Genomic DNA, 88,623 nt, shown 5'->3' on the forward strand with positions numbered 1-88,623 from the left:
CGCGGCGTCGAGGCCGGGGCTCACCGCTCCACTTCCGAGACCAGCTCGGCGAAGTCGCGCTCGTTCCGCTCGGCCCGGCGGACGTAGACCCACCCGAGGAGCAGCAGCGTGGGGTAGGCCACCACCCCGAGCAGCACCCACGCCAGCGGCGCCCCGAGCACCTCGACGTCGGCCAGCCGGGGGAACAGGTGGAACGCCAGGGGCAGCAGACCCAGGGTCAGCGCCAGCACCGAGAGCACCCCGACCGCCAGCCGGAGCTGCTCGCGCAGCAGCGAGCCCATGTACATCCCGCCCAGCCGGGTCTCGTCGTCGATGTCGGCCGTGCGGGCGGCGGGGGTACGGCGCCGCGGCGGGCCGGTCACCCGGACCCGCTCGGGCGCGGCCCCGGGCTCGCTCACGGGCCGGTCCGGTACTGGAGAAGCAGCTCGCGCAGCTCCCGGGTGTGCCGCCGGCTGACGCCGAGCTCGATCGGAGGCTCGCCGACGACGACTGCGCAGTGGCCCGCATCCATCCGCACCTCGCGCACGTGGGCCAGCGACACCAGCAGGGACCGGTGGATGCGCACGAAGCCGGCGTGGGCCCACTCCTCCTCCAGCGCGGCGAGCGGGCTGCGCACCAGGTGCGAGCCGTCGCCGGTGTGCAGCCGCGCGTAGTCGCCGTGCGCCTCCACGTGGGTGATGTCGGAGCGGTTCAGGAAGCGGGTCACGCCGCCCCGCTCGACCGCGACCTGGGCGTCGTCCCCGGCCGTCGTCCGGTCGCTCCCGGCCACGACCCGGCGGACCGCCTCGGCCAGCCGGTCGGCGCGCACCGGCTTGAGCACGTAGTCGACCGCGTGGACGTCGAACGCCTCGACGGCGTGCGCCTCGTGGGCGGTCACGAACACGATCCGGGGCGGGGTGCGGAACCGGCCGAGCACCTGGGCGAGCTCGAGCCCGGTCAGGCCCGGCATCTGGATGTCGAGGAACACGACGTCGACATCGAGGTCGCGCAGGATCCGCAGCCCCTCGGTCGCCGAGTCGGTGGTGAGCACCTCTCCGACCCGGTCGTCGCGCTCGAGCAGGTAGCGCAGCTCGTCGAGAGCCGGACGCTCGTCGTCGACGACGAGTGCGCGGAGCCGTGGATGGGTGGCCGCCGGGGTGCTCATGCGTGCACCCCGGGGGCGAACTTCGGCACCCGGACCACGACCTTCGTGCCCGCGCCCGGAGCGGTCTCCACGGCGAGGCCGAAGTCGTCGCCGAAGGCGTTGCGGAGCCGGCCGTCCACGTTGCCCAGGCCCGTCGAGTCGAGCGCGGAATCGCCGGCGAGGGCCCGCCGTACGACGTCCGGGTCCTCGCCCGCGCCGTCGTCCTCCACCTCGATCACGCACTCCTGGCCCCGGTCGCGGGCGACGATCCGGATGTGACCGCCGCGCTCCGCCGACTCGAGGCCGTGCCGGACGGCGTTCTCGACGAGCGGCTGGATGCAGAGGAAGGGTACGGCGACCGGGAGCACCTCGGGCGCGATGCGCAGCGTCACCTGGAGCCGCTCGCCGAACCGGGCCTGCTCGAGCAGCAGGTAGCGCTCCACCGAGCGGAGCTCCTCGGCGAGCGTCGTGTACTCGCCGTGCCGGCGGAACGAGTAGCGGGTGAAGTCCGCGAACTCCAGGAGCAGGTCGCGGGCCCGGTCGGGGTCGGTGCGTACGAAGCTCGCGATGGCGCCCAGCGAGTTGTAGATGAAGTGCGGGCTGATCTGGGCCCGCAGGGCGCGGACCTCGGCCTCCATCAGCCGGGTCCGGGACGCGTCGAGCTCGGCGAGCTCGAGCTGCGAGCTGACCCACTGGGCGACCTCGTCGGCCGCCCGGGCCAGGCCCGCGGTCGCGTGGGCGGGGAACACCTGGAGGGTCCCGATCACCCGCTCCTCGACGACGAGCGGGCTGACGATCGCGGAGCGGACCGGGCAGCCGGGCACGTCACAGGGCAGCTCCACGCGGTCGAACATCCGCGTCCGCCCGCGCTCGACGGTCGCGACAGCGAGCCCCGGGCACTGCTCCTCGTGGTGCTGGCCGGTGCCGTGCCAGGCCAGCGCGGTGGCGGTGTCGGTGAGCGCGAGGGCGGGGCCGCCGAGCAGGTCGTGCAGGTGCCGGATGCTGCGCTCCGCGCTGGTGCGGGTCAGCCCCTCCCGCAGCGCCGGCGAGGCCAGTGACGCGGTGTGCAGCGTGCGGAACGTGGCCCGGTCGGCCTCCGTCCCGAGGTGCCGGCGACGCCACGAGCGAGTCATGGCCGACATCGTGGCCCGCGCAGCCCGTCAGCGGAAGTCGATGAGCAGCACGTCGGCGTCGGCACCGTCGGTCACCACGCCCGCCCGCCCGGGCGCCTCCGGCTCGCCGGCGGCCGCGGCACCGGGCCGCTCGACCGCCTCGGAGACGACCGCACGGTGGCACGCCGCGACGTACGGTAGCTGCATGCCGTCCATGCCCCGGCCGTAGTCGTCGTAGAAGGCGGCGACCTCGGCGAGCTTGTCGGCCCGCGCGCCCTCGTCGAGGACCGCGACGTTCGACCGGGACAGCGCGAGCTCCTGGATCGACTCGCGATCCACGACCTGCCAGTGGCGGAAGGACTCGGTCTCGAGCGCGTCGAAGAGCGTGCTGGTCGCCAGCGGCTCCTCGGAGCGTGACTGCTCCTGGCTGCCGATGATCCGACCGAGCTTGCGTACCCACGGGATGCGCTCGTCACGGACGTTCCACAGCACGGCGACCCGCCCCCCCGGCTTGAGGACCCGGGCGATCTCGGGCAGTGCGCGCTCGTGGTCGAACCAGTGGAAGGCCTGCGCGGCCACGACGACGTCGTACGACGCGTCCGGCGCCGGGATGTCCTCGGCCGTGGCGAGGGACGTGCGGACCTCGGGCAGCCGCTCCCGGAGCACGGCCAGCATCTGCTCGTCGGGGTCGGTGGCGTGCACGTCGTGGCCGAGCGACACGAGTACCTCGGTCAGCTTGCCGGTCCCGGCGCCCAGCTCGAGCACCGTCGTGGGCTGGTCGCCGACCGCCCAGGCGGCGGCCGCGCGCGGGTAGGTCGGCCGGGCCCGGTCGTAGGCGGCGGCGACGGAGCCGAACGAGAGCGCGGGCGAGGTGGCGGGCTGGTCGCTCATCGGGGCCACGCTACCCGCTGGATACGGTGATCCACGTGACCACAGACCCCTTGTCCCGCTTGGCTTCGCTCGAAGGCGTCCCGTCGGCGTACGCCGCCGCCCGCGATGGCATCGACGTGATGCTGCGGGACCGCGGCCTGCGCCGGACCTCCCCGGAGACGACGGCCGAGAGCCTGCTGCGCGGCGCACACGCCAGCGCGGTGCTCGAGGGGTCGGCCTCGACCCTGGCCCAGGTCCGGGCCGGCGAGGTCGACGAGGTGGCCGCCGACGCCCTGCGCGTCTCGACCGAGCTGCTCGGGCTGGTGCCGGCGCTGTCCCGCACGCCCCTGCAGGCGCTGGCCCGCATCCACACGCTCGCGTCGGTGAGCCAGCCCGAGGAGTCGCGCGGCCGGCCGCGCGACGCGGAGGCGGCCGAGCGGCTGCGCGGCGTGGGCGACCTGCTGGTCGCCGCCACCTCGGCGCCGGCGCTCGTACTCGCGGCCGTGGTGCACGCCGAGCTGGCCACGGCCGCGCCGTTCGCATCGCACAACGGCATCGTGGCGCGGGCCGCCGAGCGGCTGGTGCTCGTCGCGCGCGGCGTGGACGAGAAGTCGCTGGTGGTCCCCGAGGCCGGGCACCTCGCGCTGCGGGCGGCGTACGAGTCGAACCTGCGGGGCTACGCGACCGGCGGGTCCGCGGGCGTGCACTCCTGGTTGCTGTATGCCGCCGAGGCGTACGCCGCCGGCGCCGAGGCGAGCCCGCTGCGGCTGGCGGCGGAGTAGGACCGCTTCGGTCCGCTACCTGGGTGGATGAGACTGGTCCCGGACTGGGTCTCGAGACGCGCCGTCGCGACCTCCTGCGTCGGTCGCGGGCGCTCCTCGACCTTCGGGCATGCGAACGGCACCCGGCGTTCGATGTGATTGGTCCGGGTGCCGTCGCTGACACGTGCATCCGATGGCTACCAGGCGTGCAACATCCGACTGCTGCCGCGGGAAGGTCCCGGCCGGCCAGCGCCCTGTAGGAAGGGTAGATCGCCGCGTGGGTACCCGGATCACGTGCTGCCCTATGGAGTTCTGAGACCGTGTCTACGCCTCATCGTGCGCACGTTCAAGGACCTTCGAGGGTTGACTTCCGTGCTGCCGTGAGGGTGACCCGGCGACACACCCGGAGGCGGGGGAGCGGGCTCAGGCGTCGGGGCGCCGCTTGCGGGAGTTGGCCCACAGCACGCCGCCGACGGCGACGACGCCGCCGACCGCCAGCGCCGCCAGGGTGGGCTTCGCCGGGGGCAGTGGCACCCGGGAGCGCAGGGCCACCGGCTTGGTGAACACCAGCACCGGCCAGCCCCGCTCCGCCGCGATCCGGCGCAGCTCCTTGTCCGGGTTGACCGCGTGGGCGTGGCCCACCGCCTCGAGCATCGGGACGTCGGTGACCGAGTCGCTGTAGCCATAGCTGCTCGCGAGGTCGTAGCCCTCGGCCGCCGCCAGCTCCTCGATGGCGCGCGCCTTCTCCTCGGCGTACGCGTAGTACTCGATGCCGCCGGTGTAGCAACCGTCGGCGATCTCCATCCGGGTCGCGATCACCCGGTCCGCGCCGAGCATCTCGGCGATCGGCTCGACCACCTCGGCGCCGGAGGCCGAGACGACGACGACGTCGCGTCCGGCGAGCCGGTGCTCCTCGATCAGGCTGACCGCCTCGTCGTATACGAGCGGGTCGACGATGTTGTGCAAGGTGTCCGCGACGATCTCGCGGACGGTCGCGACGTCCCACCCGGCGCACAGCTGCGACATGAACTGCCGCATCTTCTCCATCTGGTCGTGGTCCGCGCCGCCGACCAGGTAGACGAACTGGGCGTACGCCGAGCGCAGCACCGCGCGCCGCGAGATCAGCCCGCCCGCCTGGAAGGGCTTGCTGAACGCCAACGTGCTCGACTTGGCGATGATCGTCTTATCGAGGTCGAAGAAGGCCGCGGTGGACCGGGACGCCATGGCGCCATCGTAGGCGGGCGCGGTCCACCGGACGTCCACAGGCACCGTGTCGAACCGCCTTGTCCACAAGGGCTCCCAGGCTCGGGTGGCGACGGCGGCGGCCGCGGGAACGATCGCCCCATGACCGCTCCGCTGCTGATCACCCGCGACCAGTCCCTGCTCGACGAGCTGCTCCGCCTCGCGGCGGCTGCCGGCGTCACGCCGGAGGTCGCCTCCGACGGCGGCGCCGCGCTGCGAGGCTGGGCCCGGGCGCCGGTCGTGCTGCTCGGTGCGGACATGGCCGAGGACCTGGCCCGGATCTCGCCGCCGCGGCGGCCGCGGGTGTACGTCGTGTCCTGGACGGCGGTGCCCGACGAGATGTTCCGGGTGGCGGTCGCGGTGGGTGCGGAGAACGTCACCCAGGTGGGCCGCTCAGAAGGCTGGCTCACCGAGCTGCTCACCGACCTCGGTGACGCCGCGCCGGCCGAGGGGGTGGTGGTCGGCGTGGTCGGCGGCAGCGGTGGAGCCGGCGCCACGACGTTCGCGTGCGCGCTCGGCCAGGTGGGAGCCCGTCGCGGGCGGTCCGTGGTCATCGACGCGGACCCGCTCGGCCCGGGCATCGACCGGGTCCTGGGCCTCGAGGACCGCCACGGCGTGCGGTGGGACGGGCTGTGCCAGACGACCGGTCGGCTGAGCGCGCGGGCGCTGCGCGAGGCGCTGCCGCGCCGGGAGGACCTGGGCGTGCTCACCTGGCACGCCGGCGAGCCGGCCGTTCTCCAGGCGTTCGCGGTGCGCGAGGTGCTCTCCGCCGCCCGTCGCGGCCACGATCTGGTCGTGGTCGACCTGCCCCGCACCACCGGGCCGCTGGTCGACGAGGTGGTCGCCCGGTGCGACCGGCTCCTGGTGGTCGTGGTCCCGACCGTCGCCGGCGTGGCGTCCGCAGTCCGCACCTGCGCCCGCCACCCGGACCCGACCGGGGTCCGGCTGGTGCTGCGCGGCTCCGGGATCGACCCGCGGGCGGTGTCCCGCGCGACCGGCATCTCCGTGCTCACCACGATGCCCGACCAGCGCGGCCTCGGTGAGGCCCTCGACCTCGGGCTCGGCCCGGTGCGCAGCCGGCGTGCCGCCCTGGGCCGGGCCGCGACGGAGGTGCTCGACCAGCTCATGCTGCTGCGCGCGGCCGCGGCATGAGCGGGGCGGTGGTCGCCCCGGCGGACCTCGAGGCGGTCCGCGACCGGCTGGCGCGCAGCCCGGGGGACCTCACGCCGCACCGGGTCGCGTGCGCGCTGCGGGAGAGCGGCCGGCCGGTGGGCGACGCCGCGGTGCTGGCGACCTACGAGGCGCTGCGCCGCGACGTCGTGGGCGCCGGCCCGCTCGAGCCGCTGCTGCGCACGCCGTACGTCACCGACGTCCTGGTCAACGGACCCGAGCACGTCTACCTCGACCGCGGCTCGGGCCTCGAGCTCGCCGACGTCCGGTTCCCCGACGACGAGGCGGTCCGCCGGCTCGCCCAGCGGCTCGCGGCGCTGGGCGGTCGCCGGCTCGACGACGCCACGCCGTACGTCGACCTCCGCCTGCCCGACGGCACCCGGCTACATGCGGTCCTGGCCCCACTCGCCCGGCCCGGGACCCTGATCTCGCTGCGGGTCCCGCGGCCACGGACGTTCAGCCTCGACGAGCTGGTCGACCTCGGCACGCTGACCGCCGGCACCGCGCGCGTCCTCCTCGCGGTCGTCGAGGCGCGCCTGGCGTTCCTCGTCAGTGGCGGCACCGGGTCCGGCAAGACCGCGCTGCTGGCCGCGCTGCTGTCGCGGGTCGCCCCCGACGAGCGGATCGTGCTGGTCGAGGACGCCAGCGAGCTGCGTCCCGACCACCCGCACGTGGTCGCCCTCGAAGGCCGGCCGGCGAACCTCGAGGGGGCCGGCGCGGTCGAGGTCCGGACCCTGGTGCGGCAGGCGCTGCGGATGCGGCCCGACCGGTTGGTGGTCGGGGAGGTTCGCGGCGGCGAGGTGGTCGACCTGCTCGCCGCCCTCAACACCGGCCATGAGGGCGGCTGCGGGACCCTCCACGCCAACTCCGCGGTCGACGTGCCGGCCCGGGTCGAGGCGCTGGCGCTCGCGGCCGGGCTCGGCCGGGCGGCCGCGCACAGCCAGCTGGCGTCCGCGGTGCACGCCGTGCTCCACCTCGCTCGCGGTCCGGACGGCGTGCGCCGGCTGCGCCAGGTCGCCGTCCCCGAGCGCGGGTCGGACGGCCTGGTCGCGATGGTGCCGGCCCTGGAGGTGGGGGACGACGGCGTCGTGCGTCACGGCCCGGGAGCCGAGGCGCTCGCCGCCCGGATCGGTCGATGATCCCGATCGCGGTCACCTCGGCGGTGCTGGCGGCGCTGCTGCTGGCCCGGCCACCGGGCCGTCTCGCCGCGCGCCGGCTGGCGGTGGCGGAGCGCCGCTGGTTGCCGCTCGCGGTGCTGGCGGCCGGGGTCGTGGTCGCCGTGTCGATGCCCCGCGTCGGGGGACTGGCGCTGGTGCTCGCCGGTGCCGGGACCGGCGCCGCGGCGCTGTGGCGACGCCGACGCCGGCGCCGCGCCGCCGAGCGGGTGGCCGGCCAGGTGCTGGAGACCTGCGAGCTGCTGGCCGGTGAGCTCGCTGCCGGGCGGCCGCCGGGGGAGGCGCTCGAGCGGGCGGCGACGTCCTGGCCGCCGCTGGGTCCGGTCGCCGAGGCCTTCCGGGTCGGGGCCGACGTACCCTCCGCGCTGCGCGTACTGGCCGGTGACCTCGAGGGGGCGCGGGACCTGCGCGTGGTCGCGGCGGCCTGGCAGGTCGCGCACCGCACCGGCCAGGGTCTCGCCTCGGCCGTGGAGCGAGTGGCGGAGTCGCTGCGCGACGGCGCCGCGACCCGGCGCCTGGTGACCGGCGAGCTGGGGTCGGCCAGGGCGACCGCCCGGCTGGTCGCCGGGCTGCCGGTGCTCGCCCTCGCCATGGGCTCGGGTGCCGGCGGGGATCCGTGGGGCTTCCTGCTCGGCCACCCCGCCGGTCTGCTGTGCCTCGCGGGCGGGCTGGCCTGCGGGCTGGCCGGCCTGTGGTGGATCGAGGCGATCGCGGCCGCGGCCGAGGAGTCGTGGTGACCGCTCTGCTCAGTGTCCTCCCGGCGCTGGCCGCCGCCGCTGCGGCAGCACTCCTGCTCCCGCACCGTCCGACCCTGTCGGTCGCGCGGACCCGGCCCGAGGCGGCGCCGTCGGCCGGCTGGCTGCATGGCCACCGGTGGCTGTGGAGCGGCCTGGCGGCCATCGGCGCGCTGGCCCTCGTCGGCGGCCGGGCCGGCCCGCCGGCTGCCGTGGTCGCGGCCGTCGCGACCTGGACGATCATCGGTCGCGCCGAGACGCCCGACGCACGCCGCCGACGCGAGGCCGTGCGCCAGGACCTGCCGCACGTGGTGGACCTCTTCGCCGCCACGCTGCGCGGCGGGGCTGCTCCCGCCGAGGGGATCGCGCTGGTCTGCGCCGCTCTCCCCGGCCCGGCAGCCGACCGGCTCTCCGGGATCACCGCCCGACTCGCCCTCGGCCTGGATCCGGGTCAGGTCTGGTCGGCGCTCGCCGACGACCCTCATCTCGGCCGGCTCGGCCGAACCCTCGCCCGAGCGCATACCTCGGGGGCCCCGGTGGTCGCCGCTGTCGAGCGGCTCGCCGACGACCTCGCCCGCTCGGCGCGCGCCGACACCGAGGAGCGGGCCCGCGCGGTCGGGGTGAAGGCGGCCCTGCCGCTCGGCCTGTGCCTGCTGCCCGCGTTCGTGCTCATCGGGATCGTCCCGCTCGTCGTCGCGCTCCTCGCGACCCTCGAGCTCTGAGCCGTCCCGTGGGCCGGCCCGGCCGGCCTGGCCGGGCCGGCCGGGAGCGCCTGGTCGGTGCGGGGTCGGCGGTGGCCGAGCAACCGTTCGGGGGGCGGCGTCGGTTGCCTGGGCACCGCTGGTCGGGCCGGACCGGTGCGGGGCCCGGTCACCGTCCACCGGACGGCTTCCGGCGGGGCCGTCCCCACCCGGCGCCCGGGCGCCGACGCGCCGCCGCGATCTCCCGCAGGGTCGAGGGCGACGGCCGCACCGGGCGGCCGGGAAACGGAGACCCTGATGTCCCTGCAGCACCCCGACCGAGACCGCGGGCGACAGCTCGCCTTCCGGCCCGCCCTACGCCGTGCCCGTGGGGTCGACCGGTGTCGCGACGAGCGCGGCATCACCACTGCGGAGTACGCCGTCGGCACGGCCGCCGGTGCCGGCCTGGCCGGACTCCTCTACAAGCTGCTCACGGGCGGGTTCGGCGAGCAGCTGCTCAAGACCCTGTTCGACCACGTCCTCGGGCTGCTGGGCATCGGATGAGCTCGTCCAGGGGCGGGCGCCGCGACGAGCGCGGAGCCGCGACGGCCGAGCTCGCCATGGTGCTTCCGCTCCTGGTCGCGATCACGATCGGCCTGGTGTGGCTGCTCGCGGTCGGCGCCGCGCAGGTCCGCGCCGTCGACGCGGCGCGCGAGGCCGCCCGGGCGGTTGCCCGCGGTGACAGCGTGACCGCGGCCGTGGCGCGCGGCGAGGACGTCGCGCCGTCCGGCAGCCGGGTGAGCGTCCACGACGACGGCGGCCAGGTGACCGCCGTCGTCGTGGGCCGGGTCCGAGGTCCGGGCGGGCTGTTCGGGCGGCTGCCCGGGGTCACCGTCTCGGCGCAGGCGGTCGCCCTCACGGAGGGCTCGTCGCCGTGAGCGGCGCGACGATGCGGCGCAGCGCCCGCGAGGCTCGCGGCTCGGCGACCCTGTTCGCGGTGTCCTGCCTGGCGGTGCTGCTCCTGCTCGGCGCGGCGCTCGGGGTGGTCGGCGCGATGGTGCGTGCCCATCGGATGGCGCAGTCAGCCGCCGACCTCGCGGCGCTCGCCGCCGCGACCGCGCTCGGCCGCGGCGGAGAGCCGTGCGCGGCCGGCACGGCTGTGGCGGTGGCCAACGGCGCCCGGCTGGCGGGGTGCTCGGTCACGGGCCGCGAGGTGCTCGTGCGGGTCGAGGTCGAAGGGCCGCACTGGCTCGGACAGACCGCCGACCTGTCCGCCGAGGCCCGGGCGGGACCGGGCTGAGCGGCAGGGGCCGCGCAGCAGCGGTCCAGCGGCAGCAGGGAGGGCGCCGAGCCGGGTCAGAGCGACCGGTCGTCGCGGTCGCTCTCCCGCTCCTCCGCGCGGCGCTCGGCCTCGCGCTCGTCGAGCTTCTCCGACAGCTCGTTGAGCCGCTTGCTGTCCCGGCGCTGTCGGAGGCTGCGCTTGGTGCCCCACTTGGTGAGTCCGAGGCCCCACAGGATGGCGACTCCGGCGCCCAGGCCGATGAAGAACAGCGTGACGGCGCCGATGTCGGTGCCGAGCAGCTCGACGCCCGAGCCGTCCGCAGTGCCGATCGCCGCGACGATCGCCACCGCGCCCAGTGCGATGAGCAGGAGGCCGAGGATCACCATGCGGCGAGACTAGGGCGATCCGAGGAGTACGTCGAGGAGCGCGGCGGCACCGGCCTTGTCGAGCGGGTTGTTCTGGTTGCCGCACTTGGGCGACTGGATGCACGACGGGCAGCCGTCGTCGCACGTGCACGAGCGGATCGTGTCGCGGGTCGCCGTGAGCCACTCGCGGGCGGCCCGGAAGCCGCGCTCGGCGAACCCGGCACCGCCGGGGTGGCCGTCGTGGACGAACACCGTGAGCCGCCCGGTGTCGGGGTGCACCGCGGTGGACACCCCGCCGATGTCCCACCGGTCGCAGGTCGCGAACAGCGGCAGCAGGCCGATCGAGCAGTGCTCGGCGGCGTGCGCGGCACCCGGCAGGTCCCGGCCGGTGAGGCCGGCCTCGGTCAGCGCGTGCTCGGGCACGGTCCACCACACGGCCGCCGTGCGCAGCGAGCGCTCGGGCAGATCGAGCGGCTCCTCGCCGAGCACGTCGCCGCCGGGCTGGCGCCGCTTGAGGAACGACACCACCTGATGGGTGACGTCGACCTCCCCGAAGGAGAGCCGGCAGTCGCCCCAAGCGGCGTGCTCGCGCTCGCGCACGATCGAGATCTCGGTGACCTCGCGCGCGGTGGTGGTGTAGTCGAGCTCGGCGCGCTCGATCACGGCCACGTGGTCCTCGAGGTCCAGCGAGCTGACGAGCCAGGTCTCGCCGCGGTGCACGTAGACGGAGCCGGGGTGGGCGGTCGCGTGCGCGCTCGAGGCGTCGACCGTGCCGACCACGCGGCCGGTGTCGGCCTCGACGAGCTGGACCGGGGCACCGCCGGTCGACCGGATGTCGGCGAGGTCGCTGGCCCGACGACGGTCGGTCCAGAACCAGCCGCGCGGACGCCGTCGCAGCAGCCCGCCCTCGGTCAGGGCGTCGACGACCTCCCGGGCGGTCGGGCCGAACAGCGGCAGGTCGGCCTCGGTGAGAGGCGCCTCGTGGGCGGCCGCGCACAGGTGCGGGCCGAGGACGTAGGGGTTGGCCGGATCGAACACGGTCGCCTCGACCGGGCGTCCCAGCAGTGCCTCGGGGTGGGTGACGAGGTAGGTGTCGAGCGGGTCGTCGCGGGCGACCAGGATCCCGAGCGCGTCCTGGGCGTCCCGGCCGGCGCGACCGACCTGCTGCCACAGGGCCGCGCGGGTGCCGGGGAAGCCGGCCATCACCACGGCGTCCAGGCCGCTGATGTCGATGCCCAGCTCGAGGGCGTTGGTCGCGGCGAGCCCGGTGATCTCCCCGCGCCGCAGCGACTCCTCGATCGCGCGGCGCTCCTCGGGCAGGTAGCCGCCGCGGTACGACGCCACCCGGGCAGCGAGCAGCGGGTCGACGTCGGTGAGCAGCTCGGCGGCCGCCATCGCGACCTGCTCGGCGCCGCGGCGCGAGCGGATGAACGCGAGGGTGCGCACGTCCTCCGCCACCAGGTCGGCGAGCAGATCGGCGGTCTCCGAGGAAGCGGCCCGGCGCACCGGCGCGCCGTTCTCGCCGGTGAAGGAGGTGAACGGCGGTTCCCACAGCAGCAGCGAGACCCGGCCCCGGGGGGAGGCGTCGGCGGTCACCGCCAGCACGTCGAGGCCGGTCAGCCGCCGCGCGGCGACCTCGGGCTCGGCGACCGTGGCCGAGGCCAGCACGAACGTCGGGCTGGCGCCGTACGCCGCGCACACGCGGCGCAGCCGCCGCAGCACGTGGGAGACGTGCGCGCCGAAGACCCCGCGGTAGTGGTGACACTCGTCGACGACGACGTACTGCAGCGAGCCGAGAAACCCCGCCCAGCGTGAGTGTCCGGGCAGCAGTGAGTGATGCAGCATGTCGGGATTGGTGAGGACGTACTCGCCGTGGTCACGCGCCCAGTCGCGCTGCTCGCGGGAGCTGTCGCCGTCGTGGGTGACGGCCCGCAGGTCGAGTCCGAGGTCGGTCAGTCCGGCGAGCTGGTCCTGGGCCAGCGCCTTGGTCGGTGCGATGTACAGGACGGTGGCACCGCGCTGGCCCCGGGGACCCCGGGTGGCGCGGACGGTCGAGAGCGCGGGGAGCTGGTAGGCCAGGCTCTTGCCGGAGGCGGTGCCCGTCGCGAGCACGACGTGCTGGCCGGCGTGGGCGGCGTGCGCGGCCACGACCTGGTGCTGCCAGGGGCGGGCGACGCCGCGGGCCTCGAAGGCGGCGACGACCTCGGGCGCCGCCCACGCGGGCCAGTCCGCGTGGCGGGCCGCCCGGGCGGGGAGCACCTCCAGGTGGCGCAGCCGGTCCTCGCGTCCGGGCCCGGCCGCGAGCCGCTCGACCACGTCGCGGAGGTCGCCGCCACGACTTGCGGGCCCATGGGCGCTGCGCGCGGGCCCATGGGTGCCGCGCGTCTGGGAACCCACCACCGCACTCACCCCGTCATCCTCACCGACACCACCGACAGCGACACCCGAGCCCGGCGCCACGCCGGCGGCGTACCCTGTGCTGTCCTCGCCCACCCGACGATCTGTGGCCAGTTTGTGCACGGGGAGGCGCGGGCGTGGTTTCATTGTGCAGGCCGGATGTCGGGCTTCTGCCGCGACTCCTCCGGCAACCGAACAAGCCGCACCGGGAGAACTAGGTGGACCTGACTCTGACGACGCGCGACGCCGGTGGGAAGACCATCGTTGCCGTCGGGGGCGAGATCGACGTCTACACCGCCCCCAAGCTGCGCGACAAGATCACCGAGCTGGTGGCCGCAGGCGTCTACGACATCGTCGTCGACATGGAGGAGGTCGAGTTCCTCGACTCGACCGGTCTCGGCGTCCTAGTCGGCGGCCTGAAGAAGGTCCGCGCCCACGACGGCGCGCTCCAGCTGGTGTGCACTCAGGACCGCCTCCTGAAGATCTTCCGCATCACCGGGCTCGCCAAGGTCTTCGTGATCCACGACTCCGCCGACGCCGCGCTCGCTGGCAGCTGACGCCCCACCGACCGGGCGCGAGCGCTCCGTCCGAGGTCCCGACGTTTCGGGCCCTTAGACCCGTCGGCCCCGCGACGAGATGGTCTAGCCTCGTCGCCAACCCATCCCGTACGGCGTACGAGCGCGCCCGCAGCTGTGTGTACCGGGTCACATGTGCGTACCCGCCGGCAGCCCGTGCGTAGACTCCGCGTCGTCCGTGAGACCTGAATCACTCTCCCAGGAGGAAGCACATGACGGGGATCGTTCCCGCTGTCGTGGAAGTCTCCGGGGGCAATCTCGTCCTGGTCATCGTCGTCGCACTGATCGCGCTTGGCGCGCTCGCGATGGCGGCGATGTTCCGCCAGGAGGTACTTGCCGCCGGTGAGGGAACCGACAATATGAAGAACATCGCCCAGGCGGTGCAGGAGGGCGCGAACGCCTACTTGCAGCGGCAGTTCCGCACGTTGGCGATCTTCGCCGCCGTCGCGTTCTTCCTGCTGCTCGCACTGCCTGCCGACGACGCCATGGTCCGGATCTTCCGGTCCGTGTTCTTCCTGGTCGGAGCGGGCTTCTCGGCCACCGTCGGCTACCTCGGCATGTCGCTCGCGGTGAAGGCCAACCTCAGGGTGGCCGCAGCCGCGCAGACCGAGGGCCGTGACCCGGCCATGAACATCGGCTTCCGGACCGGCGCCACCGTCGGCATGCTCACCGTCGGCCTCGGCCTGCTCGGTGCCAGCCTCGTGGTGATCCTGTTCCAGGAGGACGCCCCGCACGTGCTCGAGGGCTTCGGCTTCGGAGCGGCGCTGCTCGCGATGTTCATGCGGGTCGGCGGCGGCATCTTCACCAAGGCCGCCGACGTCGGCGCCGACCTGGTCGGCAAGGTCGAGAACAACATCCCCGAGGACGACCCTCGCAATGCCGCGACGATCGCGGACAACGTCGGCGACAACGTCGGCGACTGCGCCGGCATGGCCGCCGACCTGTTCGAGTCCTACGCCGTGACCCTGGTCGCCGCGCTGATCCTGGGCTCCCAGGCCTTCGGCGACAAGGGCCTCGTGTTCCCGCTGCTGATCCCGGCCATCGGTGCCCTGACCGCCGTCGTCGGCGTGTACCTCTGCAAGCCGCGGCCCGGCGAGAACGGCCTGACCACGATCAACCGGGCCTTCTACATCTCCGCCGCCATCGGCGCGGTCGCGAGCGTCATCCTGGCCCTGGTCTACCTGCCGGGTGACTTCGCCGACCTGACGAACTCCACCGTCGACGCCGACGCGAGCCCGCGCATCGTCGCGGCCCTCGCGGTGCTCATCGGCATCGTGCTCGCCGCCGCGATCCTCGGCCTCACCGGCTACTTCACCGGCACGGACCACCGCCCGGTCAAGGACGTCGGCAAGACCTCGCTCACCGGCGCGGCCACCGTGATCCTGTCGGGTCTGTCGGTCGGCTTCGAGTCGGCCGTCTACACGACCCTGGTCATCGGCGCGGCGGTCTTCGGCGCGTTCCTGCTCGGCGCAGGCTCGATCCCGGTCGCGCTCTTCGCGGTCGCGCTGGCCGGCTGCGGCCTGCTGACCACCGTCGGCGTGATCGTCGCGATGGACACCTTCGGCCCGGTCTCCGACAACGCCCAGGGCATCGCGGAGATGTCCGGCGACGTCGACGAGCGCGGCGCGCAGATCCTGACCGAGCTGGACGCGGTCGGCAACACCACGAAGGCGATCACCAAGGGCATCGCGATCGCGACCGCGGTGCTCGCCGCGAGCGCGCTGTTCGGCTCGTACACGAACGCCCTCCAGGACGCCATCGACGAGGTCACCCTGACCGAGGAGCCCGGTGCGCTCACCAGCCTGGCGTTCTCGTTCAACGCGTCCTACCCGAACATCCTGGTCGGCATGCTGCTCGGTGCGGCCGTGGTGTTCCTGTTCTCCGGCCTGGCGATCAACGCAGTCGGCCGCGCCGCCGGTGCGGTGGTCTACGAGGTGCGCCGCCAGTTCCGGGAGATCCCCGGGATCATGGAGGGCACCGGTCGCCCGGAGTACGGCCGCGTGGTCGACATCGTGACCCGCGACTCGCTGCGCGAACTCGCCACCCCGGGCCTGCTGGCCATCCTGGCCCCGATCGCCGTGGGCTTCGGCCTCGGTGTCGGCCCGCTGGCGGGCTTCCTGGCCGGTGCGATCGCCACCGGCACGCTGATGGCGGTGTTCCTGGCGAACTCCGGTGGTGCCTGGGACAACGCGAAGAAGCTGGTCGAGGACGGCCACCACGGTGGCAAGGGCTCGGACGCCCACGCCGCGACCGTGATCGGCGACACCGTCGGCGACCCGTTCAAGGACACCGCCGGCCCGGCGATCAACCCGCTGCTCAAGGTGATGAACCTGGTGTCACTGCTGATCGTCGCCGCCATCGTGAAGCTGTCGATCGGCGAGGACGCGAACACCCCGCTCCGGATCGTGATCGCCCTGGTGGCGTTCGCAGGCATCGTCGTCGCGGTGTACGTCTCCAAGCGGCGCCCGGTCCACATCGAGAACGACGACCCCGGGACGCCGGCCCCGCCGCCCCCGCCGCCGCCGGTCGAGGCCGCTCCGCCCACGGAGCCCGCTCCGACCCAGCAGTTCGAGGCGCCCCAGCAGCACTAGCCTCGCAGCCCTGAAATGACGTCGACCCGCCCGAGAGCTTCGGGCGGGTCGACGTCATTTGGGGCTACTTCCTGACGGTCAGCCTCACGACCGTGGACTTCGCGCCGGCGATCGTCGCGGTGCCGGCGTAGACCGCCTTCAGCTTGTGCACGCCCGGCTTGAGCCGGGGCAGCCGGACGGTCGCCTTCCCCTTCTTCCCTGCCGCGAACTCGAGTCTCGAGACCACCTTCTTGCCGTCCAGGACCTTCACCCGGCCGGTCGGCGAGGTGACCCCGGCGACCTTGAGGACCAGGGCGAGCACCCCGCGCTGGCTCTTTGCGATCGTCTTCTTGGCGAGGGTGGCCCGCAGCGTCGCGGCGCGCTTGGCGACCGCGACCTTCGAGGTGGTGAACGTGCCGGGCTGGTAGCCCGCGCGGGCCGCGGTGATGGTCACCGTGAGGCTCCGGCCGAAGTCGGCCGTGTCGATCTGGTAGGTCTGGGCGACGGCTCCCGCAATGGCGACGCCGTTGCGCTTCCACTGGTAGCCGAACAGGGGTGTGTCGCCGGTCCCCCATGCGCCCGGGTCTGCGGTCAGCAGCCGGCCGACCTTCGCGGTGCCGCTGACTGCGGGCTGCCTGGTCCAGGTGATCGGATCGCCGATCAGTGCGGTCTTGCTGTCGCTCGTCACGACCCCATTGGTGAACCCGTCCTTCGTCCCGGTGGCCTTGGCCGAGATGGCGGAGTCGAGGTCGTCCGGCACGAGCTTGTAGCTGGCTGCCGTGGCGCCGTTGATAGGCACGCCGTCCCGCAGCCATTGGTATGTCGTCGTGACGCCGTCCTGGTTCCACTGGGTGCCGGAGGCGGACAGGACCTTCCCGATTCTCGCGGTCCCGGAAACGGTGGGCGCCGCGGTCGCAGACAGGGACTCCTCACCGATGGCGGAGATCGGCAGGATGTTGGTGACGGTCGACAGCACGGGCAGGCCCGCCAACGTGCTCGTCACACCCACCGAGATCTCGTGCCCAACGTCCTCCAGGCTCGGCGTATACGTGCCTCCCGTCTCCCCCGGGATGGGCACGCCGTCGCGCAGCCACTGGTACGTGGTCTCGACCCCAGGCACGCTGAACACCGGCGCAAGGACGGTCAGGAGCTCACCGACCACAGGTGTCCCGGTCAGCTCCGGCGGCGTCAACAGGTCTGGGAGCCCGCCGTCCGGCGCGAGGATCGTGATGGACGGGGTCGGGATTCCGCCGAGAAGCGGCACGTCTACCAGTGCGCTGATCTGGTGCCCGATGTCGGTGACATCGGGGACGTACGAGGCGCCGGTCGCCCCTGCGATCGGGCTCCCGTCGCGCAGCCACTGCACAGGAAGCAGCGTCGTCAGGCCGTCGATCAGCACGGTGAGCGGCTGTCCGGCGACGCCCGAGCCGGAAAGCGTCGGCTCACCTGCCCGTTGGGCACTGGACGAGGACGGCGGTTCACCTCCCTGGGACGGGGCCGCGACCGCGACGCTGAGTCCGCTCATGACCAGTGCGGCGACGACGGACGCGCCGAGGGCGCGAGCGATGGCGCGGGTGATTCTGTGCATCGAGACAGTCCCCTCCCCAGTCGGCCCTCCCTCCCGAAGGGCCGCCGTGGTCGGAATGTAAAGGGACCAAGGTCCCGAGGCCACGATTCCGAGCAGATGGTGGCCGATCGGTGAACCGGTCTAGTCCTTTCGGGCTATCCCGCCCTAGGGCGCGGGCTCGGTGTTCGGCATAGGCTCTGGGGGTGACCGCTCCCTCGATCTCGGAGCTTCCTTCGCGGCTGCGGGCCGCGCTCGTGATGGCCGGGTTCACCTACGACGGCGTGGCCGAGGTCCTCGGGGCGGAGGCCCACGCCGCCCTGGCGCGCAACGAGACGACCCCCGGGCTGCGGCGCACCGGGGGTGGGTGGCCGCTGGAGACGCTGATCCGACTGTTCCTGCTCCAGGCCCCGGTCGAGCTGGCCGCGGCCCAGCGGGCGCTGCCGAACCTGGTGGACCGCCTGGCGGCCGAGGGTCTCGTCGAGCAGACCGTGGGGGAGGTCGCCGCGCGGCTCGACGTCCGGCCCTACGCCGCTGACGACGAGCACCTGTGGGTGGTCAGCGACCTGACCCCCGGGCTCGACGGCGGTGGCAGCCGGGTCGGTCCCCAGCACGTCCTGGGCATCAGCTCGGCCTCGACCTCGCTCGCCCAGCTCACCCTCCGCGAGCCGGTCGGCCGAGCGCTCGACCTCGGCACCGGCTGCGGCGTGCAGGCGCTGCACCTGGCCGGGCACAGCGCGGAGGTCGTGGCGACCGACATCAACCAGCGCGCGCTGCGGATCGCGCGCTTCAACGTCGAGCTCAACGCCGTCACCACGCCGGTCGACGTGCGCGCCGGCTCGTTCTTCGAGCCGGTCGCCGACGAGACCTTCGACCTGATCGTCACGAACCCGCCGTTCGTGATCTCGCCGGCGACCGGTGAGCGGCTGGTCTACCGGGACTCCGGGCTGCCCGGCGACCGGGTCGTCGAGCACATCGTGCGGCACGGGCCGGACCACCTGAACGACGGTGGCTGGTGCCAGGTGCTCGCGAACTGGGTGGTGCCCGGCGGCGGCGCCTGGGAGGAGCGGATCGCGGGCTGGGTCCCCGAGGGGTGTGACGCCTTCGTCGTGCAGCGCGAGCTCGTCGACCCGGCGGCCTATGTCGAGCTGTGGCTCAAGGACGCCGGGCTGCACGGCTCGGTCGACTACCTGGTGCGCTACGACACCTGGCTGTCCTGGTTCGAGGAGCAGGGCATCGAGGCGGTCGGCTTCGGCTGGATCAACCTGCGCCGCAGCGGCGGGAGCGCCCGCGAGCTACTCACCTGGCCCTACGACGTGGAGCAGCCGATCGCACCCGCGATCCGCGACTGGGCCCGCGCGACGGACGCCGCCGTGGACCTCCACTCCCACCTCCGGTTGCGCCCGGACGTCCTCCAGGAGACCAGTGGGCCACCCGGCGCGGCCGACCCGGAGACCGTGGTGCTGCGCCAGCAGCGCGGGCTGCGCCGGGCGCGGCAGGTGGACACCGTCGAGGCGGCGCTCGCCGGCGCGTGCGACGGGGAGCTGAGCGTGGGGCAGATCCTGGAAGCGGTCGCCAGCCTGCTCGACCTCGACGCCGCGCAGACGTGCGCTGAGTACCTGCCCGCCGCGCGCTCGCTGGTCGCCGAGGGCTTCCTCCTGGCCTGATCGACCCGGGCTCACGCGGCGGCGGCCGCGGCTCGGGCCCGGTCGCGGATCCGCAGCAGCCGCGAGCGGGTGACCCCCAGCAGCAGGTCGCAGCGACCGAGTGGCATCAGGTCCGGGACGCCGGCCGGCCGCCCCCAGCGGTCGACCGGGCGACCGCGGAACCCGAGCAGGGCGGTGCGGACGGTGCCGCCGTACCCCGACGCCGGCGGCCGGAGCGCGAGGGCCTCCTGCACCACTCCGACGCGCATCCCGCCCACGGGGCTGAACAGGCCGTTGGCCTTGCCGACCGCCCAGCAGATGCCACCGGCCACGTGCGCGGCACTCGCTGCCCGGCCGACCACGTCCGGGTCGTCGGCCCACAGTGCGAGCAGTGCGTGCCGGAAGGCGTAGGACGTCTCCGCGTCGAAGCACCGCTCCGCGACCGCGTCGAGGAGCTCTGCGGCCGCCTCCACCCGCTCCCGGCCGGCGCGATCCGGGTACTCGGCGGGCAGGTCGATCCGGTCATCGCTCAACGGCTCGTCGGTGAGCCCGTCGACGGCAGCGCTGCCGCCGCACACGCCCGCGAGCCACTGCGCCACCTGCTCGTGCGGGGCCAGCGGCGGCGGCTCGGGCGGCCGTGCCTCCCGGTCGTGGCGCAACGCGACGGCCTCCCACTCGGTGCCGGTGGCCGGCTCGCGCCAGGTGTCGACCAGCCGGCCGTCGACGAAGACCAGGTGGGTGACCCGGTCGACGGGGGGATCGTCGAACGCCCGGCCGCCGTAGCGGTCGTCGTAGCCGCGGAGCGGGTCGTGGTAGCGGTACATGGGACCTCCGATCGGGATGGGCGCACCACGCTGGCACGTCCCGCCCCCGATCGGCCGGCGTCATCCACAGGCCCGTCGGGGGGCCTGCTCTCCGCGCCGGTCAGCGCAGCTCGCCGGCGAGGTCGAGGGGGTTGGCCGTGAGGACATGCGCGAGGCCCAGCAGCCGCCCGCTCCGCGCCGCCGCGAAGTCCGCGAAGTCCCTGTCCATCCCGGGCTCCATCCTGGGTTCCCTCCAGGTCCTCCCGACGGTCGTCGGCCGCTGGCTTAGTGTTCCTTGACGGAGGACCGGAGCGAAACATTGACGGACGCTCAGGAATGGGCGCTGACCGGCACGCGCTACCGTGTCCAGCCGCACGTCCTTTCGGGAGACCAGGACCCGTCCAGCAGGAGAGAGAAGAGCAGTGGCCCACAAGTTGGTCATCGTCGAGTCCCCGGCGAAGGCCCGCACCATCGGCGGGTACCTCGGCCAGGGGTACGTCGTCGAGTCCTCGATCGGCCACATCCGCGACCTGCCGCAGAGCGCCGCGGACACCCCGGCGAAGATCAAGGACAAGCCGTGGGGCCGGCTCGCCGTCGACGTCGACAACGGCTTCGAGCCGTACTACGTGGTGCCGCGCGACAAGAGGTCGCACATCTCCAAGCTGAAGTCGCTGCTCAAGGACGCCGACGAGCTCTACCTCGCCACCGACGAGGACCGCGAGGGCGAGGCGATCGCCTGGCACCTGCTCGACGAGCTCAAGCCGAAGGACATCCCGGTCAAGCGGATGGTCTTCCACGAGATCACCAAGCCCGCGATCCTCGCCGCCGCGGAGCACCCGCGCGAGCTCGACATGGATCTGGTCGAGGCCCAGGAGGCGCGCCGCATCCTCGACCGGCTCTACGGCTACGAGGTCAGCCCGGTGCTCTGGAAGAAGGTCATGTCCGGCCTGTCCGCCGGCCGCGTGCAGTCCGTAGCGACCCGCCTGGTCGTGGACCGCGAGCGGGAGCGGATGGCGTTCCGGGTCGCGTCGTACTGGGACCTCGAGGGGACCTTCGACGCCGGTGCGACCAAGGAGCCCCGGATGTTCCCGGCCAAGCTCCACTCGATCGATGGCGGCCGGGTCGCCGGCGGCTCCGATTTCGGAGCGGACGGCCTGCTGAAGAGCAAGAAGGGCGAGCGGGTCCACCTGGACCGCGCGGGGGCCGAGGCCCTGGTCGCGGCGCTGGCGGACACGTCGTTCGACGTCCGCTCGGTGGAGGCCAAGCCCTACCGGCGCTCGCCGTACGCGCCGTTCCGCACGACCACCCTCCAGCAGGAGGCCAGCCGCAAGCTCGGCATGAGCGCGTCGGTGACGATGTCGGTGGCCCAGCGGCTCTACGAGAACGGCTTCATCACCTACATGCGCACCGACTCGACCACGCTGTCGGGCGGCGCGGTCGAGGCGGCGCGCTCGCAGGTGCGTGAGCTGTACGGCGCCGAGTACCTGCCGGACACGCCGCGGACCTACGCCAGCAAGGTGAAGAACGCCCAGGAGGCGCACGAGGCGATCCGGCCGGCCGGCGACTCGTTCCGCACGCCGGCGCAGACCGGCCTGACCGGCGACCAGTTCCGGGTCTACGAGCTGATCTGGATGCGCACCGTCGCCTCACAGATGAAGGACGCGGTCGGCCAGTCCGTCTCCGTCCGCGTCGGGGGCGCCGCCGCCGACGGCCGCGACATCGTCTTCGGCGCGTCCGGCCGGGTGATCACCTTCCACGGGTTCCTCAAGGCGTACGTCGAGGGCACCGAGGGCGGCAAGCGCAGCGACGACGACCAGGTGCCGCTGCCCGACCTCCACGAGGGCGACGCGGTCTCCGCGGCCTCGCTCGCGGCCAACGGCCACGAGACCAAGCCGCCGGCGCGCTACACCGAGGCGACCTTGATCAAGGAGCTCGAGGACCGCGAGATCGGCCGCCCGTCGACGTACGCCTCGATCATCGGCACGATCCTCAACCGCGGCTACGTGTACAAGAAGGGCACCGCGCTGGTGCCGGCCTGGCTCGCGTTCTCGGTGACCCGGCTGCTCGAGGAGCACTTCCCGCGGCAGGTGTCCTACGAGTTCACCGCGGGCATGGAGGACGTCCTCGACGAGATCGCCGGTGGCCGCAAGAACCTGAAGTCCGAGCTGAGCGAGTTCTACTACGGCTCCGAGACCGTCACCGGCCTCAAGCCGCTGGTCGACGGCCTGGGCGACATCGACGCCCGCGAGCTCGCGACGTTCCCGATCGGGGGCGCCGAGTCGGGCATCAACCTCCGGGTGGGCCGGTACGGCCCGTACCTGGAGGGCCCCGACGACGAGGGGACGGCGTACGCCCGGCGCGCCAACGTGCCCGACGACCTGCCGCCCGACGAGCTCACGCTCGACCGGGCCAAGGAGCTGCTCGCCAACCCGGCCGGCGAGGAGATCCGGCTGGGCGTGCATCCCGAGTCCGGTCTCGAGGTGGTCGCCAAGAACGGCCGGTTCGGCCCCTACGTGACCGAGGTGCTCCCCGAGGACGCACCCAAGTCCGCACGACCGCGCACCGGCTCGCTGTTCAAGTCGATGTCGCTGGACACCGTCACGCTCGAGGACGCGGTCAGGCTGCTGTCGCTGCCGCGGGTGGTCGGCGTGGCCGAGGACGGCGAGGAGATCACCGCCCAGAACGGCCGCTACGGGCCGTACCTGAAGAAGGGCACCGACTCCCGGTCCCTGACCTCCGAGGACCAGCTCCTGACGGTCACCCTCGACGAGGCGCTGCGGATCTACGCCCAGCCCAAGCAACGGGGCCGGGCGGCGGCCGCCGCGCCGCTCAAGGAGCTCGGCAACGACCCGGTGTCGGGCCAGCCGGTGGTGGTCAAGGCCGGCCGGTTCGGCGAGTACGTCACCGACGGCGAGTACAACGCCACCCTCCGCAAGGAGGACTCGGTCGAGTCGATCACGATCGAGCGCGCCGCGGAGCTGCTCGCGGAGCGCCGGGCCAAGGGCCCGGCCAAGAAGGCCGCCAAGAAGGGCGCGAAGAAGGCCGCCAAGAGGACGACCGCCAAGAAGGCGACCACCAAGAAGGCCGCTACGAAGAAGGCCGCCACGAAGAAGCCGGGAGCGAAGAAGGCGACCTAGCAGGTCGCCGCCCAGAGCGCCTCGGCCGCGCGCCGACTCGGGCCTCGGCGTCTCCGGGCCCGGTCGCGCTGTCCAGCGCGAGCCTGCGGCCGGGGTCGGCGGTGGTCCAGCAACGGTTGGTGGTGAGGGTTCGGTTGCCTGGGCACCGCTGGCCGGCCGGGCCCTGGCCGGGGCCAGCCGACGCCTCGGCCGCTCGGCGGTGGACCCGCGGTGGAAACCGTCGGCGGCGCACCGTAGGTTCCTCGCGTGAGCACAGGACCCGCCCCGGCGCGACCCGGGGTGTACGCCGACACCGGTGTCTTCGTGTGCTTCGAGGGCGGCGAGGGGTCGGGGAAGTCCACCCAGTCCGGCCTGCTGCGCGACTGGTTGGAGTCGCGCGGCTTCGCGGTCCTGCTCACCTTCGAGCCCGGGGACAGCGAGGTCGGCCGCAAGCTCCGCACGATCGTGCTCAGCCCCGAGACCGGTGAGATCTCCGACCGCACCGAGGCGCTGCTCTACGCCGCCGACAAGGCCGAGCACGTCGACACCGTCGTCCGGCCCGCCCTCGACCGCGGCGCGGTCGTCATCACCGACCGCTACGTCGACTCGATGCTCGCCTACCAGGGCGCGGGCCGGGCCCTCGACATCGGCGAGGTCGAGCAGGTCGCCCGCTGGGCGACCCACGACCTGCGCCCGCACCTGACCGTGGTGCTCGACCTCGAGCCCGAGCACGGGCTGGGCCGGTTCCGGGAGCGGGACCGGATCGAGGGGGAGTCCGTGGAGTTCCACCGCCGGGTCCGCGAGGGCTTCCTGCGGATGGCCGCGGCCGATCCGGAGCACTACCTCGTGCTCGACGCGCGGGGCGAGCGCGACGAGATCGCCGGGCTGGTCCGCGACCGCGTCGCGCCGCTGCTCGACCAGGCGAGGCGACCGTGACGGTCTGGGACAGCCTTGTCGGGCAGCACCGGCCGATCGCGGCGCTGCGCGCGGCGGCCGAGGGCCAGGGGATGAGCCACGCGTACCTCTTCACCGGGCCGCCCGGGTCGGGCCGGTCGAACGCGGCCGTCGCGTTCGCGGCGGCGCTGCAGTGCGAGCGTCCCGACGAGCGTGGGTGCGGCGAGTGCCACGAGTGCCACACCGTGCTGGCCGGCAGCCACGCCGACGTGGCGGTGATCCGCACCCAGAAGCTCTCCATCGGCGTCGACGAGATGCGCGACCTGGTGCGCCGCTCGGCCCTCGCCCCGGTCGGCCGGCGCTGGCAGATCATGATCGTCGAGGACGCCGACCGGCTCACCGAGCGCGCGTGGAACGCGCTGCTCAAGGCGATCGAGGAGCCCGCGGACCGCACCGTGTGGATGCTGTGCGCCCCTACGGTCGAGGACGTGCTGCCCACGGTCCGGTCGCGGTGCCGGCTGGTCACGCTGACCACCCCGACCACCGACGACGTCGCCGCGTTCCTGGTCCGCGCGGACGGGGCAGATGCCGCGGTGGCGTCGTACGCCGCCCGAGCGAGCCAGGGGCACATCGGCCGCGCGCGGGCGCTGGCCCGCGACGAGGCGACCCGCAACCGGCGTCGTGAGGTCGTCGCGCTGCCCGCGCGACTGGTCTCGCTGCGCGCCTGCATGGAGGCGGCCACCAGCCTCAGCGAGGTCGCCAAGCAGGAGGCCGAGCTGGTGACCGGCGAGCTCGACGCGCGGGAGAAGTCCGACCTGGACGCGGCGTACGGCGTGGTCGAGCGCGGCCGCCGCCCGCGGGAGTACGCGCCTGCTCTGCGCGATCTCGAGAAGGACCAGAAGACCCGCGCCAAGCGGCGCCACCTCGACATCGTCGACCGAGGCCTGATGGACCTGGTATCGGTCTACCGGGACGCGATCGCGGTCGCGACCGGGGCCGCGGGTCCGCTGGTGAACGAGGAGATCCGCGGCGACGTCGAGCTGCTCGCCCGGGTCTCCGCGCCCGAGGCCAACCTGCGCCGGATCGCGGCGATCTTCGAGGCCCGCGAGCAGATGCTGGAGTTCAACGTGCAGCCGATGCTGGCGCTGGAGTCGATGATGGTCGCGCTCGTCGCGCCCGAGGTGCGGGCCGGGTGAGGCGCGCACTGGTGGTCCTCGTCGTCATCGCGCTGCTGCTCGGTGTCGGCGGCGTCGCGGTGCTCGTCGCGCTCGACCCTGGCGGGGACACGTCCGGCCCCGCGCCACGCACTGACGTGCCGACCACGGTCCCCGAGCCCGCGGCCACCGAGCCGCCTGCTCCCGGTCTCGCGCCGTTCTACTCCCAGACCCTGGCCTGGTCGGTGTGCCCCGACGACGACGCACTGTGCGCGACGCTCACCGTGCCGCTCGACTACCGGCACCCGGGCGGCGAGACGATCGACCTGGCCGTGCTCAAGGTGCCCGCCGAGGATCCTGGGCGGCGGATCGGGTCGCTGGTGGTCAATCCCGGCGGCCCCGGCGCGCCGGGCACGGACTACGCCGCGAGCGCGGCGGCGGTCTTCCGCGACCCGCTGCTCGAGGTCTACGACATCGTCGGCTTCGATCCGCGGGGCACCGGCGACAGCGCGCCGGTCGACTGCCTCACCGACGACCAGCTCGACGACTACATCGCGACCGACCCCGACCCGGACACCCCCGCCGAGGTGGCCGCCTACGAGGGCTGGGTCGAGGCGTTCGGCGAGGGCTGCGCCGAGCGGTCGGGGCGGCTCGCCGCGCATGTCACCACGATCGAGGCCGCCCGGGACATGGACGTCCTGCGCGCGGCGCTCGGCGAGTCGGCGATGACCTACTTCGGCGCGTCCTACGGCACCAAGCTGGGGGCGACGTACGCCGACCTGTTCCCCGACAAGGTGGGCCGGCTGGTGCTCGACGGCGCGGTCGACCTCTCGATCAGCTCCCGGGAGCTCAGCCTCGAGCAGGCCGCGGGCTTCGAGACGGCGCTGCGGGCCTACGTCTCCAACTGCGTCGAGCAGACCGACGGCTGCTTCCTCGGCGACACCGTCGACGAGGGCCTGCAGCGGATCCGACAGTTCATCGACGACGTCGACGCGCACCCGCTGCCGGGCAGCGGGGACCGCGAGCTCGACGTCGGCAACGCGTTCTACGGCATCGTGCTGCCGCTCTACAGCCGCGACTACTGGACGATCCTGAGCCAGGCGCTGCGCCTCGGCCTCGAAGGTGACGGATCGGCGCTGCTCCGGCTCTCCGACCTGTACAACTCGCGTGGGTCCAGCGGCTACCAGGACAACGCCTCCGAGGCCATCTACGCGATCAACTGCCTCGACGACCCCTATGCCATCCCTGCCGACCAGGTGCCCGCGAACCTGCCGGACTTCGAGGCCGCCTCACCGACCTTCGGCAGCGTCTTCGCCTGGGGTCTGACCACCTGCGGCGGAATCCAGGTCCGGTCGACCGAGAAGCCGCGGACGGTTCGGGCGGCCGGCGCCGCCCCGATCGTCGTCATCGGCACGACCCGCGACCCCGCGACGCCGTACGACTGGGCGGTGCACCTGGCCGACCAGCTGGAGTCGGGCGTGCTGGTCAGCCGCGACGGCGACGGCCACACTGGCTACAACTCCGGCAACGACTGCGTGGACGGCGCGGTCGAGGACTACCTGGTCGACGGCACCGTCCCGGAGGACGGGCTGAGCTGCTGATCGCGTCTGGCGAGGCCGCGTCTGGCGGGCGGCGGTCAGTCGCTGAGCAGGGTGTGCACCTCGTCGGCGGTCGCCTCGCCCGAGCGGACCGCGCCCTCCATGTAGCCGTTCCACACCGGTGAGCACTCCGCACCGGCCCAGTGCAGGCGGCCGACCGGCTCGCGCAGGGCATGCCCGAAGCCGGTCCACACCCCGGGCGCGAAGTGCGCCCCGTAGCAGCCGCGGGTGAACTCCTCGGCCATCCAGTCCCGCTCGACGTACTCCAGCGGTGCCGCCGCGCGCGGCCCGAAGTAGCGCACGAGGCAGTCGACGACCGCGGCCCGTCGCTCCTCGTCCGGTCGCCGCGCCCACTCCCGGCCGTCCGCGGCCTCGATGAAGCCCATCAGGATGCCGCGCTCGTAGCCGGGCGGGGTGTTGTCGAAGGTGACCTTGACCGGCCCGACATCCGATCCGGCCTGGCCGTTGAGCCCGTCCTCGCGCCAGAACGGCGTGGGGTAGACCGCGTAGACCTTGAACACGCTGCCCGCCGGGACCTTCTGGGTCAGCTGGTCGCGCCAGCTCGGCAGCGGCGGGTCGTACTCCAGCCGCCCGGCGAGCGCCGGCGGCACGGTGATGATCGCGCGGTCCGCGTCGTACGTCGCGCCGTCGCGGGTCGTGATCCGCACCCGGTCCTCGTCCTGCCGCACCCCACGCACCGGCTGTCCGAGACGTACGTCGAGGCCGGTGGCGAGCCGCTCACTGACCCGCCACGACCCGCCGAGGACGCGGTCCTGCTGCGCCCCGCGGTCGACCGCCATCAGCGTGTCCATGTCGGTGCCCGAACGGGTGTAGAACAGCGCGTGCAGCAGCGAGAGGTCGGAGAGGTCGGCGGAGAAGACCGCCTCGCAGTAGAGCTCGAAGTAGGCCCGGCCCTCACGCGTGCGCAGGTTGCGCCGCACCCAGGTGCGGAACGTCTGGCCGTCGAGGGCGGCCGCCCGGTCGGTGGTCCACGGCCGGTCGAGGTCGACCTGGCGGGCCAGCCGGGCGAAGCGCAGCGTGCCCTGGGCCAGGTCGGCGATCGCGAACGGGTTGAGCCGCGGGATCGCCCCCTTCCGCCCTGCGAGCCGGCCGGTCCGCCCGCACAGGGAGAACACGATGTCGCCGTCGTTGTACGTCGGAATCGTCTCGAGCCCGAGCTCCCCGATGAGCTCGTACATCCGGTCCTGGGTCGGCCCCACCCACTGGCCGCCCAGCTCGATCCACTGCCCGTCGCTGAGGGCGCCGGCCTCGGTGCGGCCGCCGACCCGGTCGCGCGCCTCGAGGACGACCACCGACCGGCCGGCCGCCTGCAGCCGTCGGGCCGCCGCCAGGCCGGAGAGCCCGGCTCCCACCACGATGACCTCGCTCATGCGCCTACCGCCTTCCGTTCGAACGCCGTCCAGCGCCGGCGGACCCAGGCCGGCCTCGAGTCACCCGAGGTCGCCGCGGCGAGCGCCGACCACCGCTCCCGGAGCACCTCCGCCTCCGCGAGCGCGGCCGCGGTCGACGGCGGCTCGGCGAGCCACCGCCGCTGGGTCTCGTCGCGCTCCGGCGCGATCCGCCCCTCGACGCCGGCCCAGTCGCGCAGCGCGTCGCGGTGCAGCCGCTCGTGCCGCCACCACAGCGAGCGGTCGTCGCGCCGGTTGCTCACGCCCTCGGTGGGGTACGCCGCCTCCGCGAGCGGATCGTCCACGCGCAGCGGTACGAACACCGACAGCGCCGGGTCCGCCGTGCCGGTCGCCCAGTGGGTGCCGGATCCGAGGTCGCTCACCCACGAGGAGACGGTCTGGCTGGAGGCGAGCAGGCCGCCCGCGTGCATGTTGGGCCCGGCCATCGAGCCGTTGACCGGTGACCACCGCGGTCCACCGTCGGTGCCGTTGTCGCGCAGGATCGAGATCGCGTCGAGCACCCCCTCCGAGCCGCCGGCCCGACGCTCGGTCAGCGACCGGCGCCCGGCGCAGCCCGCGACCCGGCCGCGCAGCCGGTCGGCGTACCGCTCCGCGAAGCCCGGGATCGTGAGCCCGTTGCTGATGCTCCGCGCGGGACCGGTCACGTCCTCGGTCGCCCAGTGGCGCCCGGCGGTCTCGAGCACGATCGCGCCGTCGCGGTCGGCGACCAGGAAGCTGTTGTGATAGGTGAACCGGCGGTGCTCGACGCTGCACGGCCCGCTCTGTCCGTGCTCCTCGAGGAGGGCGACGATCACCTCGACGGCGTCGCGTGCCGACGCCGCGCGCTCGAGCGCGAGCCGCAGCAGGTCCATCCCGAGCAGCCCGGGAGCGAGTCCGGCGCGCTCCTTGGTGAAGACCGCCTCGTTGCCGAGGGCGACGCCGTGCTCGTTGGCGCCCATCTCCGCGCCCCACATCCACCACGGTCGCGAGACGACGGTCGCGTGGGTGCGCGCGACCTGCGGGAGGTCGACGTACGTCGTGCGGGCCCGGGCGCCGGCCTCGTGGGTCGCGGCCGGCGTCCACTCCCACAGCTGCGCCTCGTTGGGGTCGCGGTCGGAGTTCTTCGCGAGCACCGGACCCGAGTCGGCGCGGAAGACGAGGGTGTCGCACACGCGTCGCAGCGTAGGGGTGCGCGGCCCGGCGCGGGAGTCCTTTGCGCGGAGCCCGTCGGACCAGCCGCGCGGCCTCACGACGCCCGCCCCGTCCGGCAGGCCCCGCAGCCGGCTACCGCGAGGTCAGCACCTTCCCGAGGCCGACCAGCCCGGAGCCGAGCAGCTCCAGCCAGCTGAACGCGTCGTCCCAGAGCGTGATCCGGCCCTCGCGCACGGTGAAGGTGCCGCGCACCCGGAACGACGTCTCCCAGCCGGAGTACCGGATCACGTCGGTGCGGTCGGTCAGCACGGTGGCCTCGTCGGCCTGGTCGGGCTCGGCAGGGTCGTCGGTCGCCGCGACGTGGTGCCAGCGGACGTCGAAGCCCACGCCCCGGCGCTCCATGTCGCCGATCATCTGGTGCACGCGTGCGCCGCGGAAGGTGGGCATCGCGGTGTTGCGCCACTCCACCTCCGGGTCCAGGAGCGCGAGTGCCGCCTCCGTCTCGGCTCGGGCCAGGTGCTCGAGGAAGGCGCGGACGGTCTGCTCGGCGGTCATGGTCCGACGGTAGCCCGCGCCACGCGAGTGGTCACCGGGTCGGCGATCGCCTGGATCCGCTTGGTGGCGAGCTCGATCATCAACCGGGCGGCGGGGGAGAGGATCGCGCCGCTGCGGTGCACGACCGCGAAGGTGTCGTACTGGCGGGGCCGCAGCGCGACCCAGCCGGCGTTCGGCGCCAGCCGCGGCAGCAGCTGGCGGGCGGCCCCCTTGGGCACCACCGAGTCGGCGTACCCCATGCCGACCAGCTCCACAGCCGTCTCGATGTCCTCGACCTCGATCCGCGTGGTCGGGTTGCGTCCGGTCTCGTGGAGCATCTGGCGCAGCGTGGCGCGGGTCGAGTCGACCGCGCGGTACGTCGTCTCCGACATCACCAGGGAGGCCTGCGACAACCGGTGGGCGGTGACCGGCGTGGCGAGGCGGTCGGGGTCGGCGCTGATGTAGACGAGCTCCTCCTTGGCGACCGGAGTGATCGTCATGCCCTCGCTGTCGACGCTGGAGACCGCGAGCATCGCCGCCTCCAGGCGGCCGCGGCGCAGCTCCTCCGCGACCTCGGTGGAGTTCTGCCCGACCAGCTCCACGCGGACGCCCGGGAAGCGCGAGAGGACGTCGCCGATCAGCCCCGCGCCGGCGTAGAGGCGAGCGATGCCGAACATGCCGAAGCGGATCGTGCCGGTCTCGAACGACTTCACGCTCTGCACGGCCTGGCTCGCCTCGTCGACCGTCGCGAGGACCCGCTCCGCGTGCGGGCGCAGGATGTCGGCGACGGTGGTGGGGACCACGCCCCGGCCGACCCGGCGGAACAGCGGGACGCCGAGCGTCTTCTCCAGGGCACGGATCTGCTCGGAGACGGACGGCTGGGCGTAGCCGAGCTCCTCGGCCGCCGCCGTCAGCGAGCCGTGCTCGTAGGTCGCGAGGAAGCAGTTGAGCTGGTGCAGCGACAACATAGGAGCATCCTAGGGGAGATCCAGGAAAGAAAGGCTAGCCCTATGTTTCGCACCTGGCGAGAATGGTGCCGTCCCCGTCCGTTCGCGCCTCGAGGAGGTCTTCGATGTTCGATCACCACTGCACGGCATGCGACCAGCGCCAGCTGATCTTCCCGAGCCGGGTCACGGGTCTGACCAACACCGACCACGGCATCGTCCTCGCCTTCACCTGCTGGTGCGGGGCCGCGCAGACGCTGCTCACCGGTCGCCGCGCCGCCCACCCGCCGCGGACCACGCTGGCCGCCTAAGCCTCGGGTCCCACCCCCGGTCCCCTCGCCGGCGGCGCCTCCGATCGCCGACCGCCGAGGACCCTCGACGCCGGTCCCGGTGCCGTTTTCGTGCACCGGACCGGCGTCCGTATACTTCTCCGGGCTGCCCGGCGCCGTACGGCCCACCACGCAGCACGCCGCCTTAGCTCAGTCGGTAGAGCGTCTCACTCGTAATGAGAAGGTCGTCGGTTCGATTCCGACAGGCGGCTCCAGTGTGATGTATGAGCTCGGGTCCTCCTTGACGGAGTGGCTCGGGTTCGTGCTTTACGTGGCTTCGGTAGTTGCTTGACGCTGGCTCCGGTACCTCCTTGACACTCCCTGATGATCAGGGAGCTCAGCGTGCTGTCGTGGCAACAGATCTGCCTCGGCAAAGCCGCCGCTGGCAAGTCCGTCGACGTCTACGTCACCGATCGAGTCATCCAGGTCTGGGACGGCAACCAGCTCCTCAAGACCGCAGCCCGCACCACCACAGGGGAGGTGAGGAAGAAGCGCGCCTCGGTCACCCGAACCGAGGACTAATCTCCAACCAGAGTGTCAACGAGGAACCGGAACCCTCACGTCAAGCAGGAACCGGAGCTCAACAGCGGCTCTCTGTGAGGGCGCCCCTCGGGCGCGCGGAATCGCTGTCCGAGCGCGCCTTTCCCATTCCTTCGCAGCGCCGAGTCCGGTGCTGCCTCGCCCCGAGTTCTGTGGCAGGTTGTCGTATCCCAGAGACGCGGTTCGTGGTCAGGGTGATGGCGGTCGCGACGACCGCCCGGACCGAGGAGAAGACATGACGCACTACCTGCTGAGCGTGCACGGGCCGGCCGAGCGGAACGAGTTCGGCAACTACGGCTCCCGCGAGGAGATGGAGGAGGCGTTCGCCGCGACCGGCGCCTTCAACGACAAGCTCCATGCCGAGGGCTACTGGGTCTTCGCCGGCGGGCTCGAGGCGGCGTCGTCGGCGACCGTCGTCGACGGTCAGGGGGAGACCCCGCTGTTCACCGACGGGCCCTACCTCGAGACCAAGGAGGTGATCGGGGGCTTCTGGGTCATCGACGCCCCCGACCTGGACGTCGCGCTCGACCTCGCAGCCCAGGGATCGAAGGCCTGTCGTGGCAAGGTCGAGGTCCGTCCGTTCGAGGGCCTCGCCTGATCGCTCGGTTGCCTGCCGGGCTGGACCGGCCACGCGAGAGCTAGCGGCCGGTCCAGCGTGGCTGTCGCTTCTCGACGAACGCGGTCGCGCCTTCGAGCGCGTCCTGCGACGACATCACCTGGGCGACCCGATCCTGTTGACGCCGCCAGAGGTCGGGGTCGTTCCAGCCGGCGGCGGTCGCCATGATCCACTTGCTCGTCCGCACGGCGAGCGGCCCGTTGCCGGCGATCGACTTGGCCAGTCCCACGGCCTGGCTCGCGCTGACCTTCGACCACCGAGCGGTCGACGGTGCGGACGCCACCCGGTGCCTGGTCGATGTACGCCGCAGGTTGGAGTCCTGGGACGTGGATGACTACCGCTGAGGGGCGTGTCGGCGTCACCCTGCCGTTCGACGACGTCCCGCTCGCGGGTCACCGGCCGCTCCTGCGCGCGCTGGTCGAGGCCGGCTACCGGGAGGTCTGGACGGGCGAGGTCGACGCGCTCGACGGCTTCGGGCCGCTGGCGCTGTTCTGCGGCAGGGAGGACGCCCTCACGATCTCCTGCGCCACCGCGAGCGTGTTCACCCGCGGGCCCGGCGTCCTGGCCATGACCGCGGCCACTCTTGCCGAGGTCGCACCGGGAGCGTGCCGGTTCGGCATCGGTGCCGGGTCGCCCGTGCTCGCCGAGACCTGGAACGGCGTCCCGTTCGAGGCGCCCTACCGGCGCACCGTCGACGCGTTCCGGCTCTCCCGCACGGTGGACGGGCCGCCGAAGCTGCTGCTCGGTGTTGCCGGCCCGCGGATGCAGGACTTCGCGGCCGCCGAGGCCGACACGATGGCCCTCAACTTCCTCTCGCCCGAGGACGTCGCCCGGATCCGGGACCGGGTGTCGACGGTCGAGCGGGTCCTCCCGACGCCGCTGGAGACCGCGGTGCGCGTCGTCCTGCTGCCGAGGGAGGGGCCCGGGGCCGAGCGGGCCGCGAGACCGTTCCTCGCGGGGTACCTGACCGTCCCGACGTATGCCGCCTTCCAGCGCTGGTTGGGCCGCGAGGCCGTGCTCGGTCCGATGAACGCGGCCTGGGCGGCCGGCGACCGGCGGGCCGCGGTGGCTGCGATACCCGACGAGGTGCTGCACGACCTGGTGGTCTTCGGCTCGTCGGCCAACTGTGCGGCCTCCGTCGAGCGGTACCTCGAGCGGGGCGCGGACGTCGTGACGATCGCGCTCGTCCCGGACCCGGACGCGGAGGCGCCAGAAGCCCGGGTGGAGTTCCTGGCAGCCCTGACTCAGGCGTCGGGCGTCGCGCGATCGAAGGGAACGCTCGCGAGCTGATCGGACCCGAGGCCGTAGACCAGGTAGTTCCAGAACTGGTAGGCGATCTCGCGCGACCGGAGGTTCCCACCAGGGCGGTACCACTGGTAGGCCCAGTTGCACATGCCGAAGGTGGCCAGCGCCGCCAGGTGGCGGTCGGTCTCGCGGAAGACGCCCAGTGCCATGCCCTCGCCGATCAGGCCCTCGACGATCTGCTCGTACCGGTCGCGCTTCACCCGGATCGGCCCCCTCGCCTCGGCCGGCAGCTCGCGGTGGTGCTCGAAGAACACGCGCACGTGGCCGCGGTGGGTCTCCATCAGCTCGAGGATGTCGGCCATCGCCTCGAGCAGCAACTGCTCGGGCCGGAGGCCGGTTCCGGCGCGTGCCTCGTGCCGGGCGATGAGCAGGTCGATGAACTCCTCGTGGATGGCGTGGAGGATCTCGTCCTTGCTCGGGAAGTAGTGGTACAGCGTCGGCTTCGCGACACCGACCTCGTGCGCGATGTCGTCCATCGTCGTGCTCGAGTAGCCGCCCTGGTCGAAGAGGCCCGCAGCCAAGGTCACGATCTGCTGTCGACGCTCGGCCGGCGACATCCGTCGGCGAGCAGCCCGCTCAGCTGTCTTCACACATCCATCCCTTCGTTCCAGTGCCGCAGCGTAGCGACAAGCTCCGGCCCCGGCTCAATTTAACCGACTGTTCGATCGGTTGGGTGCATGATCGCGTGACTGGACAGTGAAGGCTTCGTCGAGCTGAAACCATGGTGACCTTCGAGGTAGGTGAGCGTCAAGCGCTGAACTTCTTGGGAAAAGTTGTGAATGAGGTCACCCGAACCGCTTGACACTGTGATCGCGGTTACCTACCATCCCTTCACGAACCGACCGACGAGTCGGATGGAAACAGGATGAAGTCGATGACGGATCGACCCGACACGTCGTTCGGCCCGCGGGGCGCGGACGTCGTGCTCGTCGACCGCTCCTGTGGGCGCTGCGACGCCTGCCTGGCCGGCTCGACGCTGTGGTGCCTGAGCCCGAGCGCCTCGGGCCGCGAGCTCGCGGGCCCGGTGCCGGCCGACCGGGTGGGACCGCTGACGGCCGCGCTCCTGGCGGCGGCCGCGCTGGCCGAGGTCGGCCCGGTCGGCACTGTGCTGGCCGTCGGCGCCGAGAAGGGCGCCCTCGACGTTCTGCTCCGGGCAGTCACGAACGGTCCGGTCCTGCTGGCCGCTGATCCCTTCGACGCGAGGGTCAAGGCCGAGGTCGTGCACCTCGAGGGATCCGGTCGGGCGCCGCCGGGCGGCGCGCGGCAGCGGAGTCGATCGGCGCCACGGCGTACGCGCCCGGCGAGCCCCCCGGTGCGGGGTACGACGCGTTGCTCGACGTCTCGGAGTCACCGGCAGCCGTCGAGGCCGTGCTGACCCTGCTGCACCCGACCGCGCCCGTGGTGCTCGTCGGTCTGAACGATGCGCCGGTCCCCACCGGGCTGGGCGCACATCGGCTGATCGGCGCCTTCGGCTACCGCGACGCGGACTTCGCGCGGTCGGTCGAGCTCATCGTTGGCGGGCGGGTCCGCCTCGCCCACCTGGTCACCCACCGCTTCGGCCTCGACGAAGCGGAGCGTGCCCTCACCGCACCGCGGCCACAGGACAACGTCGTCAAGGCCGCGATCGTCCCCCTCACGCCCCACTGATGCTCCCCGAGGAGACCACGCAGATGAACACATCGCCACGACCCGAACCGGTGAGCTTCGAGTTCACCGGTCGACGGGTCTGGGTCACCGGCGCCAGTCGCGGGCTGGGTCGGGCCATCGCCCTCGGCTTCGCCGCCAGCGGCGCCGACGTCGCGCTGACCGCCCGCAGTGAGCAGTCGCTGCGCGGGGTCGCGGCCGAGGCCGAGGTACTCGGAGCCAAGACGCTGGTGCTGCCGGCCTCGGTGTCCGAGGCCGACGCGGTCTCCGGCACGGTCGCCGAGATCGAGCGTGCGTGGGGCGGGCTCGACGTTCTCGTCAACTGTGCCGGTGTGAGCCCCATGTTCAAGAGGGCGGAGCTCGTCGAGGTCGAGGAGTGGCGCTTGGTCCTGGACGTCAACGTGACCGGCTCGTTCCTCTGCGCGCGCGAGGCAGGCAAGCTGATGCTCGACCGCGAGGGCGGCTCGATCGTCAACATCTCCAGCATCCTCGGTCAGGTCGGCGGGGAGCGGATGGCGGCGTACTCCGCCAGCAAGGGCGCCGTCGACGCCCTCACCCGGACGCTCGCGCTGGAGTGGGCGCCGCGGGGTATCCGGGTCAACACCATCGCGCCCGGCTACTTCGAGACCGACATGACCGAGGCCCTGCGCGGCCACAAGAAGTGGCGGGGCCACCTGCTCTCGCGGATCCCGATGGGCCGGTTCGGGGTGCCCGAGGAGCTCGTCTCGGCTGCGCTGTTCCTGGCGTCCGAGGCGTCCGGCTTCATGACCGGCTCGACCGTGGTCGTCGACGGCGGCTGGACCGCCGCGTGACCGTCGACGTGTGGGAAGCGCTCTACACCAGCCGCGCGATGCGGCGGATGGAGCCCGACCCGGTGCCGCTCGATGTGCAGGCCCGGATCATGGACGCGGCCGTACGTGCACCCAGCGGCGGCGACAGCCAGCCGTGGCGGTTCCTGCTCGTCGACGATGCCTCGGTGAAGGCGCAGCTCGCGGCGCCGTACCGCGAGGCCGTGGCGTTGCTGTGGCGCGGCCACTACGCCGGTCAGGTTGCGGCCGCGGAGGCCGATCCGGACAGCCCCTCCGCCCAGCGATTCTTGAAGCTGCGGTCGAGCGTGCAGTACCTCGCCGACCACTTCGAGGAGGTGCCGCTGCTGCTCTTCGCGTTCTCGCGCGGCGACCGCGACGGCGGGTCGATCTTCCCGGCGGTCTGGAGCGCGATCCTCGCGGCCCGTGCGCAGGGCGTCGGCAGCGCGTTGACCAACGTCCTCGACATCTTCCGGCCCGACAGCACCCGCGCGATCCTGGGCGTGCCGCCCGACCGCGGCTGGAGACTCAACGCGACCGTTGCGATGGGATATCCCAAGGGACGCTGGGGGGTCGCGCCGCGTCAGCCCGCGCACCAGGTCACGTTTCGCAACAGCTGGGGCACCGAGCCGGGCTTCGCCAACGACGAGCCGCTGTGGAGTCCGTCGTGACGCGATCCGTGATGCCCATCGCCGCTCCGCTCTACCCGCCGCCGCCGTACGAGTTCCGGCGCGCCCGACAGACGTGGGTCGTCTACGAGGCCGATCCTGCGTCGATCGCACGGCTGCTCCCCGACGGGGTGGCGGTCGACAGCGGCGATGGTGACGTTGCGGTCTGCGCGGCGTGGGCCTGCCACTATCCGGTGTCGACCTTCGGCCCCTACCTGGAGGCGTACGTCGTGGTCCGAGTGGTGGTCGGCGACGAACGGTTCTGGTACCAACCGGTGATCGTCACCGACGCCGAGGCGCCGATGGCCGCCGGGCGCGAGGTGTGGGGCTACGGCAAGAAGCTCGCGCACCTGACCTGGTCCGGCCAGGACGCCGGCGGCCCGGGCACCGAACAGCTGGTGATGACGGTCGATCGGCCCGCCGGCGTACGCCTGATGGCGCTGTCGATGGCCCCGGACCGGCTGATCGACGGACCCGAGCTGATGGACCTGGAGACGGCCGAGCTGCTGCCCACGCTGAGCCACCGGGTGCTGCCCGGCCTGGTCGACGAGCTGGTCGCGGTCGACGTGCGACCGAAGGCGCATCGCGGTGCCGACGGTCGGCTCGAGCTGTGGCGGGGCCGCGGCCACGTCGAGCTGAACGGCACCGCTGCCGACCCGTGGCACGCGTTCCGTCCGTCCCGGGTGCTCGATGCGTTCAGCGCCTGCACGGACTTCGTCCTTCCCGAGGGCCGCGTGGTCCCACGGGCCCCGACCGACTCGACCACCGAGGAGTGACCAGCATGGGCTTTCGCCGTACCCCCGCAGAGATCACCGAGATCCAGCAGACCGTCTCCGACGTGGAGTTCGTCGGGGGCGAGTCGCTCAGCGTCGACTTCCTGACCCGCCCCGAGATCGTGCGCGCAGTGCTGCCCGTCGAGCTCGAGCCGGGCGATCAGCCGCGGATCACCGCGCAGGTGAGCCGGTGGCGGAGCAACTGTGTCGGCGACTTCGACGCGTCCGCGATCTACGTGAGCGCGCGGTACGGCGACGTGGCCGGCGACTACGTGCTCACCATGTTCATGGACAGCGACGTCCCGATGCTGTTCGGCCGCGACCTGTTCGGGGAGCCCAAGAAGATCGGACGCTCCACGCTGTACCGCAACGACGGCCACATGAGCGGCGTGCTCGAGCGCGGCGGGACCCGGCTGATCGAGATCGAGGCGGACCTCGCTGAGGACAGCGGCCCGACCACGCTGCTCGGCCGCAACTTCAACGTGAAGTACCAGCTCGCGCCGGACGCCTCGGCCGTGGTGGGCGAGCCGACGCTGACGATGGCGGAGTTCGACCAGCAGGTCACCGTGCGACGCAAGGCGGAAGCGTCCGTACGGCTGGGGAGCACCGTCCACGACCCGCTGGGCGACCTCGAGATCATCGAGGTGCTCGGCGGCATCTACGTGGAGACGGGCATGAAGGCCAGCTGCGCCCCGGTCGGCACCCTCGACGCCGACGCGTTCCTGCCGCTGGCGCTCGGTCGTGCCGACTACTGGCCCGCGCTCGTCACCGCCCGACTGCCGCAGCCGGCCTGACCGGCGTACTCCTGGAAGAGAGGAAGACATGGACTTCGGACTGTCTGCGAAGGCGCAGGAGCACTGCGACCGGATGTGGGACTTCATGCGGGAGGAGGTCTTCCCGGCCGAGCCGGTGTGGGCCGCGCACCTCGCCGCGCACGGTGAGCACAGCCATCCGCCGGTGATGGAGAGGCTGAAGCGGTCGGCGCGGGAGCGCGGGCTCTGGAACCTCTTCCTGCCGCAGCTGTCGGGGATGTCGAACGTCGAGTACGCCGCGGTCGCGGAGATCTCCGGCTGGTCTCCGGTGATCGCGCCCGAGGCGATCAACTGCCAGGCGCCGGATACCGGGAACATGGAGACCCTCGAGTTGTTCGCCACCCCCGAGCAGCGCGCCCAGTGGCTCGAGCCGCTGCTCGAGGGCGAGATCCGTTCGGCGTTCGCGATGACTGAGCCCGACGTCGCCTCGTCGGACGCGACCAACATCGACACCCGGATCGTGCGGGACGGCGACGAGTACGTCATCAACGGGCGCAAGTGGTGGATCACCGGGGTGGCCGACGAGCGCTGCCGGGTCCTGATCGTGATGGGCAAGACCGACATGGACGCCGAGCCGCACCGGCAGCAGTCCATGGTGCTGGTGCCGATCGACGCTCCCGGCGTCGAGGTCGTCCGGCAGCTGCCGATCTTCGGGTACCAGGACCAGCACGGGCACGCCGAGATCGTCTTCCGCGACGTGCGGGTGCCGGTCACGAACCTGCTCGCGGAGGAGGGCGACGGCTTCAAGATCGCCCAGGCCCGCCTCGGCCCCGGTCGCATCCACCACGCGATGCGCGCGATCGGCATGGCCGAGCGGGCGCTCGCGCTGATGGTGGACCGCGCGAAGTCGCGGGTGGCGTTCGGCCAGCACCTGTCCGAGCAGGGCGTCGTGCGAGACCTGATCGCCCAGTCCCGGATGGAGATCGACCAGGCGCGACTGTACGTCTACAAGACCGCGTGGTTGATCGACCAGTACGGCGCGAAGGGCGCCCGCACCGAGATCGCCGGCATCAAGGTCGCGGCCCCGGCGATGGCGACCCGGGTCATCGACCGCGCCATCGAGGTGTTCGGCGGCATGGGGGTCAGCGACGACACCCCATTGGCGTACTTCTACGCCTGGGCGCGGGTGCTCCGGATCGTGGATGGGCCGGACGCGGTGCACCGCCGGTCGATCGCGCGGGACGAGTTGCGGCGCACACCGCCGTACCTCGGCTGAGCGTCGTGACGGAGGTGGCCGACGGGGCGCGCCGAGTCCCGATCCTGCTGGGGGTGCTCTTCGGCCTCACCGGTCTGGGTTCGGCCGCCGTCGCGGTCACCCTGCCGCTGCTGGGCCGCGACCTCGGCGTGGACTCGGGCGACGCGGCCTGGGCGATCAGCCTCTACGCGCTGATGCTGGCCGTGGCGACGCCGGTCTACGGACGGGTCTCCGACCTGGTCGGCGTACGGGTGCCGCTCCTGGTGGGGGTCGCGCTGATGTCGGTCGGCGCGGTCGTCGCGGCGACTGCGCCGACGTACGACGTGCTGCTCGGCGCCCGGTTGGTGCAGGGGGCCGGCGCCGCGGCCATCCCGACCCTCGGAATCACGGCGGTCAGCCATCGGTACACGGGGGCGGCGCGTGGGGTCGCGCTCGGCCGCCTTGCCGGTGTCACTGCTGCGTTGAGCAGCATCGGGCCGCTGGTCGGCGGGCTGGTCGAGGACGTAGCCGGCTGGCGGGCCGTGCTGGCGCTACCGGTGCTCGCCCTCCTGGTCGTCCCCTTCGTCTGGGGTGCGCTGACCGGCCAGGGCAGCGGGGCGACGCTGGATGTGCTCGGCGCGATGCTCGTCGGAGTGACCGCCGCTGGTCTGGTGCTGCTGGTCCAGTCGCCCGCGACCGGCCTCCTGGTCGCGCTGGTGGGGACGCTGATGCTCCTGCTCGGGACCCCGCTCGTGGTCCGGCACGTACGTCGCAGACCGCGCGGCTTCCTGCCCCGCGTGGTGATCACCGACCCGACCGTGGTGCGTAGTGCGGTCGCCGCCGCGACCGTTCCTGCGGCGTGGTTCGGCCTGCTGATCGCGGTGCCCGCGGTGCTCGTCGGTCAGGGCTGGGAGCCCTGGCAGGTCGGCGTGCTGCTGGTGCCTCCAGCCGTGCTGTCGCTGGTCGTATCGCGGCACGCTGGTCGACTCCTCGACCGCGTCGGCGCAGCCCGCTCCCTGGCCGTCGCCGCCGCGCTCGCCCTCGTCGCGCTGGCGGTCGCCGCGGTCGGCGCCGAGCTTGCGTCGCCGGTGCTGCTCGCGACCGCCGTCGGGCTGGTCGTCGTGGCCTACGGCATCAGCCAACCGGCGATGACGGCGGCCGTGACGGCCGCCGTGTCCGTCGACCTCCGCGGCGCGGCGCTCGGCATCGCCACCCTGGTGTTCATGGTCGGCGCTTCCGTCGGCTCCGCTGCTCTGGGCGGCCTCGGTGATGCAGCAGGCATCCCGACTGCGCTCGCCATTCTCGCCGTCCTGCCCGTGATCGGGCTGATCGCCCTGCGTCCACTGATTGAAAGGAGTCCCCTGGTGTACGACCTCGACGAGGTGCCCGGTGGTTGACCTGTCCACGGCGGAGCTGACCGGAGTCGCGGCGAGGATGGCCGGAGCCGGGGTCGCCCTCGCTGGCCCCCTCGAGGCGCGGCAGATCGCCGGCGGCCGCTCGAACCTGACCTTCCAGCTCACCGACGGCGCGGCGAGGTGGGTACTGCGCACCGCGCCGCGCGCGGGTCGCACGCCGTCGGCACACGACGTGGCGCGGGAGTTCCGAGTCACCCGCGCGTTGCGCGGCACCGCCGTCCCGGTTCCACCCGCGGTCGTGCTCGACGAGGGCGAGGAGGTGTTGGGCGCGCCGTACGCAGTCGCGGAGTTCGTCGACGGAGCCTGCGTGCAGAGCCGCGACGAGCTCGACCAGCTGCCCGATGAGATCGTCGATGCGTGCGTGGGACGCCTGGTGGAGACACTGGCCGCCCTCCACGACGTCGATCCGGCGGCCGTGGGCCTCGAGGGTCACGGCCGCCCGGAGGGGTACGCCGAACGGCAGGTCCGCCGTTGGTCGGGACAGTGGGAGCTGGTCGGAACGCCCGCGCTCGACCCGCTGGCGACCTCCACCGGCCGCCTCCTGACGGCCGCGATGCCCGTCCAGCGCGCGAGTGGCATCGTCCACGGCGACTACCGGATCGACAACACGATCCTGCGGATCGCCGAGACCGTGTCGGTCGCAGCGGTGGTCGACTGGGAGCTCTCGACGCTCGGTGACCCGGTGGCCGACGTGGCACTGATGTGCGTGTACCGCCACCCTGCACTCGACCTGGTGCTCGGCGCACCGAGCGCGTGGACCAGCGGTCGGCTCCCGGACGTCAGCGGGCTGGCCGCTGCGTACGAAGCGGCCGGCGGTGTGGCACTGGACAGCTGGGAGTTCCACCTGGCTCTGGGCTACTTCAAGCTCGCCGTCATCGCGGCCGGGATCGACCATCGGTATCGCGTGGGCGCCACCAGCGGGCCCGGGTTCGACACCGCGGGCGAGGCCGTGGCTCCGCTTCTGGAGGAGGCCCGGACGCTCGCGCTCGGCCTGGCGTGACCACTGCCGAGTCGCGAGACCCTCAGCGACCGGTGCCGAAGATGGCGTTGAGCCGGGCGACCTCGTCGGCGGGCAGGTAGCGCTCCCCGCCGATCTGGCGCAGCAGGTAGGTCACCTGCGCGGTGTACTCCAGCCGTTCCATCGCGAGATACGCCTGCTCCAGGTCCGTGCCCCAGGTGAGAGCACCGTGGTGCTCCAGCAGGCAGGCTCGATGGGACAGGACGAACGGCTTCACTGAGTCCGGGACGGCGTCGGTGGAAGGCGTGGCATAGGGCGCCAGTGGGACCTCCGGCATGGCCACGACCGTCTCGGGCATCATCGGCCCGGACAGGCCCTCGCCCTTGATCGCCCACACGGTCGAGTACATCGGGTGCGCGTGGACGACCGCGTGCACCTCCGGGTCCACGGCGTAGACACCCAGGTGCATCCGGATCTCCGAGGACGGCAGGAGGCCGCCACCCCCGAGGACCTGCCCGCTGCCGTCGACGATGGGCAGGTCCTCGGCACGGAGATTGCCCTTGCTCACCCCTGTCGGCGTGCACAGGAAGCTGTCGGGGCCGACGCGGACGGAGATGTTGCCGTCGTTGGCGGCAACCATCCCGCGTTGCCAGAGACGCCGCCCCACCTCGCAGACGGCCGCGCGGGCGTCGGCCACCGACATGTGCACCTCGGATCAGTCCTCCGCGCCGTGCGAGAGGTCCCGGTAGAGCTCGGTCGCCTTCTCGGGTGACCACTCGTCGTGAACGACGGAGCGCACGGCCTGGAGCATGGCGTGCGGGTCCTGACGCTGGAAGATGTTGCGGCCCATGTCCACCCCGGCTGCGCCCTCGTCGACCGCCCTGCGTGCCATCTCCAGGGCGTCGAGCACCGGCAGCTTCTTGCCGCCGGCCATGATGATCGGCACCGGGCAGGCAGCGGTGACCTGTGCGAAGTCCTCGCAGTAGTACGTCTTGACGAGCTGGGCGCCGAGCTCCGCGATGATCCTGGTGGCGAGGCCGAGGTAGCGCGCGTCTCGCACCATGTCGCGGCCGACCGCGGTCACGCCGAGGACGGGGATGCCTGCCCCGAGGCCCGCGTCGACGAGCTGGGTCAGGTTGTGGATGGACTGGGTCTCGTGGTCGCTGCCGATGAATACCTGGACCGCGACGGCTGTGGCGTCCATGCGAACGGCGTCGGTGATGTCCATCGCAATGCGCTCGTCGGACAGGTCGTTGAGGATGGAAGGGCCGCCGGATGCCCGGACGACGAGGGCGTTGTCACAGCTCGCCGGGATGACCGAACGGATGATGCCTCGCGTGGCCATGAGCGCGTCCGCGTACGGCGCGAGCGGCGCGATGTTCAGGTCGACGCGCTCGAGTCCGCTGGTGGGACCTTGGAAGTACCCGTGGTCGAAGGCGAGCATGACGGTGCGCCCGTCTGCGCCGAAGATGCGCGAGAGGCGGTGCCGCATGCCGAAGTCGAGCTGGCTGGCACCCTTGATGTGGAAGCCCTCCATCTGCTGAGGGCGGTCGAGGCCGAAGTCCTTGGCGGCGAGGTTGCCCTCGAGGTCAGCCATGGTGAATCCTTTCGTTGTCTTTCCTTGTCACAGTGCTGGCGTCTCCGGCACTTGCGGCGCCGGTTGCCCCGGCGTCCAGGGCAGGTTCACGGTGTCGCCGGGGCTGGCCGGCGACTTGACGAAGACCATGCGGAACGGCGCGTCGGTCTCGTTGACGAAGTAGTGCATCTCGCCGGGCGAGCAGCGGTACACGTCGCCTGCAGCGAGGACGTAGCGCTGCTCGCAGCCGACCCATAACGTCGCGGACCCCTCCAGCACGATGAACGACTCGTCGCAGAAGTGATGGATGTGGTTGGTCATGTCGTCGCCGGGCCGCAGCCGCAGCACGCCGATCTCGCTGGACGGATCCCGGATCACGTAGGCGGGTCCGTGGTCGCCGAAGCGGTACTCGAGATCGTTGGTGGATCCAGACTTCATGCGTCCTCGCTCGTGTGTGCGGTGGCCGGTGGCCGGTGTTCAGATGACCCGCTCGTTGCCGCCGTCGATGGGAATCTGCGCGCCGGTGGTAGCGGCGAAGGCGGGACCGGCCACGCTGACGGTGAGATCGCCGACCGCCTTGCTGGTCACCTCCGTGGAGAGGAGGTTGCGACGCTTGTACTGCTCCACCGTCATGCCGTAGTGCTCGGCTCGCGCTTCGAGCAGCTCAGGTGTCCACAGGCCGGTGTCGAACACGGCGTCGGGGTGGATCATGTTGACCCGGATGCCGTGGGGGGCCCACTCGAGGGCCGCGACCCGGGTCAGTTGGGTCACTGCTGCCTTGGACGAGGAGTAGGCCGCGGCGCCAGGGCCCGGGGCGGCGACGTTCTTCGACGCGATCAGCACGACGCGGCCGTAGGGGGTGCCCGCGGCGAGGAACGGATGGATCTGTCCGTAGAGGTCCGCCACCGCGTCGACGTTCACCGCCATCGCCCGGCGCCAGGCCTGCATCGACATCTCGCCCAGGTTGGCGCTCGTGGGGAAGATGCCCGCCGCGACGACGAGGATGTCGACTCCGCCGAAGGCCTCGACCCCGCGCTGGATCGCCGCGGCGACCGCCGCGGAGTCGGTGACGTCGACAGCGAGCCCGAGCCACTCCGGCGAGGAGAGGGTGTCGCGCACCGACGGGCTGACGTCCCAGCCCACCACGCTGGCGCCGGACTCCAGAAGGCTGACCGCGCACGCTCGCCCGATGCCCGAGGCCGCGCCGGTCACGACCGCCACCTGTCCGGAGAGCGGGCGGTAGCTGTCCGTGCGGGAGAGCTTCGCCTGCTGCAGAGACCAGTACTCGAGGTCGAAGACATGCTCCTCCTCGACCGGCTGGTAGCCGCCGAGGGTCTCGGCCTGGTCGATCGCACGCAGGGTGTGCCGGTAGATGTCAGCGGCTCGAAGCGATTCCCGGGCCGTCCGGCCCGCGGTGAGCATGCCGAGGCTGTGGTCGAGCACCACGCGGGGCGCCCCGTCGAGGCGCGCCAAGGTGCCCGTGCGGCGCGCGGCATGCCGGGCGAAGTAGGCGTCCTCGGCCCGGACGAAGGCGTCCACGTCCGTTCCGATCATCGGGCTGCGCTTGGTCCAGATGACGTGGTCGGGGGTGAGGGGACCGCGCTGGGAGGCCGTGAGCAGGTTGTCGTTCCCGATGAACGACGCCACCTCGCCGTCGTGGTGCGAGGTGACCACCAGTGGGTGACCGGCGGCCCGGCTCAGCCTCTGCCGCAACCTCGCCACAGCCAGCGGGTCGGCGGGCGGCATCGACGCGGCCGTCGCCAACGGATCCCGGGGCGCCGCCGCCTGCAGGAGGCCCGCGGCCTCAGCGACCAGGTCGATGTGCCGGCGGTAGGCCTCGTCCGGTGTCTCGCCGACGGTGAACAAGCCATGTCCCAGCACGACGATGCCCTCCGTCTGGGTGCCGCCGGCGGTGTTCCAGGCGGCATGGCAGGCGGCAACCAGGTCCGGCCCGGGCATCGCGTACTCGAGGAGGATCACGCGATCCCCGAAGAGCTCCGCGAGCTGCTCGCGGCCACGGGGCGTGTTCGTCACCGCGAGCAACGAGTCGGCGTGCGAGTGGAGGACGGCCGGCTGGGGCAGCAGCGCGTGCAGCAACGACTCGACCGAGGGATCCGGTGCGTCCGCCCGGAGAAGAGCACAGCGCAGCTCGTTGATCAGCAGGTCGTCGGGGACGACGACGGGAGGCAGGATCTCGCGCAGGCGGGCCAGCCGGAGCGGGGCGAAGCCGGCCTCGTCGATCGTCGCGAGGTCATGTCCACTCGCCTTCACGAAGAGCGTTTCCACCGTCGACCCGGTCAGGTCGGTCGTGGCCGCCTTGAGGCTGGTGTTCCCGCCGCCGTGAAGGACGAGCCCGGGGTCGCCCCCGAGCAGTCGAGACACCCTGACGAGGTCCGCCAGTGCGGCCGACGCCGCCGGGGACAACGTGAGCGGCAGACCTGACAACGTTCCCACCCCGTTTCCTAGTTGTAAGACAACCTAGGGGTGAGTTGCGGGGTCGTCAAGTGCACCGGCCGAATCTCGCGACGCCGTCCGGCCGCGACCAGCGCGGCCTCGCGTCAGCGGTGGTTGCGGAAGATCGTGAAGGAGTAGCGACCCTCGATGAAGTACGTGCGCGAGTAGAGGATCAGCCGGTCGTCGGCGGCGTAGTGCAGCTGGTTCAGCAGCACGAAGAGGTCGTGCGCCTTCGCCTCGTCGCCCCATCCCACGTGGTCGGAGTGCACCGCATGCACCTCCGCGACGCCGTGGTCGGGCTCGATCCGGAGCACGCCGCGAAGGAATGCGAAGAGGGATCCCTCCAGCGTCTGCGTGTCGAATCCGTCTGGGAGCAGCACTGCGGGGAGAAGGTCGTAGGAGTAGGCGACCACCTCGCCATCGGCCAAGAGCTTGCGTCGCAGTTCGAGGACCTCGGTGTTGCCGGATACCCCCATGAATGCGGCCTCTTCGGGTAGAACCGGCCGGACCACGCGGGTCGCGTACACCATGCCCGGGACCTTCCCGGTGGCGCGGATCGAGTCCGTGATCGAGTCCATGCCCTCCAGTCCGGCCCGGACCGCCGGCTGCTCAACCACGAACGTCCCGACGCCGTGTTGGGTCTGCACCAGTCCGAGCGCCTCGAGCTCGCGCAAGGCGGCGCGGACGGTTGGTCGCGACACGCCGAAGTTCTCGCTGAGCTGAGCCTCGGTGGGCAGTCTCGAACCAGGGCTGTAGGTCCCCGCGGAGAGGTCCGCGCGGAGGTCCTCGGCGATGCGAGACACCAGTGTGCTGCGAGTCCTCATCTGCTTCTCCATTCACCCTGCGTGTCGCCGCGCCGACCCTAGCGCGTGCTGTCGGTCGCGCGGGTTTGCTCGAATCCGTTGACAACTGCCGAAGTCATATCTACTCTCCGAGGCAGTTGTAAAACAACCAGTAGTATATCGGGAGGCGAGCCACATGGTCCTGGCATTGCAGTGGCAGGAGGACGCGCAGACGATCCGGCTGCTCGACCAGACCCTTCTGCCCGTCGAGGAGCGCTACCTGGACGTCGACACCGTCGACACCCTGGTGGCAGCGATCCAGAGCCTGGCGGTCCGTGGAGCGCCCGCGCTCGGGGCCGTGGGTGCGCTCGGTGTGGTCGTCGCCATGCGGCAGGCCGAGAGCGAGGGCTGGGGCGACGAGCGGCTGCAGAGCGAGGTCGACCGGATCCGGCTCGCGCGTCCGACGGCCGTGAACCTCGCTTGGGGCGTGGACCAGGTCCGCGCGGCGATGCCCTCGGGACCGGAGACGGTGCTGAAGATGGCCAAGGCCGTCGTGGAGGAGGACGAGGCAGCCAATCGGACCCTCTCGCGGCTCGGTGCCGACTGGATCCTGGACCGGACCGGCAAGCAGCAGGTGCGCGTCGTCACGCACTGCAACACCGGCGCACTGGCCACCTCGGCCTGGGGGACGGCGTACGGGATCATCCACGAGCTCCACGACCGTGGCGCCCTGGAAGTCGTGTATGTCGACGAGACCCGCCCGCTGCTCCAAGGCGCGCGCCTGACCAGCTGGGAGCTGACACGGGACGGGATCCCGCACCTGCTCGAGGTCGACGGCGCGGCGTCGAGCACGATCGTGCGCGGGCTGGTGGACGTCGCGATCATCGGGGCGGACCGGATCACCGCGAACGGCGACACGGCGAACAAGGTGGGCTCCCTGGCCCTGGCCCTGGCCTGTCAGCGAGCCGGGATCCCGTTCGTGGTCGCCGCGCCGAGCTCCACTGTCGACCTGGCGACGGCACATGGCGACGACATCGCGATCGAGGAGCGGGACGCCGCAGAGGTGCTCAGTCTCGGGGGCCACCCGACGGCGTTGCCGTCGACCCCCGTCTACAACCCCGCCTTCGACGTGACCCCGCACGATCTGATCAACGCGATCGTGACGGACCGGGGGGTGGTCGAGCCCGCAGCTCGTCCCGACCCGAACCTGCTCGCATCGGTGGCGAGCTGACCCATGAGGCAGACCGGACCCCCGGCTGCACCTACGAGAGGAACCCCATGAGGATGAAGAAACTCATCGTGGCCGGTGTCGCCGCGGTGTCTGCTCTGAGCCTCGCTGCCTGTAGCCAGGGCAGCGGCGCCACCACTGTGAAGCCGAAGAACCAGGAATCCGCCTCCGTGCAGGCGGCGAGCGGCGACGCGCCCGCGCCGTTCGACCAGCCCGGTGTCCGCGTGGCCATCGTGCAGAACAGCGGCCAGGGCGACTACTTCCAGCAGTACCTGAACGGCACCAAGCAGCAGGCGGCAGCGCTGGGGATCGACCTCAGCGTGTACGACGCCCAGGGCGACAACGCCACGCAGGCGACCCAGCTCGACCAGGCCATCTCATCCGGCGTGCAGGGCATCATCGTGCGTCACGGCTTCCCCGACACGCTCTGCCCGGGTGTCAACAAGGCGATCGACCAGGGCATCAAGGTAGTCATCTACGACGTCGAGATCCAGAAGTGCGCGCCGGACGCCGTGCAGACCCAGCAGTCCGACAACAAGATGGCGAGCCTGGTTCTGGACAAGATGGCCGAGGACATCGGTACCGGGAAGCCGGTCGGCTACGTCAACGTCGCCGGCATCGCGCCGCTGGATCGCCGGGACGTGGTCTGGCAGGAGTACCTGGGCGAGAACGACTGGACCCAGAAGTTCAAGACCGGCAAGTTCACCAACTCCACGGCGACGGACACCGCGCCGATGGTGGACAGCGTCCTGAAGTCCAACCCCGACGTGGTCGCCGTCTACGCACCCTATGACGAGCTCACCAAGGCGACCCTGTCGGCGCTGAAGCAGAACCCGAGCCTGCAGGGCAAGGTCAAGGTCTACGGAGCCGACATCTCCACTGCCGACATCGAGCTGATGACCAACCCGGACAGCCCATGGGTGGCCACTGGCGCGACGGACCCCAACGCCATCGGCGCGGCGGTGGTCCGCACGCTTGCGCTGCACATGGCCGGCGAGTTGGACGGGCTCAACGTGGAGTTCCCGCCGATCCTGGTCACGCAGGACTTCCTGCGGTCTGAAGGGATCAAGAACATGGACGACCTCCGTGCGGCGGAACCGGCACTCAACATCGCAGACGTGTCCTCTGCCGACTGGATCCCGAACGTCACCTTCTGAGCCGTCCGCCGGAGCGGGGCTCGGTCCCCCGCTCCGGCGCACCGAGAGGACATCAAGGATGCCCAGCGACTCTTCACCCCATCAGCAGATCCCAGCTCTGAGCCTGCACGACATCGCCATGTCGTTCGGCTCCAACGCGGTCCTGAAGGGCGTCACCATGGCGCTGTACCCGGGGACGGTCACCGCACTCCTGGGCGCCAACGGGGCCGGCAAGTCCACGTTGATCAAGATCCTCGCCGGCGTCTACAGCGGAAATGGTGGAACGATCGAGGTGGCCGGCGAGCCCGTCGTCATGGATTCTCCGCTCGCCTCCGCGCAACACGGTATCCAGACTGTGCACCAGCACATCGGGGCCAGCATCATCCCCGGCCTGAGCGTGGCGGAGAACCTGGTCTTCGAGGAGATCGTCCAGGGCCGGATCCCCGCGGTCAGGTCGCACGCCAAGCTGCTGCCCAGGGCTCGGGAGATCGCTGCGACGCTCGACCTCGGTTGGTCCGACGCGACCCTGCGCAGCGACGTCTTCGAGCTGGGCATCGCCGACGGGCAGCTGTTGCTGCTGGCACGGGCGCTGGTCCATCGTCCCAAGGTGCTGATCCTGGACGAGCCGACGTCGACGTTGTCCCAGGCTGAGGCTGACCGTCTCTTCGACGTGATCAAACGCCTCTGCCGGGAGGGCGTCGCCATCCTCTACGTCTCCCACCACCTCGACGAGATCCGGTCCCTGGCCGACCAGCTGGTCGTGCTGCGTGACGGTCGCATCCATGACGTGCAGGATCAGCCGTTCGACATGGCCGTGGCGGTTCGCTCCATGCTCGGGAAGCAGGTCGCCCTTGACGCCGACACTCTCGTCGAGAAGCGCGGTACCGTCCCGGCGCTCGAGCTTCGGGGGGTTCAGCTGCTGCGCCGTTCCGGACAGTTCGACCTGGACATCCGCTACGGCGAAGTGACGGGCGTCGTCGGTCTCATCGGAGCCGGGAAGTCCGAGCTCGCCCGCGGGATCTTCGGGGCCGGCAGGTTCCGAGCAGGCACCATCAGGTTCGACGCGAAGGCCTACCGGCCGCGCCAGCCGGCCCACGCCGTGGAGAGGGGCATCTACCTCGTGCCGGAGGATCGCGCGTCCGAGGCGATCCTGCCGGGCTGGTCGATCGCGTGGACCACGACGCTGCCGTTCATCGGGAGGTTGGCGCGGGCCGGGGTGCTGAACATCCCGCGCGAGCGGACCTCCGCGCGCTCGGTCATCCACGCCTTCGGTGTCGTCTCGACCGGCTGCGACCAGCCGGTCGACGCCCTCTCGGGCGGAAACCAGCAGAAGGTCGTGGTCGGTCGATGGCTGACCCAGTCGCCGCGCGTCATCCTCCTCGATGAACCATTCCGGGGAGTAGACATCGGCGCCCGGCACGACATCTGCCACAAAGCGCGGGAAGCGTCAGAAGCAGGGTCCTGCGTGGTCGTCTTCTCCAGCGACGTCGACGAGATCCGCGAGGTCGCCGACCGGATCGTCGTACTGGTCGAAGGTGAGATCCGCATGGATGCCTATACCTCGGAAGTTGACAGTGAAGCCATCGTGAAGAGCATGTCGGAGGTGGCGTGATGCCGCAGATCGAGTCCAGTCTTCTCCCGGCGGAGGCCGTAGACAGCGGCAGAGTGGTGCGGCCTGAGGACGACACACTGAGCACGGGCACGCGGGTGCGGGACGCGGTCGTCAAGTACGGCTTCATCGCCGTGACTGTTGCGCTGTTCAGCTACTTCACGCTGTCGGAGCCGTCGTTCCGCACCTCGGGTGCCCTCTTCTCCATGCTGAAGTTCGCGTCTGTCACGGCGATCCTCGGGCTCGGGATGACGTTCGTCATGGCCGTCGGGGGGATGGACCTGTCCATCGGCTCGACGGCAGGCCTGTCGGTACAGATGGCCGCGATGACGATGGTGTTCTACAACCTGAACGGGGGCGCGGCGGTCGCCGTCGTACTGCTCTCCGGCGTTGCCGTCGGCCTGCTCAACGCCGTGCTGATCGTCCTCTGCAAGATCCCGGACCTCCTTGCCACCCTCGGCATGATGTTCGTGATCCAAGGAAGCAAGCTGATTCCCGTCGACGGACAGTCGGTGGCGTCGGGCATGGTGTTGCCCGATGGCACTCCGGCGCCGGGCAAGTTCACCGAATCCTTCCTGCGGATCGACGGCGGCACTCTCGGGCCGGTGCCGTACCCGGTGGTCATCATGCTGGTGCTGACGACCGTGTCGTGGTTCATCCTGGCGCGCACCAAGTGGGGTCGCATCTTCTACGCGATCGGCGCGAACCCCGAGGCCTCCCGTCTCGCTGGTGTTCGCGTCGGGTTGTATCGCGGTCTCGCCTACGTGCTGTGCAGTGTCTTTGCGTCGATCGGCGGCCTGATCCTGGTCTCCCGCATCGGTCAGGGCGACGTCAACGCCGGCACCTCGTCGCTGTTGGAGGCGGTCGCGGTCGCCCTGGTCGGAACCTCGGTGCTCGGTATGGGCAAGCCCAACGCCTGGGGCACCCTGCTCGGTGCGCTCCTCATCGGCATCGTGCTGACCGGTCTGACCATGAAGGGGTTCCAGTACTACTACCAGGACACCGCAAAGGGCTTGGTCCTGATCGTCGCTCTCCTGTTCTCGTTCACCATCTCGCGCCGCAAGGTGCGCTATACCCCGGCCACGTAGCGCCGTACCCCATGCAGCCCGCCCCAGGAGAAGGATGATGTCCGACTACGAGTTCCTCACCGTCGATACCCTGACGTCCTACATCGAGTCCCGGCCGGTCCTCGCCGGTCGCGTCGACACCGGTGCTCTCGCAAGCGTCGAGGAGATCGGCGACGGCAACCTCAATCTGGTGTTCCTCGTCAAGGATCGCCATGGCCGCGGACTGTGCCTGAAGCAGGCGTTGCCCTACGTCCGGATGACTGGTGAGGGCTGGCCGATGACCCCGGACCGCGCGCGTCACGAGGTCGAGTCGCTCAAGGCACACCACGCCCTGATCCCCGACCACGTGGTGGAGGTCTTCGACTACAACCCTGACAGGTACATCATCGCGATGGAGGACCTGAGCGACCACCAGGTATGGCGGGGCGCACTCAATCAGGGTCTGCGGCACGACGGCGCGGCGGAGGCGATGGGAACCTATGTCGGGGCCGTCGCCTTCGGCACGTCCGCCCTCGGTCTCGAGCGGGACACGCTCGCCGACGCCTTGGCCGCCGCGGTGAACCCCGCCCTCTGCACGATCACCGAGGACCTCGTGTTCACCGAGCCCCTGGTCGACGCCGGACGCAACTCCGTGCTGCCGGCCAACGAGAAGGATGCTGCCGAGCTCGCCGGTGATGACGTCATGGTCCGGGCGATGGGTCGCGCCAAGTGGTTGTTCATGACCAAGGCGGAGGCCCTGATCCACGGCGACCTCCACACCGGCTCGGTCATGGTCCGTTCGGTCGAGGGCTCGTCGCAGTGCGGCTCCGTCAAGGCCTTCGACTCCGAGTTCGCCTTCTACGGGCCCGTGGCCTTCGACCTGGGCGCGCTCTGGGGGAACTACATCATTGCGGCGGCGCGTGCCTTCGCTCTCGGTGAGGACGAGCGGGCTTCGTGGGCGCTCGGGCTCGTCCAACAGACCTGGGACGGGTTCGAAGCGGAGTTCCGGCGCCGCTGGCCGTCCCGCCTGGACCCGCGGGTGTGGCGAGACGGCACCATGGAGGACCTGCTTCGTGACTGGGAGGCCGAAGCGTGGCTGTTCGCGGCAGCGAAGATGTCGCGCCGGATCGTCGGCGCGGCGAAGACCGCGGATATCGAGACCCTGCCGGCGGAGCTCCGCGAGGGTGCGGCCCGCGGTGTGCTTCAGGCGGCACGAACGTTGGTGCGGCAGAACGCCGGAGACAACGGGCCTCGCTCCGGGGCCGACCGGATCGGGGCGGTGCTGGCCGAACACCGCACGCGGTAGGTGGACTGTCGGACCCCCGCTGCCGAATGGGACCGGCAGTAGGACGCCGATCGTCTGGCACCGACCGGCGCCGGCAAGGGTAGGTCGTGGAGTCCCCTCGCTAACCGACCCGCCGGGCGACCCGCGCGACGACCTCACCATCGTTGACCCAGGCCAGCACCACGCGGTGCGCGCCGCGGCCGACGTCCCCACCGAGCGTGAAGGCCGCGGATCCGTGGCCGGTGACCACCGTCTGCGATGCGACCCGTCGGCCGTCCACGATCAGGACGATCCGCTCGTCCGCGCCGGTCGGGCACCCGCTCGCGCTCGCCGACGCCTGGGTCGGGCACCGGTCGGCCCGGTCGAGGAGGCCGTCGGCGTCGGTGTCGGGGCAGCCACTGCTGGTGCTGGGCCCGGGCCGGGCGGGGCACCGATCCGCGACGTCCGGCACCCGGTCGCGGTCCCGGTCCGCCTTCACGGTGGTGAGCCGGGCGGTGAGCGTGTAGGTCGTCGGCTCGACGACCTCCTGGGGGTCGACGGTGATCGACAGGTCGCGGCGGGCCCAGGGGACGGTGACCGTGATGCTGCCGTCCCGCTCCTCGACCCGCTGGCCCGAGCCACCGTTGGCGGAGAGGCCGAAGATGGTGGAGCCGGTCCAGCTCAGCGTGACCTTCGCGGTCGCCTGCCTCTCGACGGGCAGGCGATAGTAGTCGCGGCTGTCGACCGTGCTCACCAGGCCGACTCCGAGCGTGCTGTCGGTGGGCTGGACGCTGGCGCCACCCTCCGGCGTCAGCATGACCCGTGAGGTCCGCACGGTGCGCGCGACCGGCGCGTCCCGGGTCTCGGGGGCCATCGGCGGTGCGGCGAGGTGCAGCCCGGCACCGTCGGGTGCGGCATCCGTGGTGGCGATCCAGTCGTTGCCGCGCGCGTGCAGGCCGGTGATCGCATTGACCGTGTACGGCGCCTCGATGTGCTGGTCGGCCAGATAGTCGCGGCGCACGCGGAACGTCACCGTGTTGTCGTCGTAGTTCCAGGTCGCGCTGCCCTCGGGCAGGTAGTAGCCGGTGCCGTTGTCCATCACCTGCGGCGTCCCGGACGTGTCGCCGGTGCCGATGAAGGAGTCGAAGCGGCGTCCGGAGACGAGCAGGCTGTACGCCGGCACCGACCCGCCCTGCGCGAGCGGCCACAGCTGGGAGACCGACATCGTCGCGTGCACCGTGTTGCGCGTCACCGACACGTCCACGCCGGTGAGGTCCGTGACCGGCGTGGGCGAGTCCGAGGTGGCGTCGGTGGCCCGGGCGGTGCGCTCGGTCGGCGCCTTGCCCAGTGGCTCGTTCGTGGCCGCACCGCGCACCCGCACGTGACCGTCGGCGACCTGCAGGGAGGAGGCACGCAGCACGGGACGGGTCGTGGCGACGGGCTTCGGGGTCCAGCTGCCGTAGCTGAGCGGGACCGGGCCGAGGTCCGGCTGCGGACAGTCCGCAGGATCCCCGGTCGAGGAGGCGTAGAGGTGGTCGTCGGGGTGCTGCACCTGGAACGAGTTGAGCCCGTCCCCCCGGACGTCGTTGGGGGCCAGGTGGTCGTGCCGGTCGACCGAGCCGTCGCCGTCGACGTCGAGGTACCTGCTCATCCGCAGCGCGAAGCCCTCGACGTCGAGCGTGGAGACGCACTTCGCGACGCCCGGCGGGTCGGTGCTGTAGGCCATGATGTCGTTGGTCGGCGTCGGGCCCCACGGGCCGTCGGCGCCGTCGCCCACGTGGCCCAGGGTCAGGCAGTGGCCGAACTCGTGGGCGACCAGGTCGAAGAGGCCGAAGAAGTCGGACGCACCCGGCACCGGGTCGATCGCGCCGTTGACCGCGAAGCAGACGTTCCCGCCGACGCCGCCGCAGTCCTCGACGTACACCCCGCCCTTCTCGCGGCCGTGCTGCTCGAACCCCGGCTTGTCGGTCCAGGCGCCGAAGTCCAGCGGGGCGGGCACGGAGGCGCACGGGACGCCCTCGCCGTCGACGATGCCGAGCTCGCCGGCGAAGGACACCGGGTCGATGCCGATGCCGACGCCGCCGGCCGGGTTGCTGACGACCACGACGATCTCGGGATCGACCAGGGAGAGGGGGTGCTCGAGCGCCCCGGTGGGATCGACCACGACCTGGTGGGTGCGGACGTCCATCTCGAACCCGTGCTTCAGCCACGGCAGGCCCATCTGGTCCGCGAGGTAGTGCAGACCGCCGTCCCACATCATCACGGCCTGCTCGGCGACCCGCATGTCGCGCTCGGCGGCCGGCGAGACCGGCACCAGCACGTCGACGTCGACCTTGGGGCTGTCCAGGGCGTTCAGGCCGACCTTCATGTGGTAGCAGAGGTTGTCGGGGTTGAGCGGGTCGCGGTCGACCACGCATCCGGCGGGCAGCTGCCCGTCACCCCAGCTCGGACGGACGAACTCGCTGGACGGACTGCTCGACGCGGGTGCGCTCACGCCGACCGGCGCCAGGGCGAGCAGCAGCAGGAGGACGAACGGGATCTTGCGGGTCATGCCCGGGCAACGACGCAACCGTGGCGAGGCTAGGCCGCGGCTCCGCCCGGCTGGACCGGCCGGACCTGACGACCGGCCCCGGCCGATGCCTAGCGAGCGGGCCCGGTCGGCCCGACCCAGCGCGGCACACGCGCGGCGTACGCCGGGTAGTCGGCGGGGAACAGCTCGAGCAGCGCAGCCTCCTCGGCGGCGATCTGGACGCGGTCGATCACCGCGACGAACGCCGCGGCCGGAAGCAGCGCCGCCCCCCGTCCGCGCAGCAGCGCGTGGGCGACGAGGAGCCCGGCCATGCCGACGTACATCGGGTTGCGCGTGATCGCGTTGGCGCCCGTGGTGACCAGCGCGGTGGCGGTGCCGGGCTCGAGCGGGTTCACGCTCGTCCGGGTCCTGCGGAACTCCCCGACCGCCGTGACGACCAGGGCCGCCGACGCGACGGCCACCAGGCCGGCGGCCGCGGTGCGTGCCGGGCGCGCCGGCCGGGAGACACCCAGGAGCCGCTGGGTCACGAGGGCTGCCGCCGCGAGCGCGGCCGGTGGCGGGTGGGTCTTCACAGCGCGGGCCTTTCGAAGCGTCGTCCCGAGGCTAGGCGAACAGGGCCTCGCCGTACTTCAGCACGACGGCCAGCACCAGCACCAGGATCCAGGCGACGACGAGCACGAGATCGAGGTTCGAGCGGACCATCGCGACCAGGCCCGCCTGGACCCGGCGCGGCAGGTACAGGTTGGCGTCCCTGATGTTGACGTAGGTCATCTCGAAGAACACCAGCGTCGTCGCGAGCGTCACCAGCAGGCACCACGGGCACAGCGCGCCGATGTCGAACATGGCCTCGTAGAAGAGCCAGTAGGCGAACGCGAGGCCTACCGTGTAGACGACCTGCGCGGCCAGCATGAACCAGCGCGGGAACCGGATGCCGGCCAGGCTGGCGACGGCCAGGGTGATGACCACCGGTTCGGTGATCAGGCCGAGGAAGGCGTTGGGGAACCCGAGCAGCGAGGACTGCCACGAGTTGGCCACGGTGCCGCAGCTGATCACCGCGTTGATGTTGCAGCCGAGGTCGGCGCTCGGGTCCTCGGCGAGACGCAGGGCATCGATCGAGAGGACGAACGACGCGACGAGGCTCGCGACCGAGGCGACCAGCATCGTCACCCAGACAGTGGCGCGGCTGTGCCGGAGCCGGTGCAGCCGGGAGCCCTCGGCCAGCTCCTCGTCGGTGCCGAGCTCGCCGGTCACTGGCTGGCCGCGGCCGACTCGATCGCCTCGGTCAGCGGGCCGACCGTGTACACGTCGCCCTGGAACTGCTCGCCGTCGACCACGACCGTGGGCGTGCCCTGGATGCCGGAGTCGAACGCCTTCTGCGTCACCGAGGCGGTCCAGGGCTCGTAGGTGCCCTCGCCGAACCTCTCGACGACGTCGTCCGGTACGCCGGCGTCCCGGGCGATCGCGGCGATCTCGTCGTCGCTGAGGCCCTCGGTGCCCTCGTCCGGCTGGTTCTCGTAGAGCGCGGTGTGGAACGCCCACGCCTGCTCCGGCGCACCGTGGACCACGGTCGCGAACGCGTTGGCGGCGCGGGTGGAGTAGCGGGTGCCGCGAGACTGCTCGTCGAGGAAGGAGATCGGGCGCAGCTCGATCCGGGCCGTGCCGTCGGCGACCAGCCGGTCGAGCTCGCCGCTGTTGGCCGCCTCGAACGCGCCGCAGGCCGGGCACATGTAGTCGTAGTAGATCTCGACGGTGACCGGTGCGTCGTCCTGGCCGACCGCGAACGAGCCGGAGGGGTCGATGTTCGCCGGTGCCACCACGTCCCCGGAGGCTGCCTGCGGTCCGTCGTCGTCCCCGGTGACGGTGCTCACGACCGCGAAGACGATGGCGGCGACCAGGCCGAGGATCACGACGGCACCGACCGCAGTGACGAGCCGGCGGCGGCGGGCCTGCTGTGCCTGGGCGATGCGCTGCGCTTCGCGCAGCTGCTGGGTCCTGATCCGTCCCTGCTTGCTCATCCGCGACTTCCTGTGGTCGTTTTTGGGCAGGCCCGGTCTGTGGTCGTGGCCTGCCGCCGACACTAATCGGAACGGTGCGGATACCCGAGGGCCCAGTACGGATCCGGGACCTTCGGCTCTAGAGATCGGGACGATCGGCTCAGTGCCTCTGCGAGCCGGTGGGCGGGCGCTGACGTGGCTCGGGAGTTCGGGCCCCAGCCCGGCGCGAAGGTGGCAGCATCGCGGCATGCGCACAGCGAGGAGAGCGGCGACTGCGAGCATCGTCGTCGCCGCGGTGCTCGCCGGCGCCCAGCTCGGCAGCGCCGGGGCCACCGCGGCCGACGCCGCAGGATTCGTCCTGCGGCCCAGTGTCAACCAGCTCTACGTGCTCTCGGCGACCCCCGGCGAGGAGCTCGAGCTCGTCGGCGCCGACAGCGCGACGGTGGCGACGGGGACGGTCGACACTGCCGGAAGCCTCGCGTGGCGCGACCTGGACGCCGGCAGCTACGTCGTACGGACCGCAGCGAAGCCCGGCTCCGCGTCCGCTCCGGTCACGGTCGGCGGCTTCGACGACCCCGCGCCGCCGCAGTCCTTCTACGCCGGCCAGACCCTCGCGTCCGGCTTCGGCTACATCACCACCCGCGACGGCACCACGCTGTCGGCGAACGTCGTGCTGCCGCCAGGCCCCGGCCCGTTCCCGACCGTGGTCGAGTACTCCGGCTACGACCCGAGCAACCCGGCCAACACGACCATGGCCCAGCTCTTCAACGCGCTCGGGTTCGCCTACGTGGGCGTGAACATGCGCGGCACCGGCTGCTCCGGCGGCACCTTCCTGCACTTCGAGCCGATCCAGAGCCTCGACGGATACGACGTGATCGAGGCCGTCGCCGCGCAGTCGTGGGCGCAGTTCCACCGGGTCGGGATGGTGGGCATCTCCTACCCGGGCATCTCCCAGCTCTACGTCGCGCGCACCCGGCCGCCGCACCTCTCGGCGATCACGCCGCTGTCCGTCATCGACGACACCTACCGCGGCACCCTCTACCCGGGCGGGATCCTCAACACCGGCTTCGCGGTCCCCTGGGCGACCGAGCGGGCAACCCAGGCGGCGCCGTACGGCGAGGGCTGGGAGCGCCCCCGGGTCACGGCCGGCGACACCGTCTGCGAGGCCAACCAGGCGTTGCGGCTGCAGAACCCCGACCCGCTGCAGCTGATCGCGGACAACCCGTACTACTCCGCCGAGGTGGGCGACCCGATCTCGCCGAGCCTGTTCGTGCACGACATCGACGTCCCGGTCTTCACCGCCGGCGCCTGGCAGGACGAGCAGACCGGCGGACACTTCCCGGCCCTGCTCGACGACTTCACCTCGGCTCCGCACGTCTACGCCTCGATGACCAACGGCTCGCACACGGAGTCGCTCAGCCTCGGCGTCTTCGGGCGGTACGCCGACTTCCTCGACCTCTACGTGGCCCGCCGGGTGCCGACGGCAGCGAAGACCGTGGTGGCCCCGATCCTGGCGCAGTCGCTCACCGGGGTCGCCGGCCTGTCCCTCCCGCCCGGACCCGACTACGCGGGCCTGACCTACCGGCAGGCGCTGCGCCGCTACCAGGCCGCCGACCCGGTCCGGATCCTCTTCGAGGAGGGCGCGGCGGCCGGCCAGCCCTCCGGCGCCCCGCTGCCCCGCTACGTGCGGACCTTCCCCTCCTGGCCGATCCCGAGCGTCGAGCCGACGGCGTGGTACCTCGGCTCGACCGGTCGGCTGCGTGCCCGGCCGTCGTCGACGCGGCCCGGCGCGGCGACCGTGCGCAGCTACCGCGCGGACCCGAGCGCCCTGCCGCAGACGACGTACTCGGGCTCGAGCGCAGGGATCTGGCAGGCGCACCCCGACTACGACTGGCGGCAGATCCCTGCCGGCACCGGGCTCGGCTGGCTCAGCGCGCCGCTGCGCCGGGACGTGGTGGCGATCGGCACCGGCTCGGTCGACCTCTGGGTGCGGGCCGCCGCGCCCGACACGGACCTCGAGGTGACGCTCAGCGAGGTGAGACCGAGCGGTCGCGAGGTGTACGTGCAGTCCGGGTGGCTGCGGGCCAGCCATCGCGCCCTCGACCGGGCCCGGTCGACCGCCGTCTCCCCGGTGCACACCGACCTCGAGTCCGACGCCGCTGCGCTGCCGGCCGATCGGTACACGAAGGTGCGCATCGAGCTGTTCCCGTTCGCGCAGGCCTTCCGCGAGGGGTCGCGGCTCCGGCTGACGGTGGACGCGCCCGGCGGCGCCCGGCCGCTGTGGGCCTTCGACACGATCGCCGACGGCGAGCAGGTCTTCGTGGCCGCCGACGCGGTACGGCGCTCCCGCCTGGTGCTCTCGGTGGTCCCGGACGTGAGGGTGCCGACCAGGGCCCCCGCCTGCGCGTCGCTGCGCAGCCAGCCCTGCCGCACCTACCCCGGCTGATCCCGCGTCGAGCCACCCCACGTGGCTGCCCCGGACCCTTGGCCTCAGCCACCTGGGGGTGTCTCGACACCGGATGGTCCGCGCGCCAGGTGGTGGGGGAGACTTCCGGGGTGACGATGCACGTCCTCCCCGACCACACCGGTGCCCTGGCCGACGCCGAGTCCGGCCGCGGATGAGCGCCGTTCCTGCTGCTCCGCCGCACACCTGGGTCGAGGACCTGCTGAGCCTGGCCACCGGCGTGTACGTCGTCTCCCTCGGCCTGTGCCTGCTCCAGGCCGCCGGTGCGGTGACCGGCGGCACCGCCGGCCTGTCCCTGCTGCTCTCCTACGCGACCCCGGTCGGGTTCGGGCTGCTGTTCGTCCTGATCAACCTGCCCGCGTTCGCGGTGGCCGCCTGGAAGAAGGGCCTGGCGTTCACGCTGAAGTCGCTCGCCTGCGTGGTCGGGGTCTCGTTCGCGACCCGGCTCCAGGCCGAGGTGCTGGACCTGGCCGACCTGGACAAGCTCTACGGAGTGGTCGCGGGCAACCTGCTCGCCGGCGTGGGCCTGCTGATCCTGTTCCGGCACGGGGCGAGCCTGGGGGGCTTCAACATCGTCGCGCTGCTGATGCAGGAGAAGCTCGGGCTCCGAGCCGGCTACGTGCAGATGGTCCTCGACGTCATGGTCGTGCTCGGGTCCGCGTTCGTCGTCGACCCGGGGGTCGTGGTGCTCTCTGCGCTCGGCGCCGTCGTGCTCAACATCGTGCTGGCGTTCAACCACCGGCCGGGCAGGTACATGGGACTCTGAGCGCCCCTCAGCCCGCGAACGCCGCCATCCACGCGTCGCCGTCGGGGGTGGTGCGCCCGTGCTGCTGGGCCGCGGCGTACCACCGCTTCGTCGCCTGCAGGAACGTCGCCGGGTTGTAGACGTCCTCCTCGCGGGACCAGAGGCCGTCGCCGGCGTAGGTCAGGATCGTGATGTTGCTGGCGCCGTGGCGCTCGCCGTCACCGGCGTCGCGCAGGACGTTCCACACCTCGCACACGATCCGGCCACGCTCCTCGTCGACGACGTACCACTCGATCGGGAAGTGCGGCATCTCGCTGCCGGGGAAGGCCGACATGGTCCGCACGATCCAGGCGCGGATCTGCTCGCGCCCGGCGAAGTCGCCGTACGCGTGCTCGCGGTAGGTCGCGTCCTCGGTGAAGAGGTCGGCGAAGCGGGCCCAGTCGCCGGACCCGGCGATCCGCTCGACCTCGTCCTGGTAGTCGCGGAAGGCGACCTCGAGCTCGTCGCGGGACCAGGAGCCGGTCGGTGCGGTGGTCATGGCGGGACTGTAGGGGTCTTGCGCGAAAAGCGAAACACGTTCTAGTTTGGACAGGTGTCCAGTACGACGGCCGGCACGACCGCCGAGCGGCTCCTCGAGGCCGGCCGCGAGGAGCTGCGGGCGGTGGGTCACCAGACCCTCACGATCCGGACCGTCGCGCACCGGGCGGGCCTCTCGCCGGCGACGGCGTACACCTACCTGGCCTCGAAGGACCGGCTCTACGCCGAGCTCTTCTGGCGGTTCCTGCTCGAGGACGCCGACGTCCGGCCCGAGGGCGCGGACCCGGTCAGCCGGGTCCGCTGGGTGACGCGGGGGCTCGCGCAGCGGCTCGCGGCAGCCCCGGAGCTCGCCGCCGCCGTCACGCCCGCCCTGCTCGGCCCCGATCCCGAGGTCGCCGAGCTGCGGCTGCGGATCGGCGCCGAGCTGGTCCGCCGGTTCCGCGTCGCCCTCGGCGACGAGGCCGAGCCGGACGTGCTCGAGACGCTCGCGCTGGCCTTCTCCGGCGCCCTCCTGCAGGCCGGGATGGGCCTGATGACCTATGCCGAGATGGCGGACCGGCTCGACGCCGTGGTCGCCGTGATCATGAGGGGCAGCCGATGACCGCCGTGCACGACCAGCTCGTGTTCGACCCCTACGACTACGCGTTCCAGGAGGACCCCTACCCGACGTACCGCCGGTGCCGCGACGAGGACCCGCTGCACCACAACCGGGACCTCGACCTGTGGGTGATCACCCGGCACGCCGACGTCCAGCATGCGATCCGCACCGAGGGTGTCTTCTCGAACGCGATGGGGGTCTCGATCGACAAGAGCGCCTGGGGCCCGGACGCCCACAAGGTGATGTCGTTCCTCGGCATGGACCCGCCGCGCCAGCAGCGGCTGCGGTCCCTGGTCTCCAAGGGCTTCACGCCCCGACGGGTCGCCGCGCTGGCGCCGCGGATCCACGAGCTCACCGACCACTACCTCAGCCGGTGCCTCGAGGCCGGTGACGTGGACTGGATCGCCGACTTCGCAGGCAAGCTCCCGATGGATGTCATCTCCGAGATGATGGGCGTCCCCGAGGCCGATCGGGCCGAGGTACGTCGGCTGGCGGACCTCGTGGTGCACCGCGAGCCCGGGGTCCGCGACGTCCCTGAGGCCGGCATGGACGCCTCCCTCACGCTGGTCGGCTACTACGCCGAGATGGTCGAGCAGCGCCGGAGGCGACCCACGGAGGACCTCACCAGCGCCCTGCTGGCTGCGCGCCTGAAGGACGGTCATGGTGACGGCGACCGGCTCACCGACGACGAGATCATCGCGTTCCTGTTCCTCATGGTCGTCGCCGGCAACGAGACCACCACCAAGCTCTTGGGCCACGCACTGTTCCACCTGGCCCGCCACCGCGAGCAGTACGACAAGGTGTTCGCCGACCCCGCGGCCGCCGACGAGCTCGTGGCGCCGTGGGTCGAGGAGACCCTGCGCTTCGACACGTCCAGCCAGATGCTCGCCCGCCACCTGCTCCAGGACGTCGAGCTCCACGGCAAGGTCGCGCCGGCCGGGTCCAAGGCGGTGCTGGTGCTCGGCTCCGCCAACCGCGACGACCGGGTGTTCGCCGACCCCGACCGCTTCGACATCTTCCGGTCCAAGGACGAGGTCGCCCAGCTGCTGAGCTTCGGCGGCGGCCGGCACTTCTGCCTGGGCGCCAACCTCGCGCGGCTGGAGGCGCGGATCGCGCTGGGCGAGCTGGTCCGCCGCACCCGCGCCGTCGAGGTCGACCACGACCGGTGCCGGCGGGTGCACTCGGTCAACGTCCGCGGCTTCGCGTCGGTGCCGGTGCGGATGGCGGCGCGATGAGCGGCAGGTACGCGCAGCCGGCGCGCCGCCCGGCCGTGGTCACCGGCGCCTCCTCCGGGATCGGTGCGGCCACCGCGCACGCCCTCGCGGCGGCCGGGTTCCCGGTCGCGCTCGGCGCCCGGCGTACCGACCGGTGCGCGGAGGTCGCCGCCCAGATCCGCGGCTCCGGGGGCGAGGCGTTCGCGCACGCCCTCGACCTCACCGACGACGACTCGGTCGCGACGTTCGCCGAGAAGGTCGTCGCCGAGCTCGGCGACGTCGAGGTCGTGGTGTCGAACGCCGGGGCCGTGGCGCCCGGCACGATCCACGAGGTCGACACCGGCCGCTTCGGCGCCGAGCTCGACCTGAGCATCGTCGGCGCGCACCGGCTGGTCCGGGCGTTCGTGCCCGGCATGGTCGAGCGCCGTCGCGGCGACGTCGTGTTCGTCTCCTCCGACGTGGCGGTGCGGGCCCGGCCGTTCATGTCGTCGTACGCCGCCGGCAAATGGGGGCTCGAGGGAATGGCGCACGCACTGCAGATGGAGCTCGAGGGCACCGGCGTGCGGGCGTCGGTCGTGCGGCCTGGCCCGACCTGGAGCGAGATGGGCTCCGACTGGGACACCGACGAGGCGGCGTTCGTGCTCGACCAGTGGGTGCGGTTCGGCCAGGCCCGGCACCCGCACTTCCTCAAGCCGTCGGCGATCGCGGACGCGATCACGACCATCGTCAGCGCGCCGCGCGGCGTGCACCTGAGCCTGATCGAGGTCAACCCCGAGGCCCCTCTGTCCGCGACGGAGCCGAGCGAGGCACGAGCGAGCGACCGAGCGGACGAATCCAAGCTGGCGGGTCGATGAGCGTCTCCGAGATCCGTGAGGTCTCCTACGCCGTGCCGGACGACGGCCCTGCCGAGGGGTGGGGCCACCTCGCCGAGATGCGGGTCGACCCGGTCGGACTCTTCGAGCGGGTGCGGGCCGAGTGCGGTGACCTCGGCCGGTTCCGGCTCGCCGACAAGGACGTCGTACTCGTGTCCGGCGCCGAGGCGCAGGAGCAGTTCTTCCGGGCGCCGGACTCCACGCTGGACCAGGCGGCGGCGTACCCCTTCATGACCCCGATCTTCGGCAAGGGCGTGGTTTTCGACGCCTCGCCGGAGGAGCGCCAGCAGATGCTGAAGAACCAGGCGCTGCGCGGCGACATGATGCGCGGACACGCGTCGACGATCGAGCGGGAGATCCGCCGGATGGTCGCCGACTGGGGCGACGAGGGGGAGATCGACCTGCTCGACTGGTTCGCCGAGCTGACCATCTACACGACGTCCGCCTGCCTGATCGGCAAGCCGTTCCGCGAGGAGCTCGACCCCTCGTTCGCGCGCCACTACCACGACCTCGAGCGCGGGACCGACGCGCTGGCCTACGTCGACCCCTACCTGGACATCGAGTCGTTCCGGGTGCGCGACGCGGCGCGCGAGCGGCTGGTCGAGCTGGTGCAGGGGATCATCGACCGCCGGGTGGCGCGCGGGACCGTCCCACGCGACGAGCGCGACCTGCTCGACGTGCTGATCTCGATCGACACGTCGGCCGACTACATCACCGGCATCTTCATCTCGATGATGTTCGCCGGCCACCACACCTCGTCCGGCACGGCCGCGTGGGCGCTGATCGAGCTGATGCGGCACCCGGACGTGATGAGGGACGTCGTCGCCGAGCTCGACGACCTCTACGCCGACCCCGATGGAACTGGCGCTGTGGAGGTCTCCTTCCAGGCGCTGCGCTCGATCCCGCGGCTGGAGGCGGCGCTCAAGGAGACGCTGCGGCTGCACCCGCCGCTGATCATCCTGATGCGCGTGGTCCGGGAGGAGATCGAGCTGGCCGGCCACCGAATCCCGCCGGGGGCCGTCGTCGCCGCCTCGCCGCGGGTGTCCAACCGGATCCCCGAGGACTTCCCCGACCCCGAGACCTTCGACCCGGGCCGCTACGTCGACCCCCGGCAGGAGGACCTCCAGAACCGCTGGACCTGGATCCCCTTCGGGGCCGGCCGGCACCGCTGCGTCGGCAACGCGTTCGCGATGATGCAGATGAAGGCGATCTTCTCGGTGATCCTGCGCGACTTCGAGTTCGAGATGACCCAGCCGTCGGAGTCCTACCGCGACGACGTCTCGAAGATGGTCATCCAGCTCGAGCAGCCGTGCCGGGTGAGGTACCGGAGGCGGGTCCGATGAGCCGGTGGGCTGGGGTGCCATGGCACCTGCAGGTTTCCCCGGGTACCCGGGGAAACCTGCACTTCTGGGCCGAAGTTTCGGCCGATAAGCGACAACTTCCCCGGGTACCCGGGGAAACCGCCGGCGGGGTCAGGACCCCTGGAGGCCGGCGATGAGCTTCCGCGTGGTGGCCGACCTGGACCTGTGCCAGGGGCACCGGATGTGCCAGGGCGAGGCGCCCGCGGTGTTCGGGTTCGACGAGGCCGCCGACCACGTGACGGTGCTCCAGGAGCGCCCCGACGAGTCGCTGCGGCCGGGCGTCGAGTCGGCCGTGAAGCACTGCCCGGCCTGGGCACTGGCCATCGAGCCCGACGAGGAGGAGTGACCGTGTCGTTGACCCGAGCGGAGATCGAGGAGTTCTGGGAGAGCTGGCTCGACATCAACCGCCAGGCCGAGCGGTCCGGCGACTGGCGCGCGATGGCGCAGTGGTACGCCGAGGACGCGACGTACGGCTGGATGTACAGCCCCGACGAGCACTTCATGGCGGTGGGCCGCGACCAGATCCGCGACTGGGCGATCGGCATCGAGATGGACGGGCTGGACGGCTGGCACTACGACTACCAGTGCACGCTGATCGACGAGCAGAAGGGGATGGTCGTCGGGTTCTGGAAGCAGCGGTCCGGCATCCTCGACGACCAGGGCGAGGAGTACGAGATCCTCGGCATCGGCGGCTCGTGGTTCGGGCTCGAGCGGCAGGTCGGCGGCGCGGACGACGGTGAGGTCAAGATCGCCTGGCAGCGCGACTGGTTCGACCTGCCGTCGACCGCGCACACGTTCCTCGCGATCGCCGAGGCCGGCAAGGCCCCGGGCCCGCTGCTGAGGCGGATGTCGGTGGGCGGGCTCGGCGTGCCGGGGCACTACCGCCACCGGGAGCTGCCGTCGACGGTCTGGCCGCCACCGGTGGAGCGCGGCGACCACGTGACCCAGGAGCCCGCGCGGTGAGTGCGCTCCCGCCGCCGGCCCAGCAGCTGATCGGCGGCTTGCTGGTCGGCGCCGCCGACGGCTCGACGTACCCGATCCTGAACCCGGCGACGGGGGGCGGGATCGGGACCGCCCCCGACGCGACGGAACGGGACGTGGAGGCCGCGATCGCGGCCGCCCGTCGTGCGTTCGACGAGACCGACTGGTCGACCGACACCGGGCTGCGGCTGCGCTGCCTGCGCCAGCTGCACGCGGCGCTGCTGGAGAACGCCGAGCCGTTCCGGGCGCTCACGACCGCCGAGGTCGGGATGCCCGGCTTCATGATGGGCGCGGCGGGCTTCGACGTCCCCGTCGACGGGCTGAGGTGGGTCACCGACCTGCTGGAGTCCTACGAGTTCGAGACCGACCTGGGCGTGGCCCGGCCGATGGGGATCCCCAGCCGGCGCACGGTACGGCGAGAGCCGGTGGGGGTCGTCGCGGCCATCTCGCCGTGGAACGTGCCGACCCAGATCAACCTCGCCAAGGTCGGGCCGGCGCTGGCCGCCGGCTGCACGGTCGTGCTCAAGCCGGCCCCGGACACCCCGTGGGTGGCGTGCGAGCTGGGCCGGCTGGTGGCGGAGCACACCGAGATCCCGGCCGGTGTCCTCAACGTGGTGACGCCGCGGTCCAACGACGTCGCCGCGCAGCTGACCACCGACCCACGCGTCGACATGGTCTCGTTCACCGGCTCGACGGCGACCGGTCGCGCGATCATGGCCGCCGCGGCGCCGAGCCTGAAGAAGGTGTTCCTCGAGCTCGGCGGCAAGTCCGCCGCGATCGTCCTCGACGACGCGGACCTGGCCGCCGCGGCGGCCGCCACCGCGTTCACCGCGTGCATCCACGCCGGGCAGGGCTGCGCGATCACGACGCGGCTCGTGGTCCCGCGGGAGCGCTACGACGAGGCCGTGCAGGTCGCCGCCGCGACGATGGAGTCCATCGGCGCCAAGGACCCGACCGACCCCGGAGCGATCTGCGGCCCGGTCATCTCGGCCGTGCAGCGCGACCGCGTCGCGTCGTACCTCCGGCTCGCGGAGGAGGAGGGCGGCACGTTCGCCACCGGCGGCCGGGTGATCGACCAGGACGGGTTCTGGGTCGAGCCGACCGTGATCGCCGGGCTCGACAACTCCTCCCGCCTCGCGCAGGAGGAGATCTTCGGGCCGGTGCTCGTGGTGATCGCCCACGACGGCGACGACGACGCGGTGCGGATCGCCAACGACTCGGCGTACGGCCTCTCGGGATCCGTGGAGTCCGGATCGCTGGCGCGCGCCAAGGCGGTGGCGGCCCGGATCCGCACCGGCACCATCGCCGTCAACGGCGGGGTGTGGTTCAGCCCGGACGCCCCGTTCGGCGGCTACAAGCAGTCCGGCCTCGGCCGGGAGATGGGCGTCGCCGGCTTCGAGGAGTACCTCGAGACCAAGACCATCGCGGAGCCCGCGTAGGGCGCCACGCACCTGACGCATCGGTCGGAAGTACGGCGGATCGTCGACAGATACGTCAGGTGCGACGCGAGACCAGGAGGAGTGGGATGAGGTTCCAGGATCAGGTCGTCGTCGTGACCGGCGCGGCGCAGGGCATCGGCGAGGCGTACGCGAAGGCGCTCGGGGCGGAGGGTGCGGCGGTGGTCGTGGCGGACCTCAACGCCGACTCCGGGGAGCGGGTCGCGAAGGAGATCGAGGCGGCCGGCGGGCGGGCCCTGTTCGTGCGCACCGACGTCTCCTCCCACGAGTCGGCCGCGGAGCTCGTGGCGGCCGCGGAGGCGGCGTACGGCGGGATCGACGGGCTGGTCAACAACGCCGCGATCTACGGCGACATGCAGTTCGACCTGCTCATCTCGGTCGACTGGGACTACTACCGCAGGTTCATGTCGGTGAACATGGACGGAGCGCTGGTCATGACCCGCGCCGTCCACCGGGCCATGCAGCGGCGCGGCGGCGGGTCGATCGTCAACCAGTCGAGCACCGCGGCCTACCTCTACTCCGGCTTCTACGGGCTGGCCAAGGTCGGCGTGAACGGGCTGACCCAGCAGCTCGCGCACGAGCTGGGCGGCATGGGCATCCGGGTCAACGCGATCGCCCCGGGCCCGACCGACACCCCCGCGACCCGGACCCAGGCGGGCGACGCGGCCACGGACCTGGTCAAGGGCCTGGCGATCAAGCGGATGGGGCAGCCCGAGGACCTGGTCGGCGCCTGCCTGTTCCTGCTCTCCGACGAGGCGTCGTGGGTCACCGGCCAGATCATCGCCGTCGACGGCGGGCAGACGTTCCGTGCCTAGCCTCCGCGTCGGCTTCGTCGGGCTCGGCAACATCGGGAAGCCGATGGCGCTGCGGCTCGCCGCCGCCGACGGCATCGACCTGTGGGTGTACGACGTCGTCCGCGAGCCGGTCGAGGAGCTCGAGGCGGCCGGCGCCCGGGGCGCGGCCTCGGTGGCCGCCCTCGCCGCCCGCTCGGACGTCGTGTGCGTGATGGTGCGCGACGACGACCAGGTGCGGCAGGTCGCCGACGAGGTGGGCGGGGCGCCCGTGCTCGTCGTGCACTCGACGGTCGCGCCGGGCACGCCGGCCGGGCTCGAGGCACTCGGTGCCCGGGTGCTGGACGCCCCGGTCAGTGGCGGCCCGACGGGCGCGGCCGACGGCTCGCTGGCGATCATGGTCGGCGGCTCCGAGGCGGACTTCGAGACGGCGCGTCCGGCCCTGGAGGTGCTCGGCTCGAAGGTCGTGCACGCGGGGCCGCTGGGTGCCGGGACCCGGATGAAGCTGGCCCGGAACCTGATCCACTTCGTCGCGTTCACGGCCGTGACCGAGGCGCAGCGGCTCGCCGAGGCGGCCGGTCTCGACCTGGTGCGGCTCGGCGAGGTGGTCCGGCACACCGACGCGATCACCGGCGGCCCGGGCGCGATCATGTACCGCGACAGCACCGCGCCGATCGCGCCGGACGACTTCTGGCACGGCGTCTTCGGGCACGTCCGGGCCCTCGGGGAGAAGGATCTGACGTTCGCGATCGAGCTCGCCGAGGAGCTCGGAGTCGACGTACCACTGGCACGCGAGGCGCTGCCGCGCCTCGGGAAGGGACTCGGTCTATGAGCACCGACAGGTTCGACGACCTCCCCGCGGACCGACGCCGCGGCCTGGAGCGGATGGAGGAGGTCTACGGGTTCGAGATGACCGACGGGGCCGGCGACTTCTTCCGCTACACCGCCGACCACCTGTTCGCCGACATCTGGAACCGGCCCGGCCTCTCGGACCGAGACCGGCGGCTGGTCCTGATCGGCCTGCTCGCCGGCCAGGGCGCCGCCGACGTGCTCGGCATCCAGGTGCCCGCGGCCCACGCCAACGGCGAGCTCGACGACGAGGCGCTGCGCGAGATCGTCATCTTCGTGTGCCACTACGCCGGCTGGCCGAACGGCGCGCGGCTGAACTCGATCGTCGAGGAGACGATCGCCGAGGCTCGGCGGAGTCGCGCCTGACCCGGCTGCCGCCGGCATGACCAACGGCGCGCCACGTCGTTGGTGAGGGCAGAGCGGTCTCGCTCGTCCCTCACCGAGGAGTCCCCATGTCCGACTACCCCAGCCTGCTGCCCTACCTGGTCGCCTTCGTCGTCCTGGGCGTCGTGGCCGCCGCCGTCGCCGTCACTGTGCTGGTGTGGGTCGTCGCGGCAGCACGCCGTACGCCGGCTCCGGGCGTCGCCCTGGTCGGCGTCCAGGTGCCCGCTGCGCGCACCGAGGCCGCCGGGACGCCGGCCGCGTCGCTCGACGGCCACCAGGTCCAAGCCTGATCGGTCCAAGCCTGATCGCGCGATCGGCCCGTCGCCGGAGCTCCCCGGCGGGCGTCCCCGCCCCAGGTCGATCCCAGCCTGCCCAGGTCGACCCCAGCCGACCCCGAGCCGGCCTCCAGTGATCCCCAAGCGGTGCGCGGGACGGTAGCCGCGCCGAGGCGGACCGCCTCGGGCCGACCGATCCAAGGAGCACCGCCATGTCCGATCCCGCCGCCCTCGAGCCGTTCCTCGTCGCCATCCTCGTGGTCGGGGTCGTCGCCGCCCTCGTCGCCGTCGCCGCGCTGGTCGCGGTCGTCGCCGAGGCGCGCCGTGCCGCCCGGCCCGCGCTCGCGGTCCTCACGGCCCGACCGGCCGCGAGCGCCCGCCGCGCAGCCTGAGACGCGTGCGCCGGCCGGTGTCGCGTCAGTCCGCCGCGGGGCGGGCGGGCCGCCGGTCGGAGTGGACCGTGGTCATCACGTAGTCCTTCTCCGGCCCGGTCGCCCGCCACTCGACCGTCCAGCCCTCCGCGTCGACCTCGATCAGCCCGTCGTAGTGGTCGGCGCCGCACGGGTGTCCGACCCGGTGGCCCACCGCCCACGGGTGGAACGGCCGGCCGTCGGAGAACGTGACCTCCCACGCCGCGCCGGAGCGCTCGACGTACAGCGTCCGGCTCACCGGGACCGAGCGACCCGCCCAGCTCATCGTCCCCTCCTCGCTCCACCGCACCCGGTCCGGCGACTCCAGCTCCAACGTGGCGGTGCCGACCACGTCGCGCCGCTCGCCCGCGAGGCGGTCGTCGACCACCCGGGTGAGTGTCCAGGTGCCCAACAGGTCGGTCGGGGGCGCCTCGGGTCCCATGACCGATGACGGTAGCCAACCCCCGCTGTGCGAGGGTGCTCCGGTGCCGCCCCGTACCCGAGCCAAGCGCCCGCCCCGCCCCGCCATGCCGGTGCCCGAGGGGGCGCGCGAGGTGTTCACCGACGGCGCCTGCTCCGGCAACCCCGGCCCCGGAGGCTGGGCCTGGGCCGTGGACACGTCCGTGTACGCGTCGGGCCACGAGTCGCCCTCGACCAACCAGCGGATGGAGATCCGGGCGGCGCTGGAGGCGGTGCGCTCCCTCGACGGGCCGCTGCTGGTGGTGAGCGACTCGACGTACGTCGTGCACTGCTTCCGCGACCTGTGGTGGCAGGGCTGGCTGGACCGCGACTGGGTCAGCTCCGCGCGCAAGCCGGTGGCCAACCGGGACCTCTGGGAGCCGCTGGTCGGCCTGGTGCAGGACCGCGGCGACGTCGCGTTCGCCTGGGTGAAGGGCCACTCCGGCCACGTCATGAACGACTTCGTGGACCGTCTCGCCGTCGCGGCGACACGGGCGTGACCTCCGAGGCTGAAGTGGCTCACGAGGTTAGCGTGAGGGTCAGCCGCACCACCGCCAGACCGAGCCGAGGGGAAGCAGCGTGGTCCGACGGGTCCGTCTCGGACGCCGCGATGCGTCCCGTCGCGCCCGCAGGTGGGCGGGACCGCCGCCGCTGCTGCTCGTCGCCACGCTGATCGGCTTCCTGGTCGCGCCGCTGGTCGACCACCAGCCCGAGCCGGTCGCGCCGGCACAGACCGCGGCCCACGTGACCGCTGTCGGTGCCAGCGGCGCCGGACTCACGGTCGCGCCCGCCGGACCGCGGGCCGACGTCGCTCCGCCCCCGCGCCAGCGGGTGCTGACGACCGCGCCCGCGCGCGGCGGACACACCGCGGCGTCCGGCGTACGACCGGTGCGGCTCAAGCGCGTGCACATCGGCGTCGCGAGCATGAACATGTACCGCAAGCTGAGCCCGGCCCAGGCCGCCCACGACGCGCGTCGGCTCACCCGCCGACGCGGCGTGGACGTGGTCGGCTGGCAGGAGGCGGACCGGTTCGGCCGGGTCCTGCACGCGCTGCCGGGCTGGGACACCAAGACCTTCCCGTTCGGCCGCCGCAACTCCGAGATCGCGGTCTCCTGGCGGCGCTCGGAGTTCGCCCTGGTCACCGCGCGGCAGCGCCAGGTCGCGCTCGGCGTCAGCTGGCGCGAGGGCCGCTACCCGTTCGGCAACCGGATGGTCGGGGTCGTCACGCTCCGCCACCGCGACACCGGCCGGCTGCTGACCGTGGTCAACGCGCACCTGCCGCAGGCGATCGAGGACCTGTCCCGTCCCGGCCGCTGGACCCCGACGATCAACGCCTACCGGGCCCGCAACCAGCTGGCCCGGATCGCGGCGACCTGGCGCACCGCGCCCGGCCGGTGGGTGGTCGGGACCGGCGACTACAACTTCGACGCCCGCGCCGACGCCCGGCACCGGCCCGTGGGCGGCCCGCGGCGCGCCCTGGCCGACACCGCGGTCTCGTCGTACCAGGCCCTCGGCACCGACGTGGCGCCGACGTTCCCCTCGAACGGGCGCCGGATCGACTACGTGTACGTCGACCGCGCGGCCTACCGGGCCCAGCAGATGCGCTTCGCCGGTCAGTGGGTGGTCGGCGGCTTCGCCAGCGACCACAACGCGCTGCTGACCCGGCTCGTGCTCAGCTGACCGGTACCCGCGGCCCGACCCGGGTCTGGGCCCAGCGCACCAGCGGCGCCAGGAGTGCTGCGGCGGCGCAGCCGTCGTCGGTGAGGGCGTACTCCACATGGGGCGGGACGACCGGCAGCGCCGTACGCCGCACCAGGCCGTCGGCCTCGAGGACCTGGAGGGTCTGGATCAGCATCTTCTCGCTGACCCCGGCGATCTCGCGCTTGAGCTCGCTCCAGCGCAGCGTGCGGTCGTCGAGCGTGAGCAGCACGAGCACGCCCCACTTGCTGGTCACGTGCTCCACCAGCAGGCGGGTGTCGGGGCACGCGGTGTCGAGCTGGAGGTCGCGGACGGACGCCATGGCATCCACCTTACCTGTGGGTGGGTACCCCACTTCAAAGTGGGTACCCCCGGACGGGAAGGTGTGACAGCGCGGAGTGGTTCAACCGACGACACCTGCACCCCACCCACGGAAGGCCAGACCATGTCGATCGTCATCACCGGAGCCACCGGCCACCTCGGCCGCCTCGTCGTCGAGGCCCTGCTCGAGCGGGGCGCGGAGGGGATCGTGGCCACCGGCCGGTCCGTCGAGCGGCTCGCCGACCTCGCCGACCGGGGCGTGCGCGTCGAGCGACTCGACTTCGACGACGTCCCCGAGTCCGTCGACTGGCTCGGCGCCGACGACGTACTGCTGCTGGTCTCCGGCAGCGAGGTGGGGCGCCGGGTCCCGCAGCACCGCGCGGTCGTCGACCTCGCGGTCCGCTCCGGCGTACGCCGCGTCGTGTACACGAGCGCACCCGCGGCCGACGACACCACGCTCGCCGTCGCGCCCGAGCACGCGGCCACCGAGGCCCTGATCCGCGAGAGCGGACTGCCGTTCACGTTCCTGCGCAACGGCTGGTACACCGAGAACTACCTGCCGACGTTCGAGCAGGCCCGCGCGAGCGGGGTGGTCCTCGGGAGCGCCGGCGAGGGCCGCGTGGCCAGCGCACCGCGCTCGGACTTCGCCGAGGCCGCGGCCGTCGTGCTCACCACCGACGGCCACGAGGGCGCTGCCTACGAGCTGTTCGGCGACGCCGCCTGGACCTACGGCGAGCTCGCGGCGACGTTCGCGGACGTGCTCGGCCGGGAGGTCGCCTACCGCTCGCTCACCCCGGAGGCCCACCGCGACGCCCTGTTGGCAGCGGGCCTCGATGAGGGGACCGCCGGCTTCGTGGTCGCGCTCGACCAGGACATCGCGGCGGGGCTGCTCGGCCTCACCACCGGTCAGCTGGCGAAGCTGCTCGGGCGGCCGACGGTGCCGTTGCGCGACACGGTCAGCTCCTGGGCCTGAGACCGATCACGACGTTGCCGTCGACGTCGTCCCCCGACGCGACGGCGACGTCGAGGCCCGCCGCGGTGACGTGGGCGGCGGCCACGAGACGCTGGGCGGCGCTGGTCTCCACGAGCACCCGGCCGCCGGGGGCGAGCCACTGCGGCGCCTCGGCGATCACCCGCCGGGCGACGTCGAGGCCGTCCGCGCCGCCGTCGAGCGCCACCCGGTGCTCGTGGTCGCGGGCCTCCGGCGGCATCGTGGCGATGGCGCCGGTCGGGACGTACGGCGCGTTCGCGACCACGACCGCCACCCGGCCGCGGAGCGAGGCCGGCAGCGCGTCGTACAGGTCACCCTCGTGGACCCGGCCGGTCGGGAGGTTGCGCCGCGCGCACCGCACGGCCGCGGGGTCGATGTCCGCGGCGTGCACCTCGATCCCCGGGACCGCGGCGAGCAGCGCCATGCCGAGCGCGCCGGTGCCACAGCACAGGTCGACGGCCACGTCCCCCGGCTCGAGCGACGCGATCGCCCGGCGTGCCAGCAGTGTGGTGCGCAGCCGCGGCACGAACACCCCGGGCTCGACCGCGACGCGCAGCCCGAGGAACTCGGCGAACCCGACCACCTGCTCGAGCGGCTCCCCAGCGACCCGGCGCGCGACCAGCCGCGCCAGTGCGGGCTCGTCCTCGGCCTCGCGGGCGAGCAGCGCGGCCTCCTCCTCGGCGAACACGCACCCGGCGGCGCGCAGGGTCGCGACGAGGGTGTCGTCGGGGGCCGGGCCGGTCATGGTCGATGATGCTGCCATGCCGAGCGTCAGCACCCAGATCACCTGGATCGTGGTCGGGTACGCCGCGCTCGTGGCGGTGCTCGCGGTGACCGCGGCCGCCCGCGGGACGGAGCGGCCGCGCTGGCTCGACCAGATGGCCTGGATGCTCGAGCTGCTGGTCGTCGTCCGCGCGCTGGTGGGCCTCGGGCCGCTGCTGGGCGGGGACCGGCCGGAGTCGACCTCGACGTACGTCGGCTACCTGGTCGCCTCGGTGTGCGTGCTGCCGATCGCGATGCGGTCGGTCCAGGACGACCGCGCGACGTGGTCGGCGGCCGTCGTCGCGGTCGCGGCCGTCGCGGTCGGCGTGGTCGCCGTACGCCTGCAGATGACCGCATGAGCGACGAGCGCCGCAGCGGCCCGCACCAGGTGCTGCTGGCCCTCTACGCCCTGTTCACGTTGGCCGCCGGCGCCCGGTCGCTGGTGCAGCTCACCACGCGGTACGACGACGCGCCGGTCGCCTACTGGCTATCGCTGGCGGCGGCCGTCACCTACGCGCTCGGGTGGTACGCGATCCGGCAGGCCTCGGCCGGGCGCACCGGCTTCGCGAGCGTGATGCTCTGGGTGGAGCTGGCCGGCGTCGCGGGCGTCGGGACGCTGAGCCTGGTCGTGCGCGACTGGTTCCCCGACGCCTCGGTCTGGTCCGACTACGGCATCGGCTACGGGTTCGTGCCGGCGGTGCTCCCGGTCGCAGGCCTGCTCTGGCTGCGCCACCGGAAGCTCGCCGCCCTCGCCAACAACTGAAACGTGTTCTAGGTTGCCGTCATGACCGCGGACGTGTTCGCCCCGACCACGCTGGGCCCGGTGCGACTGCGCAACCGGACGGTGAAGGCCGCGACCTTCGAGGGCCGGGTGCCGGACGGGCAGGTGACCGACGAGCTGATCGACTACCACCTCGCGGTGACCCGCGGCGGTGTCGGGCTGACCACCGTCGCGTACCTCGCGGTCGCTCCGGAGGGGCGCACGCACCGTGAGCAGATCGTCGTGGGCGAGCCGACGCTCGGCGGCCTGACCCGCCTCGCGGACGCCATCCACGAGTCCGGAGCCGCGATCGCGGGCCAGGTCGGGCACGCCGGGCCGGTCGCCAACGGCCGCTCGAACGGCGTGAGGGCGATCAGCGCCAGCCGGATGCCGAGCCCGCTGTCGATGCAGATGGTCCGCTCGGCGACCGAGGCGGACCTGACCCGGATCACCAAGGCGTACGTCGCGGCCTCGCGGCTGCTGGTCCGGGCCGGCTTCGACGTGCTCGAGCTGCACATGGCCCACAGCTACCTGATCTCCTCCTTCCTCGCGCCCGGGCTCAACCGCCGCAAGGACCGGTGGGGCGGGTCGCTGGCGAACCGGGCCCGGCTCGGCCGCCAGGTCGCCCGGGCCGTGCGCGACGAGATCGGCTCGGACGCCGCGATCACCGCGAAGGTCAGCGTCGGCGACGGGTTCCGCGGCGGCGTGACGACCGACGAGGGCATCGGGTACGCCCAGCTGCTCGAGGCCGACGGCACCCTCGACGCGCTGCAGCTCAGCGGTGGCTCGTCCCTGATGAACCCGATGTACCTGTTCCGCGGCGAGGCGCCGGTCGAGGAGTTCGCGGCCACGATGCCGCTCGTCGTACGCCTCGGGATGAGGACGCCCGTGGGCCGTGGCTTCCTCAAGGCCTACCCGTTCGAGGAGGCGTACTTCCGCGACCAGGCGCTGCGCTTCCGCGCCGCCGTGTCGATGCCGCTGATGCTGCTCGGCGGCATCAACCGGCTCGCCACCATGGAGCAGGCGATGGCCGACGGCTTCGACTTCGTCGCGATGGGCCGCGCCCTGCTCCGCGAGCCCGACCTCGTCGACCGCCTGCGCTCCGGCCGCGCCACCGCCGGCGTCTGCATCCACTGCAACCGGTGCATGCCCACCATCTACTCCGGCACCCGCTGCCCGGTGGTCACGCCGGTTGCGGGGATCGGCTGCTGACAGCCGAACCCCGGGCCCTTCCCAGCGCACTAGAACGTGTTCTAGATTGCCCGCATGGTCTCCACCGGCTCGGCCACCGAGCGCACGCCGCTGAGAGTCGTCGTCTGGTCCACCGGGACCGTCGGGCGGCACGCGATCGCGGGCATCGACGCCCACCCGGACCTCGAGCTGGTCGGGGTCTGGGTCTCCCACCCGGACAAGGCCGGCAAGGACGCCGGCGAGCTGGCCGGGCTCGGTCGCGAGCTGGGGGTGCGCGCCACCACGGACAAGCAGCAGCTGCTGGCGATGCGGCCCGACGCGATCGTGCACACCGCGATGACCGACGACCGGGTCTTCGAGGCGATCGACGACCTCGTCGACTTCCTCGAGGCGGGCGTCAACGTCACCTCGAGCGGGCCGGTGCTGCTGCAGTGGCCGGAGCAGATCCTGCCTCCCGAGCTGATGGAGCGGATCGCCGCGGCCGGCGAGCGCACGGGCGCCAGCCTGCACGTCAACGGCATCGACCCCGGCTTCGCCAACGACGTGCTGCCGCTGGTGCTGAGCAGCCTGAGCCAGCGCATCGACGAGGTGCGGGTGATGGAGATCTGCGACTACTCGACCTACTACCAGCCGGTCGTCATGAACGACCTGTTCGGGTTCGGCAAGCCGATGGACCAGCCGGGGTTCCTGTTCGCCCCGGGCGTCCTCGGCATGGCCTGGGGCAGCGTGGTCCGGCAGCTCGCCGCCGGCCTCGGCGTCACGCTCGACGAGCCGCTGACCGAGGCCGTCGACCGCCGGCCCGCGGAGGTCGACACGCCGAGCGTCTCGGGAGACGTCGCGGCCGGCACCATGGGCGCGGTCCGCTTCCAGGTGATCGGCAAGGTGGCTGGCGTCCCGCGCATCGTGCTCGACCACATCACCCGGACCGCCCCGGACCAGGTGCCCGAGTGGCCGACCCCGCCGGAGGGCGACGGCTGCTACCGCGTCGTCATCCAGGGCGAGCCGTTCCTGCAGCTCGACTTCACCCACCACGGGGAGAACGGCGACCACAACGTCTCCGGGATGATCGTGACCGCCCAGCGGATCGTGAACGCCGTCCCCGCCGTCGTCGCCTCGCCCGGAGGCCTGGTCACCGCGCTCGACCTCCCGCTGGTCACCGGCCGAGGGCTGGTGAGCACGAAGTGACGATCCTGGACCGCTTCGCGACCACCGGCCAGGTCGCGATCGTCACCGGCGCGGGCCGCGGCCTCGGCGCCGCCACCGCCGTCGCACTCGCCGAGGCCGGCTCGGACGTGCTGATCTCCGCCCGGACCGAGCGCCAGCTGGACAAGGTCGCCGAGCGGGTCCGCGCGACGGGTCGGCGCGCGCTCGTGGTCGCCGCGGACCTCAGCGACCTCGACGCGGTCGCCGGCCTCGCGCAGACGGCGTACGACGAGCTCGGCCGGCTCGACACGGTCGTGAACAACGTCGGCGGCACGTTCCCGAACGCGTTCCTCGACACCAGCAACGAGTTCCTCAACGAGGCGTTCAGCTTCAACGTCACCACCGCGCACGCGCTGACCCGGGCGGCGGTGCCCCTGATGCTGCAGGACGACGGCTCGCTGCCGGGGGCGCAGAAGAGCGTCGTCACGATCAGCTCGATGATGGGCCGCACCGCCGACCGCGGCTTCGTCGCCTACGGCACCGCCAAGGCGGCGCTCGCGCACTGGACGAGGATGGCGGCCCAGGACCTCGCCCCGCGGATCCGCGTGAACGGCATCTACGTCGGGTCGATCATGACCAGTGCCCTGGAGTACGTCGCCGGCCAGCCGGAGCTGATGAGCCAGCTCGAGACCAAGACCCCGCTCGGGCGCGTGGGCGAGCCGGAGGACATCGCGGCGGGCGTCGTCTACCTCGCCTCCCGGGCCGGGCAGTACGTGACCGGCAAGCTGCTCGAGATCGACGGCGGCATCCAGCAGCCGACCCTCGACCTCGGGTTCCCCGACGTGGGGTCGTAGGGTCCGTCCGTGACGCCCTCCACCTCGCCGTCCTCCACGCCGACGGCGTTCGCCGTCTCGCCCGACTCCGGCGAGCACTGGAGCAAGGAGGGTGCGTGGCAGGTCGCCGAGGGCATCCACCGGATCCCGCTGCCGCTGCCGATGGACGGGCTCAAGGCGATCAACGTCTACGTGATCGAGACCGCGGACGGCCTGACCCTGATCGACGGCGGCTGGGCGATCGACGTCGCCCGGGACCTGCTCGAGCGGTGCCTGCGCCAGGTCGGCTACGGCTTCGGCGACATCCGCCGCTTCCTGGTCACCCATGTCCATCGCGACCACTTCACGCTCGCCACCGTCCTCGGGCACGAGTACGGCGCGGACGTGGCGCTCGGCCTCGGCGAGAAGCCGGCCCTGGACCTGCTCAACGACGGGCTCCTCGACGAGAGCCCGTTCCTCGACGTGCTCCGCACGGCGGGGGCGCACGAGCTCGCAGACCTGTGGGCGGCCGAGGGCGGCGAGCGCCCGGACCCGGCGATCTGGAAGCTCCCCGACACCTGGCTCGAGGGCGACCACCCGATCGAGGTCGGCGCCCGCACGTTGGACGCGGTGCACACCCCCGGGCACACGCCGGGGCACTACGTCTTCGCGGAGCGGGCCGCCGGGCTGCTGTTCGCCGGTGACCACGTGCTGCCGACGATCACGCCGTCGATCGGGTTCACGGTCCCGCCCACGCCCGACCCGCTCGGCCACTTCATGGCGTCGCTGACCAAGGTGCGCGCGCTGCCCGACCTGAAGGTGCTCCCCGCGCACGGTCCGGTGGCGCCGTCGTCGCATGCCCGCGCGGACGAGCTGCTGTCCTTCCACGACCGGCGCCTCGCGCAGAGCCTGGCCGCGATCGCCGACGGGCCGGGGACCGGGTTCAGCGTCGCGCACCAGCTCGCGTGGACCCGGCGCGAGTTGGCGTACGACGACCTCGACGCGTTCAGCCAGGGGATGGCGGCGATGGAGACCAAGGCGCACCTCGAGCTGCTGGTCGCCCGCGGTCGGGCGACCCGCGAGGACACCGCCGAGGGCGTGCTGTTCTCGGCGGTCCCGGCGAGCGGCCCGGTCAGCGGCCCGGTCAGCGGCTGAGACGCATCGGGGTGTGCGGGATCCCGTCCTCGAGGAACTCCGGGCCGGAGGCCTCGAACCCGAACGTCGCGTACCACGGCGCCAGCGGCGACTGCGCGTCGAGCACCACGTCGCGGCCCCGGCAGACCTGGAGCGCGGTCTGCATCAGCGGGTCCGCGAGGCCCTTGCCGCGGACCGCGCGGTCCAGCAGCACCCGGCCGATCCGCCAGACCGGCCGGTCGTCGCGGACCTCGTCGAGCACCCGGGCGTAGCCGAGCACGGTGTCGTCGTCGCGGAGCAGCACGTGCCGGGTGCCCGGCTCGTCGTCGCGACCGTCGAGGTCGGGGTAGGGGCACTCCTGCTCGACCACGAACACGTCCTGGCGCAGCCGCCAGACGGCGTACGCGGTGGTCGGGTCGAGGGCGGTGAAGGGACCGGCGGTGATCGTGATCATCGGAGGAACTCCAGGGTGTGTCGGCGGGCCTCCCGTGCCTCCGGGATGAGGGGGAGCAGCGGGTAGACGTGGATCAGGTCGTGGACCTCGACGTAGGTGAGGTCCCAGTCGGATCGGTCGGCCCGGCGGGCCAGGAGCCGGCAGCCGGGGGCGAGCGTGTCGCGGGTGCCGCAGAACATCAGCGCCGGCGGCAGTCCGTCGAGGTCCGCCAGCGCGGGGCTCACCTCGGGGCGGGCGAGGTCCGGGGGGGACCCGGCCCACCAGGCGGCGTACGCCTGCAGCTTGCCGAGGAACAGCCAGGGGTCGCGGACCGTGAACGACTCGGTCTCCGGCGTCGTGGCGGTCAGGTCCACCCAGGGGGAGTGCAGCAGCAGCCGCGAGGGCTGCGGGCCGCCGCGGTCGCGCAGGGTCTGGGCGATCGCGAGGGCGTAGCCGCCGCCCGCGGAGTCGCCCGCGAGCACGAGCTGGTCGGAGTCGCCGGCCCAGCGGGCGGTCAGGTCGGCGATCGGCGCGTGCGAGTCGCGCCAGGTGTGCTCGGGCGCCAACGGGTAGTCGGGCAGCACGATCCGTGCGTGGAGGTCGGTGGCCAGGCGGCACAGGTACCGGACGTGGAAGGGGTCGATCGGCGCGACGTAGCCGCCGCCGTGGAGGTACACGACGGTGCGCCGCGGGTCGGTCCCGCGCGGGGTGACGACGTACGACGCGAACTCGCCGGACGGGCCGGTCAGCACCTCCGTGACCACGGAGAACCGCTTGGCGAAGCGCGGCGCCAGCCGGGTCGGCAGCCGTCGTCCCAGCGTCGCGTGCCAGCGCTCGATCCGCGCCCGCTCGGCCTCCGGGGTGTCCAGGTCGCGTGAGCGACGCAGCCTCGGGACGACCCACGCGAGCGCCTCGTGGCGACGGCTGGGGCTCATGGGTCGCAGCCTCCCACAGGCCCGGGTGTCACAGCCGCGGCGTGGCCGGTGTCTGGTGGGTGACGGACCCAGAAGTGCCCGACGAGAGAGCGAAGGAGAAGGCAGATGCCCAGCACGTTCCGCATCCCCAAGGCCACGATCACCGGCCTGTACGGAAAGGTGATGTCGGCGTACGCCCGCCGCACGTTCGGGGAGATCCCCGACGGCCTCTACGTGTACTTCCACCACAAGCCGCTGCTCCGGGCGGTGGTCGGCTTCGAGGGCAAGGCCGCCAAGTGGGACGCGCTCGACCCCACGCTGAAGTCCTATGCGCAGCTGGCCAGCGCCGCCACCATCGGGTGCAGCTGGTGCCTGGACTTCGGCTACTTCAAGGCGCACGACGACGGGCTGGACCTGGAGAAGATCAGCCAGGTCCCGCGGTGGCGGGAGTCGGACGTGTTCACGCCGCTGGAGCGCGACGTCCTCGAGTACGCCGAGGCGATGACCGCCACGCCGCCGACCGTCACCGACGCGATGGTGGCCGGCCTGGTCGAGCGGCTCGGCACCCCCGCCGTCGTCGAGCTGACCCAGATGGTCGCCCTGGAGAACATGCGCTCGCGGTTCAACTCCGCCGCGGGCCTGCAGAGCCAGGGATATTCGGATGTGTGCGAGCTGCCGCTCGCCGTACCGTCTGGACACGTGAGGGACGCATGAACGCCACCGGCTCGACGGATGTCTTCGTCGACCACCGCAACCTGCTCTTCACCGTCGCCTACGAGATGCTCGGGTCGGCCGCCGACGCCGAGGACGTGCTCCAGGAGACCTGGCTGCGGTGGGTCGAGGTCGACCGCAGCCAGGTGCGCGACGAGCGGGCCTACCTGGTGCGGATCGCCGCCCGGCTCGCGCTGAACCGGATGCGCACGAACGCCCGGCGCCGGGAGTCGTACGTCGGCCCGTGGCTGCCCGAGCCGCTGCTCACGGCCCCCGACGTGGCCGAGGACGTCGAGCTCGCCGACAGCGTCTCGCTGGCGATGCTCACCCTGTTCGAGACGCTCGGCCCGACCGAGCGCGCGGTGTTCGTGCTGCGCGAGGTCTTCGACTTCGGCTACGACGAGATCGCGGCCGCGGTCGACAAGAGCCCGGCCGCCGTGCGCCAGATCGCGCACCGGGCCCGCGGCCACGTCGCCGAGCGGCGGCCCCGCGTCGAGGCCACCCGCTCCGAGCGCGAGCACGTGATGGCGACGTTCCTGGCCGCGGTCGCGACCGGCGACATCCAGAGCCTGATGGACGTGCTCGCCCCCGACGTCGTGCTGGTCACCGACGGTGGTGGGGTGAAGAAGGCCGCGCTCCGGCCGATCCTGGGTCGCGAGAAGGTGGTCCGCTTCCTCGACGCGGTCGCCGAGGGCCTCGAGGCCGTCGCCGACGTGGTCGTGGTCAACGGCGCTCCCGCGCTGCGGATCGTCCTGGACGGCGAGCTCGACACGATCGCGTCGATGGTGGTCGAGAACGGCCTGGTCACCGGGCTCTACGTGGTGCGCAACCCCGCCAAGCTGGCCCGCCTCGACGCGGTGGTCACGCTCACCCGCTGAGCATCCGCCGACGCCGGCCGCGCAACTGGAACGCCGGTTCACCCCACCTGCCGACCAGGTTGCAACGCGCCGGGGAGAGCCGTTAGACGGGCGTTGCAGCGAGCCGGAAGCGTCCGGTGGCAGGACCGGACCCCGGGGCCGAGCACGGTGGGACTACAGTCTCGACAAACGCAGGGGAGCACGTCGCAACGTGCTGAGAGTGCGGATCCGCCGCAGACCCTATGAACCTGATCCGGTTAGCACCGGCGAAGGGAGTCGGAAAATGAGACCCATCCATGCCCTGGCGCCACTGGTCCCGCTGGTCGCGCTCGCCCTGGCGGCGACCGGCTGCTCGACGATCGGGGACGGCTCGTCCGACGGCGAGCCGTCGGCCGGACCCGGCGGCACGCCCACCCGGGTGGTGCTGGTCACCCACGAGTCGTTCGTGCTGCCCAAGCCGCTGATCAGGCAGTTCGAGCAGCAGTCCGGCTACGACCTGGTGGTCCGCGCGTCCGGCGACGCGGGGATCCTCACCAACAAGCTGGTGCTGACGAAGGGCGACCCGCTCGGCGACGTGGCCTTCGGCGTCGACAACACCTTCGCCTCGCGGGCGCTCGACGAGGGCGTGTTCGCGGCGTACGACGCGCCGCTCCCGGACGGCGCCGAGCAGTACCGGCTGCCGGGCGACGACGAGCACGACCTCACGCCGATCGACAACGCCAGCGTGTGCGTGAACGTGGACGACACCTGGTTCGCCGCGCACCACCTCGCCCCACCGAAGACCCTCGACGACCTCGCCGACCCCCAGTACCAGGACCTGTTCGTCACGCCGGGCGCCGCCACCAGCTCGCCCGGCATGGCCTTCCTGCTGACGACGATCGCGGCGTACGGCGAGGACGGGTGGCAGGACTACTGGGCCCGGCTGATGGACAACGGGGCCAAGCTGACCGCCGGCTGGTCCGACGCCTACGAGGTCGACTTCACCCAGGGCGGCGGCCAGGGCGACCGGCCGATCGTGCTGTCGTACGACTCCTCCCCGGCGTTCACCGTCTCCGACGGGAAGTCGTCGACCAGCGCGCTGCTCGACACCTGCTTCCGCCAGGTGGAGTACGCCGGCGTGCTGGCCGGGGCCGCCAACCCCGACGGAGCCGAGGAGCTGGTCGACTTCCTGCTCGGCCCGGACGTGCAGTCGGCGCTGCCGGACAGCATGTACGTGTTCCCGGTCGACGCCTCGGTCCAGCTGCCGGCGCAGTGGGCGCGGTTCGCGCAGCAGCCCAGCGAGCCCTACGAGGTGGACCCGGCCTCGATCAGCGAGCACCGCGACGACTGGCTGCGCGAGTGGAGCGACGTCACCTCCCGATGAGCGGCATCCCCGGACATCATACGGACAGTGTGTCCCCCTCCACTGTCCGTATGACGTCCGGCGGCGCCCGCCGGCGGCCCGGGGTGACGGCCGGGCCATGAGGCGGTCGCTGGAGCTGGTCGGGCTCTCGGCGCTGCCGCTGGCGGTGCTGGGCGTGTTCTTCGTGCTGCCGGTCAGCGGCATGGTCTCGGAGGGCTTCCTCGCCGACGGTCGCTTCGACCCGGGCGGGGTCCTCGAGGTGCTCGGCCGGCCCCGGGTGCACCGGGTGCTGTGGTTCACCGTCTGGTCCTCGACCGTCGCGACCCTGCTCGCCGTGCTCCTCGGCCTACCCGTGGCGCACCTGCTGCATCGGCGCCGGTTCTGGGGCCGGCGGGCGCTGCGGTCGCTGCTGCTGGTGCCGTTCGTGCTGCCGACGGTGGTGGTCGGGGTCGCGTTCCGCGAGCTGATCGGCGAGGCCGGTCCGCTGGGCTTCCTCGGCCTGGACGGCTCGGCCGTGGCCATCGTCGCCGGCCTGGTGTTCTTCAACGTGGCGGTGGTGATCCGGGCGGTCGGCGCCGCGTGGGAGTCGCTGGACCCGCGCCCGGCCGAGGCGGCCGCGGCGCTGGGGGCGGGGCCGGCCCACGTGTTCCGGACCGTGACGCTCCCCGCGCTCCGGCCGGCGATCGTGAGCGCCGCCAGCGTGGTCTTCCTGTTCTGTGCCACGGCCTTCGGCGTGGTGCTCACCCTGGGTGGGCTGCGCTACTCCTCGGTCGAGACCGAGATCTACCTGCTGACCACGAACCTGCTCGACCTCCAGGCCGCGGCGGCGCTCTCGATCCTCCAGCTGCTCGCGATCACCGCCCTCCTGGTGGTGGCCGGCCGGCTGCGCGCCGTACCCGACCCGGCGCTGGCCCGCTCCACCCGGCGCCCGCCGCGGCCGGCCCCCGGCGACTGGCCGGACCTGGTCGCGACCGGGCTGGTGCTGCTGCTGGTGGGGGCACCGGTGGCGGCCCTGGTCGCCGGCTCGCTGCGAGTCGGCGACACGTGGAGCCTGGGCAACTACCGCGCGCTGACCGGCGAGGGCTCGCAGCACGCACTGCTCGCCTCGGCCACCGACGCGCTCGCCACCTCGCTGCGCACCGCCGTCGACGCCACCTGGATGTCGCTGTCGCTGGGCGTGCTGGTCACGGTGGTGGTCACCCGCCGGTCGCGCACGCGGGGTGAGCGCCGGGCGCGCGGCCTGCTCGACGGATTGTTCATGCTCCCGCTGGGCGTGTCCGCGGTGACGCTCGGCTTCGGGTTCCTCATCACCCTCGACCGGCCGCCCCTCGACCTGCGCGACTCACCGCTCCTGGTCCCGATCGCGCAGGCGCTGGTGGCGCTGCCGCTCGTCGTCCGGACCCTGGTGCCGGTGCTCGGCGGCATCGACGACCGCCAGCGGCAGGCCGCCGCGTCGCTCGGTGCCGGCCCGTTGCGTACCTTCGCCACCGTGGACCTCCCCGCCATGTGGCGGCCGCTGACCGCCGCGGCCGGCTTCGCGTTCGCGGTGTCGCTCGGCGAGTTCGGGGCCACCTCGTTCCTCGCCCGGGAGGACCACCCCACGCTGCCGATCGTGATCTACCACCTGATCGGGCACCCGGGTGCGATGAACTACGGCATGGCCCTCGCCGCGTCCGTCGTCCTCGCCGCCACGACCGCGCTCGTGATGCTCGCCGTCGACCGGCTGCGGGTGCCGTCGGTGGGGGCGTTCTGATGCTGGCCCTGGACCACCTCAGCGTCTCGTACGACGGCGTGCCGGCTGTCGTCGACGCGACGCTGGAGCTCGCGGACGGGCACGTGCTCGCGGTCCTGGGGCCGAGCGGCTCGGGCAAGTCGACGCTGCTGCGCGCGGTGGCCGGGCTCGAGCCGGCCGTCTCCGGGCGGATCTGCTGGGACGGCGCCGACCTGGCCCCGGTCCCCACCCACAAGCGCGGCTTCGCGCTGATGTTCCAGGACGGGCAGCTGTTCAACCACCTCACGGTCGCCCGCAACATCGGCTACGCGCTGCGGCTCCGGCGTACCCCCCGGGCCGCGGAGCGGGTCGCCGAGCTGCTCGCCCTGGTCGGGCTCGAGGGGTACGCCGACCGCCTCCCGGCAACCCTGTCCGGTGGCGAGCGGCAGCGGGTCGCGCTGGCTCGCTCGCTCGCGGTCGCGCCGCGGCTGCTGCTGCTCGACGAGCCGCTGTCCGCGCTCGACGCGGGGCTGCGCGAACGGCTCGCCGTCGACCTGCGCGAGATCCTGCGCGCTGCCGGCACCACCGCCCTGATGGTCACCCACGACCAGGAGGAGGCCTTCGCGGTCGCCGACCGGCTGGCGGTGATGCGCGCCGGCCGGATCGTCCAGCAGGGCGACATCGCCGAGGTCTGGCGCGCGCCGGCCGACCCCGAGACCGCGCTCTTCCTCGGGTACGCCAGCGTCCTGGAGGGCGCTGCCGCGGCTGCGCTCCTGCGAGCGGCCGGCCGGCCCGCCGCCCCGGCGGTCGCCGTACGCCGCTCGGCGCTCGTGGTCGCCGACGACGGACCCCTCGGCGGCGTCGTCGTGTCCGCGCGGGCGACCCCCGAGCTGATCCGGCTGGTCGTCGACGTCGACGGGATCGGCGCCGTCGACGCGGTGGGGCGGCTGGGCACGCATCCGGGGCCCGGCGACCCGGTCCGGCTGAGCGTCGACCCCAGCCGCCTGGCCCCGACGCCGACCGGACGCTGACCGGACACCGACCCGGCCCGGTGCCTACACTGACCTGCGTGTATCGCCGTGCCTATGCCCTGCTCGTGGGCAACGCCGTCGTCATGGGCGTGCTGGCGATCATCGTGGCGATCATCTACGACAAGCGCCTGATCGACCCCGAGGGCAGCTTCCTCGGGCCGTCCTGGCTGCGGCTGCCGCTGCTGCTGGCCGGCGCGCTGCTGCTCGACCTGCTGCCCCGGACCCTGTGGTACTCCAAGATGGACCCGCGGCTGATGCCCGGGATCGTGCGGGAGCGCTGGCGGACCCACTGGAACCGCGAGCGGCTCACCCTGGTGGCGCTCGGGATCGTCTGCTTCTACGTCGTCTACGTCAGCTACCGCAACCTCAAGTCGTTCCTGCCGTTCGTGCGCGACGTGATGTACGACCGGGAGCTGCACTACCTCGACCGGGCGCTGCTGTTCGGCCACGACCCGGCGCACGTGCTCCACGGGCTCCTCGGCGAGGGCTTCATGGCCTGGCCGCTGTCCTACGTCTACCTGTGGTTCCTGCCGCTGGTGCCGCTGGCGGTCACCGCGTGGCTGGTCTGGTCGCGCAACCTGTCCTACGGCTACTGGTTCGTCACCTCGCAGTGCATCGCCTGGTCGCTGGGCACGGCGTCGTACTACGCGCTGCCCACGCTCGGCCCCGGGCTCAAGTACGTCTGGCTGTACGACGGCCTGCCCGACACGCCCACCGACAAGCTGATGGAGTCGCTCTCCTACGGCCGCAACAACGTGTACTGGGGCGTGGTCCAGGACTCGGTCCAGTCCGTCGCCGGCTTCGCGAGCCTGCACGTCGCGATCACGATGCTCGTCGCGCTGATGATCCAGTACACCGTGCGCTCCCGGGCGCTGCGGTGGATCTTCTGGGTCAACTTCGGGGTCACGGTGATCGCCACGCTGTACTTCGGCTGGCACTACATCGCCGACGACGTTGCCGGCGTGATGATCGCGCTCGTCTCGTTCTACGTCGGCGGGCTGGCCAGCGGGCAGCGATTCGACAAGCACGGGCTCGCCTCGCACGCCACGACCGCCACGTCGGCCGTCCCCGTCGACCGCTGACCCCCGGCTGCCTCGGTCGAGTCGGGAGCGCTCCGACCAGAGCCGGTCCGGCCGGAATTACACCGCTGTGGTTTGTCAAGCCGACACGCCGTGAGTTCTGAGAAAATCGGGGCCAGATGTTCCGTTTGTGACGAAAGTTGTCTAGCGTGCTCCGAGTGCCGCATGGGGCGGTGCAGACGATCGGATGGGGACACCACGGTGCGAGCGCTCGACCTGGCCGCCGCTCTCGCTGCGACCGCCCTGGTCACCGGGCTGGTCGCCGGGCCGGTCACCGGCGGCGCGGTCGCCGACGACCAGACGCCGTCGCGCCAGGACGTCCGGGACGCCCGCTCGGCCGCGCGTGCCCAAGCCGGCGACGTCGCCGGGGTGCAGGCCCGGCTCGCGGTCGCCGACCAGCGCCTCGAGGAGGCGGCGGTGCGGGCCGCGCAGGCCGCCGAGGCCTTCAACGGCGCTCGCTGGCGCGCCGCCCAGGCCCGCGAGCAGGCGGCGAGTGCCCGGGAGCACGTCGCGATCGCCGGTGCGGACCTCGATCGGCAGCGCCAGGCGTACGGCGACGCCCTGGTCTCGTCGTACGAGCTGGCCCCCGGCCTGACCGCGTTCTCCGCGATCGTCGGCTCGGACGGCATCGACGAGGTCGTCCAGCAGACCACCACGCTCCAGAACGCCGAGCGCGCCCTGGACGCCAACTACGACGGGTTCCGCGCCGCCGCGACCCTTGCCGACGTCGCGGCCCAGCAGGCCGAGGACGCCGAGGCGGCCGCGGTCCGCGCGGCGGCGGCCGCCCGCGACGCCCGCACCACGGCC

95 protein-coding genes, 1 tRNA gene and 1 riboswitch (1 of these 97 running past the window's edge) are annotated in these 88,623 nt (G+C 72.5%); of the genes, 65 read left to right on the plus strand and 31 right to left on the minus strand.

Translation table 11 applies throughout. The annotated features are described in order from the left end of the window. The 5 genes in view from QMC84_RS12040 to QMC84_RS12060 are tightly spaced (at most 27 nt apart) and all read right to left on the minus strand, a layout consistent with a single transcriptional unit that may run on beyond the window. Positions 1-24: the start of a cation acetate symporter gene (locus tag QMC84_RS12040; protein ID WP_300375043.1), read on the minus strand. 1,494 nt of this gene lie to the left of the window's left edge; 24 of the gene's 1,518 nt are visible here — the first part of the coding sequence; its start codon is at positions 22-24; the stop codon falls past the left edge of the window. After that, positions 21-398, minus strand: a complete 378-nt coding sequence (locus QMC84_RS12045; RefSeq protein ID WP_300375044.1) for a hypothetical protein — start codon at positions 396-398, stop codon at positions 21-23. Before QMC84_RS12045 ends, QMC84_RS12040 begins: the two co-directional genes overlap by 4 nt. Then, a complete protein-coding gene (locus tag QMC84_RS12050) occupies positions 395-1,144 on the minus strand; it encodes a LytTR family DNA-binding domain-containing protein (RefSeq protein ID WP_300375045.1) in 750 nt (249 codons plus the stop codon). Before QMC84_RS12050 ends, QMC84_RS12045 begins: the two co-directional genes overlap by 4 nt. After that, positions 1,141-2,256 carry a histidine kinase gene (locus tag QMC84_RS12055; RefSeq protein WP_366145746.1) on the minus strand — a complete coding sequence of 372 codons (1,116 nt, stop codon included), beginning with the start codon at positions 2,254-2,256 and terminating at the stop codon, positions 1,141-1,143. The genes QMC84_RS12050 and QMC84_RS12055 overlap by 4 nt, the downstream gene beginning before the upstream one ends. 27 nt (positions 2,257-2,283) lie before the next feature. Beyond that, entirely contained in the window at positions 2,284-3,126 is an 843-nt protein-coding gene (locus QMC84_RS12060) for a class I SAM-dependent methyltransferase (protein ID WP_300375047.1), read from the minus strand. Positions 3,127-3,161: 35 nt separating this feature from the next. Between QMC84_RS12060 and QMC84_RS12065 the strand changes: the two genes are divergently transcribed. Continuing rightward, positions 3,162-3,887 carry an oxidoreductase gene (locus QMC84_RS12065; protein ID WP_300375048.1) on the plus strand — a complete coding sequence of 242 codons (726 nt, stop codon included), beginning with the start codon at positions 3,162-3,164 and terminating at the stop codon, positions 3,885-3,887. A gap of 402 nt (positions 3,888-4,289) precedes the next feature. Here QMC84_RS12065 and QMC84_RS12070 read toward each other — a convergent pair whose 3' ends face one another. Then, positions 4,290-5,090, minus strand: a complete 801-nt coding sequence (locus tag QMC84_RS12070) for an HAD family hydrolase (RefSeq protein ID WP_300375049.1) — start codon at positions 5,088-5,090, stop codon at positions 4,290-4,292. A 120-nt stretch (positions 5,091-5,210) separates the two neighbouring features. Between QMC84_RS12070 and ssd the strand changes: the two genes are divergently transcribed. From ssd to QMC84_RS12105, 7 genes are all read left to right on the plus strand, one after another. Further along, positions 5,211-6,260: a septum site-determining protein Ssd gene (ssd, locus tag QMC84_RS12075; RefSeq protein ID WP_300375050.1), complete on the plus strand. Its 1,050-nt coding sequence runs from the start codon at positions 5,211-5,213 to the stop codon at positions 6,258-6,260. Beyond that, positions 6,257-7,417: a TadA family conjugal transfer-associated ATPase gene (locus tag QMC84_RS12080; protein ID WP_300375051.1), complete on the plus strand. Its 1,161-nt coding sequence runs from the start codon at positions 6,257-6,259 to the stop codon at positions 7,415-7,417. The genes ssd and QMC84_RS12080 overlap by 4 nt, the downstream gene beginning before the upstream one ends. Next, positions 7,414-8,190 carry a type II secretion system F family protein gene (locus QMC84_RS12085; protein ID WP_300375052.1) on the plus strand — a complete coding sequence of 259 codons (777 nt, stop codon included), beginning with the start codon at positions 7,414-7,416 and terminating at the stop codon, positions 8,188-8,190. Before QMC84_RS12080 ends, QMC84_RS12085 begins: the two co-directional genes overlap by 4 nt. Beyond that, positions 8,187-8,909, plus strand: coding sequence for a type II secretion system F family protein (locus QMC84_RS12090; protein ID WP_300375053.1), 723 nt, complete (start codon positions 8,187-8,189; stop codon positions 8,907-8,909). Before QMC84_RS12085 ends, QMC84_RS12090 begins: the two co-directional genes overlap by 4 nt. 276 nt (positions 8,910-9,185) lie before the next feature. Beyond that, positions 9,186-9,431 carry a DUF4244 domain-containing protein gene (locus tag QMC84_RS12095; protein WP_300375054.1) on the plus strand — a complete coding sequence of 82 codons (246 nt, stop codon included), beginning with the start codon at positions 9,186-9,188 and terminating at the stop codon, positions 9,429-9,431. Then, positions 9,428-9,805: a TadE family type IV pilus minor pilin gene (locus QMC84_RS12100; RefSeq protein WP_300375055.1), complete on the plus strand. Its 378-nt coding sequence runs from the start codon at positions 9,428-9,430 to the stop codon at positions 9,803-9,805. The genes QMC84_RS12095 and QMC84_RS12100 overlap by 4 nt, the downstream gene beginning before the upstream one ends. Then, a complete protein-coding gene (locus QMC84_RS12105) occupies positions 9,802-10,167 on the plus strand; it encodes an Rv3654c family TadE-like protein (protein WP_300375056.1) in 366 nt (121 codons plus the stop codon). Before QMC84_RS12100 ends, QMC84_RS12105 begins: the two co-directional genes overlap by 4 nt. Positions 10,168-10,223: 56 nt before the next feature. Here the strand turns inward: QMC84_RS12105 and QMC84_RS12110 are convergent, their stop codons facing one another. Both QMC84_RS12110 and QMC84_RS12115 read right to left on the minus strand, forming a co-directional pair. Beyond that, positions 10,224-10,535, minus strand: a complete 312-nt coding sequence (locus QMC84_RS12110) for a hypothetical protein (RefSeq protein WP_300375057.1) — start codon at positions 10,533-10,535, stop codon at positions 10,224-10,226. A 9-nt stretch (positions 10,536-10,544) separates the two neighbouring features. Then, positions 10,545-12,830 (minus strand): DEAD/DEAH box helicase, encoded by a 2,286-nt coding sequence (locus QMC84_RS12115; protein ID WP_300375142.1) that lies wholly within the window; start codon positions 12,828-12,830, stop codon positions 10,545-10,547. A gap of 299 nt (positions 12,831-13,129) precedes the next feature. Here QMC84_RS12115 and QMC84_RS12120 point away from each other — a divergent pair, with 299 nt between their 5' ends. After that, positions 13,130-13,468, plus strand: coding sequence for an STAS domain-containing protein (locus QMC84_RS12120; protein ID WP_300375058.1), 339 nt, complete (start codon positions 13,130-13,132; stop codon positions 13,466-13,468). Between the two features lie 230 nt (positions 13,469-13,698). Next, entirely contained in the window at positions 13,699-16,077 is a 2,379-nt protein-coding gene (locus tag QMC84_RS12125; RefSeq protein ID WP_300375059.1) for a sodium-translocating pyrophosphatase, read from the plus strand. Between the two features lie 64 nt (positions 16,078-16,141). On the opposite strand, the gene QMC84_RS12130 is transcribed toward QMC84_RS12125, so the two are convergent. Further along, entirely contained in the window at positions 16,142-17,644 is a 1,503-nt protein-coding gene (locus QMC84_RS12130; RefSeq protein WP_300375060.1) for an Ig-like domain repeat protein, read from the minus strand. Between the two features lie 182 nt (positions 17,645-17,826). Here QMC84_RS12130 and QMC84_RS12135 point away from each other — a divergent pair, with 182 nt between their 5' ends. Beyond that, positions 17,827-19,287 (plus strand): methyltransferase, encoded by a 1,461-nt coding sequence (locus tag QMC84_RS12135; RefSeq protein WP_300375061.1) that lies wholly within the window; start codon positions 17,827-17,829, stop codon positions 19,285-19,287. An 11-nt stretch (positions 19,288-19,298) separates the two neighbouring features. On the opposite strand, the gene QMC84_RS12140 is transcribed toward QMC84_RS12135, so the two are convergent. Then, positions 19,299-20,090, minus strand: a complete 792-nt coding sequence (locus QMC84_RS12140) for a hypothetical protein (protein ID WP_300375062.1) — start codon at positions 20,088-20,090, stop codon at positions 19,299-19,301. Between the two features lie 401 nt (positions 20,091-20,491). Here QMC84_RS12140 and topA point away from each other — a divergent pair, with 401 nt between their 5' ends. The 4 genes from topA (at position 20,492) to QMC84_RS12160 (ending at position 26,834) form a co-directional block, all read left to right on the plus strand. Next, positions 20,492-23,206, plus strand: a complete 2,715-nt coding sequence (gene topA, locus QMC84_RS12145; RefSeq protein WP_300375063.1) for a type I DNA topoisomerase — start codon at positions 20,492-20,494, stop codon at positions 23,204-23,206. A 246-nt stretch (positions 23,207-23,452) separates the two neighbouring features. Next, positions 23,453-24,121, plus strand: a complete 669-nt coding sequence (gene tmk / locus QMC84_RS12150; protein WP_300375064.1) for a dTMP kinase — start codon at positions 23,453-23,455, stop codon at positions 24,119-24,121. Then, complete coding sequence (locus tag QMC84_RS12155; protein ID WP_300375065.1) at positions 24,118-25,275, plus strand: DNA polymerase III subunit delta'; 1,158 nt, start codon at positions 24,118-24,120, stop codon at positions 25,273-25,275. Before tmk ends, QMC84_RS12155 begins: the two co-directional genes overlap by 4 nt. Next, the gene (locus tag QMC84_RS12160) at positions 25,272-26,834 is read left to right on the plus strand and encodes an alpha/beta hydrolase (RefSeq protein ID WP_300375066.1); all 1,563 of its coding nucleotides are present in this window, start codon (positions 25,272-25,274) and stop codon (positions 26,832-26,834) included. Before QMC84_RS12155 ends, QMC84_RS12160 begins: the two co-directional genes overlap by 4 nt. Positions 26,835-26,869: 35 nt before the next feature. On the opposite strand, the gene QMC84_RS12165 is transcribed toward QMC84_RS12160, so the two are convergent. From QMC84_RS12165 to QMC84_RS12180, 4 genes are all read right to left on the minus strand, one after another. After that, entirely contained in the window at positions 26,870-28,222 is a 1,353-nt protein-coding gene (locus QMC84_RS12165) for a flavin monoamine oxidase family protein (protein ID WP_300375067.1), read from the minus strand. After that, positions 28,219-29,412 carry a carcinine hydrolase/isopenicillin-N N-acyltransferase family protein gene (locus tag QMC84_RS12170; protein WP_300375068.1) on the minus strand — a complete coding sequence of 398 codons (1,194 nt, stop codon included), beginning with the start codon at positions 29,410-29,412 and terminating at the stop codon, positions 28,219-28,221. The genes QMC84_RS12165 and QMC84_RS12170 overlap by 4 nt, the downstream gene beginning before the upstream one ends. Positions 29,413-29,524: 112 nt before the next feature. Further along, positions 29,525-29,947 (minus strand): limonene-1,2-epoxide hydrolase family protein, encoded by a 423-nt coding sequence (locus QMC84_RS12175; RefSeq protein ID WP_300375069.1) that lies wholly within the window; start codon positions 29,945-29,947, stop codon positions 29,525-29,527. After that, on the minus strand, positions 29,944-30,894 hold the full coding sequence (locus QMC84_RS12180) for a LysR family transcriptional regulator (RefSeq protein WP_300375070.1): 951 nt from the start codon (positions 30,892-30,894) through the stop codon (positions 29,944-29,946). The genes QMC84_RS12175 and QMC84_RS12180 overlap by 4 nt, the downstream gene beginning before the upstream one ends. A 104-nt stretch (positions 30,895-30,998) precedes the next feature. Here QMC84_RS12180 and QMC84_RS12185 point away from each other — a divergent pair, with 104 nt between their 5' ends. The 4 genes from QMC84_RS12185 to QMC84_RS12200 all read left to right on the plus strand — a co-directional run bounded on the left by QMC84_RS12185 (position 30,999) and on the right by QMC84_RS12200 (position 32,337). Next, positions 30,999-31,181 carry a hypothetical protein gene (locus QMC84_RS12185; protein ID WP_300375071.1) on the plus strand — a complete coding sequence of 61 codons (183 nt, stop codon included), beginning with the start codon at positions 30,999-31,001 and terminating at the stop codon, positions 31,179-31,181. A 157-nt stretch (positions 31,182-31,338) separates the two neighbouring features. Continuing rightward, a tRNA-Thr gene (locus tag QMC84_RS12190) sits at positions 31,339-31,414 on the plus strand. Between the two features lie 109 nt (positions 31,415-31,523). Next, complete coding sequence (locus tag QMC84_RS12195; protein ID WP_300375072.1) at positions 31,524-31,721, plus strand: hypothetical protein; 198 nt, start codon at positions 31,524-31,526, stop codon at positions 31,719-31,721. Between the two features lie 253 nt (positions 31,722-31,974). After that, entirely contained in the window at positions 31,975-32,337 is a 363-nt protein-coding gene (locus tag QMC84_RS12200; protein WP_300375073.1) for a YciI family protein, read from the plus strand. A gap of 40 nt (positions 32,338-32,377) precedes the next feature. Here the strand turns inward: QMC84_RS12200 and QMC84_RS12205 are convergent, their stop codons facing one another. Next, positions 32,378-32,521: a hypothetical protein gene (locus QMC84_RS12205; protein ID WP_300375074.1), complete on the minus strand. Its 144-nt coding sequence runs from the start codon at positions 32,519-32,521 to the stop codon at positions 32,378-32,380. On the opposite strand from QMC84_RS12205, the gene QMC84_RS12210 reads away from it, so the two are divergent. Next, positions 32,520-32,699 (plus strand): 2-oxo acid dehydrogenase subunit E2, encoded by a 180-nt coding sequence (locus QMC84_RS12210; RefSeq protein ID WP_300375075.1) that lies wholly within the window; start codon positions 32,520-32,522, stop codon positions 32,697-32,699. The two genes, QMC84_RS12205 and QMC84_RS12210, sit on opposite strands and share 2 nt — an antisense overlap. After that, entirely contained in the window at positions 32,686-33,645 is a 960-nt protein-coding gene (locus tag QMC84_RS12215; RefSeq protein ID WP_300375076.1) for an LLM class flavin-dependent oxidoreductase, read from the plus strand. The genes QMC84_RS12210 and QMC84_RS12215 overlap by 14 nt, the downstream gene beginning before the upstream one ends. Here the strand turns inward: QMC84_RS12215 and QMC84_RS12220 are convergent. Then, positions 33,600-34,250 carry a TetR/AcrR family transcriptional regulator gene (locus QMC84_RS12220; RefSeq protein ID WP_300375077.1) on the minus strand — a complete coding sequence of 217 codons (651 nt, stop codon included), beginning with the start codon at positions 34,248-34,250 and terminating at the stop codon, positions 33,600-33,602. The genes QMC84_RS12215 and QMC84_RS12220 overlap by 46 nt on opposite strands. A 284-nt stretch (positions 34,251-34,534) precedes the next feature. Between QMC84_RS12220 and QMC84_RS12225 the strand changes: the two genes are divergently transcribed. Genes QMC84_RS12225 through QMC84_RS12265 form a run of 9 tightly spaced genes read left to right on the plus strand, consistent with a single transcriptional unit; the run spans position 34,535 to position 41,952 of the window. After that, positions 34,535-35,035: a hypothetical protein gene (locus QMC84_RS12225; protein WP_300375078.1), complete on the plus strand. Its 501-nt coding sequence runs from the start codon at positions 34,535-34,537 to the stop codon at positions 35,033-35,035. Beyond that, a complete protein-coding gene (locus QMC84_RS12230) occupies positions 35,029-35,307 on the plus strand; it encodes a hypothetical protein (protein ID WP_300375079.1) in 279 nt (92 codons plus the stop codon). The genes QMC84_RS12225 and QMC84_RS12230 overlap by 7 nt, the downstream gene beginning before the upstream one ends. Before the next feature lie 23 nt (positions 35,308-35,330). Next, complete coding sequence (locus QMC84_RS12235; protein WP_300375080.1) at positions 35,331-36,116, plus strand: 3-oxoacyl-ACP reductase family protein; 786 nt, start codon at positions 35,331-35,333, stop codon at positions 36,114-36,116. Beyond that, positions 36,113-36,781 carry a nitroreductase family protein gene (locus tag QMC84_RS12240; RefSeq protein WP_300375081.1) on the plus strand — a complete coding sequence of 223 codons (669 nt, stop codon included), beginning with the start codon at positions 36,113-36,115 and terminating at the stop codon, positions 36,779-36,781. The genes QMC84_RS12235 and QMC84_RS12240 overlap by 4 nt, the downstream gene beginning before the upstream one ends. Next, positions 36,778-37,554 (plus strand): acetoacetate decarboxylase family protein, encoded by a 777-nt coding sequence (locus tag QMC84_RS12245; RefSeq protein ID WP_300375082.1) that lies wholly within the window; start codon positions 36,778-36,780, stop codon positions 37,552-37,554. The genes QMC84_RS12240 and QMC84_RS12245 overlap by 4 nt, the downstream gene beginning before the upstream one ends. Before the next feature lie 5 nt (positions 37,555-37,559). Then, positions 37,560-38,345: an acetoacetate decarboxylase family protein gene (locus QMC84_RS12250; RefSeq protein ID WP_300375083.1), complete on the plus strand. Its 786-nt coding sequence runs from the start codon at positions 37,560-37,562 to the stop codon at positions 38,343-38,345. A gap of 28 nt (positions 38,346-38,373) precedes the next feature. After that, positions 38,374-39,579, plus strand: coding sequence for an acyl-CoA dehydrogenase family protein (locus QMC84_RS12255; RefSeq protein ID WP_300375084.1), 1,206 nt, complete (start codon positions 38,374-38,376; stop codon positions 39,577-39,579). Positions 39,580-39,584: 5 nt separating this feature from the next. Then, positions 39,585-40,934, plus strand: a complete 1,350-nt coding sequence (locus tag QMC84_RS12260; RefSeq protein WP_300375085.1) for an MFS transporter — start codon at positions 39,585-39,587, stop codon at positions 40,932-40,934. After that, positions 40,927-41,952: a phosphotransferase family protein gene (locus tag QMC84_RS12265; protein WP_300375086.1), complete on the plus strand. Its 1,026-nt coding sequence runs from the start codon at positions 40,927-40,929 to the stop codon at positions 41,950-41,952. The genes QMC84_RS12260 and QMC84_RS12265 overlap by 8 nt, the downstream gene beginning before the upstream one ends. A 22-nt stretch (positions 41,953-41,974) precedes the next feature. On the opposite strand, the gene QMC84_RS12270 is transcribed toward QMC84_RS12265, so the two are convergent. The 5 genes from QMC84_RS12270 to QMC84_RS12290 form a co-directional block, all read right to left on the minus strand. Beyond that, a complete protein-coding gene (locus QMC84_RS12270; RefSeq protein ID WP_300375087.1) occupies positions 41,975-42,613 on the minus strand; it encodes a class II aldolase/adducin family protein in 639 nt (212 codons plus the stop codon). A gap of 12 nt (positions 42,614-42,625) precedes the next feature. After that, entirely contained in the window at positions 42,626-43,507 is an 882-nt protein-coding gene (gene lsrF, locus QMC84_RS12275; RefSeq protein WP_300375088.1) for a 3-hydroxy-5-phosphonooxypentane-2,4-dione thiolase, read from the minus strand. Between the two features lie 27 nt (positions 43,508-43,534). Continuing rightward, positions 43,535-43,924: a cupin domain-containing protein gene (locus tag QMC84_RS12280; protein ID WP_300375089.1), complete on the minus strand. Its 390-nt coding sequence runs from the start codon at positions 43,922-43,924 to the stop codon at positions 43,535-43,537. 39 nt (positions 43,925-43,963) lie between these two features. Continuing rightward, complete coding sequence (locus tag QMC84_RS12285) at positions 43,964-45,940, minus strand: bifunctional aldolase/short-chain dehydrogenase (RefSeq protein WP_300375090.1); 1,977 nt, start codon at positions 45,938-45,940, stop codon at positions 43,964-43,966. A gap of 104 nt (positions 45,941-46,044) precedes the next feature. Next, a complete protein-coding gene (locus tag QMC84_RS12290; protein WP_300375091.1) occupies positions 46,045-46,764 on the minus strand; it encodes a GntR family transcriptional regulator in 720 nt (239 codons plus the stop codon). 154 nt (positions 46,765-46,918) lie between these two features. Between QMC84_RS12290 and mtnA the strand changes: the two genes are divergently transcribed. From mtnA to mtnK, 5 genes are all read left to right on the plus strand, one after another. Then, complete coding sequence (gene mtnA, locus QMC84_RS12295; protein WP_300375092.1) at positions 46,919-47,953, plus strand: S-methyl-5-thioribose-1-phosphate isomerase; 1,035 nt, start codon at positions 46,919-46,921, stop codon at positions 47,951-47,953. A gap of 68 nt (positions 47,954-48,021) precedes the next feature. Continuing rightward, positions 48,022-49,107 carry a substrate-binding domain-containing protein gene (locus QMC84_RS12300; protein WP_300375093.1) on the plus strand — a complete coding sequence of 362 codons (1,086 nt, stop codon included), beginning with the start codon at positions 48,022-48,024 and terminating at the stop codon, positions 49,105-49,107. A gap of 58 nt (positions 49,108-49,165) precedes the next feature. Further along, complete coding sequence (locus QMC84_RS12305; protein ID WP_300375094.1) at positions 49,166-50,698, plus strand: sugar ABC transporter ATP-binding protein; 1,533 nt, start codon at positions 49,166-49,168, stop codon at positions 50,696-50,698. Beyond that, the gene (locus QMC84_RS12310; protein ID WP_300375095.1) at positions 50,698-51,783 is read left to right on the plus strand and encodes an ABC transporter permease; all 1,086 of its coding nucleotides are present in this window, start codon (positions 50,698-50,700) and stop codon (positions 51,781-51,783) included. Before QMC84_RS12305 ends, QMC84_RS12310 begins: the two co-directional genes overlap by 1 nt. A 37-nt stretch (positions 51,784-51,820) precedes the next feature. Further along, complete coding sequence (gene mtnK / locus QMC84_RS12315; RefSeq protein WP_300375096.1) at positions 51,821-53,047, plus strand: S-methyl-5-thioribose kinase; 1,227 nt, start codon at positions 51,821-51,823, stop codon at positions 53,045-53,047. A gap of 100 nt (positions 53,048-53,147) precedes the next feature. On the opposite strand, the gene QMC84_RS12320 is transcribed toward mtnK, so the two are convergent. From QMC84_RS12320 to QMC84_RS12335, 4 genes are all read right to left on the minus strand, one after another. Next, the gene (locus QMC84_RS12320; protein WP_300375097.1) at positions 53,148-55,556 is read right to left on the minus strand and encodes a hypothetical protein; all 2,409 of its coding nucleotides are present in this window, start codon (positions 55,554-55,556) and stop codon (positions 53,148-53,150) included. Between the two features lie 89 nt (positions 55,557-55,645). Further along, positions 55,646-56,107: a methyltransferase gene (locus QMC84_RS12325; RefSeq protein ID WP_300375098.1), complete on the minus strand. Its 462-nt coding sequence runs from the start codon at positions 56,105-56,107 to the stop codon at positions 55,646-55,648. Positions 56,108-56,138: 31 nt separating this feature from the next. Further along, entirely contained in the window at positions 56,139-56,786 is a 648-nt protein-coding gene (locus tag QMC84_RS12330; RefSeq protein WP_300375099.1) for a vitamin K epoxide reductase family protein, read from the minus strand. Next, complete coding sequence (locus QMC84_RS12335; RefSeq protein WP_300375100.1) at positions 56,783-57,550, minus strand: DsbA family protein; 768 nt, start codon at positions 57,548-57,550, stop codon at positions 56,783-56,785. Before QMC84_RS12335 ends, QMC84_RS12330 begins: the two co-directional genes overlap by 4 nt. 226 nt (positions 57,551-57,776) lie before the next feature. Here QMC84_RS12335 and QMC84_RS12340 point away from each other — a divergent pair, with 226 nt between their 5' ends. Together QMC84_RS12340 and QMC84_RS12345 are read left to right on the plus strand one after the other, a co-directional pair. Further along, positions 57,777-59,975: a CocE/NonD family hydrolase gene (locus tag QMC84_RS12340; RefSeq protein ID WP_300375101.1), complete on the plus strand. Its 2,199-nt coding sequence runs from the start codon at positions 57,777-57,779 to the stop codon at positions 59,973-59,975. Between the two features lie 172 nt (positions 59,976-60,147). After that, positions 60,148-60,759: a YitT family protein gene (locus tag QMC84_RS12345; protein ID WP_300375102.1), complete on the plus strand. Its 612-nt coding sequence runs from the start codon at positions 60,148-60,150 to the stop codon at positions 60,757-60,759. 7 nt (positions 60,760-60,766) lie between these two features. On the opposite strand, the gene QMC84_RS12350 is transcribed toward QMC84_RS12345, so the two are convergent. Beyond that, positions 60,767-61,276, minus strand: a complete 510-nt coding sequence (locus QMC84_RS12350) for a nuclear transport factor 2 family protein (RefSeq protein ID WP_300375103.1) — start codon at positions 61,274-61,276, stop codon at positions 60,767-60,769. Positions 61,277-61,330: 54 nt separating this feature from the next. On the opposite strand from QMC84_RS12350, the gene QMC84_RS12355 reads away from it, so the two are divergent. The 12 genes from QMC84_RS12355 (at position 61,331) to QMC84_RS12410 (ending at position 70,449) form a co-directional block, all read left to right on the plus strand. Then, positions 61,331-61,876: a TetR/AcrR family transcriptional regulator gene (locus tag QMC84_RS12355; protein WP_300375104.1), complete on the plus strand. Its 546-nt coding sequence runs from the start codon at positions 61,331-61,333 to the stop codon at positions 61,874-61,876. Beyond that, complete coding sequence (locus QMC84_RS12360) at positions 61,873-63,108, plus strand: cytochrome P450 (RefSeq protein ID WP_300375105.1); 1,236 nt, start codon at positions 61,873-61,875, stop codon at positions 63,106-63,108. Before QMC84_RS12355 ends, QMC84_RS12360 begins: the two co-directional genes overlap by 4 nt. Next, positions 63,105-63,941, plus strand: a complete 837-nt coding sequence (locus QMC84_RS12365; RefSeq protein ID WP_300375106.1) for an SDR family oxidoreductase — start codon at positions 63,105-63,107, stop codon at positions 63,939-63,941. Before QMC84_RS12360 ends, QMC84_RS12365 begins: the two co-directional genes overlap by 4 nt. Then, complete coding sequence (locus tag QMC84_RS12370; protein ID WP_300375107.1) at positions 63,938-65,302, plus strand: cytochrome P450; 1,365 nt, start codon at positions 63,938-63,940, stop codon at positions 65,300-65,302. Before QMC84_RS12365 ends, QMC84_RS12370 begins: the two co-directional genes overlap by 4 nt. A 151-nt stretch (positions 65,303-65,453) precedes the next feature. Beyond that, complete coding sequence (locus QMC84_RS12375) at positions 65,454-65,666, plus strand: ferredoxin (RefSeq protein WP_300375108.1); 213 nt, start codon at positions 65,454-65,456, stop codon at positions 65,664-65,666. 2 nt (positions 65,667-65,668) lie between these two features. Beyond that, a complete protein-coding gene (locus QMC84_RS12380; protein ID WP_300375109.1) occupies positions 65,669-66,283 on the plus strand; it encodes a hypothetical protein in 615 nt (204 codons plus the stop codon). Continuing rightward, positions 66,280-67,740, plus strand: coding sequence for an aldehyde dehydrogenase (locus tag QMC84_RS12385; RefSeq protein ID WP_300375110.1), 1,461 nt, complete (start codon positions 66,280-66,282; stop codon positions 67,738-67,740). Before QMC84_RS12380 ends, QMC84_RS12385 begins: the two co-directional genes overlap by 4 nt. 86 nt (positions 67,741-67,826) lie before the next feature. Next, the gene (locus QMC84_RS12390) at positions 67,827-68,573 is read left to right on the plus strand and encodes an SDR family oxidoreductase (RefSeq protein ID WP_300375111.1); all 747 of its coding nucleotides are present in this window, start codon (positions 67,827-67,829) and stop codon (positions 68,571-68,573) included. Continuing rightward, positions 68,566-69,381, plus strand: a complete 816-nt coding sequence (locus QMC84_RS12395) for an NAD(P)-dependent oxidoreductase (protein ID WP_300375112.1) — start codon at positions 68,566-68,568, stop codon at positions 69,379-69,381. The genes QMC84_RS12390 and QMC84_RS12395 overlap by 8 nt, the downstream gene beginning before the upstream one ends. Beyond that, complete coding sequence (locus QMC84_RS12400; RefSeq protein ID WP_300375113.1) at positions 69,378-69,764, plus strand: carboxymuconolactone decarboxylase family protein; 387 nt, start codon at positions 69,378-69,380, stop codon at positions 69,762-69,764. The genes QMC84_RS12395 and QMC84_RS12400 overlap by 4 nt, the downstream gene beginning before the upstream one ends. An 86-nt stretch (positions 69,765-69,850) precedes the next feature. Then, positions 69,851-70,072: a hypothetical protein gene (locus tag QMC84_RS12405; protein ID WP_300375114.1), complete on the plus strand. Its 222-nt coding sequence runs from the start codon at positions 69,851-69,853 to the stop codon at positions 70,070-70,072. Positions 70,073-70,269: 197 nt separating this feature from the next. Then, positions 70,270-70,449, plus strand: a complete 180-nt coding sequence (locus QMC84_RS12410; protein ID WP_300375115.1) for a hypothetical protein — start codon at positions 70,270-70,272, stop codon at positions 70,447-70,449. Positions 70,450-70,474: 25 nt separating this feature from the next. On the opposite strand, the gene QMC84_RS12415 is transcribed toward QMC84_RS12410, so the two are convergent. Next, positions 70,475-70,909 (minus strand): DUF6314 family protein, encoded by a 435-nt coding sequence (locus QMC84_RS12415; RefSeq protein WP_300375116.1) that lies wholly within the window; start codon positions 70,907-70,909, stop codon positions 70,475-70,477. Positions 70,910-70,952: 43 nt separating this feature from the next. Here QMC84_RS12415 and QMC84_RS12420 point away from each other — a divergent pair, with 43 nt between their 5' ends. After that, positions 70,953-71,426: a ribonuclease H gene (locus QMC84_RS12420; protein ID WP_300375117.1), complete on the plus strand. Its 474-nt coding sequence runs from the start codon at positions 70,953-70,955 to the stop codon at positions 71,424-71,426. A 79-nt stretch (positions 71,427-71,505) separates the two neighbouring features. Continuing rightward, complete coding sequence (locus QMC84_RS12425; protein WP_300375118.1) at positions 71,506-72,606, plus strand: hypothetical protein; 1,101 nt, start codon at positions 71,506-71,508, stop codon at positions 72,604-72,606. Here the strand turns inward: QMC84_RS12425 and QMC84_RS12430 are convergent. Further along, positions 72,599-72,946: a helix-turn-helix domain-containing protein gene (locus tag QMC84_RS12430; protein ID WP_300375119.1), complete on the minus strand. Its 348-nt coding sequence runs from the start codon at positions 72,944-72,946 to the stop codon at positions 72,599-72,601. The genes QMC84_RS12425 and QMC84_RS12430 overlap by 8 nt on opposite strands. Positions 72,947-73,069: 123 nt before the next feature. Here QMC84_RS12430 and QMC84_RS12435 point away from each other — a divergent pair, with 123 nt between their 5' ends. Next, positions 73,070-73,918 carry an SDR family oxidoreductase gene (locus tag QMC84_RS12435; protein WP_300375121.1) on the plus strand — a complete coding sequence of 283 codons (849 nt, stop codon included), beginning with the start codon at positions 73,070-73,072 and terminating at the stop codon, positions 73,916-73,918. Here QMC84_RS12435 and QMC84_RS12440 read toward each other — a convergent pair. Continuing rightward, positions 73,902-74,681, minus strand: a complete 780-nt coding sequence (locus tag QMC84_RS12440) for a putative protein N(5)-glutamine methyltransferase (RefSeq protein ID WP_300375122.1) — start codon at positions 74,679-74,681, stop codon at positions 73,902-73,904. The genes QMC84_RS12435 and QMC84_RS12440 overlap by 17 nt on opposite strands. Positions 74,682-74,697: 16 nt before the next feature. Between QMC84_RS12440 and QMC84_RS12445 the strand changes: the two genes are divergently transcribed. Genes QMC84_RS12445 through QMC84_RS12470 form a run of 6 tightly spaced genes read left to right on the plus strand, consistent with a single transcriptional unit; the run spans position 74,698 to position 79,759 of the window. Next, the gene (locus QMC84_RS12445; protein ID WP_300375123.1) at positions 74,698-75,057 is read left to right on the plus strand and encodes a hypothetical protein; all 360 of its coding nucleotides are present in this window, start codon (positions 74,698-74,700) and stop codon (positions 75,055-75,057) included. After that, the gene (locus QMC84_RS12450; protein WP_300375124.1) at positions 75,054-75,461 is read left to right on the plus strand and encodes a hypothetical protein; all 408 of its coding nucleotides are present in this window, start codon (positions 75,054-75,056) and stop codon (positions 75,459-75,461) included. The genes QMC84_RS12445 and QMC84_RS12450 overlap by 4 nt, the downstream gene beginning before the upstream one ends. A 21-nt stretch (positions 75,462-75,482) precedes the next feature. Beyond that, positions 75,483-76,670, plus strand: a complete 1,188-nt coding sequence (locus tag QMC84_RS12455; RefSeq protein WP_300375125.1) for an NADH:flavin oxidoreductase — start codon at positions 75,483-75,485, stop codon at positions 76,668-76,670. 54 nt (positions 76,671-76,724) lie between these two features. After that, positions 76,725-77,834 (plus strand): diacylglycerol kinase, encoded by a 1,110-nt coding sequence (locus QMC84_RS12460; protein ID WP_300375126.1) that lies wholly within the window; start codon positions 76,725-76,727, stop codon positions 77,832-77,834. Beyond that, entirely contained in the window at positions 77,831-78,646 is an 816-nt protein-coding gene (locus tag QMC84_RS12465; protein ID WP_300375127.1) for an SDR family oxidoreductase, read from the plus strand. Before QMC84_RS12460 ends, QMC84_RS12465 begins: the two co-directional genes overlap by 4 nt. Positions 78,647-78,655: 9 nt before the next feature. After that, positions 78,656-79,759, plus strand: coding sequence for an MBL fold metallo-hydrolase (locus QMC84_RS12470; RefSeq protein ID WP_300375128.1), 1,104 nt, complete (start codon positions 78,656-78,658; stop codon positions 79,757-79,759). Here QMC84_RS12470 and QMC84_RS12475 read toward each other — a convergent pair. Both QMC84_RS12475 and QMC84_RS12480 read right to left on the minus strand, forming a co-directional pair. Next, positions 79,749-80,192, minus strand: a complete 444-nt coding sequence (locus tag QMC84_RS12475) for a GNAT family N-acetyltransferase (RefSeq protein WP_300375129.1) — start codon at positions 80,190-80,192, stop codon at positions 79,749-79,751. The two genes, QMC84_RS12470 and QMC84_RS12475, sit on opposite strands and share 11 nt — an antisense overlap. Beyond that, positions 80,189-81,106, minus strand: a complete 918-nt coding sequence (locus QMC84_RS12480) for an alpha/beta hydrolase (protein WP_300375130.1) — start codon at positions 81,104-81,106, stop codon at positions 80,189-80,191. Before QMC84_RS12480 ends, QMC84_RS12475 begins: the two co-directional genes overlap by 4 nt. Before the next feature lie 105 nt (positions 81,107-81,211). Between QMC84_RS12480 and QMC84_RS12485 the strand changes: the two genes are divergently transcribed. The 7 genes from QMC84_RS12485 to QMC84_RS12515 all read left to right on the plus strand — a co-directional run. Next, positions 81,212-81,799: a carboxymuconolactone decarboxylase family protein gene (locus tag QMC84_RS12485; protein WP_300375131.1), complete on the plus strand. Its 588-nt coding sequence runs from the start codon at positions 81,212-81,214 to the stop codon at positions 81,797-81,799. After that, complete coding sequence (locus tag QMC84_RS12490) at positions 81,796-82,674, plus strand: RNA polymerase sigma-70 factor (RefSeq protein WP_300375132.1); 879 nt, start codon at positions 81,796-81,798, stop codon at positions 82,672-82,674. The genes QMC84_RS12485 and QMC84_RS12490 overlap by 4 nt, the downstream gene beginning before the upstream one ends. Positions 82,675-82,836: 162 nt before the next feature. Continuing rightward, positions 82,837-82,946: riboswitch (TPP riboswitch) on the plus strand. Continuing rightward, positions 82,937-84,016 carry a thiamine ABC transporter substrate-binding protein gene (locus QMC84_RS12495; protein WP_300375133.1) on the plus strand — a complete coding sequence of 360 codons (1,080 nt, stop codon included), beginning with the start codon at positions 82,937-82,939 and terminating at the stop codon, positions 84,014-84,016. Its footprint overlaps the riboswitch before it by 10 nt. A gap of 97 nt (positions 84,017-84,113) precedes the next feature. Next, entirely contained in the window at positions 84,114-85,748 is a 1,635-nt protein-coding gene (locus tag QMC84_RS12500) for an iron ABC transporter permease (protein WP_300375134.1), read from the plus strand. Further along, positions 85,748-86,737 carry an ABC transporter ATP-binding protein gene (locus QMC84_RS12505; protein ID WP_300375135.1) on the plus strand — a complete coding sequence of 330 codons (990 nt, stop codon included), beginning with the start codon at positions 85,748-85,750 and terminating at the stop codon, positions 86,735-86,737. Before QMC84_RS12500 ends, QMC84_RS12505 begins: the two co-directional genes overlap by 1 nt. A gap of 38 nt (positions 86,738-86,775) precedes the next feature. Continuing rightward, positions 86,776-87,819: a phosphatase PAP2 family protein gene (locus QMC84_RS12510; RefSeq protein ID WP_300375136.1), complete on the plus strand. Its 1,044-nt coding sequence runs from the start codon at positions 86,776-86,778 to the stop codon at positions 87,817-87,819. A gap of 198 nt (positions 87,820-88,017) precedes the next feature. Then, positions 88,018-88,623: hypothetical protein (locus QMC84_RS12515; RefSeq protein ID WP_300375137.1), on the plus strand; the 606-nt coding region annotated here is incomplete at its 3' end.

It is taken from the genome of Nocardioides sp. (assembly GCF_030019515.1).
Classification (GTDB): domain Bacteria; phylum Actinomycetota; class Actinomycetes; order Propionibacteriales; family Nocardioidaceae; genus Nocardioides.

What these genes read in the sequence shown, in the direction of transcription:
- QMC84_RS12100 (WP_300375055.1), top strand. Translation starts at nt 9,428, where the DNA reads ATGAGCTCGTCCAGGGGCGGGCGCCGCGACGAGCGCGGAGCCGCGACG.
- QMC84_RS12225 (WP_300375078.1), top strand. Translation starts at nt 34,535, where the DNA reads ATGACGGATCGACCCGACACGTCGTTCGGCCCGCGGGGCGCGGACGTC.
- QMC84_RS12495 (WP_300375133.1), top strand. Translation starts at nt 82,937, where the DNA reads ATGAGACCCATCCATGCCCTGGCGCCACTGGTCCCGCTGGTCGCGCTC.
- QMC84_RS12335 (WP_300375100.1), bottom strand. Translation starts at nt 57,550, where the DNA reads ATGAGCAAGCAGGGACGGATCAGGACCCAGCAGCTGCGCGAAGCGCAG.
- QMC84_RS12095 (WP_300375054.1), top strand. Translation starts at nt 9,186, where the DNA reads ATGTCCCTGCAGCACCCCGACCGAGACCGCGGGCGACAGCTCGCCTTC.
- QMC84_RS12360 (WP_300375105.1), top strand. Translation starts at nt 61,873, where the DNA reads ATGACCGCCGTGCACGACCAGCTCGTGTTCGACCCCTACGACTACGCG.
- QMC84_RS12205 (WP_300375074.1), bottom strand. Translation starts at nt 32,521, where the DNA reads ATGGCGACCGCCGCCGGCTGGAACGACCCCGACCTCTGGCGGCGTCAA.
- lsrF (WP_300375088.1), bottom strand. Translation starts at nt 43,507, where the DNA reads ATGGCTGACCTCGAGGGCAACCTCGCCGCCAAGGACTTCGGCCTCGAC.
- QMC84_RS12195 (WP_300375072.1), top strand. Translation starts at nt 31,524, where the DNA reads ATGATCAGGGAGCTCAGCGTGCTGTCGTGGCAACAGATCTGCCTCGGC.
- QMC84_RS12445 (WP_300375123.1), top strand. Translation starts at nt 74,698, where the DNA reads ATGCCGAGCGTCAGCACCCAGATCACCTGGATCGTGGTCGGGTACGCC.
- QMC84_RS12165 (WP_300375067.1), bottom strand. Translation starts at nt 28,222, where the DNA reads ATGAGCGAGGTCATCGTGGTGGGAGCCGGGCTCTCCGGCCTGGCGGCG.
- QMC84_RS12280 (WP_300375089.1), bottom strand. Translation starts at nt 43,924, where the DNA reads ATGAAGTCTGGATCCACCAACGATCTCGAGTACCGCTTCGGCGACCAC.
- QMC84_RS12290 (WP_300375091.1), bottom strand. Translation starts at nt 46,764, where the DNA reads ATGAGGACTCGCAGCACACTGGTGTCTCGCATCGCCGAGGACCTCCGC.
- QMC84_RS12125 (WP_300375059.1), top strand. Translation starts at nt 13,699, where the DNA reads ATGACGGGGATCGTTCCCGCTGTCGTGGAAGTCTCCGGGGGCAATCTC.
- QMC84_RS12440 (WP_300375122.1), bottom strand. Translation starts at nt 74,681, where the DNA reads ATGACCGGCCCGGCCCCCGACGACACCCTCGTCGCGACCCTGCGCGCC.
- QMC84_RS12200 (WP_300375073.1), top strand. Translation starts at nt 31,975, where the DNA reads ATGACGCACTACCTGCTGAGCGTGCACGGGCCGGCCGAGCGGAACGAG.
- QMC84_RS12365 (WP_300375106.1), top strand. Translation starts at nt 63,105, where the DNA reads ATGAGCGGCAGGTACGCGCAGCCGGCGCGCCGCCCGGCCGTGGTCACC.
- QMC84_RS12320 (WP_300375097.1), bottom strand. Translation starts at nt 55,556, where the DNA reads ATGACCCGCAAGATCCCGTTCGTCCTCCTGCTGCTGCTCGCCCTGGCG.
- QMC84_RS12430 (WP_300375119.1), bottom strand. Translation starts at nt 72,946, where the DNA reads ATGGCGTCCGTCCGCGACCTCCAGCTCGACACCGCGTGCCCCGACACC.
- QMC84_RS12140 (WP_300375062.1), bottom strand. Translation starts at nt 20,090, where the DNA reads ATGTACCGCTACCACGACCCGCTCCGCGGCTACGACGACCGCTACGGC.
- QMC84_RS12415 (WP_300375116.1), bottom strand. Translation starts at nt 70,909, where the DNA reads ATGGGACCCGAGGCGCCCCCGACCGACCTGTTGGGCACCTGGACACTC.
- QMC84_RS12450 (WP_300375124.1), top strand. Translation starts at nt 75,054, where the DNA reads ATGAGCGACGAGCGCCGCAGCGGCCCGCACCAGGTGCTGCTGGCCCTC.
- mtnK (WP_300375096.1), top strand. Translation starts at nt 51,821, where the DNA reads ATGTCCGACTACGAGTTCCTCACCGTCGATACCCTGACGTCCTACATC.
- QMC84_RS12400 (WP_300375113.1), top strand. Translation starts at nt 69,378, where the DNA reads ATGAGCACCGACAGGTTCGACGACCTCCCCGCGGACCGACGCCGCGGC.
- QMC84_RS12490 (WP_300375132.1), top strand. Translation starts at nt 81,796, where the DNA reads ATGAACGCCACCGGCTCGACGGATGTCTTCGTCGACCACCGCAACCTG.
- QMC84_RS12235 (WP_300375080.1), top strand. Translation starts at nt 35,331, where the DNA reads ATGAACACATCGCCACGACCCGAACCGGTGAGCTTCGAGTTCACCGGT.
- QMC84_RS12505 (WP_300375135.1), top strand. Translation starts at nt 85,748, where the DNA reads ATGCTGGCCCTGGACCACCTCAGCGTCTCGTACGACGGCGTGCCGGCT.
- QMC84_RS12050 (WP_300375045.1), bottom strand. Translation starts at nt 1,144, where the DNA reads ATGAGCACCCCGGCGGCCACCCATCCACGGCTCCGCGCACTCGTCGTC.
- QMC84_RS12210 (WP_300375075.1), top strand. Translation starts at nt 32,520, where the DNA reads ATGATCCACTTGCTCGTCCGCACGGCGAGCGGCCCGTTGCCGGCGATC.
- QMC84_RS12270 (WP_300375087.1), bottom strand. Translation starts at nt 42,613, where the DNA reads ATGTCGGTGGCCGACGCCCGCGCGGCCGTCTGCGAGGTGGGGCGGCGT.
- QMC84_RS12500 (WP_300375134.1), top strand. Translation starts at nt 84,114, where the DNA reads ATGAGGCGGTCGCTGGAGCTGGTCGGGCTCTCGGCGCTGCCGCTGGCG.
- QMC84_RS12080 (WP_300375051.1), top strand. Translation starts at nt 6,257, where the DNA reads ATGAGCGGGGCGGTGGTCGCCCCGGCGGACCTCGAGGCGGTCCGCGAC.
- QMC84_RS12180 (WP_300375070.1), bottom strand. Translation starts at nt 30,894, where the DNA reads ATGTTGTCGCTGCACCAGCTCAACTGCTTCCTCGCGACCTACGAGCAC.
- QMC84_RS12055 (WP_366145746.1), bottom strand. Translation starts at nt 2,256, where the DNA reads ATGACTCGCTCGTGGCGTCGCCGGCACCTCGGGACGGAGGCCGACCGG.
- ssd (WP_300375050.1), top strand. Translation starts at nt 5,211, where the DNA reads ATGACCGCTCCGCTGCTGATCACCCGCGACCAGTCCCTGCTCGACGAG.
- QMC84_RS12060 (WP_300375047.1), bottom strand. Translation starts at nt 3,126, where the DNA reads ATGAGCGACCAGCCCGCCACCTCGCCCGCGCTCTCGTTCGGCTCCGTC.
- QMC84_RS12435 (WP_300375121.1), top strand. Translation starts at nt 73,070, where the DNA reads ATGTCGATCGTCATCACCGGAGCCACCGGCCACCTCGGCCGCCTCGTC.
- QMC84_RS12375 (WP_300375108.1), top strand. Translation starts at nt 65,454, where the DNA reads ATGAGCTTCCGCGTGGTGGCCGACCTGGACCTGTGCCAGGGGCACCGG.
- QMC84_RS12405 (WP_300375114.1), top strand. Translation starts at nt 69,851, where the DNA reads ATGTCCGACTACCCCAGCCTGCTGCCCTACCTGGTCGCCTTCGTCGTC.
- QMC84_RS12340 (WP_300375101.1), top strand. Translation starts at nt 57,777, where the DNA reads ATGCGCACAGCGAGGAGAGCGGCGACTGCGAGCATCGTCGTCGCCGCG.
- QMC84_RS12250 (WP_300375083.1), top strand. Translation starts at nt 37,560, where the DNA reads ATGGGCTTTCGCCGTACCCCCGCAGAGATCACCGAGATCCAGCAGACC.
- QMC84_RS12475 (WP_300375129.1), bottom strand. Translation starts at nt 80,192, where the DNA reads ATGATCACGATCACCGCCGGTCCCTTCACCGCCCTCGACCCGACCACC.
- QMC84_RS12460 (WP_300375126.1), top strand. Translation starts at nt 76,725, where the DNA reads ATGGTCTCCACCGGCTCGGCCACCGAGCGCACGCCGCTGAGAGTCGTC.
- QMC84_RS12110 (WP_300375057.1), bottom strand. Translation starts at nt 10,535, where the DNA reads ATGGTGATCCTCGGCCTCCTGCTCATCGCACTGGGCGCGGTGGCGATC.
- QMC84_RS12390 (WP_300375111.1), top strand. Translation starts at nt 67,827, where the DNA reads ATGAGGTTCCAGGATCAGGTCGTCGTCGTGACCGGCGCGGCGCAGGGC.
- QMC84_RS12480 (WP_300375130.1), bottom strand. Translation starts at nt 81,106, where the DNA reads ATGAGCCCCAGCCGTCGCCACGAGGCGCTCGCGTGGGTCGTCCCGAGG.
- QMC84_RS12310 (WP_300375095.1), top strand. Translation starts at nt 50,698, where the DNA reads ATGCCGCAGATCGAGTCCAGTCTTCTCCCGGCGGAGGCCGTAGACAGC.
- QMC84_RS12305 (WP_300375094.1), top strand. Translation starts at nt 49,166, where the DNA reads ATGCCCAGCGACTCTTCACCCCATCAGCAGATCCCAGCTCTGAGCCTG.
- mtnA (WP_300375092.1), top strand. Translation starts at nt 46,919, where the DNA reads ATGGTCCTGGCATTGCAGTGGCAGGAGGACGCGCAGACGATCCGGCTG.
- QMC84_RS12215 (WP_300375076.1), top strand. Translation starts at nt 32,686, where the DNA reads ATGACTACCGCTGAGGGGCGTGTCGGCGTCACCCTGCCGTTCGACGAC.
- QMC84_RS12410 (WP_300375115.1), top strand. Translation starts at nt 70,270, where the DNA reads ATGTCCGATCCCGCCGCCCTCGAGCCGTTCCTCGTCGCCATCCTCGTG.
- QMC84_RS12370 (WP_300375107.1), top strand. Translation starts at nt 63,938, where the DNA reads ATGAGCGTCTCCGAGATCCGTGAGGTCTCCTACGCCGTGCCGGACGAC.
- QMC84_RS12070 (WP_300375049.1), bottom strand. Translation starts at nt 5,090, where the DNA reads ATGGCGTCCCGGTCCACCGCGGCCTTCTTCGACCTCGATAAGACGATC.
- QMC84_RS12350 (WP_300375103.1), bottom strand. Translation starts at nt 61,276, where the DNA reads ATGACCACCGCACCGACCGGCTCCTGGTCCCGCGACGAGCTCGAGGTC.
- QMC84_RS12455 (WP_300375125.1), top strand. Translation starts at nt 75,483, where the DNA reads ATGACCGCGGACGTGTTCGCCCCGACCACGCTGGGCCCGGTGCGACTG.
- QMC84_RS12185 (WP_300375071.1), top strand. Translation starts at nt 30,999, where the DNA reads ATGTTCGATCACCACTGCACGGCATGCGACCAGCGCCAGCTGATCTTC.
- QMC84_RS12255 (WP_300375084.1), top strand. Translation starts at nt 38,374, where the DNA reads ATGGACTTCGGACTGTCTGCGAAGGCGCAGGAGCACTGCGACCGGATG.
- QMC84_RS12175 (WP_300375069.1), bottom strand. Translation starts at nt 29,947, where the DNA reads ATGACCGCCGAGCAGACCGTCCGCGCCTTCCTCGAGCACCTGGCCCGA.
- QMC84_RS12345 (WP_300375102.1), top strand. Translation starts at nt 60,148, where the DNA reads ATGAGCGCCGTTCCTGCTGCTCCGCCGCACACCTGGGTCGAGGACCTG.
- QMC84_RS12085 (WP_300375052.1), top strand. Translation starts at nt 7,414, where the DNA reads ATGATCCCGATCGCGGTCACCTCGGCGGTGCTGGCGGCGCTGCTGCTG.
- QMC84_RS12130 (WP_300375060.1), bottom strand. Translation starts at nt 17,644, where the DNA reads ATGCACAGAATCACCCGCGCCATCGCTCGCGCCCTCGGCGCGTCCGTC.
- QMC84_RS12485 (WP_300375131.1), top strand. Translation starts at nt 81,212, where the DNA reads ATGCCCAGCACGTTCCGCATCCCCAAGGCCACGATCACCGGCCTGTAC.